113 protein-coding genes, 3 tRNA genes and 3 riboswitches (2 of these 119 running past the window's edge) are annotated in these 109,869 nt (G+C 67.2%); of the genes, 46 read left to right on the top strand and 70 right to left on the bottom strand.

Going from position 1 to position 109,869, the window contains the following annotated elements; translation table 11 throughout:
* The 5 genes from AC1DYD_RS01165 to AC1DYD_RS01145 form a co-directional block, all read left to right on the top strand.
* A protein-coding gene (locus AC1DYD_RS01165; RefSeq protein ID WP_478170902.1) for an ABC transporter substrate-binding protein crosses the window boundary here: on the top strand, positions 1–1,278 show its 3' portion. Its footprint begins 51 nt before the window's first position; the window shows 1,278 of its 1,329 coding nt (coding positions 52–1,329); its start codon lies off the left edge, out of view; the stop codon is at positions 1,276–1,278.
* Between the two features lie 13 nt (positions 1,279–1,291).
* Entirely contained in the window at positions 1,292–2,104 is an 813-nt protein-coding gene (locus AC1DYD_RS01160; protein WP_478170901.1) for an ABC transporter ATP-binding protein, read from the top strand.
* The gene (locus AC1DYD_RS01155; protein WP_478170900.1) at positions 2,101–3,348 is read left to right on the top strand and encodes a phenylacetate--CoA ligase family protein; all 1,248 of its coding nucleotides are present in this window, start codon (positions 2,101–2,103) and stop codon (positions 3,346–3,348) included. The genes AC1DYD_RS01160 and AC1DYD_RS01155 overlap by 4 nt, the downstream gene beginning before the upstream one ends.
* Before the next feature lie 36 nt (positions 3,349–3,384).
* Positions 3,385–4,680: an acetyl-CoA hydrolase/transferase family protein gene (locus AC1DYD_RS01150; protein WP_478170899.1), complete on the top strand. Its 1,296-nt coding sequence runs from the start codon at positions 3,385–3,387 to the stop codon at positions 4,678–4,680.
* Between the two features lie 85 nt (positions 4,681–4,765).
* Positions 4,766–6,100 carry a cytosine deaminase gene (locus tag AC1DYD_RS01145; RefSeq protein WP_478170898.1) on the top strand — a complete coding sequence of 445 codons (1,335 nt, stop codon included), beginning with the start codon at positions 4,766–4,768 and terminating at the stop codon, positions 6,098–6,100.
* Positions 6,101–6,116: 16 nt separating this feature from the next.
* Here the strand turns inward: AC1DYD_RS01145 and AC1DYD_RS01140 are convergent, their stop codons facing one another.
* On the bottom strand, positions 6,117–6,557 hold the full coding sequence (locus AC1DYD_RS01140; RefSeq protein ID WP_478170897.1) for a CBS domain-containing protein: 441 nt from the start codon (positions 6,555–6,557) through the stop codon (positions 6,117–6,119).
* Between the two features lie 253 nt (positions 6,558–6,810).
* Between AC1DYD_RS01140 and AC1DYD_RS01135 the strand changes: the two genes are divergently transcribed.
* On the top strand, positions 6,811–7,788 hold the full coding sequence (locus tag AC1DYD_RS01135; protein WP_478170896.1) for a tripartite tricarboxylate transporter substrate-binding protein: 978 nt from the start codon (positions 6,811–6,813) through the stop codon (positions 7,786–7,788).
* A gap of 285 nt (positions 7,789–8,073) precedes the next feature.
* On the opposite strand, the gene AC1DYD_RS01130 is transcribed toward AC1DYD_RS01135, so the two are convergent.
* A complete protein-coding gene (locus AC1DYD_RS01130) occupies positions 8,074–10,182 on the bottom strand; it encodes a PQQ-dependent dehydrogenase, methanol/ethanol family (RefSeq protein ID WP_478170895.1) in 2,109 nt (702 codons plus the stop codon).
* Positions 10,183–10,318: 136 nt separating this feature from the next.
* Here AC1DYD_RS01130 and AC1DYD_RS01125 point away from each other — a divergent pair, with 136 nt between their 5' ends.
* Together AC1DYD_RS01125 and AC1DYD_RS01120 are read left to right on the top strand one after the other, a co-directional pair.
* On the top strand, positions 10,319–11,578 hold the full coding sequence (locus AC1DYD_RS01125) for a helix-turn-helix domain-containing protein (RefSeq protein WP_478170894.1): 1,260 nt from the start codon (positions 10,319–10,321) through the stop codon (positions 11,576–11,578).
* A gap of 143 nt (positions 11,579–11,721) precedes the next feature.
* Positions 11,722–11,919, top strand: coding sequence for a hypothetical protein (locus AC1DYD_RS01120; RefSeq protein ID WP_478170893.1), 198 nt, complete (start codon positions 11,722–11,724; stop codon positions 11,917–11,919).
* Positions 11,920–11,981: 62 nt separating this feature from the next.
* Here the strand turns inward: AC1DYD_RS01120 and AC1DYD_RS01115 are convergent, their stop codons facing one another.
* The 4 genes from AC1DYD_RS01115 to xylF all read right to left on the bottom strand — a co-directional run bounded on the left by AC1DYD_RS01115 (position 11,982) and on the right by xylF (position 16,606).
* Positions 11,982–13,139, bottom strand: coding sequence for an ROK family transcriptional regulator (locus tag AC1DYD_RS01115; protein ID WP_478170892.1), 1,158 nt, complete (start codon positions 13,137–13,139; stop codon positions 11,982–11,984).
* 258 nt (positions 13,140–13,397) lie between these two features.
* Positions 13,398–14,177 (bottom strand): ATP-binding cassette domain-containing protein, encoded by a 780-nt coding sequence (locus AC1DYD_RS01110; RefSeq protein ID WP_478170891.1) that lies wholly within the window; start codon positions 14,175–14,177, stop codon positions 13,398–13,400.
* Between the two features lies 1 nt (position 14,178).
* On the bottom strand, positions 14,179–15,366 hold the full coding sequence (locus AC1DYD_RS01105) for a sugar ABC transporter permease (protein ID WP_478170890.1): 1,188 nt from the start codon (positions 15,364–15,366) through the stop codon (positions 14,179–14,181).
* Positions 15,367–15,574: 208 nt separating this feature from the next.
* Complete coding sequence (gene xylF, locus AC1DYD_RS01100) at positions 15,575–16,606, bottom strand: D-xylose ABC transporter substrate-binding protein (protein ID WP_478170889.1); 1,032 nt, start codon at positions 16,604–16,606, stop codon at positions 15,575–15,577.
* A 182-nt stretch (positions 16,607–16,788) separates the two neighbouring features.
* Between xylF and AC1DYD_RS01095 the strand changes: the two genes are divergently transcribed.
* The 4 genes from AC1DYD_RS01095 to AC1DYD_RS01080 all read left to right on the top strand — a co-directional run bounded on the left by AC1DYD_RS01095 (position 16,789) and on the right by AC1DYD_RS01080 (position 20,765).
* Positions 16,789–17,808, top strand: a complete 1,020-nt coding sequence (locus tag AC1DYD_RS01095) for a thiamine pyrophosphate-dependent dehydrogenase E1 component subunit alpha (RefSeq protein ID WP_478170888.1) — start codon at positions 16,789–16,791, stop codon at positions 17,806–17,808.
* Positions 17,799–18,788, top strand: a complete 990-nt coding sequence (locus AC1DYD_RS01090; protein ID WP_478170887.1) for an alpha-ketoacid dehydrogenase subunit beta — start codon at positions 17,799–17,801, stop codon at positions 18,786–18,788. Before AC1DYD_RS01095 ends, AC1DYD_RS01090 begins: the two co-directional genes overlap by 10 nt.
* A gap of 121 nt (positions 18,789–18,909) precedes the next feature.
* The gene (locus tag AC1DYD_RS01085) at positions 18,910–19,419 is read left to right on the top strand and encodes a MarR family winged helix-turn-helix transcriptional regulator (protein WP_478170886.1); all 510 of its coding nucleotides are present in this window, start codon (positions 18,910–18,912) and stop codon (positions 19,417–19,419) included.
* 326 nt (positions 19,420–19,745) lie between these two features.
* Positions 19,746–20,765, top strand: a complete 1,020-nt coding sequence (locus AC1DYD_RS01080) for a Bug family tripartite tricarboxylate transporter substrate binding protein (RefSeq protein WP_478170885.1) — start codon at positions 19,746–19,748, stop codon at positions 20,763–20,765.
* A gap of 269 nt (positions 20,766–21,034) precedes the next feature.
* On the opposite strand, the gene AC1DYD_RS01075 is transcribed toward AC1DYD_RS01080, so the two are convergent.
* Positions 21,035–21,358 carry a DUF1840 domain-containing protein gene (locus AC1DYD_RS01075; protein ID WP_478170884.1) on the bottom strand — a complete coding sequence of 108 codons (324 nt, stop codon included), beginning with the start codon at positions 21,356–21,358 and terminating at the stop codon, positions 21,035–21,037.
* Between the two features lie 10 nt (positions 21,359–21,368).
* Entirely contained in the window at positions 21,369–22,637 is a 1,269-nt protein-coding gene (locus tag AC1DYD_RS01070) for a class I SAM-dependent methyltransferase (protein ID WP_478170883.1), read from the bottom strand.
* Positions 22,638–22,742: 105 nt separating this feature from the next.
* On the opposite strand from AC1DYD_RS01070, the gene AC1DYD_RS01065 reads away from it, so the two are divergent.
* From AC1DYD_RS01065 to AC1DYD_RS01040, 6 genes are all read left to right on the top strand, one after another.
* On the top strand, positions 22,743–25,136 hold the full coding sequence (locus tag AC1DYD_RS01065) for a bifunctional salicylyl-CoA 5-hydroxylase/oxidoreductase (RefSeq protein ID WP_478170882.1): 2,394 nt from the start codon (positions 22,743–22,745) through the stop codon (positions 25,134–25,136).
* A 263-nt stretch (positions 25,137–25,399) separates the two neighbouring features.
* Positions 25,400–25,876 carry a MarR family winged helix-turn-helix transcriptional regulator gene (locus AC1DYD_RS01060; protein WP_478170881.1) on the top strand — a complete coding sequence of 159 codons (477 nt, stop codon included), beginning with the start codon at positions 25,400–25,402 and terminating at the stop codon, positions 25,874–25,876.
* Positions 25,873–26,727, top strand: a complete 855-nt coding sequence (locus tag AC1DYD_RS01055; RefSeq protein WP_478170880.1) for an enoyl-CoA hydratase family protein — start codon at positions 25,873–25,875, stop codon at positions 26,725–26,727. Before AC1DYD_RS01060 ends, AC1DYD_RS01055 begins: the two co-directional genes overlap by 4 nt.
* Before the next feature lie 4 nt (positions 26,728–26,731).
* Entirely contained in the window at positions 26,732–28,009 is a 1,278-nt protein-coding gene (locus tag AC1DYD_RS01050) for an acyl-CoA dehydrogenase family protein (protein ID WP_478170879.1), read from the top strand.
* On the top strand, positions 28,006–29,625 hold the full coding sequence (locus tag AC1DYD_RS01045) for an AMP-binding protein (protein ID WP_478170878.1): 1,620 nt from the start codon (positions 28,006–28,008) through the stop codon (positions 29,623–29,625). Before AC1DYD_RS01050 ends, AC1DYD_RS01045 begins: the two co-directional genes overlap by 4 nt.
* On the top strand, positions 29,622–30,017 hold the full coding sequence (locus tag AC1DYD_RS01040) for a RidA family protein (protein WP_478170877.1): 396 nt from the start codon (positions 29,622–29,624) through the stop codon (positions 30,015–30,017). Before AC1DYD_RS01045 ends, AC1DYD_RS01040 begins: the two co-directional genes overlap by 4 nt.
* A gap of 140 nt (positions 30,018–30,157) precedes the next feature.
* Here AC1DYD_RS01040 and AC1DYD_RS01035 read toward each other — a convergent pair.
* The 18 genes from AC1DYD_RS01035 to rplN form a co-directional block, all read right to left on the bottom strand.
* Positions 30,158–30,234: transfer RNA gene (locus AC1DYD_RS01035), tRNA-Met, on the bottom strand.
* An 18-nt stretch (positions 30,235–30,252) separates the two neighbouring features.
* Positions 30,253–30,654, bottom strand: coding sequence for a 50S ribosomal protein L17 (gene rplQ, locus AC1DYD_RS01030; RefSeq protein WP_478170876.1), 402 nt, complete (start codon positions 30,652–30,654; stop codon positions 30,253–30,255).
* Positions 30,655–30,759: 105 nt separating this feature from the next.
* Complete coding sequence (locus AC1DYD_RS01025; RefSeq protein WP_093382585.1) at positions 30,760–31,749, bottom strand: DNA-directed RNA polymerase subunit alpha; 990 nt, start codon at positions 31,747–31,749, stop codon at positions 30,760–30,762.
* Positions 31,750–31,875: 126 nt separating this feature from the next.
* Positions 31,876–32,499: a 30S ribosomal protein S4 gene (gene rpsD, locus AC1DYD_RS01020; protein WP_478170875.1), complete on the bottom strand. Its 624-nt coding sequence runs from the start codon at positions 32,497–32,499 to the stop codon at positions 31,876–31,878.
* A gap of 133 nt (positions 32,500–32,632) precedes the next feature.
* Complete coding sequence (gene rpsK, locus AC1DYD_RS01015; protein WP_009124825.1) at positions 32,633–33,037, bottom strand: 30S ribosomal protein S11; 405 nt, start codon at positions 33,035–33,037, stop codon at positions 32,633–32,635.
* 12 nt (positions 33,038–33,049) lie between these two features.
* Entirely contained in the window at positions 33,050–33,415 is a 366-nt protein-coding gene (gene rpsM / locus AC1DYD_RS01010) for a 30S ribosomal protein S13 (protein ID WP_286371094.1), read from the bottom strand.
* Between the two features lie 24 nt (positions 33,416–33,439).
* The gene (gene rpmJ / locus AC1DYD_RS01005) at positions 33,440–33,553 is read right to left on the bottom strand and encodes a 50S ribosomal protein L36 (protein WP_038201958.1); all 114 of its coding nucleotides are present in this window, start codon (positions 33,551–33,553) and stop codon (positions 33,440–33,442) included.
* Between the two features lie 74 nt (positions 33,554–33,627).
* Positions 33,628–34,938 carry a preprotein translocase subunit SecY gene (gene secY / locus AC1DYD_RS01000; protein WP_478113432.1) on the bottom strand — a complete coding sequence of 437 codons (1,311 nt, stop codon included), beginning with the start codon at positions 34,936–34,938 and terminating at the stop codon, positions 33,628–33,630.
* A gap of 25 nt (positions 34,939–34,963) precedes the next feature.
* Positions 34,964–35,395, bottom strand: coding sequence for a 50S ribosomal protein L15 (gene rplO / locus AC1DYD_RS00995; protein WP_478170874.1), 432 nt, complete (start codon positions 35,393–35,395; stop codon positions 34,964–34,966).
* 24 nt (positions 35,396–35,419) lie between these two features.
* Positions 35,420–35,605 carry a 50S ribosomal protein L30 gene (rpmD, locus tag AC1DYD_RS00990; protein ID WP_286606142.1) on the bottom strand — a complete coding sequence of 62 codons (186 nt, stop codon included), beginning with the start codon at positions 35,603–35,605 and terminating at the stop codon, positions 35,420–35,422.
* A gap of 11 nt (positions 35,606–35,616) precedes the next feature.
* Positions 35,617–36,135, bottom strand: a complete 519-nt coding sequence (rpsE, locus tag AC1DYD_RS00985; RefSeq protein ID WP_158721731.1) for a 30S ribosomal protein S5 — start codon at positions 36,133–36,135, stop codon at positions 35,617–35,619.
* 18 nt (positions 36,136–36,153) lie between these two features.
* Entirely contained in the window at positions 36,154–36,519 is a 366-nt protein-coding gene (gene rplR / locus AC1DYD_RS00980; RefSeq protein ID WP_286522277.1) for a 50S ribosomal protein L18, read from the bottom strand.
* A 14-nt stretch (positions 36,520–36,533) separates the two neighbouring features.
* A complete protein-coding gene (rplF, locus tag AC1DYD_RS00975) occupies positions 36,534–37,067 on the bottom strand; it encodes a 50S ribosomal protein L6 (RefSeq protein WP_478170873.1) in 534 nt (177 codons plus the stop codon).
* 24 nt (positions 37,068–37,091) lie between these two features.
* On the bottom strand, positions 37,092–37,487 hold the full coding sequence (gene rpsH, locus AC1DYD_RS00970) for a 30S ribosomal protein S8 (RefSeq protein ID WP_478119242.1): 396 nt from the start codon (positions 37,485–37,487) through the stop codon (positions 37,092–37,094).
* A gap of 20 nt (positions 37,488–37,507) precedes the next feature.
* Complete coding sequence (gene rpsN / locus AC1DYD_RS00965) at positions 37,508–37,813, bottom strand: 30S ribosomal protein S14 (RefSeq protein ID WP_478170872.1); 306 nt, start codon at positions 37,811–37,813, stop codon at positions 37,508–37,510.
* Between the two features lie 8 nt (positions 37,814–37,821).
* The gene (rplE, locus tag AC1DYD_RS00960) at positions 37,822–38,361 is read right to left on the bottom strand and encodes a 50S ribosomal protein L5 (RefSeq protein ID WP_286371087.1); all 540 of its coding nucleotides are present in this window, start codon (positions 38,359–38,361) and stop codon (positions 37,822–37,824) included.
* An 11-nt stretch (positions 38,362–38,372) separates the two neighbouring features.
* Positions 38,373–38,690 (bottom strand): 50S ribosomal protein L24, encoded by a 318-nt coding sequence (gene rplX / locus AC1DYD_RS00955; RefSeq protein WP_478119241.1) that lies wholly within the window; start codon positions 38,688–38,690, stop codon positions 38,373–38,375.
* A gap of 13 nt (positions 38,691–38,703) precedes the next feature.
* Positions 38,704–39,072, bottom strand: coding sequence for a 50S ribosomal protein L14 (gene rplN / locus AC1DYD_RS00950; RefSeq protein WP_068674584.1), 369 nt, complete (start codon positions 39,070–39,072; stop codon positions 38,704–38,706).
* Between the two features lie 297 nt (positions 39,073–39,369).
* Here rplN and AC1DYD_RS00945 point away from each other — a divergent pair, with 297 nt between their 5' ends.
* Positions 39,370–40,473 (top strand): esterase-like activity of phytase family protein, encoded by a 1,104-nt coding sequence (locus tag AC1DYD_RS00945; RefSeq protein ID WP_478170871.1) that lies wholly within the window; start codon positions 39,370–39,372, stop codon positions 40,471–40,473.
* Complete coding sequence (proC, locus tag AC1DYD_RS00940) at positions 40,470–41,327, top strand: pyrroline-5-carboxylate reductase (protein WP_478170870.1); 858 nt, start codon at positions 40,470–40,472, stop codon at positions 41,325–41,327. The genes AC1DYD_RS00945 and proC overlap by 4 nt, the downstream gene beginning before the upstream one ends.
* A 9-nt stretch (positions 41,328–41,336) precedes the next feature.
* Here proC and ubiA read toward each other — a convergent pair whose 3' ends face one another.
* The 4 genes from ubiA to recG all read right to left on the bottom strand — a co-directional run bounded on the left by ubiA (position 41,337) and on the right by recG (position 46,139).
* A complete protein-coding gene (ubiA, locus tag AC1DYD_RS00935) occupies positions 41,337–42,203 on the bottom strand; it encodes a 4-hydroxybenzoate octaprenyltransferase (RefSeq protein WP_478171095.1) in 867 nt (288 codons plus the stop codon).
* Positions 42,204–42,231: 28 nt separating this feature from the next.
* Positions 42,232–42,825: a Dps family protein gene (locus tag AC1DYD_RS00930; RefSeq protein ID WP_478170869.1), complete on the bottom strand. Its 594-nt coding sequence runs from the start codon at positions 42,823–42,825 to the stop codon at positions 42,232–42,234.
* Positions 42,826–42,918: 93 nt separating this feature from the next.
* Positions 42,919–43,884, bottom strand: a complete 966-nt coding sequence (locus AC1DYD_RS00925; RefSeq protein ID WP_478170868.1) for a LysR substrate-binding domain-containing protein — start codon at positions 43,882–43,884, stop codon at positions 42,919–42,921.
* A gap of 146 nt (positions 43,885–44,030) precedes the next feature.
* A complete protein-coding gene (recG, locus tag AC1DYD_RS00920) occupies positions 44,031–46,139 on the bottom strand; it encodes an ATP-dependent DNA helicase RecG (RefSeq protein WP_478170867.1) in 2,109 nt (702 codons plus the stop codon).
* A gap of 77 nt (positions 46,140–46,216) precedes the next feature.
* Here recG and queA point away from each other — a divergent pair, with 77 nt between their 5' ends.
* Together queA and tgt are read left to right on the top strand one after the other, a co-directional pair.
* Positions 46,217–47,269: a tRNA preQ1(34) S-adenosylmethionine ribosyltransferase-isomerase QueA gene (gene queA / locus AC1DYD_RS00915; protein ID WP_478170866.1), complete on the top strand. Its 1,053-nt coding sequence runs from the start codon at positions 46,217–46,219 to the stop codon at positions 47,267–47,269.
* Complete coding sequence (gene tgt, locus AC1DYD_RS00910; RefSeq protein ID WP_478170865.1) at positions 47,263–48,435, top strand: tRNA guanosine(34) transglycosylase Tgt; 1,173 nt, start codon at positions 47,263–47,265, stop codon at positions 48,433–48,435. Before queA ends, tgt begins: the two co-directional genes overlap by 7 nt.
* Before the next feature lie 37 nt (positions 48,436–48,472).
* Here tgt and AC1DYD_RS00905 read toward each other — a convergent pair whose 3' ends face one another.
* Entirely contained in the window at positions 48,473–49,408 is a 936-nt protein-coding gene (locus AC1DYD_RS00905) for an aldose 1-epimerase (RefSeq protein ID WP_478170864.1), read from the bottom strand.
* 88 nt (positions 49,409–49,496) lie between these two features.
* Between AC1DYD_RS00905 and AC1DYD_RS00900 the strand changes: the two genes are divergently transcribed.
* Positions 49,497–50,276, top strand: coding sequence for an SDR family NAD(P)-dependent oxidoreductase (locus AC1DYD_RS00900; RefSeq protein ID WP_478170863.1), 780 nt, complete (start codon positions 49,497–49,499; stop codon positions 50,274–50,276).
* Here AC1DYD_RS00900 and AC1DYD_RS00895 read toward each other — a convergent pair.
* From AC1DYD_RS00895 to AC1DYD_RS00875, 5 genes are all read right to left on the bottom strand, one after another.
* Positions 50,249–51,346, bottom strand: coding sequence for a serine endopeptidase (locus AC1DYD_RS00895; protein ID WP_478170862.1), 1,098 nt, complete (start codon positions 51,344–51,346; stop codon positions 50,249–50,251). The genes AC1DYD_RS00900 and AC1DYD_RS00895 overlap by 28 nt on opposite strands.
* A gap of 219 nt (positions 51,347–51,565) precedes the next feature.
* Positions 51,566–51,724, bottom strand: coding sequence for a hypothetical protein (locus AC1DYD_RS00890; protein ID WP_478170861.1), 159 nt, complete (start codon positions 51,722–51,724; stop codon positions 51,566–51,568).
* Between the two features lie 106 nt (positions 51,725–51,830).
* Positions 51,831–52,484, bottom strand: a complete 654-nt coding sequence (locus AC1DYD_RS00885; protein WP_478170860.1) for a phosphatase PAP2 family protein — start codon at positions 52,482–52,484, stop codon at positions 51,831–51,833.
* A gap of 14 nt (positions 52,485–52,498) precedes the next feature.
* On the bottom strand, positions 52,499–54,454 hold the full coding sequence (locus AC1DYD_RS00880) for an MFS transporter (RefSeq protein ID WP_478170859.1): 1,956 nt from the start codon (positions 54,452–54,454) through the stop codon (positions 52,499–52,501).
* Entirely contained in the window at positions 54,455–55,300 is an 846-nt protein-coding gene (locus tag AC1DYD_RS00875) for a hypothetical protein (RefSeq protein WP_478170858.1), read from the bottom strand.
* 125 nt (positions 55,301–55,425) lie between these two features.
* Between AC1DYD_RS00875 and AC1DYD_RS00870 the strand changes: the two genes are divergently transcribed.
* From AC1DYD_RS00870 to AC1DYD_RS00860, 3 genes are all read left to right on the top strand, one after another.
* Positions 55,426–56,160, top strand: coding sequence for a helix-turn-helix domain-containing protein (locus tag AC1DYD_RS00870; RefSeq protein WP_478170857.1), 735 nt, complete (start codon positions 55,426–55,428; stop codon positions 56,158–56,160).
* A gap of 137 nt (positions 56,161–56,297) precedes the next feature.
* Positions 56,298–56,405: riboswitch (glycine riboswitch) on the top strand.
* A 78-nt stretch (positions 56,406–56,483) separates the two neighbouring features.
* Positions 56,484–57,716, top strand: coding sequence for an FAD-dependent oxidoreductase (locus AC1DYD_RS00865; RefSeq protein WP_478170856.1), 1,233 nt, complete (start codon positions 56,484–56,486; stop codon positions 57,714–57,716).
* Positions 57,717–57,994: 278 nt separating this feature from the next.
* Positions 57,995–58,096: riboswitch (glycine riboswitch) on the top strand.
* Positions 58,097–58,204, top strand: a riboswitch (glycine riboswitch).
* Positions 58,205–58,292: 88 nt separating this feature from the next.
* Positions 58,293–59,609 carry a D-amino acid dehydrogenase gene (locus tag AC1DYD_RS00860; protein ID WP_478170855.1) on the top strand — a complete coding sequence of 439 codons (1,317 nt, stop codon included), beginning with the start codon at positions 58,293–58,295 and terminating at the stop codon, positions 59,607–59,609.
* On the opposite strand, the gene AC1DYD_RS00855 is transcribed toward AC1DYD_RS00860, so the two are convergent.
* Both AC1DYD_RS00855 and AC1DYD_RS00850 read right to left on the bottom strand, forming a co-directional pair.
* A complete protein-coding gene (locus AC1DYD_RS00855) occupies positions 59,570–60,838 on the bottom strand; it encodes an FIST signal transduction protein (protein ID WP_478170854.1) in 1,269 nt (422 codons plus the stop codon). The genes AC1DYD_RS00860 and AC1DYD_RS00855 overlap by 40 nt on opposite strands.
* Positions 60,839–60,849: 11 nt before the next feature.
* Complete coding sequence (locus AC1DYD_RS00850; RefSeq protein WP_478170853.1) at positions 60,850–61,590, bottom strand: PhaM family polyhydroxyalkanoate granule multifunctional regulatory protein; 741 nt, start codon at positions 61,588–61,590, stop codon at positions 60,850–60,852.
* A gap of 135 nt (positions 61,591–61,725) precedes the next feature.
* Here AC1DYD_RS00850 and AC1DYD_RS00845 point away from each other — a divergent pair, with 135 nt between their 5' ends.
* A complete protein-coding gene (locus tag AC1DYD_RS00845) occupies positions 61,726–62,136 on the top strand; it encodes a VOC family protein (RefSeq protein ID WP_478170852.1) in 411 nt (136 codons plus the stop codon).
* A 29-nt stretch (positions 62,137–62,165) separates the two neighbouring features.
* Positions 62,166–63,323 carry a toxin-antitoxin system YwqK family antitoxin gene (locus tag AC1DYD_RS00840; RefSeq protein ID WP_478170851.1) on the top strand — a complete coding sequence of 386 codons (1,158 nt, stop codon included), beginning with the start codon at positions 62,166–62,168 and terminating at the stop codon, positions 63,321–63,323.
* Between the two features lie 189 nt (positions 63,324–63,512).
* Here the strand turns inward: AC1DYD_RS00840 and proB are convergent, their stop codons facing one another.
* From proB to rplU, 4 genes are all read right to left on the bottom strand, one after another.
* The gene (gene proB / locus AC1DYD_RS00835; RefSeq protein ID WP_478170850.1) at positions 63,513–64,652 is read right to left on the bottom strand and encodes a glutamate 5-kinase; all 1,140 of its coding nucleotides are present in this window, start codon (positions 64,650–64,652) and stop codon (positions 63,513–63,515) included.
* Positions 64,649–65,716 carry an Obg family GTPase CgtA gene (cgtA, locus tag AC1DYD_RS00830; protein WP_478170849.1) on the bottom strand — a complete coding sequence of 356 codons (1,068 nt, stop codon included), beginning with the start codon at positions 65,714–65,716 and terminating at the stop codon, positions 64,649–64,651. The genes proB and cgtA overlap by 4 nt, the downstream gene beginning before the upstream one ends.
* Positions 65,717–65,786: 70 nt before the next feature.
* Complete coding sequence (gene rpmA, locus AC1DYD_RS00825; protein WP_478111479.1) at positions 65,787–66,044, bottom strand: 50S ribosomal protein L27; 258 nt, start codon at positions 66,042–66,044, stop codon at positions 65,787–65,789.
* A 12-nt stretch (positions 66,045–66,056) separates the two neighbouring features.
* Complete coding sequence (rplU, locus tag AC1DYD_RS00820) at positions 66,057–66,368, bottom strand: 50S ribosomal protein L21 (protein ID WP_286369298.1); 312 nt, start codon at positions 66,366–66,368, stop codon at positions 66,057–66,059.
* Positions 66,369–66,578: 210 nt separating this feature from the next.
* On the opposite strand from rplU, the gene AC1DYD_RS00815 reads away from it, so the two are divergent.
* The 10 genes from AC1DYD_RS00815 (at position 66,579) to AC1DYD_RS00770 (ending at position 76,169) form a co-directional block, all read left to right on the top strand.
* On the top strand, positions 66,579–67,571 hold the full coding sequence (locus AC1DYD_RS00815) for a polyprenyl synthetase family protein (RefSeq protein WP_478170848.1): 993 nt from the start codon (positions 66,579–66,581) through the stop codon (positions 67,569–67,571).
* Between the two features lie 59 nt (positions 67,572–67,630).
* Positions 67,631–67,707 (top strand) — tRNA-Pro (locus AC1DYD_RS00810).
* Between the two features lie 119 nt (positions 67,708–67,826).
* Positions 67,827–69,560, top strand: a complete 1,734-nt coding sequence (gene pilB / locus AC1DYD_RS00805; RefSeq protein ID WP_478170847.1) for a type IV-A pilus assembly ATPase PilB — start codon at positions 67,827–67,829, stop codon at positions 69,558–69,560.
* A 50-nt stretch (positions 69,561–69,610) separates the two neighbouring features.
* The gene (locus AC1DYD_RS00800; protein WP_478170846.1) at positions 69,611–70,834 is read left to right on the top strand and encodes a type II secretion system F family protein; all 1,224 of its coding nucleotides are present in this window, start codon (positions 69,611–69,613) and stop codon (positions 70,832–70,834) included.
* Positions 70,834–71,685 carry a prepilin peptidase gene (locus tag AC1DYD_RS00795; RefSeq protein ID WP_478170845.1) on the top strand — a complete coding sequence of 284 codons (852 nt, stop codon included), beginning with the start codon at positions 70,834–70,836 and terminating at the stop codon, positions 71,683–71,685. Before AC1DYD_RS00800 ends, AC1DYD_RS00795 begins: the two co-directional genes overlap by 1 nt.
* Before the next feature lie 13 nt (positions 71,686–71,698).
* Entirely contained in the window at positions 71,699–72,301 is a 603-nt protein-coding gene (gene coaE / locus AC1DYD_RS00790; RefSeq protein ID WP_478170844.1) for a dephospho-CoA kinase, read from the top strand.
* Positions 72,302–72,380: 79 nt separating this feature from the next.
* A complete protein-coding gene (locus tag AC1DYD_RS00785) occupies positions 72,381–73,874 on the top strand; it encodes an MBOAT family O-acyltransferase (protein ID WP_478170843.1) in 1,494 nt (497 codons plus the stop codon).
* 161 nt (positions 73,875–74,035) lie between these two features.
* A complete protein-coding gene (locus AC1DYD_RS00780) occupies positions 74,036–75,049 on the top strand; it encodes a hypothetical protein (RefSeq protein ID WP_478170842.1) in 1,014 nt (337 codons plus the stop codon).
* 31 nt (positions 75,050–75,080) lie between these two features.
* The gene (gene zapD, locus AC1DYD_RS00775) at positions 75,081–75,836 is read left to right on the top strand and encodes a cell division protein ZapD (protein WP_478170841.1); all 756 of its coding nucleotides are present in this window, start codon (positions 75,081–75,083) and stop codon (positions 75,834–75,836) included.
* A gap of 123 nt (positions 75,837–75,959) precedes the next feature.
* The gene (locus AC1DYD_RS00770) at positions 75,960–76,169 is read left to right on the top strand and encodes a DNA gyrase inhibitor YacG (protein ID WP_478170840.1); all 210 of its coding nucleotides are present in this window, start codon (positions 75,960–75,962) and stop codon (positions 76,167–76,169) included.
* A gap of 7 nt (positions 76,170–76,176) precedes the next feature.
* Here the strand turns inward: AC1DYD_RS00770 and AC1DYD_RS00765 are convergent, their stop codons facing one another.
* The 4 genes from AC1DYD_RS00765 to secA are packed head-to-tail and all read right to left on the bottom strand — an operon-like array spanning position 76,177 to position 81,507.
* Positions 76,177–76,605, bottom strand: coding sequence for an NUDIX domain-containing protein (locus AC1DYD_RS00765; protein ID WP_478170839.1), 429 nt, complete (start codon positions 76,603–76,605; stop codon positions 76,177–76,179).
* Complete coding sequence (locus tag AC1DYD_RS00760) at positions 76,602–77,480, bottom strand: ATP-binding protein (protein WP_478170838.1); 879 nt, start codon at positions 77,478–77,480, stop codon at positions 76,602–76,604. Before AC1DYD_RS00760 ends, AC1DYD_RS00765 begins: the two co-directional genes overlap by 4 nt.
* Positions 77,477–78,706 carry a bifunctional glutamate N-acetyltransferase/amino-acid acetyltransferase ArgJ gene (argJ, locus tag AC1DYD_RS00755; protein ID WP_478170837.1) on the bottom strand — a complete coding sequence of 410 codons (1,230 nt, stop codon included), beginning with the start codon at positions 78,704–78,706 and terminating at the stop codon, positions 77,477–77,479. The genes AC1DYD_RS00760 and argJ overlap by 4 nt, the downstream gene beginning before the upstream one ends.
* A gap of 23 nt (positions 78,707–78,729) precedes the next feature.
* Positions 78,730–81,507: a preprotein translocase subunit SecA gene (gene secA, locus AC1DYD_RS00750; RefSeq protein ID WP_478170836.1), complete on the bottom strand. Its 2,778-nt coding sequence runs from the start codon at positions 81,505–81,507 to the stop codon at positions 78,730–78,732.
* Positions 81,508–81,686: 179 nt separating this feature from the next.
* Here secA and AC1DYD_RS00745 point away from each other — a divergent pair, with 179 nt between their 5' ends.
* Complete coding sequence (locus AC1DYD_RS00745; RefSeq protein ID WP_478170835.1) at positions 81,687–81,992, top strand: hypothetical protein; 306 nt, start codon at positions 81,687–81,689, stop codon at positions 81,990–81,992.
* 16 nt (positions 81,993–82,008) lie between these two features.
* Here AC1DYD_RS00745 and AC1DYD_RS00740 read toward each other — a convergent pair whose 3' ends face one another.
* Positions 82,009–82,689 carry a PepSY-associated TM helix domain-containing protein gene (locus AC1DYD_RS00740; protein ID WP_478170834.1) on the bottom strand — a complete coding sequence of 227 codons (681 nt, stop codon included), beginning with the start codon at positions 82,687–82,689 and terminating at the stop codon, positions 82,009–82,011.
* A gap of 262 nt (positions 82,690–82,951) precedes the next feature.
* Between AC1DYD_RS00740 and AC1DYD_RS00735 the strand changes: the two genes are divergently transcribed.
* A complete protein-coding gene (locus AC1DYD_RS00735; RefSeq protein WP_478170833.1) occupies positions 82,952–83,584 on the top strand; it encodes an AbiU2 domain-containing protein in 633 nt (210 codons plus the stop codon).
* A gap of 89 nt (positions 83,585–83,673) precedes the next feature.
* On the opposite strand, the gene AC1DYD_RS00730 is transcribed toward AC1DYD_RS00735, so the two are convergent.
* Positions 83,674–84,408, bottom strand: a complete 735-nt coding sequence (locus AC1DYD_RS00730; protein WP_478170832.1) for a hypothetical protein — start codon at positions 84,406–84,408, stop codon at positions 83,674–83,676.
* Positions 84,409–84,502: 94 nt separating this feature from the next.
* On the opposite strand from AC1DYD_RS00730, the gene AC1DYD_RS00725 reads away from it, so the two are divergent.
* Positions 84,503–84,724 carry a hypothetical protein gene (locus AC1DYD_RS00725; RefSeq protein WP_478170831.1) on the top strand — a complete coding sequence of 74 codons (222 nt, stop codon included), beginning with the start codon at positions 84,503–84,505 and terminating at the stop codon, positions 84,722–84,724.
* Complete coding sequence (locus AC1DYD_RS00720; protein ID WP_478170830.1) at positions 84,721–85,587, top strand: hypothetical protein; 867 nt, start codon at positions 84,721–84,723, stop codon at positions 85,585–85,587. Before AC1DYD_RS00725 ends, AC1DYD_RS00720 begins: the two co-directional genes overlap by 4 nt.
* Positions 85,588–85,610: 23 nt before the next feature.
* Here AC1DYD_RS00720 and AC1DYD_RS00715 read toward each other — a convergent pair whose 3' ends face one another.
* From AC1DYD_RS00715 to AC1DYD_RS00690, 6 genes are all read right to left on the bottom strand, one after another.
* Positions 85,611–85,874 (bottom strand): hypothetical protein, encoded by a 264-nt coding sequence (locus AC1DYD_RS00715; RefSeq protein ID WP_478170829.1) that lies wholly within the window; start codon positions 85,872–85,874, stop codon positions 85,611–85,613.
* Between the two features lie 13 nt (positions 85,875–85,887).
* Entirely contained in the window at positions 85,888–86,160 is a 273-nt protein-coding gene (locus tag AC1DYD_RS00710; protein WP_478170828.1) for a hypothetical protein, read from the bottom strand.
* Positions 86,157–86,987 carry a hypothetical protein gene (locus AC1DYD_RS00705; protein WP_478170827.1) on the bottom strand — a complete coding sequence of 277 codons (831 nt, stop codon included), beginning with the start codon at positions 86,985–86,987 and terminating at the stop codon, positions 86,157–86,159. The genes AC1DYD_RS00710 and AC1DYD_RS00705 overlap by 4 nt, the downstream gene beginning before the upstream one ends.
* A 132-nt stretch (positions 86,988–87,119) precedes the next feature.
* Complete coding sequence (locus tag AC1DYD_RS00700; protein WP_478170826.1) at positions 87,120–90,308, bottom strand: type I restriction endonuclease subunit R; 3,189 nt, start codon at positions 90,306–90,308, stop codon at positions 87,120–87,122.
* The gene (locus tag AC1DYD_RS00695; protein WP_478170825.1) at positions 90,305–91,588 is read right to left on the bottom strand and encodes a restriction endonuclease subunit S domain-containing protein; all 1,284 of its coding nucleotides are present in this window, start codon (positions 91,586–91,588) and stop codon (positions 90,305–90,307) included. Before AC1DYD_RS00695 ends, AC1DYD_RS00700 begins: the two co-directional genes overlap by 4 nt.
* Complete coding sequence (locus AC1DYD_RS00690) at positions 91,578–93,512, bottom strand: type I restriction-modification system subunit M (protein ID WP_478170824.1); 1,935 nt, start codon at positions 93,510–93,512, stop codon at positions 91,578–91,580. Before AC1DYD_RS00690 ends, AC1DYD_RS00695 begins: the two co-directional genes overlap by 11 nt.
* A 218-nt stretch (positions 93,513–93,730) precedes the next feature.
* On the opposite strand from AC1DYD_RS00690, the gene AC1DYD_RS00685 reads away from it, so the two are divergent.
* On the top strand, positions 93,731–94,324 hold the full coding sequence (locus AC1DYD_RS00685; RefSeq protein WP_478170823.1) for a recombinase family protein: 594 nt from the start codon (positions 93,731–93,733) through the stop codon (positions 94,322–94,324).
* Between the two features lie 39 nt (positions 94,325–94,363).
* Positions 94,364–94,792, top strand: a complete 429-nt coding sequence (locus AC1DYD_RS00680) for a hypothetical protein (RefSeq protein ID WP_478170822.1) — start codon at positions 94,364–94,366, stop codon at positions 94,790–94,792.
* Between the two features lie 48 nt (positions 94,793–94,840).
* On the opposite strand, the gene AC1DYD_RS00675 is transcribed toward AC1DYD_RS00680, so the two are convergent.
* From AC1DYD_RS00675 to petA, 13 genes are all read right to left on the bottom strand, one after another.
* Entirely contained in the window at positions 94,841–95,203 is a 363-nt protein-coding gene (locus AC1DYD_RS00675) for a hypothetical protein (RefSeq protein ID WP_478170821.1), read from the bottom strand.
* A gap of 8 nt (positions 95,204–95,211) precedes the next feature.
* Positions 95,212–95,859, bottom strand: a complete 648-nt coding sequence (locus tag AC1DYD_RS00670) for an NUDIX domain-containing protein (protein ID WP_478170820.1) — start codon at positions 95,857–95,859, stop codon at positions 95,212–95,214.
* Positions 95,856–96,200 carry a hypothetical protein gene (locus AC1DYD_RS00665; protein ID WP_478170819.1) on the bottom strand — a complete coding sequence of 115 codons (345 nt, stop codon included), beginning with the start codon at positions 96,198–96,200 and terminating at the stop codon, positions 95,856–95,858. The genes AC1DYD_RS00670 and AC1DYD_RS00665 overlap by 4 nt, the downstream gene beginning before the upstream one ends.
* Before the next feature lie 548 nt (positions 96,201–96,748).
* The gene (locus AC1DYD_RS00660; protein ID WP_478170818.1) at positions 96,749–99,283 is read right to left on the bottom strand and encodes a DUF5906 domain-containing protein; all 2,535 of its coding nucleotides are present in this window, start codon (positions 99,281–99,283) and stop codon (positions 96,749–96,751) included.
* 494 nt (positions 99,284–99,777) lie between these two features.
* On the bottom strand, positions 99,778–100,017 hold the full coding sequence (locus AC1DYD_RS00655; protein ID WP_478170817.1) for a helix-turn-helix transcriptional regulator: 240 nt from the start codon (positions 100,015–100,017) through the stop codon (positions 99,778–99,780).
* 166 nt (positions 100,018–100,183) lie between these two features.
* On the bottom strand, positions 100,184–100,528 hold the full coding sequence (locus AC1DYD_RS00650; RefSeq protein WP_478170816.1) for a helix-turn-helix transcriptional regulator: 345 nt from the start codon (positions 100,526–100,528) through the stop codon (positions 100,184–100,186).
* A gap of 413 nt (positions 100,529–100,941) precedes the next feature.
* Positions 100,942–102,153, bottom strand: coding sequence for a tyrosine-type recombinase/integrase (locus AC1DYD_RS00645; protein ID WP_478170815.1), 1,212 nt, complete (start codon positions 102,151–102,153; stop codon positions 100,942–100,944).
* 174 nt (positions 102,154–102,327) lie between these two features.
* Positions 102,328–102,403: transfer RNA gene (locus AC1DYD_RS00640), tRNA-Thr, on the bottom strand.
* Positions 102,404–102,441: 38 nt separating this feature from the next.
* Positions 102,442–103,002, bottom strand: a complete 561-nt coding sequence (locus tag AC1DYD_RS00635; protein ID WP_478170814.1) for a ClpXP protease specificity-enhancing factor — start codon at positions 103,000–103,002, stop codon at positions 102,442–102,444.
* A gap of 19 nt (positions 103,003–103,021) precedes the next feature.
* A complete protein-coding gene (locus AC1DYD_RS00630; RefSeq protein ID WP_158722427.1) occupies positions 103,022–103,633 on the bottom strand; it encodes a glutathione S-transferase N-terminal domain-containing protein in 612 nt (203 codons plus the stop codon).
* A 91-nt stretch (positions 103,634–103,724) separates the two neighbouring features.
* Positions 103,725–104,480 carry a cytochrome c1 gene (locus AC1DYD_RS00625; RefSeq protein ID WP_478170813.1) on the bottom strand — a complete coding sequence of 252 codons (756 nt, stop codon included), beginning with the start codon at positions 104,478–104,480 and terminating at the stop codon, positions 103,725–103,727.
* 16 nt (positions 104,481–104,496) lie between these two features.
* Entirely contained in the window at positions 104,497–105,897 is a 1,401-nt protein-coding gene (locus tag AC1DYD_RS00620; protein WP_478170812.1) for a cytochrome b, read from the bottom strand.
* Between the two features lie 13 nt (positions 105,898–105,910).
* Complete coding sequence (gene petA / locus AC1DYD_RS00615; protein WP_478170811.1) at positions 105,911–106,534, bottom strand: ubiquinol-cytochrome c reductase iron-sulfur subunit; 624 nt, start codon at positions 106,532–106,534, stop codon at positions 105,911–105,913.
* A gap of 172 nt (positions 106,535–106,706) precedes the next feature.
* Here petA and mscL point away from each other — a divergent pair, with 172 nt between their 5' ends.
* Positions 106,707–107,132, top strand: a complete 426-nt coding sequence (gene mscL / locus AC1DYD_RS00610; RefSeq protein WP_478170810.1) for a large conductance mechanosensitive channel protein MscL — start codon at positions 106,707–106,709, stop codon at positions 107,130–107,132.
* 78 nt (positions 107,133–107,210) lie between these two features.
* Here the strand turns inward: mscL and pdxA are convergent, their stop codons facing one another.
* From pdxA to AC1DYD_RS00595, 3 genes are read right to left on the bottom strand one after another with little or no spacing between them, the layout of a single operon-like run.
* Positions 107,211–108,284, bottom strand: a complete 1,074-nt coding sequence (pdxA, locus tag AC1DYD_RS00605) for a 4-hydroxythreonine-4-phosphate dehydrogenase PdxA (protein WP_478170809.1) — start codon at positions 108,282–108,284, stop codon at positions 107,211–107,213.
* A complete protein-coding gene (locus AC1DYD_RS00600; RefSeq protein ID WP_478170808.1) occupies positions 108,281–109,054 on the bottom strand; it encodes a Nif3-like dinuclear metal center hexameric protein in 774 nt (257 codons plus the stop codon). Before AC1DYD_RS00600 ends, pdxA begins: the two co-directional genes overlap by 4 nt.
* Positions 109,051–109,359 (bottom strand): hypothetical protein, encoded by a 309-nt coding sequence (locus AC1DYD_RS00595; RefSeq protein WP_478171102.1) that lies wholly within the window; start codon positions 109,357–109,359, stop codon positions 109,051–109,053. Before AC1DYD_RS00595 ends, AC1DYD_RS00600 begins: the two co-directional genes overlap by 4 nt.
* A gap of 26 nt (positions 109,360–109,385) precedes the next feature.
* On the opposite strand from AC1DYD_RS00595, the gene AC1DYD_RS00590 reads away from it, so the two are divergent.
* Positions 109,386–109,869: the start of a S1C family serine protease gene (locus AC1DYD_RS00590; protein WP_478170807.1), read on the top strand. 677 nt of this gene lie beyond the right edge of the window; only the first 484 of its 1,161 coding nucleotides appear in the window; it begins with the start codon at positions 109,386–109,388; its stop codon lies off the right edge, out of view.

Genomic DNA, 109,869 nt, shown 5'->3' with positions numbered 1-109,869 from the left:
GGCGCGCTGCTCGCGCCCTCGCTCGTGCAGGCGCAGGCCAAGGAACAGTTCTTCCCCCTGCTGGTCTACCGCACCGGCCCCTATGCGCCGAACGGCACGCCCTGGGCCAACGGCAAGCAGGACTACATCAAGTACATCAACGCCACCGGCGGCATCAACGGCGTGAAGATCGCCTACGAGGAATGCGAGACCGGCTACGCCACCGACAAGGGCGTCGAATGCTACGAGCGCCTCAAGGACAAGGGCGCGACCCTGATCGACCCGCAGGCGACCGGCATCACCTTCGCGCTGACCGACAAGGCGCCGGTCGACAAGATCCCGCTGATCACGCTCGGCTACGGCCTGTCGGCCTCGCAGGACGGCAACACGTTCAAGTGGAACTTCCCGCTGATGGGCAGCTACTGGACCGCGGCCGACATCCTGATCCAGCACATCGCCAAGAAAGAAGGCGGCGCCGACAAGCTCAAGGGCAAGAAGATCACGCTGGTCTACCACGACTCGCCGTTCGGCAAGGAGCCGATCCCGCTGCTGCAGGAACGCGCGAAGATGAATGGCTTCGAGCTGTTGCTGATCCCGGTCGCGGCGCCCGGCATCGAGCAGAAGTCGGCCTGGCTGCAGGTGCGCCAGTCGCGGCCCGACTACGTGCTGCTGTGGGGCTGGGGCGTGATGAACTCCACCGCGCTCAAGGAAGCCGTCGCCACCGGCTACCCGCGCGAGAAGATGTACGGCGTCTGGTGGGCCGGCGCCGAACCCGACGTGAAGGACGTGGGCGCGAACGCCAAGGGCTACAACGCGCTGGCGCTCAACAGCGCGGGCACGCAACCGAAGGTGATGCAGGAGATCCTCAAGAACGTGCATGACAAGGGCCAGGGCACGGGCCCGAAGGACGAGGTCGGCTCGGTGCTCTACACGCGCGGCGTGATCATCCAGATGCTCGGCATCGAGGCGGTCAAGCGGGCGCAGGAGCGCTTCGGCAAGGGCAAGGTCATGAGCGGCGAGCAGGTGCGATGGGGCCTCGAGAACCTCGCGCTCGACCAGAAGAAGCTCGACGCGCTGGGCTTCACGGGCGTGATGCGGCCGATCAGCACCTCCTGCCAGGACCACATGGGCTCGACCTGGGCCCGCATCGAAACCTGGGACGGCAGCAAGTGGAACATCGCGCCCGACTGGTACGAGGCCGACGAGCAGATCATCAAGCCGATGGTCAAGGCGGCGGGCGAGAAGTACGCAGGCGAGAAGAAGTTGAACCGGCGCGACGCCGCCGACTGCAGCGCCTGACGTTGGCCGCCCCATGAGCGAACGCAAGATCCTGCTCGACGTCAAGGGCATCGAGGTCATCTACAACCACGTGATCCTGGTGCTCAAGGGCGTTTCCCTGACCGTGCCCGAAGGCGGCATCGTGGCGCTGCTGGGCGGCAACGGCGCGGGCAAGACGACCACCCTGCGCGCCGTGTCGAACCTGCTGGCCGGCGAGCGCGGCGCGGTGACCAAGGGCACGATCGAGCTGCGCGGCGAACGCATCGAAGCGCTGTCGCCGGCCGAGCTGGTGCAGCGCGGCCTGATCCAGGTGATGGAAGGCCGCCACTGCTTCGCCCATCTGTCGATCGAGGACAACCTGATGACCGGCGCCTACACGCGGGTGGACGGCAAGGCCGCGGTCGCGCAGACGCTCGAGAAGGTCTACGCCTATTTCCCGCGGCTGAAGACGCGGCGCGCCTCGCAGGCGGCCTACACCTCGGGCGGCGAGCAGCAGATGTGCGCCATCGGCCGCGCGCTGATGGCCAACCCCAACATGGTGCTGCTCGACGAGCCCTCGATGGGGCTGGCGCCGCAGATCGTCGACGAGGTGTTCGGCATCGTGAAGGACCTCAACGAGAAGGAAGGCGTGACCTTCCTGCTCGCCGAGCAGAACACCAACATGGCGCTGCGCTATGCCGACTACGGCTACATCCTCGAGAACGGCCGCATCGTCATGGACGGCGAGGCGAAGAGCCTGCGCGAGAACGAAGACGTCAAGGAGTTCTACCTCGGCGTCGGCGGTGCGGACCGCAAGAGCTTCCGCGACGTGAAGAGCTACAAGCGCAGAAAGCGGTGGTTGGCATGACGGATTTCTACGATGCGCTCGAAGTGCGCGACCCGGCCGAGCGCGAGCGCGACCTGCTGGCGGCGCTGCCGAAACAGATCCTGCAGGCGCAGTCCGCGACCGCGGCCTTCGCGAAGATCCTCGACGGCGTGAAGCCGGCCGAGGTGGCGAGCCGCGATGCGCTGGCGAAGCTGCCGGTGACGCGCAAGTCCGAGCTGCTCGCGCTGCAGAAGGAGCGCCGCGCGAGCGACCCCTTCGGCGGCTTCTCGGCGATCCGCTTCGGCTCGCGCATGCCGCGCGTGTTCGCGAGCCCCGGCACCCTCTACGAGCCCGAGGGCGAGGCAGCGGACTATTGGCGAACCGCGCGTGCGCTGTACGCGGCGGGCTTTCGCCGCGGCGAGCTGGTGCACAACTGCTTCAGCTACCACATGACGCCGGCCGGCTCGATCATGGAAAGCGGCGCCCGCGCGCTCGGCTGCACCGTGTTCGCGGGCGGCACCGGGCAGACCGAGCAGCAGGTGGAGGCGATCGCCGAACTGCGGCCGGCGGGCTACGTCGGCACGCCCAGCTTCCTGAAAATCCTGATCGAGAAGGCGGCCGAGAAGAAGATCGCACTCGGCACCCTGGACAAGGCGCTGGTGTCGGGCGAGGCCTTTCCGCCCAGCCTGCGCGACTGGATCGCCGAGCGCGGTGTGACCGGCATCCAGTGCTACGCGACCGCCGACCTGGGCCTGGTCGCCTACGAGACCAACGCCCGCGAGGGCCTGGTCCTCGATGAAGGCGTGATCGTCGAGATCGTGCGGCCCGGCACCGGGGACCCGGTGCCCGTAGGCGAAGTCGGCGAAGTCGTCGTCACCACCCTGAACCCCGACTATCCGCTGGTCCGTTTCGGCACCGGCGACCTGTCGGCGCTGCTGCCCGGACACTGTCCGACCGGCCGCAGCAACGCGCGCATCCGGGGCTGGCTCGGCCGTGCCGACCAGACCACCAAGGTGCGCGGCATGTTCGTCCACCCCGGCCAGGTGGCCGAGATCGTGCGCCGCTTTCCCGAAGTGCAGCGCGCGCGGCTGGTGGTCGAGGGCGAGATGGCCAACGACCGCATGACGCTGAGGCTCGAGTGCCCGGCGCCGCCGGAAGGCCTGGCCGAACGCATCGCCGAAGCGATCCGCGACGTCACGAAGCTGCGCGGCGCGGTCGAATGGGCAGCGCCCGGCAGCCTTCCGAACGACGGCAAGGTGATCGAAGATGCACGCAGCTACCGATAAGAGCGAAGATGTCGGCCGCGAACAGGAAGCTTCGACATGACACTCCTTGACCAATACCAGCAAAAGCGCATGCCGGCCGCGGAGGCGGTGCGCCAGGTGCACGACGGTGACCTGATCATCGTTCCCACGGGCGTCGGCGAGCCGCCCACGCTGCTCACCGCCCTGTCCGAGCAGCGGCTGGACTTCCGCGACGTCAAAGTGGCGCAGATCCTGGCGATGCGCAAGTACGCCTACATCGACCGGGAGACCTCGCAGCACGTGCGCCACGTGGCCCTCTTCTTCGGCGGCGCGACCCGCGCCGGCGGGCAGGAAGGGTGGATCGACTTCATCCCGAACTATTTCTCGGAGATCCCGGCGCAGATCGAGCGCGGGCAGATCCCCGCCGACGTGGTGTTCAGCATGGCCTCGCCGATGGATGCCCACGGCTACTTCGCGCTCAGCCTCGGGGCCGACTACACGATGGCGGCCGTGGCCCGGGCCCGCGCGGTGGTGCTCGAGGTCAACCCCAACGTTCCGTTCGCCAACGGCAACTGCCATGTCCACATCTCGCAGGTCGCAGCCCTGGTGGAAAGCAGCGACCCGGTGCTCGAGGTCGGGCTGCCGAAGATCGGGCCGGTGCAGCAGGCCATCGGCAAGCATGTCGCCGACCTGATCGAGAACGGATCGACTTTGCAGATCGGCTACGGTGGCATCCCCGACGCGGTGGTCATGCAGCTCACCCACAAGCACGACCTCGGCATCCACACCGAGATGCTGGGCGACGGCATCCTGACCCTGATCGAGGCCGGCGTGGTCACCAACCGGCGCAAGAACTACCTGCCGGGCAAGACGGTGGCGACCTTCGCGCTGGGATCGAGCAAGCTGTACCGCTTCATGGACCGCAACCCGTCGGTGGAGATCCATCCGGTCGACTTCACCAACGCCCCGGCGCTGGCGGGGCTCAACGACAACCTGGTCGCCATCAACGCCACGCTGCAGATCGACCTGCTCGGGCAATGCGGCTCGGAAAGCCTGGGCCACGCGCCCTTTTCCGGCACCGGCGGGCAGTCCGACTTCGTGCGTGCCGCCAACCGCTCGCGCGGCGGCAAGGCCTTCATCGTGCTGCCCTCGACCGCCAAGGGCGACACGCTGTCGCGCATCGTCCCTTCGCTGTCGCCCGGCACGCATGTGAGCACGAGCAAGAACGACATCAACTACGTGGTGACGGAATACGGCGTCGCCCAGCTGCGCGGCAAGTCGGCCAAGCAGCGGGCGCAGGAACTGATCGCCATCGCCCACCCGGACTTCCGCGCCGAGCTGACCGAGCAGGCGAGGCACGCGAAGCTGATTTGACACTGCGCGGCAATGCGCGGCGGCACGGTTCGTGCGAGCGACAGGCGGCCAGCGTCATGGTGACGAGCGCCCTTCTTCTCCTGCGATGACCCACTCCTTCTTCCAGCCCCCCGTCGGCGACCGCTTCGCCCTGCGCAACCTGCGCGGGCCCCGCTGCCTGGTGCAGCCCGAAGCGCCCGACCGCGCCGGCGACGCGCTTTGTGCCATCGACCTGCTGGTCGACCGCGGCCGCATCGCCGCCATCGAAGCCGCGGGCACGCTGCCGGCCGAACTCGGCCCCGACCTCGACGCGTCGATGGTGCTGCCGGGCATGGTCGACTGCCACACGCACCTCGACAAGGGCCACATCTGGCCGCGCCAGGCCAATCCGACCGGCGACGGCGCGGGCGCCTCGGCCGCGACGATGCGCGACCGCCAGGCGCACTGGAACGCCGAGGACGTGCGCCGGCGCATGGAGTTCGGGCTCGCCACCGCCTACGCCAAGGGCGTGGTCGCGATCAGCACCCACCTCGACTCGCTGGCGCCGCAGGCCTCGATCTCGTTCCCGGTGCTGCGCGAGGTGCGCGAGCGCTGGGCCGGGCGGGTCGACCTGCAGGTGTCCTCGATCGCGCCGCTCGACGTCTTCCTGACCGACGAAGGCCGCCAATTGGCCGATATCGTGGCCGACAGCGGCGGCAAGCTGGGCTGCGTGACACGCTCCGCGGCCCATCCGAGCGAGCCGATGCCGCCGGACCTCGACGAGGCCCTGGTGCGCGTGTTCACCCTGGCCACCGAGCGCGGGCTCGACCTCGACCTGCATGTGGACGAGTCGACCGACCCGCGCTCGCGCGCGCTGATCCGCGTCGCGCGCACGGCGCAGGCCCAGGATTTCAAGGGCCGCATCCTGTGCGGCCACGTCACCTCGCTGGCCCTGCAGACCGACGAATTCATCGAGGAGACGATTGCCGCCTGCCGCGATGCCGGCATCGACATCGTGAGCCTGCCGACCGTCAACATGTACCTGCAGGACCGCAGCGCCGGGGCGCGCACGCCGCGCTGGCGCGGCGTGACCGTGCTGCACGAGATGAAGGCGCGCGGCCTGCGGGTGGCGGTGGCGGGCGACAACTGCCGCGACCCCTTCTATGCCTACGGCGACCACGACATGCTCGACACCTTCACCCAGGCCGTGAAGATCCTGCACCTGGACCATCCGCTGGGCGACTGGATCCGCGCCGCGACCGAAACGCCGGCGGCCATCCTGGGCATCGACCGCGGCGTGCTGAAGACCGGCGCGCCCGCCGACCTGCTGGTGCTCAAGGCCCGCAGCTATTCGGAGATGCTGTCGCGCACCCAGTTCGACCGCACCGTGCTGCGCGCCGGCCGCGCGATCGACACCACCCTGCCCGACTACCGACTGCTCGACGACCTCATGGTCGGCTGAGGCCCCCGGCGCAAGTTCAGCGACGATCCCCGGAGATGTAGTGCTGCAACTGCTCGATGATGAAGGTCTGCTCGGAGATGATGCTCTTGACCAGGTCTCCGATCGAGATCAGGCCGACCAGCTTGCCGTTGTCGATGACCGGCAGGTGGCGGATGCGGCTCTGGGTCATCAGCGCCATGCAGTCCTCCGTGGTCTGGTCCGGCCGCACGTAGATCACGGCCGACGTCATGACATCGCGCAACGGCGTGTCCCTGGACGAGCGGGCCAGCAGCACGACCTTGCGCGCGTAGTCCCGCTCGGTGACCATGCCGACGATCTTGTCGCCCTCCATCACGAGCAGCGCGCCGACATTCTTCTCGGCCATCAGCGCGACCGCCTCGTACACCGTTGCCGAGGGCGCGATCGAATGAACGGTCGCATCGCCCTTGGCCATGAGGATTTCCGCCACAGATTTCATGAGTTGTATTCTGCGCGGGCCGCGCGGCCGCCACAAGCGGCGCGCAAAACTCGACACCCCATGTAACTTATGGACACGATCTCAGGCGGCTGCGGCAATTGCGGCAGCCCCTTGGGCACGCCGGCGCGCCCCCGATAGCGCCCATGCCGAAATCCGTGCGTTCGCTCACATTCCTTGGTCTGAATCAAGGGCTTGGCGGTAGTCAGGCTCCGGTCAGCCGATAAGATCGCGGCCTTTTCTACTCGGAGACAGCATGAACAAACTGCTCGCAATCGCCGCGCTGGCCGTGTTCGCGGTGGGCGTACAGGCCCAGGATTTCCCGGGCGGCAAGCCCATCAGCATCGTGGTGCCGTTCGCCGCGGGCGGACCGACCGACCGCGTCGCGCGCGACCTCGCCGAAGCGCTGCGCAAACCGCTGGGCGGCGGCAGCATCGTGATCGACAACGTGCCCGGTGCCGGCAGCTCGATCGGCGCCGCCAAGGTGGCGCGCGCCAACCCGGACGGCTACACCCTGCTGCTGAACCACATCGGCATGTCGACCATCCCCACCCTGGTGCGCAACGTGCCCTTCAAGGTCGAGACCGGCTTCGAGTACCTCGGCATCGTCAACGACGTCCCGATGACGCTGATCGCCAAGCCGCAGATGGCGGCCAGCAACTACAAGGAACTCAGCGCCTGGATCGCCGCCAACAAGGGCAAGATCAACCTCGGCAACGCCGGCGTCGGATCGGCCTCGCACCTGTGCGGCCTGCTGTTCCAGACCGCGACCAAGACCGAGATGACGCCGGTGCCTTACAAGGGCACGGCGCCCGCCATCACCGACCTGATCGGCGGCCAGATCGACCTCTTGTGCGACCAGACCACCAACACCTCGCCGCAGATCGAGGCCAAGAAGGTCAAGGCCTACGCCGTGACCACGTCGAAGCGCCTGACGACGCCGCTGCTGAAGGACCTGCCGACGCTGCAGGAAGAGGGCCTGAAGGGCTTCGAGGTCACGATCTGGCACGGCCTCTACGCGCCCAAGGGCACGCCGCCGGCCATCACCAAGAAGCTCAACGACGCGCTCAAGGTGGCCTTGAAGGACCCCGAGTTCATCAAGAAGCAGGAAGGCCTGGGCGCCGTGGTGGCGACCGATGGCCGCATCGAGCCCGAGGGCCACAAGCAGTTCGTGGCGGCCGAGATCGCCAAGTGGAGCCCGATCATCAAGGCCGCCGGCGTCTACGCTGACTAGCCTTCGCTCGCCCCCAGGTTGCCCCGCACTTCGTGTCGGGGCGCCCACCCCCTGCCGGGGGCGCAGTCAGCGGCCCGGCAAAGCCGGTTCCGCGACTGCCCACCAACAGGCGTGCGCTGCGCGCCGCCGGAGAACAAGCACGGCGCCTCTTCTTCTTTCCCCGGCCGGCGCAGCCAGGCCCGTTGGTGAAACACCGCGGAACCGGCTTCGCCGGGCCGCTGGTGTTGCCCCCGGCAGGGGGTGGGCGCCCGGACACGAAGTGCCGGGCAACCTGGGGGCGAGCAACTATTTCGGCCGGATGGCGTCGGCGGTGCCCTGGATGAAGGCCTTGATCTTGTCGACATCCTCGGGCGTCAGCTTGCCGCTGAAGTCCGGCATGCCGCGCTCGGTGGCCGGGCCCTTGAAGACGAACTTGTCGAGGTTCTCGATGAAGGCCGAATTCATGTAGCCGAGGTTCGGGATGTTGCCGCCGCGGTCGACGCCGGGCACGCCGTGGCAGAACACGCAGTTGCTCACGTACAGGTAGGTCCCTGCCTCCACCTTGGCGGGGTCGTACTTGACGCCCTGCAGCAGCTTGTCCATGCGGTACTGCACGAACTCCGGCTTGGGCGCGTTGCCGCCGACCGCGAAGGTGTAGACCGTGCCGGGCCCCTGCCGCTCGGTGGCGCGCTGGGCCAGCCCGTAGACGCCGCCCCAGCCGACCGCCACCGACACGTACTGCTTGCCGTCGACCATGAAGGTGGCCGGTGCGGCGACCACGCCGGTGCCGGTCGGCGTCTCCCAGAGCTTCTCGCCGGATTTGGCGTTGTAGGCCACCAGCCGACCATCGGCCGTGCCCTGGAACACCAGATTGCCGGCGGTGGTCAGGGTGCCGCCGTTCCACGGCGACACGTAGTCGACGCCCCAGGCCTCCTTCTGCGCGATCGGGTCCCAGGCGACCAGGCGGCCCATCGGCTTGCTGGTCGGCGGCTCGGCGTTGACCAACTTGGCGGTGTTCCAGCCCAGTGCCGCATGCGGCCGGCCCGGTGCGTTCTCGTTGAACTTCCAGTCCTTGTCGTCCATCAGGTTGAGCGGCACGTGCTGGGCCGGCAGGTAGGCCAGCCCGGTCTGCGGGTTGTAGGACATCGGATGCCAGTTGTGGGCGCCGAAGGGGCCCGGGATGCTGTCGTTGGGCTTGGCGCCATCGCGCGCCGAGGCGACCTCGATCGGGCGCCCGTTCTTGTCGTAGCCGGTGGCCCAGTTCACGTCGACGAAGTTCTTGGCCGAGATGAACTTGCCGTTGGTGCGGTCGATGACGAAGAAGAAGCCGTTCTTGGGCGCATGCAGGATCACCTTGCGCGGCTTGCCGCCGATCTTGATGTCGGCCAGGATCATCGGCTGGGTCGAGGTGTAGTCCCAGTTGTCGCCGGGCGTCTCCTGGTAGTGCCACTTGTACGCCCCGGTGTCGGGATCGAGCGCCACGATCGATGCCAGGTAGAGGTTGTCGCCGCCCTTCGGGCTGCGCTGGCTGCGGGCCCATGGGGAGCCGTTGCCGGTGCCCACGTACATCAGGTTCAGCTCGGGGTCGAAGGTGAGCGAATCCCAGGCGGTGCCGCCGCCGCCCGACTCCCAGTACTTGTTGCTCGGGTCCCAGGTCTTGGCCGCCTTGGCCATCGAAGCGTCCTCGAAGGGCTTCGACGGGTCGCCCGGCACCACGAACCAGCGCCACTTCTGCTCGCCCGAGGCGGCGTCGTAGGCCGTGACGTAGCCGCGCACGCCGTACTCGGCGCCACCGTTGCCGATGACCACCTTGCCCTTGAAGACGCGCGGCGCGCCGGTGATGGTGTAGGCGCGGCTGTGGTCGATGATCGTGTCCTTCTCCCACACCACCTGGCCGGTGGCGGCGTCGAGGGCGATCAGCCGGCCGTCGTACGAGGCCACGTAGACCTTGCCCTGGTACAGCGCCACACCGCGGTTGACCACGTCGCAGCAGCCCTTGAAGCCCTTCGCGCGGTCGACCTTGGGGTCGTAGGTCCAGATCTTCTTGCCGGTGCGCGCATCGACCGCATGCACCACGCTCCAGGAGGCCGTGACGTACATGATGCCGTCGACCACCAAGGGCGTGGCCTCGACGCCGCGCGTCGACTGCAGGTCGTAGGACCAGACCAGGCCCAGGTCCTTGACGTTGCCGGTGTTGACCTGGTCGAGCTTGCTGAAGCGGGTCTCGGCGTAGTCCAGGCCATAGCTGGGCCAGTCGGGCGTCCTGGCGGCGTTGGCCCGGATGAAGGCGCCGTCGACCTTCTGCGTGGCGGCCTTGATGTGCTCGGGCGAGCCCTTGGCGGATTGCGCCGCGGCGCTCGTGGCGCCCAGGCACAGCAACGCGCCGAGCGCCAGCGCTGCGTGAGTCTTGATCATCGTGTCGTCTCCTATCGTTGTGAGACGAAGGATCGGCCCAGCCGGCACTTTGATCATCCTCGGGATTTCCCTAGACCCGGACTGTTCCATTGCGGAACAAATTCGAGCCTCATTTTTCCTTGCCCTGGAGGCGCCCGTGGCCCTTTCGACGCGCGCCGTGGCCGGCGGCCCACTACAGTTGTTCGCCACCACGCCCGCCGAGCGCGTGGCGCTGGCCCGCACCCAGTTCTTCGAGGAGGGCGTGCGCCCTTCCGGGCTGGTCGGCGAGACCGTGATCCAGTCCTGGATGCGCTGCGCGCGCACCCATGCCGACACCCGCCGTGCCGTGTCCTTCGAGGCCGTGACGCCGAGCCGCCTGCATGCCACGCTGGCGCGCAACCAGGACCTGCTCGAGGCCGCTCGCGGCGAACTGGCGGACATGGAGAGCTCGCTGGCCGGCACCGACTGTCGCGTGCTGCTGACCGACGCGCAGGGCGTGATCGTGCACGTCACGCACCACCCGGCCGCGGCCCAGCAGCCGATCCTGCACCGGACGGCGCGGCTGGGCGTCAACATCGCCGAGAGCGTGGTCGGCACCACCGCGCCCGGCATCGTGGCGCGCACCGGCCAGGCCTGCACGGTCGACGGCGCCGAGCACTACTTCGAATGCCTGCGCGCCATGCAGTGCGCAGCGGCGCCGATCCGCGACGTGCACGGCCAACTGGCCGGCGTGCTCGACCTGTCGGTCGAATCGCGCCGCTTCGGCTTCGATGCGGCCTCGATGGTCGCGCTCTACGCCACCACGATCGAAAACCGGCTGCTGCTGGCGCAGTCGCGCGACCGTCTGGTGCTGCGCTTCCAGGCCAGCCCGACGCTGCTCGGCACGCCGATGGAAGCGCTGGCGGGCATCGCCGAGGACGGCACCGTGGCCTGGCTCAACAGCGCCGGCGCACGGCTGATCGGCGGCCTGCCCGAGGCCGGCCCCTGCGCCGTGGAAATGCTGTTCGGCCTCGACGTCGATGGGTTGCTGCGCCTGGGCCGGCGGGAAGCCGCGCAGCCCGTGCGGCTTGCGAGCGGGCTCGGCGTCTGGCTGCAGGCCCGCGCAAAAGCACACGATGGCGTTGATTTTCGCCACGCCGTGAGCGTGCCCGCGGCGGCGCCGACGCCGACGCCCGTCGCGGAGGCACGGGCGAGCGCTGCCGACGCCCCGCAGCAACCGGTCGAAGCCTCGCCAGCCGCGGGGCAGGACGCCGGCGATGGCACGCTGCAAGGCCGCAGCCGCAGGCTGATCGAGGAAACGCTGGCGGCCCACCACGGCAACATCTCGCACGCGGCGCGCCAGCTGCGCGTGTCGCGCGGCACGCTCTACCGGCGGCTCAAACGCTGGCGCGAGGAGGACCGGGCGCCTCGGGAATGAAGCGGCTGCCTTCGAGGCCGGGGCGGCACCGTTACAACTTCGGCTGTCATCCGGCGCATGACCGGCGCGTTGTAGGTTCAGCCCGTCCTTATTTTCAGGGCTGGCCGATCGTCCCCCCTACCTCACTCCAACTTCGACGCTCCATGAAACGCACTCTGATCGCCCTCACTGCCGCCGCCTTCGCCCTTGCCGCCGGCGCCTCCTTCGCCGCCACGCCTGCCGATGGTGCAGCGCCCGCAGCGCCGGCCGCCACCAAGTCCAAGGCCAAGTCGACGAAGCACTCGACCCACAAGACTTCGCACAAGGTCGCCCACAAGAAGGCGCCCAAGACCGCGGCCTGAACAGCCCGTTCTGAACAAGCCCCTTCGGGGGCTTTTTCATTGGCTGGCCGAGATCCGAGGTCCTAGGAAGCGGGGTCGATCGCCGCCGCGCGTTCGCGCCGTGCCTCCGAGGTCGGATGCAGCGGGCGCAGGTATTCGTGCAGGGCCAGCGCGGCGGCGCCGACCGCTGTCGCCCAAGGGCCGTAGCGCGCCGCGCGCACCACCGGCGGCGCCAGGCCGGCGCTCTCGGCATAGCCCTGCACGGTCGCGATCGCGCCCGGCAGGAAGCCCGGGTGCGCCTCGCAGGACTTGCCGCCGACCACGATCGCGCGCGGCTCGAAGGTGACCCACAGGTTCTGCAGCAGCACGCCGAGGAAGCGGGCCGCGCGCGCCGGACCTTCCGCGTCGCGGTCGAGCACGCGCGAGCCGAGGAACACCTCGGCGCAGCCCCGCCGCCCGCAGGAACAGCGCGGACCGTCGATCTGCAGCACGGTGTGTCCGATCTCGCCGGCCATGCCGCGCGCGCCGGTGAACAGGAGGTCGTTCAGCACCACGCCGGCGCCCACGCCGACATCGCAGCTGACGAAGATCAGCGGGTCCTCGCCCTCGCCGTCCGAGAACTCGAATTCGCCGAGCACACCGGCATCGGCGTCGTTCTGCAATTGCACCGCGATGCCCGCCAGGCCTTCGCGTGCCAGCGCCTCGGCAAGGATCGGCAGCAGGTCGAGGTTGCGCCAGCCCAGGTTGGGCGCAAAGCGCACCATGCCCGTGGCATCGTCGAGCGCCCCCGGCACGCCGACACCGATGCCCGAGAGGCGAAGTCCCGCGGCCTGCATCCGCGCATGCACGGCCGCCACCATGCGCGCCACCTGGGCACTGGCCACCACCGGCGCATGGTCGGCCAGCGGCTCCGAGTCGGAATGCAGCAGCTCGCCCCGCAGCGACACGCAGACCACGCGCACCACCTCGACCGCGATCTCGACACCCACCAGCGCTCGCACCCCGACGTTGATCGACAACGGGGTCGATGGCCGCCCCAGGCCGTCGGCCACCGGGGCCTCGGCCTCCTCGAGCCAGCCGTCGTCGAGCAGCTCGCGCACCAGCAGGCTGACGGTCGACTTGGTCAGGCCGCTTTCGGCCGCCAGCCGCGCGCGCGACAGGCCGGGCCGGGCTCGCAGCAGCCGCAGCAGCACGCTGCGGTTGATGCGCTTGACCAGCTGCTGGTCGCCCGTGGTCTTCATCCGGCCCCGGTCCTCAGGCCGCTCGCCGGGCCGCCCCAAGGGCGGACTGCGCCCCCTCGGGGGGCAGCGACGACACGCAGTGCGCAGCGTGGGGGCTCCGCCCGCCGCCGGGCCGCCCCCAGGCGGGCGGCACCCCCCCGGGGGGCAGCGACGACACGCAGTGCGCAGCGTGGGGGCTCCACCCGCCGCCGGGCCGCCCCCAGGCGGGCGGCACCCCCCCGGGGGGCAGCGACGACACGCAGTGCGGAGCGTGGGGGCTCATGTGCCCTTCGCGTGCTCGGCCTGCGCCTTGCCCTCGGGCCGCTTGCCGGCAATGATCATCCCGAGCACCTCGTCCTCGGTGACGTCGACAGTGCGGTAGGTGCCGACCAGCCGGCCGTTCTTCATCACCGCCAGGCGGTCGCTGAGGCCGAACACGTCGGGCATGTCGTGGGTGATCAGGAAGATGCCGACGCCATCGGCCTTGAGCTGCTTGACCAGCGCGCCGACCATCGCGGTCTCTTCGGGGCCGAGGGCGGCGCAAGGCTCGTCCATGATCAGGATCCGGGCGTTGAAATACAGCGCGCGCGAGATCGCCACCACCTGCCGCTGGCCGCCCGACAGGCGTCGCACCGGCACCCGGATGTTGGTGAAGTTCTTGTTCAGGCGATGGAACACACGGCGCGCCTGGCCCTCCATGAAATGGTCGTCGAGCGTGCGCCACGGCGTGAGCTTCTCGCGGCCGAGGAACAGGTTGGCGACCGAGTCGAGGTTGTCGGCCAGCGCCAGCGTCTGGTAGATGGTCTCGATGCCCTGGGCCTGCGCCTCGGAGGGCGTGCGGATGCTCACCTTTTCGCCTGCGATCAGCGTCTCGCCCGAGTCGATCGGATAGGCCCCTGCGAGCATCTTCATCAAGGTCGACTTGCCAGCGCCGTTGTGGCCCAGCAGCGCGACCACTTCGCCGGGGTAGAGGTTGACGCTGACGCCGTCGACCGCCTTCACGCCGCCGAAGGCCTTGTGGATCTCGCGCAGCTCGACCAGGGGTGGGTTGGCGCTCATTTCAGTTCTCCCCGAATTTCTTGCGGTAGAGGACGTCGAAGACGACCGCCACGATCAGCACCTGGCCGATGATCACCATCCGCTTGCCGATCGGCACGTCGAGCAGCAGCATGCCGCTGTCGAGCGACTGCATGATCAGCGCGCCCAGCACCGAGCCGAAGATCGAGCCGCTGCCGCCGGCCAGCGCGGTGCCGCCGATCACCGCGGCGGCGATCACGTAAAGCTCCATGCCGGTGCCGAGCGAGTTGGTACCGGCGTTGAGCCGCGCGATCGAGACGATCGCGGCGATCGTCACCAGCACCGCCAGCAGCGCGAACAGCATCAGCGTCACACGCTTGACCGGGATGCCGACCAGCGCCGCCGCATCGGGATTGCCGCCCATCGCGAACACATAGCGCCCGAAGCGGGTGCGATGAACGATGAACGACAGCACCACCGCAACCACGGCCCAGATCAGCACCGGGATCGGGATGCCCTGGGCCTCGGTCTTCGACGAGATCTGGTAGTTGTTCATGGTAGCGGCGAAGGCGAACACCACCACCACCGGGAGCGCCGTGAGCAGCAGGTCCAGCCACAGCGGCTCGACCGGCATCTCGTGGCGCTGCCGCGCGCGCCGCTTCTGCAGCATCCGCGCGAACAGCACGATGGCCACCAGCGCCGCCAGCACCCAGGACGCCGCGGTGCCGATGCCGCCGTCGTAGCCGCCGCCGAGGCGCTGGAAGAACTCGTCGTTGACCGGCTGCGTCTTGCCGTCCGCCACCAGGAAGGCGGCGCCGCGGAAGGACATCAGCCCGCCCAGCGTGACCACGAAGGACGGCACGCCCAGCACCGCCGTCAGCCCGCCCTGGTAGAGGGCCACCAGCAACGCCACCGCCAGCCCCGCGAGGCAGGCGGCGGGCCAGGACCAGCCCGCGCTGTACTGCAGGTAGGCGATCAGCACGCCGACGAAACCCATCACCGAGCCGACCGACAGGTCGATGTGGCGGGCCACGATGATCAGCACCATCACGGTCGACACGATGCCCACCACCGCGGTCTGCTGGGCGATGTTGTAGAGGTTCTCGGGCGACAGGAAGACGCCGCCCGACAGCACGTGGAAGACGATCGCCATCACCACCAGCAGCACGCTCATGAGCGCCAGCCGGAGGTCGACGCCGCTGCGGCGCCACAGATTCGGCGACGAGTTCATGGGGATCGCCTCCTTTCAAGAACACCGTGGAACCGGCTTTGCCGGGCCACCGGTGTTGCCCCCGGCAGGGGGTGGGCGGCTACACGCAGTGAGCCAACCTGGGGGCGAGCAACAGCCCCACCGTGGAACCGGCTTTGCCGGGCCGCTGGTGTTGCCCCCGGAGAGGGGGTGGGCGGCCACACGAAGCGGGCCAACCTGGGGGAGAGCTTCATTTGCAGGCCGCAGGTGCCTTGTCGCCGCTGACGCCCTTGCAGAGCTCGTCTTTCTTGATCCAGCCCGCCTTCACCACCACGTCGAGGTTGTCGCGCGTGATCGGCACCGGCGTCAGGAAGCGCGAGGAGATCGCCACCTTCTTCTCGCCGCCGCTCCAGTCGGTCGCCTTCTCGGCCGGCTTTCCGCTGGCCAGCGCGACCGCGGCGGAAGCCGCCTCGCGGCCGAGCTCGCGCGAGTCCTTCCAGACCGAGACGGTCTGGGTGCCGAGCGCGATGCGGTTCAGCGCGGCGAAGTCGGCGTCCTGGCCCGACACCGGGATCCCGCGGATGCCCTTGGCCGTGAGCGCCGCCACCGCGCCGCCGGCGGTGCCGTCGTTCGAGGCCACCACCGCATCGACCTTGTTCCCGGCCTTGGTCAGGATCTGCTCCATGTTCTTCTGCGCCACCTCGGGCTTCCAGCCTTCGGTGAACTCGTCGCCGACGATCTTGATGTCGCCCTTCTTGACCGCGTCGGCAATCACCTCCTGCTGCCCGGCGCGCAGGAAGTTGGCGTTCGGGTCGGTCGGCGAGCCCTTGATCATCACGTAGTTGCCCTTGGGCTGGATCTTGTAGACCGCGCGCGCCTGCATGCGGCCGACCTCGGTGTTGTCGAAGGTGATGTAGAACACGCCGGGCGTCTCGATCAGCCGGTCGTAGGCCACCACCGGCACCTTCTGCTTCAGCGCCTTGTTGACCGCCGGCAGGATCGCGTCCTTGTCCATCGCGAGCACGATCAGCGCCTTGGCACCCTTGGACATCAGGCCCTCGATGTCGCCGAGCTGCTTCTCGGGCGAGCCGCCGGCGTCGGCGCTGATGTACTTGGCGCCGAGTTTCTCGAGCTGGGCCTTCATCGCGGCCTCGTCGGTCTTCCAGCGCTCCTCCTGGAAATTGGACCAGCTCACGCCGACCACGGTCTGGGCGGCGGCGCCGAGGGCGCTGAGGCCCAGGGCCAGAGTGGCCAGGGCAGGCAGGGTACGGGCGAGCTTCATGAGTGTGTCTCCAGCGTTCTTGGTTAGGTTGCCCTATTAGTTTGAGCAACAAACTAAGTATGTCGGCCGTCCTCGCGCGGCGGCATTGGGACATTCCCTGCGGGTAAATGCGCTGCCGCCCCGTTAGTCACAGCCGATACGATTTTTGGCTGAAAGCACGCTGTGCATAAGCTGGAGACAAGATGAGTCCTGAAATTTCAGCGCCGGAGCGCCTCGCGCTCTATCGCGCGATGGTGCGCATCCGCGCCTTCGAGAACGCTGCCGAGACGGCCAGCCAGGGCGGCGTCAGCGCCTATGGCCAGGAAGCGGCGGGGGCCGCCAAGGTGCGCGGGCCGCTGCACCTGTCGACCGGCCAGGAGGCGGTGCCGGCCGGTGTCTGCGCCCATCTGGTGGCCGCCGACTACCTGACCTCGACCCATCGCGGCCACGGCCACACGCTGGCCAAGGGCGCCGACCTGGGCCGCATGATGGCCGAGTTGTTCGGCAAGGCCAGCGGCTTCAACGGCGGCAAGGGCGGCTCGATGCACATCGCCGACTTCTCGGTCGGCATGCTGGGCGCCAACGGCGTGGTGGCGGCCGGCCTGCCGATCGCGGTCGGTGCCGCGCACGCCCAGAAGCTGCAGAAGAAGGACGCCATCACGGTCTGCTTCTTCGGCGACGGCGCGATCAACCGCGGGCCCTTCCTCGAATCGCTGAACTGGGCCCGTGTCTACCGCTTGCCGGTGCTGTTCGTCTGCGAGGACAACCGCTGGAGCGCCACCACCGCGAGCGGCCCGATGACCGCCGGCGAGGGCGCCTCGGCGCGCGCCGAGGCGCTGGACATCGCAGCCACCCAGGTCGACGGCAACGAAGTGTTCGCGGTTCATGCCGCGGCCCGCAGGCTGGTCACCGAGGTACGTGCCGGCAGCGGCCCGCGCCTGCTGCACGCCCTCACCTACCGCGTCAAGGGCCATGTCTCGGTCGACCCGGCCGCCTACCGCGACCCAGCCGAACTGGCCGCTGCGCTCGAGACCGACCCGATCGCGCGGGCCCGCGCGCGGATGATCGCCGGCGGCATCGATGCCGCCGCGCTGGCGGCGATCGAGAACCAGGCCCATGCCGAGGTCGAGGCCGCGCTGGCCGCCGCCGACGCCGCGCCCTGGCCCGAGGCCAGCGCCGCCTTCACCGACGTGCAGACCACCGGAGCCGGCCAATGGACATGACGCACGATTCGGCGGCTGCGGCCGTCCTTCGACTCAGCTACGCCGAAGCCGCCGCGCTGGCGGTGCAACGCGAAATGGAAGCCGACCCGCGCGTGGTGGTGCTCGGCGAAGACGTCGGCCGCGGCGGCATCTTCGGCCAGTACAGGGGCCTGCAGCAGCGCTTCGGCGCCGAGCGCGTGATCGACACGCCGATCTCCGAGGCCGCGATCATGGGCGCCGGCGTCGGCATGGCACTGGCCGGGCTGCGGCCGGTGGTCGAGATGCGGGTGGTCGACTTCGCGCTCTGCGGCATGGACGAACTGGTCAACCAGGCGGCCAAGAACCGCTTCATGTTCGGCGGCCAGGGCCGCGTGCCGCTGGTGGCGCGCATGCCCGGCGGCATCTGGGACGCCTCGGCGGCGCAGCATTCGCAGTCGCTCGAAGCCTGGTTTGCGCACCTGCCGGGGGTCGTGGTGGTGTGTCCCTCGACCCCGCAGGACAACCATTCGCTGCTGCGCGCCGCGCTGCAATGCGGCGATCCGGTGGTCTACATCGAGCACAAGACGCTCTGGGGCGCGCGCGGCCCGGTCGACGAAAGCCTGGACCTGCCGCTCGGCAAGGCCGCCCGGCGGCGCCGCGGCGATGCGCTGACGCTGGTCAGCTGGGGCCGGCAGATGCAGGTCTGCGACGCCGCCTGCGAGACGCTGGCGGCCGAGGGCATCGAGGTCGACCTGCTCGACCTGCGCACGCTCTGGCCCTGGGACCGCGAGGCCGTCCTCGAATCCTGCGGCCGCACCGGGCGGCTGCTGGTGGTGCACGAGGCGGTGCAGGCCGCGGGCTTCGGCGCCGAGATCGCGGCCACAGCGGCCGAGGCGACGGGCTGCCGCGTCGCCCGGCGCGGCAGCCCGCGCGTTCCGGTCGGCTATGCGCCGGTGCTGGAGGCGCAGTCGCGCGTCGGCGCCGAGCAGATCGTGAATGCCGCGCGGGCGTTGCACGGATGAGCGTCGCGCCGGGCCGCCCCAGGCAAGCTCGCACGGCAATGCGAAGCGCGGAGCTTGCCCTATGAGCCGCCCGGCCGCTCCGAAGGCGAATACCGGAGCGCAGCTGCGCGAAGGTTGCCCTATGAGCACGGCGGGCGCCCCGGCGAATGCAACCGCTGTGGAGGACATGGTCTTCCTGAAGCTGGTGCGGGTCGTCAACCTGACGGCGCGGCCCTTCCAGCAGCGGGTCGGCCGCGCCCACCAGCTCACGCTCAACGAGTGGCGCACGATGGCCGTGCTCGGCAGTCGCCCGGGCCTCACCGCCACGCAGCTCGCCGACCTGACCGGGCTCGACAAGATGGCGGTGAGCCGGGCCCTCGCGGGCTTGCAGCGCGCCAGGCGCCTGCATCGCCACGAAGATCCGACCGACCAGCGCCGCAGCCGGCTCTACCTGAGCAGCGCCGGCAAGGCGGTGTACGCGGCGGTCGCAGTGCAGGCGCGCCAGCGCGAGGCCGAACTGTTCGCCGGCGTCGCGCCCGAGGCGCTGCAGCAGCTCAACGCCACGCTCGACAAACTGATCGCGTCCGTCCGCTGCCGGGCCGCCCCAAGGCGGACTGCAGCCCCCTCGGGGGGCGGCGACCACACGCAGTGAGGGAGCGTGGGGGCCCAGGCCGGCGCCGGGCCGCTCCAAGGCGGCCTGCGGCCCCCTCGGGGGGCAGCGACCACACGCAGTGAGGGAGCGTGGGGGCCAGGCCGGCGCCGGGCCGCCCCAAGGCGGCCTGCGGCCCCCTCGGGGGGCGGCGACCACACGCAGTGAGGGAGCGTGGGGGCCCAGGCCGGCGCCGGGCCGCCCCAAGGCGGCCTGCGGCCCCCTCGGGGGGCAGCGACCACACGCAGTGAGGGAGCGTGGGGGCCAGTCCAGCCCGCACGGGGTTTCCACCTGCGACGCCGGGGCCGCTTAACCGGTACAAACAGCCCATGACCCTCTCCACCTCTCTTCCGCGCCGAGCCGTCCTGGCGCTGGCCACGACCACCGCCCTCACCCTCCTGGCCGGCCCCGCCGCCGCCCAGGCCACCACTTGGCCGACCAAACCGGTGCGCATCGTGGTGCCCTTCGCGCCGGGCGGCACCACGGACATCCTCGCGCGCGCCATCGCGCCCGAACTGTCGAAGGCCTTCGGCCAGCAGTTCATCGTCGACAACCGGGCCGGTGCCGGGGGCAACGTCGGCGCCGAGATCGTGGCCAGGGCGCCGAACGACGGCTACACCCTGCTGATGGGCACGGTCGGCACGCACGGCATCAACCGGGCGCTCTATCCCAAGCTGCCCTACGACCCGATCAAGGACTTCGCACCGATCACGCTGGTGGCGGCGGTGCCCAACGTGATGGAGATGAACGTCGACAAGGCCCGCGCGCTCGGCATCAACAGCGTCGCCGACTTCGTGAAGTACGCCAAGGCCAACCCCGGCAAGCTCAACATGGCCTCGAGCGGCAGTGGCACCTCGATCCATCTGGCGGGCGAGCTCTTCAAGAGCATGACCGGCAGCTACATGACCCACATCCCCTATCGCGGCTCGGGCCCGGCGCTGATGGACATGGTGGGCGGCAATGCCGACGTGATGTTCGACAACCTGCCGTCCTCGATGCAGCAGATCAAGGGTGGCAAGCTCAAGGCGCTGGCCGTGACCAGTTCGCAGCGTTCGCCCGCCCTGCCCGACGTGCCGACCGTCGAGGAAGCCGGCGGCCCCGCACTCAAGGGCTACGAGGCCAGCTCGTGGTTCGGCCTGCTGGCCCCGGCCGGCACCTCGCCGGAGATCGTCAACCGCATCCAGCAGGAAGTGGCCAAGGCCCTGGCCACGCCGGCCGTGAAGGAAAAGCTGGTCGCCCAGGGCGCCATCCCCAGCGGGAATTCACCCGCCGACTTCGCCAAGCTGATCGATTCCGAACACGCCAAGTGGGCAAAGGTCGTCAAGGCCTCCGGGGCGAAAGTGGACTGACCCCCAGGTTGCCCGGCACTTCGTGTCCGGGCGCCCACCCCCTTCCAGGGGGCGCAGTCAGCGGCCCGGCGAAGCCGGTTCCGCGACTGCCCACGAACAGGCGTGCGCTTCGCGCCGCCGCAGGACAAGCACCGCCTCCTTGTCTTTCACGGCCGGCGCAGCCAGGCCCGTTGGTGAAACACCGCGAAACCGGCTTCGCCGGGCCGCTGGTGTTGCCCCCGGTAGGGGGTGGGCGGGCTACACGAAGTGAGCCCAACCTGGGGGCGAGCTCAAGTGCTCCAGACGACGTCCTTGCCGTCGGCCAGCGAGTCCTTGAGCATGTGCAGAAGCGGTACGGCTCGCTGGTGCAGGCCGATGTGCTGCTTCTCGGCTTCGTTGTCGTGGCCCTCGACCGCATAGTCGTCGGCATTGTGGACATTGCGGCTCTCGCGCGCCACGGCCGCCTCGAGCGCCGAAATGGCGGCCGGCATCTGTGCTCCCGTGATGACGCCCTCGTGCGCCGGCGCCTTGCCGATGATTTCGAGCAACTGGCGCGCGTGGATTTCGAGCATCACGAAAGGGGGGGTGGCTCGCGATTGGAATCGATACAGCATGGTGCCTCTCTCATTTGTAGATGTGGTCGCGAACGAAAGGGTACTCCGATTGCGCGCCACGCAGCGCGCGCGCCTCGACCCGGCCGTCCGGACGGGTCGACAGCATCTGGTGCAGCGAGATCCAGCCCTGTTCGAAGCACATCGCCGAGCCGGCCAGGTAGAGCCGGTAGGCGCGCAGGATGCGCTCGGCGTTCTCCGCCTGGCGGCCGCCGCCCCGCTGGAGCACTTCGCGCGCCTCGCCGAGCCGCGCCTCGAGGGCGTCGGACCAGGCCCACAGCGTGCGCGCATAGTGCGGCCGCAGGTTCTCGGTATCGACCATCTCCAGCCCCGCAGCCGCGGTCTCGCGCAGCACGTGGGTCACGTGCAGCAATTCGCCACCCGGGAAGATGTACTTCTCGATGAAGTCGCCCATGCCGGCGCCGAGCTGCCGGTAGTCGAGCTGGCCCGAGGTGATGCCGTGGTTCATCACCAGGCCGCCGGGCGCCAGCAGCGAATGGAGCTTGCGAAAGTAGGTCCCCATGTTGGCGCTGCCGACGTGCTCGAACATGCCGACCGACGAGATCTTGTCGAAGGGCCTGGCACTGTCGAGCTGGCGGTAGTCGCGCAGCTCGACCCGCACCCGGCCCTGCAGCCCCTTCTCCTCGATCAGGTGCTGCACGTGGGCATGCTGGTTCTTCGACAGCGTGATGCCGGTGGCGTCCACGCCGTAGTGTTCGGCCGCCCACATCAGCAGCGCGCCCCAGCCCGAGCCGATGTCCAGGTAGCGCTCGCCCGGCTTCAGCATCAGCTTGCGGCAGATGTGGTCGAGCTTGGCCTCCTGGGCCTGCGACAGCGTCATGTCGGCGCTGCGGAAATAGGCGCACGAATAGACCCGCCGCGGATCGAGCCACAAGGCGTAGAAATCGTCGGAGACGTCGTAGTGGAACTCGATCTGGGCCGCATCCTTGCCCAGGGAATGCGAGCCGCGTGACTTGGCGCGGCGCTGCAGGCGGCTCCACCAGCTGGTGTTGGTCTCGGCCGGATTGCCGGGCAGCAGGCCGACCGCGGCATCGATCAGGTCGCGCATGGCGCCCTCGATCTGGATGCGGCCCTCGACGTAGGACTCGCCGATGGAGCCGATCTGGCGCCCCGCCAGCTTGGTCAGCTCGGACCAGTCCTTGAAGGCCAGGGTGACACGGGCCCCGGCCTTGGCCACCTGCCGGCCATCGGGGAGTTGCAGCGCGATGGGAACGGACAGCGAGGAAAGCTGGGACTCGATCTTCGGTATCAGGCTTTGCATACAGAACATTCTTGCCAGCGAAAAGAGGCTCGTCAACCGGTCGGGCCGGGAACCTCGGGCTTTCCATGGTTGACACGAGATCGTTTATGCCTAAACTATTTATCCATGAATAGCTTCACTCCGAATCTTCGCCGCGTGCTGTGCATCGGCGGCGGCCCCGCTGGGCTCTACTTCGCGCTTCTGATGAAGGCCCGGCAGCCTTCGCTGGAGGTCACGGTGATCGAGCGCAACCGCCCGTTCGACACTTTCGGCTGGGGGGTGGTGCTGAGCGACCAGACGCTGGCCAACCTCGCCGCCGCCGACGCCCCCACCGCGGCGCTGATCGGCCGCGAGTTCCATCACTGGGACGACATCCAGGTCTTCTTCAAGGGCCGGCAGGTGCGTTCGGGCGGCCACGGCTTCTGCGGCATCGGGCGCAAGCGGCTGCTCAACATCCTGCAGGAGCGCTGCCTCGAGCTCGGCGTCGAGCTGGTGTTCGAGACCGACGCCACCGACGACCAGGCGCTGGCGGCGCAGTACAAGGCCGACCTCGTGATCGCCAGCGACGGCCTCAACAGCCGCATCCGCCAGCGCTACGCCGAGGTCTACCAGCCCGACATCGACCTGCGCCAGTGCCGCTTCGTCTGGCTCGGCACCCACCAGACCTTCGACGCCTTCACCTTCGCCTTCGAGCAGACCGAGCACGGCTGGTTCCAGGCCCACGCCTACCAGTTCGACGACAAGACCTCGACCTTCATCGTCGAGACGCCCGAGGCCGTGTGGCAGGCCCACGGACTCGACAAGATGGAGCAGCCCGAAGCCATCGCCTTCTGCGAGAAGCTGTTCGCCAAGTACCTGGGCGGCCATACGCTGATCAGCAACGCCACGCACCTGCGCGGCTCGGCCAACTGGATCCGCTTCCCGCGCGTGGTCTGCAAGCACTGGACGCACCGCGTCGAGGTCGAGGGCAAGACGGTGCCGGTGGTGCTGATGGGCGACGCCGCCCACACGGCGCACTTCTCGATCGGCTCGGGCACCAAGCTGGCGCTCGAGGACGCGATCGACCTGGCGAACGAATTCGAAAGCGGCGGCGACATCGGCCCGGTGCTCGAGGCCTACGAGGCCCGCCGCAGCGTCGAGGTGCTGAAGATCCAGAACGCGGCGCGCAACTCCACCGAGTGGTTCGAGAACGTGCCGCGCTACACCGGCATGGAGATCGAGCAGTTCGCCTATTCGCTGCTCACGCGATCGCAGCGCATCAGCCACGAGAACCTGCGCCTGCGCGACACGCAATGGCTGGACGGCTACGAGCAGTGGCTGTCGGGCCAGGGAGGGGGTGGGCGCATGCTGGCCGAAGGCAGCGCCGCCAGGCAACTGCCGATGCTGTTGCCGCTCAAGGTCCGCGGGCTCGAGCTCAAGAACCGCATCCTGGTGTCGTCGATGGCGACCTACAGCGCGGTCGACGGCGTGCCGCAGGATTTCCTGCTGGTGCACCTGGGCGCGCGCGCGCTCGGCGGCGCCGCGATGGTGATGGTCGAGATGACCAGCCCGACGCCCGAGGGCCGAATCTCGCCGGCCTGCACCGGGCTCTACAACGACGCCCAGCAGGCGGCCTTCCAGCGCATCGCCGATTTCGTCCACGCGCAGTCGAGCGCCAAGATCGGCATGCAGCTCGGCCACAGCGGCCCCAAGGGGTCGACCCGCGTCGGCTGGGAAGGCTCCGACGAGCCGCTCGAGGACGGCAACTGGCCGCTGCTGGCGCCGAGCGCGCTGGCGTATGGCGAGCAGAACCAGCTGCCCGCGGCGATGACCCGCGCGCAGATGGACCTGATGCGCGACCAGTTCGTCGCCTCCACCCGCCGCGCCGCCGAGATCGGCTTCGACTGGCTCGAGCTGCACTGCGCCCACGGCTACCTGCTGTCGGCCTTCCTGAGCCCGCTGACCAACCTGCGCACCGACGACTACGGCGGCAGCATCGAGAACCGCCTGCGCTACCCGCTGGAGGTGTTCCGCGCCATGCGCGCCGCCTGGCCGGCCGAGCGCCCGATGAGCGTGCGGATCTCGGCCCACGACTGGGCGCCGGGCGGCAACACCGACGCCGACGCGGTCGTGATGGCACGCGCCTTCAAGGAGGCCGGCTGCGACTTCATCGACGTCTCCTCGGGCCAGACCACGCGCGCCGCCAGGCCGGTGTACGGCCGCATGTACCAGACGCCCTTCGCCGACCGGATCCGCAACGAGGTCGGCATCTCGACCATCGCGGTGGGCGCCATCACCGACGCCGACCAGGCCAACAGCATCATTGCGGCCGGCCGTGCCGACCTCTGCGCGATCGCCCGGCCGCACCTGGCCGATCCGGCCTGGACGCTGCACGAGGCCGCCAAGCTGCAGAACCGCGACGTCGACTGGCCCAAGCAGTACCTGAGCGGCCGCGACCAGATGTACCGTGAAATCGCCAAACAGCAGCAGCTGGCGGCGGCGCTGGCGGCTGCTCCGCGCGCCGCCGAAGAGGAACACTGACATGAAATGCCCCCGCGCTCATCACTTCGTGTATCGCTGCCCCCCGAGGGGGCGCTCAGTGCTCTTCGGGCGGCCGGGCGGGCACTGCATGAAAAGCCCCCACGCTCATCACTTCGTGTATCGCTGCCCCCCGAGGGGGCGCTCAGTGCCCTTCGGGCGGCCGGGCGGACACTGCATGAAAAGCCCCCACGCTCATCACTTCGTGTATCGCTGCCCCCCGAGGGGGCGCTCAGTGCCCTTCGGGCGGCCGGGCGGGCACTGACATGGACCTCGAAGCCCGCGCCCACAGCGAACACCCGGACGAGCTCCGGCTCTGGCTGCGCCTGCTGACCTGCACCCAGCTGATCGAGAAGCAGGTGCGCAACGAGCTGCGCGAGCAATTCGCCACCACGCTGCCGCGCTTCGACCTGATGTCGCAGCTCGAGCGCGCGCCCGAAGGTCTCAAGATGAACGAGCTGTCGCGCCGCATGATGGTCACGGGCGGCAACGTCACCGGCATCACCGACCAGCTGGTCACCGAAGGACTGGTCGAGCGCGTCGACGTCGCCGGCGACCGCCGCGCCTGGCGCGTGCGACTCACGGCACGCGGCCGCAAGCTGTTCAACGAGATGGCGCAACAGCACGAAGCCTGGATCTGCGACGCCTTCGCGTCGTTGACCCCGAAGGAAATCAACCAGCTCCACAAGCTGCTCGGCAAGGTCAAGCAGCATTCGCATCAACAAATGGCGGAGGTCCTATGAAGCACTACATCGGCGCGGCGAGTCCCATGCGCGCGCAGTTCGAACCCAAGGCCGGCTACCAGGCCGAGCATTTCTCGTGGGCCTTCGAGGCCGGCGTCGGCACCGTGACGCTGAACCGCCCCGAGCGCAAGAACCCGCTGACCTTCGACTCCTACGCCGAGTTGCGCGACTTGTTCCGGGCGCTGAACTTCGCCACCGACGTCAAGGCGATCGTGGTCACCGGCGCGGGCGGCAACTTCTGCTCCGGCGGCGACGTGCACGAGATCATCGGCCCGCTGACGCAGATGAAGATGCCCGAACTGCTCGAATTCACGCGCATGACCGGCGACCTCGTCAAGGCCATCCGCCATTGCCCGCAGCCGATCGTCGGCGCCATCGACGGCGTCTGTGCCGGTGCCGGCGCCATGATCGCGCTGGCCTGCGACCTGCGCTACGGCTCGCCCGCCACCCGCACCGCCTTCCTGTTCACGCGGGTCGGACTGGCCGGCGCCGACATGGGCGCCTGCGCGCTGCTGCCGCGCATGATCGGCCAGGGCCGCGCTTCCGAACTGTTGTTCACCGGCCGCGCCATGACCGCCCAGGAAGGCCATGCGTGGGGTTTCTTCAACGCGCTGCACGAGAGCGACGCCCTGCTCGGCGCCGCGACGGCGGTCGCCCGCGACTTGGCCGAAGGCCCGAATTTCGCCCACGGCATGACCAAGACCATGCTGTCGCAGGAGTGGTCGATGACCATCGACCAGGCGATCGAGTCCGAGGCCCAGGCCCAGGCGATCTGCATGCAGACCGGCGACTTCCGACGCGCCTATGAGGCCTTCGCCGCCAGGCGCAAGCCCGCCTTCCAGGGAGACTGAGCGCATGGCCGCCTCCGCTGTAGATCCCTCGACGGCGCATCTCGCGCTGCCCTTCTTCGACGAGGCGCACCGCGCCCTCGCGCGCGCGCTGCTGCCCTGGGCCGCAGCGCAATCGGTGGACGAGCGCGACGACCGCGCCGCCTGCCGCGACTGGGTGCGGCGCCTCGGCGACGGCGGCTGGCTGCGCTACTGCGTGCCGGCCAGTTCCGGCGGCGCGCTCGAACGCCTCGACTCGCGCGCCCTGGTGCTGTTGCGCGAAACGCTGGCCTTCCACTCGCCGCTGGCCGATTTCGCCTTTGCGATGCAGGGACTGGGGAGCGGCGCCATCACGCTCGCCGGCACGGGCGCGCAGCACGCCGACTACCTCGCCCCGGTGGGCCGCGGCGACAAGATCGCGGCCTTCGCGCTGAGCGAGCCCGAGGCCGGCTCCGACGTCGGCGCGATGGCGATGCGCGCCGAGCCCAGCGCCGACGGCTGGCGCCTCACCGGCGAGAAGACCTGGATCAGCAACGGCGGCATCGCCGATTTCTATTGCGTCTTCGCCAAGACCGACCCGGGCGCCGGCTCGCGGGGCATCACAGCCTTCATCGTCGATGCGAAGACGCCGGGGCTCGACACCTCCGCGCACATCGAGGTCATGGCGCCGCATCCGCTGGCCACCCTGCGCTTCGACGGCTGCACGGTGCCGCGCACGGCCCAGCTCGGCGAGCTCAACGGCGGCTTCAAGCTGGCGATGCGCACGCTCGACATCTTCCGCGCCTCGGTGGCCGGCGCCGCGCTCGGCATGGCCCGCCGCGCCCTGTCCGAAGCCGTCCAGCATGCGCAGAAACGCAAGATGTTCGGCCAGACCCTGGCCGACTTCCAGCTCACGCAGGCCAAGCTCGGCGAGATGGCGGCGCTGATCGACAGCGCGGCGCTACTGACCTATCGCGCGGCCTGGATGCGCGACGACAGCGAAGCCCGCGGCGCGCCCGCGGCCGGCGACCTGACGGCCGCCGCCGCGATGGCGAAGATGTGCGCCACCGAAAACGCCAGCCGCGTGATCGACATGGCGCTGCAGATGCACGGGGGCCTCGGCGTCAGGGTCGGCACCAAGGTCGAGAGCCTCTACCGCGACATCCGCTCGCTGCGCATCTACGAAGGCGCGACCGAGGTCCAGCAGTTGATCATCGGCAAGGCCGTTCTGCGTTCGACGCCGGGCCGCCCCAAGGCGGACGACGCCCCCTCGGGGGGCAGCGACGACGCGCAGCGCGGCGCCCCAGGGCAGAAGGCGAACAAATGACGTACAGCGCGCAAACCGACCGTTTCGTGCACGACCGCCTGCCGCCGGCGGATCAATTGCCGATCTTCCGCTACGACCTGCCCGAGCTGCAGTTGCCCGACCGTCTGAACCTGGTCGAGGAACTGCTCGACAAGGCGGCCGCCAAGGGCTTCGCCGACCGGCCGATGCTGCGCTCGCCGGGCCGCACGCTCAGCTATGCCGAGGCGGCGGTCGAGGTCAACCGCATCGCGCAGGTGCTGACCGAGGACCTGCACCTGGTGCCGGGCAACCGGGTGCTGCTGCGCGGCGGCAATTCGATCGCCATGGCGCTGGCCTGGCTGGCCGTGGTCAAGGCCGGCCTGATCGCGGTCGCCACCATGCCGCTGCTGCGGGCCAAGGAGCTCGGCGAGATCATCGACAAGGCCCAACCCACGGTCGCGCTGTGCGAAGGCAAGCTGCTCGAGGAACTGGAGGCCGCGCAGCAGGCCCATCCGGTGCTGCGCACCATCGTCGCCTTCAACCGGCTCGACGCACCCGATTCTCTGACCACCCGAGCGGCCGCGAAGAGCGGTGTCTTCCAGGCCTGTCCGACCGCGGCCGACGACATCGCGCTGCTGGCTTTCACCTCGGGCACCACCGGCAAGCCCAAGGCGCCGGTCACCACGCACCGCGACGTGCTGGCGATGTGCCAGACCTGGCCGCGCCACGTGCTCAAGGCGCGCAGCGACGACATCGTGATCGGCTCGCCGCCGCTGGCCTTCACCTTCGGGCTGGGCGGGCTGCTGGTGTTCCCGATGTGGGCCGGTGCCTCGGTGTATTTCCACGACAAGCCCTACACGCCCGAGACGATGGTGCAGGTCATCCGGGAGGTCGGCGCCACCATCTGCTACACGGCGCCCACCTTCTATCGCCAGATGGCGGCCTTCGCCAAGGCGGCCGGCGTGCCGAGCCTGCGCATCAGCGTGAGCGCCGGCGAGGCACTGCCCGACGCCACGCGCCAGCTCTGGAAGCAGGCCACCGGCCTCGAGATGCTCGACGGCATCGGCGGCACCGAGGTCTTCCATATCTACATCTCGGCCGCCGGCGACGAAGTGCGTCGCGGCGCTGTGGGCAAGGCAGTGCCGGGCTTCACCGCGAAGATCGTCGACGACCAAGGCAAGGAGGTGCCGCGCGGCACGGTCGGCAAGCTGGCGATCCTCGGGCCGGTCGGCTGCCGCTACCTCGACGACCCGAGGCAGGCCGACTACGTGCGCAACGGTTGGAACTACCCCGGCGATGCCTTCGTGGAGGACGAGGACGGCTACTTCTTCTACCAGTCGCGCGCCGACGACATGATCGTCACGGCCGGCTACAACGTCGGCGGTCCGGAGGTGGAAGATGCGCTGCTCAAGCACCCGGCGGTGGCCGAGTGCGGCGTCATCGGCAAGCCCGACGACGAGCGCGGCATGATCGTCAAGGCCTTCTGCGTGCTCAAGGCCGGGCACACCGGCGATGCCGCCATGACCAAGGCGCTGCAGGACCACGTGAAGTCGACCATCGCCCCCTACAAATACCCGCGCGAGATCGTGTTCGTGGCCCAGCTGCCGCGTACCGAGACCGGAAAACTCCAGAGATTCAAATTGAGGCACATGACATGATCAAGCACCTGCAACCCCCAGGCTGGCTGCCGCCCAAGGGCTATGCGAACGGCATCGCCGCCCGCGGCACCCAGGTATTCGTCGGCGGCCAGATCGGCTGGAATTCGCAGCAGCAATTCGAATCGGACGACTTCATCGAACAGGCGGGGCTGGCCCTGCGCAACATCGTCGAGGTGCTGCGCGAAGCCGGCGCCGGTCCGCAGCACATGGTGCGCATGACCTGGTACATCACCGACCGCGACGAGTACAACCGCCGTCTTGGCGAGCTGGGCCCGGTGTATCGCGAGGCCATGGGACGCAACTTTCCGGCGATGACCTGCGTCCAGGTGGCGGCACTGGTCGAGGCCCGCGCCAAGATCGAGATCGAGGTCACGGCGGTCGTGCCCGACTGAAATCGAGGCCGGCCCTGGAAATTCCGGGACCGGCCAGGGAGCGAGAAGAATCCGGAATCAAGGAATTCCGGGCACAAAAAAGCCCACTTGGCAGTGGGCTTTTTTGCTTCGTCGACAACCTGAAAAGGTTGTCGGGAATTTGGTTGCGCGAGCAAGATTTGAACTTGCGACCTTTGGGTTATGAGCCCAACGAGCTACCAGGCTGCTCCATCGCGCGGCAAGATCGAATTATATACTATTCTTCCGCGTTTTGCTCGTCTGCAGCAACTTCCGTCACATCGGGACGGTCGACCAGTTCGACCAGCGCCATCGGCGCGTTGTCGCCCACGCGGAAACCCATTTTCAGGATGCGCGTGTAGCCGCCCGGACGTGCCTGGTAGCGGGGCCCCAGTTCGCCGAACAGCTTGACGACGCTGTCGCGGTCACGCAGGCGGTCGAATGCGAGGCGCTTGTTGGCAACCGTCGGCTTCTTGGCCAGCGTGATCATCGGTTCGATGACGCGGCGCAGTTCCTTGGCCTTGGGGACCGTGGTCTTGATGGCCTCGTGCTCGATGAGCGAGTTCATCATGTTCTGCAGCATCGCGAGGCGGTGCGAGCTGGTGCGGTTGAGTTTGCGGAGTCCGTGTCCGTGACGCATGGTGTGTTTTCCTTTACCTTTTAAATTCGTCCAGCCGTATCAGGTACTGAACGTTCACCCAAAACAGAAGTGCAAGGCCGCCGAAGGAGGCCTTGTGATCCTCAATTATCTCTTGTCGAGGCCGGCCGGCGGCCAGCTTTCGAGCTTCATGCCCAAGGTCAGGCCGCGCGAGGCGAGCACTTCCTTGATTTCGTTGAGCGACTTGCGACCCAGGTTCGGGGTCTTGAGCAGCTCGTTCTCGGTGCGCTGGATCAGGTCGCCGATGTAGTAGATGTTCTCGGCCTTCAGGCAGTTGGCCGAACGCACCGTGAGTTCGAGCTCGTCGACCGGACGCAGCAGGATCGGGTCGAACTGCTGGGCGCTGCGCGGTGCCGGGGCGTCGAACGCAGCGAGTTCGCCGCCTTCGAGCTGGGCGAACACAGCCAGTTGTTCGACCAGGATCTTGGCCGAAGCGCGGACCGCGTCTTCGGCGGTGATCGCACCGTTGGTCTCGATCTCGACCAGCAGCTTGTCGAGGTCGGTGCGCTGTTCGACACGGGCGCTCTCGACCGTGTAGCTCACGCGCTTGACCGGCGAGAACGAAGCGTCGAGCACGATCCGGCCGATCGACTTGGTCGGCTCGTCGGCGTAGCGGCGCATCGTGCCGGGCACGTAGCCGCGGCCCTTCTCGACCTTGATTTGCATGTCGAGCTTGCCGCCTTGCGACAGGTGGGCGATCACGTGGTCCGGGTTGATGATCTCGACGTCGTGCGGCGTCTGGATGTCCGAAGCGGTGACCGGGCCTTCGCCGTCCTTGCGCAGGCTCAGCGTGACTTCATCGCGGTTGTGGAGTTTGAACACCACGCCCTTGAGGTTCAACAGGATGTTGACGACGTCTTCCTGCACGCCATCGATCGACGAGTACTCGTGCAGCACGCCGGCGATCGTGACTTCGGTGGCCGAATAGCCGACCATCGACGACAGCAGGACGCGGCGCAGTGCATTGCCGAGCGTGTGGCCGTAGCCGCGCTCGAACGGTTCGAGCGTGACCTTCGCCTTGTTGGGCGCGAGTTGCTCGACCTGGATGGTCTTGGGTTTCAGCAGGGTTGTTTGCATGCAGGACTTCCTCTCAATACCCCCGGCTCGTTACACCGGTAAGGCTGGTGAAGCGCCCGGCGGGATTGCATCCCGGCGGGAACAAAAAATCAAAAGTACGGGCCGCGTCAGCGGCACGTTATCGCCTTACCTTGAATACAGTTCGACGATCAGCGATTCGTTGATGTCGGCGCCGAATTCGTCGCGGTCGGGGACCTTCTTGAAGGTGCCTTCAGCCTTGTCAGCGTTGACTTCGACCCACGCCGGCATGCCCACCTGGGCGGCCAGTTGCAGCGCTTCGGCCACGCGGGTCTGCTTCTTCGACTTGTCGCGGACAGCAATCACGTCGCCGGTCTTGACCAGGTACGACGGGATGTTGACCGACTGGCCGTTCACCGTGATCGCCTTGTGCGACACCAACTGGCGTGCTTCGGCGCGCGTCGAGCCGAAGCCCATGCGATAGACCACGTTGTCCAGGCGCGCTTCGAGGATGAACAGCAGGTTGGCGCCGGTATTGCCGCGGCGGCGATCGGCTTCCTCGAAGTAGCGGCGGAACTGCTTCTCGAGCACGCCGTACATGCGCTTGACCTTCTGCTTTTCACGCAGCTGCAGGCCGAAGTCGGAGGTGCGCTGACCCGAGGTGCGACCGTGCTGGCCGGGCTTGGAGTCGAACTTCGACTTGTCCTGGATCGAGCGGCGGGCGCTCTTCAGGAACAGGTCGGTGCCTTCGCGGCGGGAGAGTTTGGCCTTGGGGCCGAGGTAGCGTGCCACTTGATCTTCCTTCTATGTCATCTGCCGCAGGGATGCTGCGGGAGCCATCAGCGGCGTGCCGATGGCGGTGGGCTTGTTGAAAAACAAAAAATGCGCAGCCGCTGTGAAGCGGGCTGCGCCGAGCGTTGTCGCCTTAGATGCGACGGCGCTTTTGCGGACGGCAGCCGTTGTGCGGCACCGGGGTCACGTCGGCAATGGAATTGATCCGGATGCCGAGCGCAGCCAGGGCGCGCACCGACGATTCGCGACCGGGGCCGGGGCCTTTGATCTCGACGTCGAGGTTCTTGATGCCTTGCTCGACCGCGGCGCGGCCGGCGACTTCGGAAGCGACCTGCGCAGCGAACGGCGTCGACTTGCGCGAGCCCTTGAAGCCCTGACCACCCGACGACGCCCACGACAGAGCGTTGCCCTGGCGGTCGGTGATCGTGATGATCGTGTTGTTGAACGAGGCGTGCACGTGGGCGATGCCGTCGGCAACGTTCTTGCGAACCTTCTTGCGAACGCGCTGTGCCGCGTTATTGGCAGGAGCTTTAGCCATGGGGGTCTATCCTTATTTCTTCAGGGACTGCGCGGCCTTGCGCGGACCCTTGCGGGTGCGGGCATTGGTACGCGTACGCTGGCCGCGCATCGGCAGGCCGCGACGGTGGCGGAAGCCGCGGTAGCAGCCGATGTCCATCAAGCGCTTGATGTTCATCGTCGTTTCGCGACGCAGGTCACCTTCGATGGTGAAGAGAGCGATCTGGTCGCGGATCTTCTCGAGATCGGCGTCGGTCAGATCCTTGATCTTCTTCGCATAGTCGATGCCGCTCGCTTCGCAGATCTTGCGTGCGCGAGTGCGACCGATGCCGAAAATGGCGGTCAGGCCGATTTCAGCGTGCTTGTGCGGCGGAATGTTGATGCCAGCAATACGTGCCATGTGCGTCCTCTAAATCTCTAACAATCAACCCTGGCGCTGCTTGTGGCGCGGGTCGGTACAGATCACACGCACCACACCCTTGCGGCGGATGATCTTGCAATTACGGCAGATGGTTTTGACCGAAGCCGAAACTCTCATTTCATTCTCCTAAAACTCTTGTTCAACTCGGCGAACCATTCGCCTGAAAATTCGTTGCGTTCAAAGACCCGTGGCTACGACGTCTTGAAGTTGGCTTTCTTCAGCAGCGACTCGTACTGCTGCGACATCATGTAGTTCTGCACCTGGGCCATGAAGTCCATCGTCACGACCACGATGATCAGCAAGGACGTGCCACCGAAATAGAAGGGCACGTTGTACTTGAGGATCAGGAACTCCGGCAGCAGGCAGACGAAGGTGATGTACACCGCGCCGGCCAACGTCAGGCGAACCAGGATCTTGTCGATGTAGCGCGCGGTCTGGTCACCCGGGCGAATGCCGGGAATGAACGCACCGCTCTTCTTCAGGTTGTCGGCCGTTTCGCGGCTGTTGAAAACCAGCGCCGTGTAGAAGAAGCAGAAGAACACGATCGCGGCGGCGTACAGCAGCACGTAGATCGGTTGCCCCGGTTGCAGGGCGCTCGCGATGTCCTTGATCCAGCGCATGCTTTCGCCGGTGCTGAACCAGCCCACCACCGTGGTCGGCAGCAGGATGATCGACGAGGCGAAGATCGGCGGAATCACGCCGGCCATGTTCAGCTTCAGGGGCAAGTGCGACGACTGACCGCCGTAGACCTTGTTGCCGACCTGTCGCCGCGCATAGTTCACGAGGATCTTGCGCTGGCCGCGTTCGACGAACACCACGAAGTAGGTCACCAGCACGACCACCGCGATGATGAACAGCGCGATGATCGGGTTCATCGCTCCCGTGGACACCAGCGATGCCAGGCCGCCGATGGCGTTCGGCAGGCCGGCCGCGATGCCCGCGAAGATCAGGATCGAGATCCCATTGCCGAGACCGCGCTCGGTGATCTGCTCGCCGAGCCACATCAGGAACATCGAGCCGGCCGTGAGGCTGACCATGGCCGTGATGCGGAAGCCGAAGCCGGGCGAAATCACCAGGCCGGCCGAGGATTCGAGCGCGACCGCGATGCTGAAGGACTGGAACAGCGCCAGTGCCAGGGCACCGTAGCGGGTGTACTGCGTGATCTTGCGACGACCGGCCTCGCCTTCCTTCTTCAGTTGCTCGAAGGTTGGCACCACGTAAGTCATCAGTTGCATGATGATCGACGCGGAGATGTACGGCATGATGCCCAACGCGAACACGGTGAAGCGCGACAGCGCCCCGCCCGAGAACATGTTGAACAGGCTCAAGATACCGCCCTGCTGACCTTGGAACAGCTGCGCCAGTTGGTCCGGGTTGATGCCCGGCACCGGAATGTGGGCTCCGATGCGATAGACCACGAGCGCGAGCAGCAAAAAGACCAGCCGGCGACGCAGGTCGCCGAACTTGCCTGTTTTTGCGAGCGTTGCCGCGTTGGTTGCCACGAAGAGCTTCTTTCAGTCCGGGTGGTTAGGCGACGCTGCCGCCGGCGGCTTCGATCGCTGCCTTGGCGCCTGCGGTCGCACCGATGCCCGTCAGCTTGACGGCCTTGGTCAGCTCGCCGGTCTTGATGACCTTGACGACCTTGGCGATCTGGCCCACGAGGCCGGCTTGCTTCAGCGCCAGCAGGTCCACTTCGGCCAGGCCGAGCTGCTCGAGGGCGCCCAGCGTGACTTCCGCGTTGTACTTGAGCGATTGCGACTTGAAGCCACGCTTCGGCAGGCGACGCTGCAGCGGCATCTGACCGCCTTCGAAGCCCACCTTGTGGAAACCGCCCGCACGCGACTTCTGACCCTTGTGACCGCGACCTGCGGTCTTGCCGATGCCCGAGCCGATGCCGCGACCGACACGGCGCTTTGCATGCTTGGCGCCGTCGGCCGGCTTGATGCCATTGAGTTCCATATGCGTCTCTCTCGGTGGCTCTGCTTAGAGCACTTTGACCAGATAACTGATCTTGTTGATCATGCCGCGCACTGCGGGCGTGTCCTGCAGCTCGCTCACGCTGTTGAGCTTGCGCAGGCCCAGGCCGCGCACGGTGGCGCGATGCGATTCCTTGGTGCCGATCGGGCTCTTGACCAATTGCACCTTGACGGTTTGTTGTTGCGTCGTCATGTTGCTGCTCCTCAGGCGAAGAGTTCTTCGACGGTCAGGCCGCGCTTGGCAGCGACTTCTGACGCGGTCGTCGAATTCTTCAGGCCGTCCAGGGTGGCGCGGACCATGTTGTAGGGGTTCGACGAGCCGTGGCTCTTGGCCACGATGTCGGTGATGCCCATCACTTCGAACACGGCGCGCATCGGGCCGCCGGCGATGATGCCGGTACCCTTGGGAGCCGGGATCATGACCACCGAAGCGGCGCCGTGATGGCCCGTCACGCGGTGATGCAGCGTGCCGTTCTTGATCGAGATCTTCGCCAGGTTGCGGCGGGCTTCTTCCATCGCCTTCTGCACGGCGGCGGGCACTTCCTTGGACTTGCCCTTGCCCATGCCGACGCGGCCGTCGCCGTCACCGACCACGGTGAGTGCTGCGAAACCGAGGATACGACCACCCTTCACCACCTTGGTGACGCGGTTGATCGCGATCATCTTCTCGCGCAGACCGTCCTCGGGGCCTTCGCTCTGCGTTCTTGCCTGAATCTTTGCCATTTTGAATCTCGTGTCCGGTTAGAACTGCAGGCCGGCTTCGCGGGCCGCCTCGGCCAGCGCCTTGACGCGGCCGTGGTAGGCGAAACCTGCGCGGTCGAAGGCGACCTTCTCGACGCCGGCTGCCTTCGCCTTTTCAGCGATGCGCTTGCCGATGGCGGTGGCCGCGGCAGCGGTGGCACCCTTGCCCGAAGCGCCCAGTGCGGTGCGCATTTCGGCTTCGGCCGTCGATGCGCTGGCAATCACCTTGGAGCCGTCGTCGGAGATGACGGTGGCGTAGATGTGCAGGTTGGTGCGGTTCACCGTCAGGCGCGCCACGCCTTGCGTCGCAATGCGGATGCGGGTCTGGCGCGAGCGGCGAAGGCGCTGTGCTTTTTTGGTCAACATCATTTTGCTGCCCCTTATTTCTTCTTGGTCTCTTTGATCGTGATCTTCTCGTCCGAATAACGGATGCCCTTGCCCTTGTAGGGCTCTGGCGGACGAATAGCACGGATCTCAGCGGCGACCTGGCCGACGCGTTGGCGATCGGCACCCTTGATGATGATTTCGGTCGGGGTCGGCGTTGCCACCGTGATGCCTTGCGGCATGTCCTTGTTGACCGGGTGCGAGTAGCCGACCTGAAGGTTCAGCTTGGAACCCTGCGCGGCAGCCTTGAAGCCGACGCCGACCAGGTTGAGCTTCTTCTCGAAGCCCTTGGTCACACCGACCACCATGTTGTTCACCAGCTGGCGCAGCGTGCCGCTCATCGCATTCGCTTCGCGCGAATCGTTGGCGGGCTCGAAGCTCAGCTTGCCGTCGTTGCTGACGACCTTCACCAGGGCGTTGCGGGGCAGGTTGAGCGAACCGCCCGTGCCCTTGACGTTGATCTGGTCTTCCTTGATCGACACATCCACGCCTGCGGGGATGGCGACCGGCATTTTTCCTACTCGGGACATTTCAGTGACTCCTCGATGTCTCGGTTAGGCGACGTAGCACAGCACTTCGCCACCGACACCGGTAGCGCGCGCCTTGCGGTCGGTCATCACGCCCTTGGGGGTCGTGACGATGGCGACGCCGAGGCCGTTCTGGACTTGCGGGATGGCTTGGGCGGCCTTGTAGACGCGCAGGCCGGGGCGGCTCACACGCTCGATGCGCTCGATGACCGGGCGGCCAGCGTAGTACTTCAGCGTGATGACGAGTTCGGACTTGCCGTCCTCGGTCTTGACTTGGAAACCGTCGATGTAGCCCTCGTCCTTCAGGACCTGCGAGATCGCGATCTTCACCTTGGAAGACGGGACCGACACAGTGGGCTTCGCCACCATCTGCGCGTTACGGATACGCGTCAGCAGGTCGGCAATGGGATCACTCATGCTCATGTTGTTTGCTCCTGCCTGGCTTACCAGCTGGCCTTGGTGACACCGGGGATGTCGCCATTGAAAGCCAGTTCACGGATCTTGGCGCGGCCCAGACCGAATTGACGGAAGGTGCCACGCGGACGACCGGTGATTGCGCAACGGTTGCGCTGGCGCGTGGGGTTCGCGTTGCGCGGGAGCTTCTGCAGGCCCAGGCGGGCAGCAGCGCGCTCTTCGTCGCTCTTCTTGAAGTCGTTGGCGATCGCCTTGAGTTCGGCGTGCTTCGCGGCGTACTTGGCGACCAGGTTGTCGCGCTTGAGTTCGCGTTGGATCAAAGATGCTTTAGCCACAGGTCGCCTCAGTTCTTGAACGGGAAACGGAAGCCAGCGAGAAGCGCCTTGGCTTCTTCGTCGGTCTTGGCCGTCGTCGTGATGCTGATATTGAGACCGCGCAGGGCATCGACCTTGTCGTATTCGATCTCGGGGAAAATGATCTGCTCTTTCACGCCGATGTTGTAGTTGCCGCGGCCATCGAAGGCACGGCCCGAAATACCGCGGAAGTCACGCACGCGCGGCAGAGCCACGGTCACGAAACGATCGAGGAATTCGTACATCTGGACGCCACGCAGCGTGACCATGCAGCCGATCGGCTGGTTCTCGCGGATCTTGAAACCGGCGATGGCCTTCTTCGACTTGGTGACCACGGGCTTCTGGCCGGCGATCTTGGTCAGGTCGGCGACGGCGTTGTCGAGGACCTTCTTGTCGGCGACTGCCTCACCCACGCCCATGTTGAGCGTGATCTTGGTCAGGCGCGGAACCTGCATCGGCGAGGTGTAGCCGAACTTTTCGGTCAGGTCTTTCGCGATCTTTTCGCGATAGTGTTGTTGGAGACGTGCCATGTGAGTACTCCTTAGGCCAGCTTGATTTCTTCGCCGCTGGACTTGAAGACGCGCACGCGCTTGCCGTCCGTGACCTTGATGCCCACGCGATCGGCCTTGCCGGTCGCGGCATTGAAGATCGCCACGTTGGATTGATGAATCGGCATGGCCTTCTCGACGATGCCACCGGTCGTGCCCTTGAGAGGGTTCGGCTTGGTGTGCTTCTTGACGAGGTTGATGCCGTCGATGACCAGATGGGAGTCATCCTTGCGCAGCGACACCGTGCCGCGCTTGCCCTTGTCGCGCCCGGCCAACACGATGACCTGGTCGCCTTTGCGAATCTTGTTCATGGCGTTGTTGTCCTTAGAGAACTTCGGGTGCCAGCGACACGATCTTCATGAACTTCTCGGTGCGCAGTTCGCGCGTGACCGGTCCGAAGATGCGGGTGCCAATGGGCTCCAGCTTGGCATTGAGCAACACGGCGGCGTTGCCATCGAATTTGACGAGCGAGCCGTCGGCGCGACGGATGCCCTTGGCGGTGCGAACCACCACTGCACTGTAGATCTCGCCCTTCTTGACGCGACCGCGAGGAGCAGCTTCCTTGATGCTGACCTTGATGACGTCGCCCACGCTGGCATAACGCCGCTTGGAACCGCCGAGCACCTTGATACACAGGACGGACTTCGCGCCTGTGTTGTCGGCCACATCGAGCCGAGATTCAGTTTGGATCATGTCGTGATATTCCCAACTTGTACCGTTTGCTGGTTCGGACGATTCCGATTGAGCAGCACTGCGGTCAGTCTTGGGCCCGTCGTCCACGCACCGAAACCACTCCGGCGCGCTTCCTTTGGGCTGAAACTGCAAACTTTGCAGAAACGCTCGCCTTTAAAAGCGAAGCCCGCGATTGTTGCATAGTCCAGACGACCCGTCAACACCCCCCGTTGGAACCGAGGCCGCAGCCCGTAGACTTGCTGCGTGCCAGCCCGACGCCCCGTGCCTTTATCGCGCCGCCGCCTGCTGGTGGCAGGGATGGCTGCCGCCCTGGCAGCCTGCCGCAGCGGTGTGGCCGAGCGGCAGACCGTGCCGGAAGGCCAGCCGCTGCGCCTGCTGGCCGAGGCTCGCTGGCCGCACCGGCTGAACTACGAAGGCAGCATCGTCGGCGGCCTGTCCGGGATCGACTACGACCCTGCGACAGGTGAGTACTTGCTTCTGAGCGATGACCGATCCGACCTGGCCCCGGCCCGTTTCTACAGCGCAAGTTGGCCCTCCTCAAGCCGCGAAGCCCCACGCGCGACGGGCGTCACGCTATTGCGCCAATCCGACGGCGCGCCCTGGCCGGCCCGCCGCGCGGCGAGCCCGGGCATCCCGGTGGTCGACCCGGAGGCCATCCGCTGGCGCCCCGACACCGGCACGGTGCTCTGGACCAGCGAGGGCGACGTCGTGCGAGGCTTCGGCCCAGCCCTCTACGAGTCACGGCGCGATGGCGCGCTGGTGCGCGAAATCGCGCTGCCGCCGATGTTCGCCGCCGACCGCGGCGGCCAGCGCGGCCCCCGGGACAACCTCGGCCTGGAAGGCCTGGCCCTGACGCCGGACGGCCGCGACGCCTGGGTCGCCATGGAGAACGCGATGATCCAGGACGGCCCGGTGCCGAGCTTGCGGGCCCCGGGCGGCCCCTGCCGATTCACCCGGATCGACCTGGCGAGCGGCCAGGCCCGGCGCCAGATCGCCTACCAGCCGGACGCGATCCCGCTGCGGCCGCTGCTGCCCGGCACCTACGCCGACAACGGCGTCAGCGAGGTGCTGATGATCGACGCCCACCGCATGCTGGTGCTCGAGCGCGCCTATGCGACGGGCGTCGGCAATTCGCTGCGGCTCTACGAGATCGACACCCGCGAAGCCAGCGACACCCTGGCTCTCGATGCGCTGTCGCCGGACAATCACCGCCCGGCGCCGAAAAGGCGGGTGGCGGACTTCGCGACGCTCGGCCTCTCGCGCCTCGACAATACCGAGGGGCTCTGCTGGGGCCCCGATCTGCCCGACGGCCGCCGCATGCTGGTTGCACTGAGCGACGACAATTTCAATCCGCAGCAGGTCACCCAGTTCGCAGCCTTCGAATTCACGGACAAATCATGAACATCGCAGTCACCTTCCTGCCCCGCCAGGAGCCGGCCCCCCTGCCGCCGATCGCCTTCATCGGCGGCGGCAACATGGCCAGCGCAGTCATCGCCGGTCTCATCCGGCAGGACACGCCGGCCGCCGCTTTCGAAGTGGTCGAGCCCTTCGCCGAGGCCCGTGAGCGCCTGGCGCGCGACTTCGGCATCGTCGCCCAGGCCGAGGCCGGCCCGGCCCTGGCACGCTGCGAAGTCATCGTCTGGGCGGTCAAGCCGCAGCACTTCGCCGAGGCCACGAAACCGGTGCGCGGGCTGGCACCCGACGCCCTGCATGTCAGCGTCGCCGCCGGCATCCCGTCCGACAGCATCGCCCGCTGGCTCGGCACCGAACGGGTGGTGCGCGCCATGCCCAACACGCCGGCACTGGTCGGCCGGGGCATGACCGGACTGTTCGCGCGCAGCGCCGTCGATGCCGCAGGCCGCAAGCGGGTCGAACAGGTGCTGGGCCCCACCGGCGAACTGCTCTGGGTCGATGCCGAGGCGGCGCTCGACGCGGTCACGGCGATTTCCGGCTCCGGGCCCGCCTACGTGTTCTATTTCATCGAGGCCTTGACCGAGGCCGGCATCGAGCTCGGCCTGACACCGGAACAGGCCCACCAGCTTGCGGTCGGCACCTTCTCGGGCGCGACGGCGCTGGCTGCCGGCGCCAGCGAACCGCCGGCGGTGCTGCGCGATCGCGTGACCTCCAAGGGCGGCACCACCTATGCGGCGATCACGGCGATGGAAAACGCCGACCTGGCCGGCAAGTTCAAGGCCGCCGTGCGTGCCGCGCACCAGCGCGCCCGCGAGCTGGGCGCGGAATTCGGCAAGGCCTGAGCGCCGCTTTCAAGGCAGGGCGTACCCCGCCACGACGCCGACGAACACGGTGAAGCCCAGCCAGTGGTTGAGGCGGAAGGCCTTGAAGCAGCCTTCGCGCGTCCGGTCCCGGATCAGGCGCCAATGCCACAGCGCCTGCGCCGCGGCGGCGGCGATCGCCAGGTAGAACACCGGGCCCAATCCCATGCCGGCGCCGACCGCGGTCCACACCACGAGGAACATCGCGTAGCAGGCCATCACGATCGCGACGTCCAGACGCCCGAAGGTGATCGCCGAGGTCTTCATCCCGATGCGCAGGTCGTCGTCGCGGTCGACCATGGCGTATTCGGTGTCGTAGGCCAGCACCCAGAACAGGTTGCCCGCGAGCAGCCACCAGGCCAGCGCCGGCACCTCGGCGCGCACCGCCGCGAAGGCCATCGGGATGCCGAAGCTGAAGGCGATGCCAAGGACCGCCTGCGGGATCGAGACGAAGCGCTTGGCGTAGGGATAGACCAGCGTCACGGCCAGCGCCACGAAGGACCACAGCACCGTCACGAGGTTGGTGCTAAGCACCAGCGCGAAGGCGGCCAGCGCGAGCACCGCACCCACCGCCAGCGCCTCCTTCACCGAGATCGCGCCGCTGGTGACCGGCCGCTGCGCGGTGCGCTTGACATGGCGGTCGAACTCGCGATCGGCGACATCGTTGATGCAGCAGCCCGCGCTGCGCATCAGGATGGTGCCGAGCACGAAGACGACCAGCAGGTGCCAGCCCGGCCAGCCGCCGGCGGCGAACCAGAGCGCGCCCAGGGTCGGCCAGAGCAGCAGCAGCCAGCCCGCCGGGCGGTTCCAGCGGATCAGGTCGAGCCACAGCGCGATCCGTGAATGCCCGGGCATCATCGACACGGGGTGGGCCACTGCCAGCGAGTCACTCTTCGAGCAGGGAGCGCAGCATCCAGGCCGTTTGATCGTGCACGGTACAGCGGGCGGTCAGCATGTCGGCGGTCGGATCGTCGCCGGCTTCCTCGGCCACCGGGATGAACGCGCGCGCGATGCGCGACACGGTCTCGTGGCCCTTGACCAGGATTCGCACCATCTCCATCGCCCTGGGCGGCGTCTGCGGCACGTCGGGCACGGTGGCGATCTTGCTGAACTCGGCGTAGGAGCCCGGCGCGTAGTGGCCCAGGGCGCGGATGCGCTCGGCGATGACGTCGGTCGCGCCCCACAGCTCGGTGTACTGGCCCATGAACATCGCGTGCAGCGAATTGAAGTGCGGGCCGGTCACGTTCCAGTGGAAATTGTGGGTGGTCAGGTAGAGCGTGTAGGTATCGGCCAGCACACGGCTCAGGCCCTCGGCGATGGCGGCGCGGTCCTGCCGATCGATGCCGATGTTGATGATCGGCGCGCTGCGGCTGCCCGATTCCTCGGCGACCTTGACGCCTCCCTTTTTCGGCACCTTGCCGGCGGAGGGTGCTGGCGCGGGCGTGGCGGGCGACTTCGGCTTCTTGATGACTTTGGCCATGGCGACAGGTTCTTTCTACAGGAGGGTTGACGGCAGCAGACAGGGGCCAGCGGAGAGGGCCGCTTCGCAACAGCCGCACTCTATCGCAGGACGTCAGGACAGACGCCTGACGCCTGGCAGTTCGCAAGCATAGATCGCGTTGCGCAGGGCTGCGATCGCCTCGTAGCGCGTGAAGCTGCGGCGCCAGGCCAGCACCACGCGGCGTGTCGGCGGCTCGCCGCCATGGATGTCACGCACCGGCAGGTAGCGCACGATCTGCTCGACCTCCTTGCGCCCCTTGGTGCGCGGCTTGAGCGCCTCGGCCGGCACCGACAGCCGCGGCACCAGCGTCACGCCCATGCCCGAAGCCACCATGTGCTTGATGGTCTCGAGCGAGGAGCCCTCGAAGCTCTTGCGAATGCCTTCGGCATTGCTCGAGAAGCGCGCGAACTCGGGGCACACCTCGAGCACGTGGTCGCGGAAGCAGTGGCCGGTGCCGAGCAGCAGCATGGTTTCCTTCTTGAGCTCGTCGGAGCTCACCGACTCGCGATCGGCCAGCGGATGGTGCGCCGGCAGCGCGGCCATGAAGGGCTCGTCGTAGAGCGAGGCGACCGCCAGGCCGGTGTCGGGAAAGGGCTCGGCCATGATCGCGCAATCGATCTCGCCGGCGCGCAGCATCTCGAGCAGCTTGACGGTGAAGTTCTCCTGCAGCACCAGCGGCATCTGCGGCGTGCGGGCGATGTTCTGGCGCACCAGGTCGGGCAGCAGGTAGGGGCCGATGGTGTAGATGACGCCGAGGTTCAACGGCCCGGACAGCGGGTCCTTGCCGCGCTTGGCGATCTCCTTGATGCTGGCCGCCTGGTCGAGCACGCTCTGCGCCTGCTGCACGATCTGCTCGCCCAGCGGCGTCACCGTAACCTCGCCCGCGCTGCGCTCGAAGAGCTTGACCTCGAGCTCGTCCTCGAGCTTCTTGATCGCCACCGACAGCGTGGGCTGCGAGACGTAGCAGGCCTCGGCGGCCTTGCCGAAGTGGCGCTCGCGGGCGACAGCGACGATGTATTTGAGTTCCGTTAGCGTCATAGTTTTCGTCAATTATTGCTCGCCCCCAGGTTGCCCCGCACATCGTGTCGGGGCGCCCACCCCCCGGCCGGGGGCAACACCGGCGGCCCGGCGGAGCCGGTTCCGCGGTGTTTCACCAGCCGGCCTGGCTGCGCCGCCCTTGAGGGTCAGGCCTTGAGGTATTCGGCCTTGCTCCCGAGCCAGCGGTCCACATGTCTGGCGGCGAGTTCGGGGTGCCGATCGAGCATCTGCGGCGCCAGTTCGCGGGCCCAGTCGAGCAGCATGACGTCGGTGCTGAGGTCGGCGAAGCGCAGCAGCGGCGCGCCCGACTGGCGGGCGCCGAGGAATTCGCCGGGGCCGCGGATCTCGAGGTCGCGGCGCGCGATCTCGAAGCCGTCGCTGGTCTCGGCCATGGCCTTGAGCCGCGCCCGCGCGGTCTCGCCGACCCGGCCGCCTTCGTTCGGCGCGTACAGCAGCACGCAGGCCGAGGCCGCGGCGCCGCGGCCGACGCGGCCGCGCAGCTGGTGCAATTGCGAGAGCCCGAAGCGCTCGGCATGCTCGATCACCATCAGCGAGGCGTTGGGCACGTCGACCCCGACCTCGATGACCGTGGTGCTGACCAGCACCTGCAGCTTGTTGGCCGTGAAGCTTTCCATCACCGCCTGCTTCTCGGCGGTCGGCATGCGCGAATGCAGCAGGCCGACGCCGACCTGGTCGCCCAGCGCATCGGCCAGTTCGTCGCGGGTCTCGGTGGCGTTGCGCAGGTCGACCGCCTCGCTCTCCTCGATCAGCGGACAGACCCAGTAGACCTGCCGGCCCTGCTGCAGCTGGGCCTGGATCCGGTCGATGACCTCGTCGCGGCGGTGCTCGGCCACCAGCTTGGTGACGATCGGCGTGCGGCCCGGCGGCAGCTCGTCGAGCGTGGAGACGTCGAGGTCGGCGTAGTAGCTCATGGCCAGGGTGCGCGGGATCGGGGTTGCGCTCATCATCAGCAGGTGCGGTTCGAGCTCGCCGACGGCCTTGCCGCGCAGGGCCAGGCGCTGGGCCACACCGAAGCGATGCTGCTCGTCGATGATCGCCAGCGCGAGCTTCCTGAAGCGCACTTTCTCGGAGATCACCGCGTGGGTGCCGATCACCAGCGCCGCCTCGCCGCTCTCGACCGCGGCCGACATCGCGTCGCGCTCCTTCTTCTTCTGGCTGCCCGTGAGCCAGGCCACGCGCAGACCCCGCTCGGCCAGCAGCGGATCGAGCCAGCCGACCAGCTTGCCGAAATGCTGGGCCGCCAGGATCTCGGTCGGCGCCATCAGCGCGCACTGGTGGCCGGCGTCGATGCAGCGCGCCGCCGCCAGCGCCGCCACCACGGTCTTGCCGGAGCCGACGTCGCCTTGCAGCAGCCGGTGCATCGGCAGCGCGCGCGCCAGGTCGCGCGTGATCTCCTCGCCGACGCGCTGCTGCGCGCCGGTCAGGGCGAAGGGCAGCGCGGCCAGCAGCTCGCGATGCAGCGAAGCGCCGGAGACCGCGGCGTCCAGCACCGGCGCCCGCTGCGCCGCCCGCGCGCGCCGCGCCTGCAGCTGCGACAGCTGCTGCGCCAGCAGTTCGTCGGCCTTCAGCCGCTGCCAGGCCGGATGGCTGTGATCCTCGAGCGTGGCCATCGAGACATCGGGCGCAGGATAGTGCAGGAAGCTCAGCGCCCGGCGCAGCTCCCAGGCACCGTGCGGCGTGGCGCCCGCCGGCAGGGTCTCGTCGAGCACCGCCCGCGCCAGGCCGCTGCGCACCTCGCGCCGCAGCACCGGCTGGGCCAGCCCGGCAATGGTCGAATAGACCGGCGTCAGCGCCTCCGGCAGCGGGGTGCCGGAGGCCTTCACGGCCGGATGCATCATCTGCCGCCCGATGAAGCCGCCGCGCACCTCGCCGCGCACCCGCACCCGGGCGCCGATGGCCAGCTGCTTCTGCTGCGAGGGGTAGAAATTGAAGAAGCGCAGCTGGCAGGTGTCGCTGCCGTCGTCCACGGTCACGATCAGCTGGCGCCGCGGCCGGAACACCACCTCGCTCTCGGTCACCACGGCATCGATCTGCGCCATCTCGCCGTCCCGCACGTCGGCCAGCCGCACGATGCGGGTCTCGTCCTCGTAGCGCATCGGCAGGTAGAGCGCGAAATCGATGTCGCGCACCAGGCCGAGCTTGCGCAGCGCCCGCTGGACCACGCTGAGCCCGGTGCCGGGCGCAGGCGCGGCAACGGGCTTTTCGGCGGACAGGGGATTGGACTCGGCGGGCATGGGACAATTCTGCCCGGCTCCTCGCCTCCCTCTTTCCCATGCCTCCTTGGCACGGGCCCGTCCGGCCCTCAAGCACCATGCGCGCCTTCACGCTTTCCGATTTCGATTTCGACCTGCCGCCCGACCTGGTGGCCCAGCATCCCGCCGCCGAACGCAGCGCCTCGCGCCTGCTCGACGGCACCGGCCCCGCACCGGTCGACCGCATCTTCAACCAGCTGCCTTCGCTGCTGCGGCCCGGCGACCTGCTGGTGTTCAACGACACGCGCGTGGTCAAGGCGCGGCTTTTCGGCGAGAAGCCCACCGGCGGCAAGCTCGAGCTGCTGGTCGAGCGCGTGCTGCAGGGCGCCGAAGTGGTGGCGCACATGAAGGTCAGCAAGAAGCCGCCGATCGGCACCACGCTGGCGATGACCGGCGGCTTCACGGCCACGCTGCTGGGCCGCTGGCCCGAGGAGGACGGCGCGCTGTTCCGCTTGCGCTTCGACAGCCCGGCGGGCGAAGACCCGTACGCGCTGATGGCGCGCTGCGGCCACGTGCCGCTGCCGCCCTACATCGCGCACACCGATTCGGCCGACGACGAGCGCCGCTACCAGACCGTGTTCGCGCGCGTGCCCGGCGCGGTGGCGGCGCCGACCGCAGCGCTGCATTTCGACGACGTGCTGCTGTCCGAACTCGAGGCCCGCGGCGTGCGGCGCGCCAACGTCACGCTGCACGTGGGCGCCGGCACCTTCCAGCCCGTGAAGACCGAGAACATCGCCGCGCACACCATGCATGCCGAGCGCTGCGAGGTGCCCGAGGCGACCCAGCGCGCCATCGCCGAGTGCAAGGCGCGCGGCGGCCGCGTGATCGCGGTCGGCACGACCACCGTGCGCACGCTCGAGAGCTGGGCCAAGAGCGGCGAGGCCAGCGGCGACACCCGCATCTTCATCACGCCGGGCTTCGTGTTTGCTCACGTCGACCTGCTGGTCACCAACTTCCACCTGCCCAAGAGCACGCTGATGATGCTGGTCAGCGCCTTCGCCGGCTACGAGCGCGTGATGGCGCTCTACGCCCACGCGATCCGCGAGCGCTACCGCTTCTTCAGCTACGGCGACGCCATGCTGCTCGCACGAACCCCTTTCACATCATGCTGAACTTCGAACTCCTCGCCACCGACCCGCAAAGCCACGCGCGCCGCGGCACGCTCACGCTGAACCACGGCGTGGTGCAGACCCCGATCTTCATGCCCGTGGGCACCTACGGCACGGTCAAGGGCGTGATGCCGCGCAGCCTGCACGAGATGGGCGCCCAGATCATCCTGGGCAACACCTTCCACCTGTGGATGCGGCCCGGCCTCGACGTCATGGCGGCCTTCGGCGGCCTGCACCCCTTCGAGAAGTGGGACAAGCCGATCCTCACCGACTCGGGTGGCTTCCAGGTCTGGTCGCTCGGCGCGATGCGCAAGATCAGCGAGGAAGGCGTGAAATTCGCATCGCCGGTCAACGGCGACAAGCTCTTCCTCACGCCCGAGGTCTCGATGCAGATCCAGACCCTCCTCAACAGCGACATCGTGATGCAGTTCGACGAGTGCACGCCCTACGACGTCGACGGCCACGTGACGACCGAGGCCGAAGCCCGCCAGTCAATGGCGCTCAGCCTGCGCTGGGCGAAGCGCTGCCAGGCGGAGTTCTCGAGGCTCGAGAACCCGAATGCGCTGTTCGGCATCGTCCAGGGCGGGATGTTCGAGAACCTGCGCGAGGAATCGCTCGCGCAGCTGGTCGAGATGGACTTTCCGGGCTACGCGATCGGCGGCGTCAGCGTCGGCGAGCCCAAGGACGAGATGCTGCGCATCATGGGCCACACGCCGCACCGGCTGCCGGCCCACAAGCCGCGCTACCTGATGGGCGTCGGCACGCCCGAGGACCTGGTGGAAGGCGTGGCGCAGGGCGTCGACATGTTCGACTGCGTGATGCCGACCCGCAACGCGCGCAACGGCACCTTGTTCTCGCGCTACGGCGACCTCAAGATGCGCAACGCCCGCCACAAGAGCGACCCGCAGCCGATCGATGCCAGCTGCAGCTGCCACGCCTGTGCCGGCGCCTCGGGCGTGCCGTGGGAAGCGGGCGGGCGCGACGGCTTCAGCCGCGCCTACCTGCACCACCTCGACCGCTGCGGCGAGATGCTCGGCCCGATGCTGACCACCATCCACAACTTGCACTACTACCTGAACCTGATGCGCGAGATCCGCGACGCGCTCGACGCCGGAAGCTTTGCCGGGTTCCGTGCCCGCTTCAAGGCCGATCGGGCGCGCGGAATCTAGATGCTATGAAGGACTGCCCCGGGCGAGTCCCGTTGAGCTAGACCGAGCGCAGCGACCAGGACCCCGAGAGGGTCTCGCCCGGGGCCAGCACCGCACCGCCGATCTCGGTCGGCCCGTGCCGATCCGAGAGATTGATCGCGTCGGTGCACTGGCTCACCGGTTCGGCGCAGAAATGGCCGCCGCCGCGTGGGCAGTACAAGACGAAGAAGTCCAGCGGCGCGTCGGCCGACAGCACCAGCGTGCGACCGGCATCGGGCCACTCGATGCGGGCCTCGCGCTGCCAGCGCGTGAAGTTGTTGTCGAGGTCGAGACTCGACAGCGGCACGCCCTCGCGCAGCCGCGCCACCTCGGCAGTCGGCTCGAGCGCCACCGGCATCACCTCGGCATCGGCGCGCCACATGGCGGCGGTGGCGGTCCGAAGCCGCGTCCCGGGACGGTGCGGAAAGTACGGGTGGTGGCCGATGCCGGCGGGCATCGGCGCCGTGTCGCGGTTGGTCAGTGCCAGCGTGCAGCGAAGCCCCGACCGATCGAGCTCGAAACGCTGCGTCGCCTCGAAGGCCCAGGGCCATTGACCGTCGGCCTCGAAGGCCAGCGCGAGGCGGGCCTGCGCCGGCCCGGACTCGGCCACCTGCCAGGGCCGGAGCCATCCGAGACCGTGCAGCGCATGCTTGCCGGACGGCCGCGCCGGGTGCGTGGCGGCGATCGCGATGTCGCGGCCGCCAAACCGCGCGCGGCCGTCGCGGATGCGGTTGCACCACGGCAGCAGCGGAAAGCTGCCCATCGCGAAGGGATCGCCCCGCGCCAGGTCCTCGGCCGAGGCCGGCCGCAGCCAATCGAGCCGCTCGCCGCCGCGCTGCTCGTGCAGGGCCGCGATGGCGCCGCCGACCCGCGGGGCCAGCAGCAGGCGCATCGGGCCGGCTGCGAGTTCGACCAGTCCTTCCGGGCCGGCTGGGTGCGTGGGGTCTGCGCTCATTCGATTGGCATCCCGTCAGGTGTTGCAAACGCGCGCATTCTCGTTCACACGGGTGGCGAGCGACACGGCGGACGGTCAGAATTTGCGCATGAACTCATCGACCTCCCCTGCCCCCTCCGCCATCTACCCGTCGCTGACCGGACGCACCGTCTTCATCTCCGGCGGCGCCTCCGGCATCGGCGAGAGCCTGGTGCGCGCCTTCCATGCGCAGGGCGCACGGGTCGGCTTCTGCGACCTCGACGCCGCGGCCGGCACGGCGCTGGCGCAGCAGCTGGGCGGCGGCAACGCGCCGCTGTTCCAGGCCTGCGATGTCACCGACGTGGCCGCGCTGGCCGCCACCATCGCCGCGGTGCGCGCGCGCTTCGGGCCGATCCAGGTGCTGCTCAACAACGCCGCCAACGACCGCCGGCACCAGATGGCCGACGTCACGAGCCAGGACTTCGACCGTCTCGTGGCGGTCAACTTCAAGCACCAGTTCTTCGCTGCCCAGGCGGTGGCCGACGACATGCGGGCGCTCGGCGGCGGCTCGATCATCAACTTCGGCTCGATCAGCTGGATGATCAAGGGCGCCGGCTATCCGGTCTACCAGGCCTGCAAGTCGGCCGCGCGCGGGCTCACGCGCTCGCTGGCGCGCGACCTCGGCAAGGCCAACATCCGGGTCAACGCGATCGTGCCGGGCTGGGTCATGACCGAGCGCCAGCTGCGGCTCTGGGTCAAGCCCGAATCGGCCGCCGAGATCGATGCCGCCCAATGCCTGCCGGGCCGCGTGATGGCCGAGGACATCGCCAGCATGGCCTTGTTCCTCGCCGCCGACGATTCGAAGATGTGCACCGCCCAGGACTACGTGGTGGACGCCGGCTGGACCTGAAGCGGCCCCGGCAACGGCGCGCGGGGCGCAGCACCTGGATCCGCCGCCGTGCCGCAGGCATGGCAGAACTTGGCGAAGGCGCTCTTGCGCGCATCGCAGGCACGGCAATGGTCGAACAGGCCGATGCCGCAGTGCGGACAGAAGTCGATCTCGGTGTTCTTGAGGTCCACCGGGCGCTCGCAGCCCGGGCAGACGCTCTTGGACAGCCGTGCCAATGCCGTGTCGTAGCTCAGCTCGTTGCGGCGCACCGTCTCGGGCTGCGCCTCGGCCAGTTTCTGCCGCGCCAGGTAGCGGTTGAGCGCCAGGATGGCGTAGCGCCCGACCAGCACCGTCAGCACGATGCCCACCACATAGCGAACGTAGCCGCCGTAGCTCGGCAGGTAGGGCACGAGCTCGACGAAGAAGGCGAACAGCGCGAAGTAGATGAAGCCCCACACGAAGGGCCACCAGGTGCTCTTGCGCTTCTTCGCGAACAGCCAGCCGGCGATCACCAGCAGCGGCAGCGTGAGCGCCAGCCGGTACAGGAACACCCGCAACTCGACCTTGCGGTTCTCGGCATCGAGCCGCTTGCGCGCCGCCTCCTCGAGCACCAGCAGCTGCTGCTGCGCCCGCTGGCGCGACTGCCGGGCGTCGAGCGCGATCTGCCGCTGCGCCACCACGTTGCGCTCGGCCTCGTCCTCCTTCGCCTTCAGGGCATCGAGGGCCCGGGTGCGGGCGATCAACTCGGTGTCCTGATCGGGCTGGGCGGTGGCGCGGCGGGTGGCGAGCCAGTTGCCGAAGGTCTCGCGCGCCGCCCGGCTGGCCTGCTGCGCGGTGACCAGCTTGAGATCGGCCTGCTCGCGCTCGCGCGCGGCCTGCTGCTCGCTGCGCTCGGCATCGCGCACCGTGTGGCGCAACGGGTCGGCCGCCGCCCGGTCGATGAAATCGTCGAGCTCGATCCGGTGCTCGACCCGCGGCAGGTCGCCGACGATCGTGCTACCGAGCCCGACCAGGAAGCCAGCGAACACAATCGCCACCCCCCAGAGGCCGCGGCGAAACCACTTTTCGGACAGGCGCAGTGCCTTGCTCATTGCATTCTTCCTCTCGGGACGTTGTGTTGCTTGCCGGCGGCCGATTCTGGACGACCGCGGGCCCGGCTTCGGGATTCATCGGGAACACGAACACGCCGGCCACGATCACGGTCGCGGCCACCAGGCCCGTCTGCAGCACCACCTTCACCACATGCTGCGGATGGGACACGCGCTCCCGGTACTCGCGCTCGTAGGGGCCGAAATTGGTGGGCTCGCGCTTCACCACGAATTCCCGGCCTGCGGCAGCTCGCGGCCCATGGCCGGGGGCATCGACGCGCTGACGATGGCCTCGCCCTGCAGGAAGGCTGCGGCCGGCGCGACGATAGGGGTGCACACGGCACAGGCCGCGACCAGAAAAGTGAGCAGGTACTGCTTCATGGGATCTTCTCGTCCAGGAAGTGAAAGTGCGCGGATCATGGTCCGCCCCTTCGCCGCCTGAAGCGCATTCGTGTCGTGGTCGCGGTACCCTGCGCCGCCGGTATCGCTACTTGATACCAAGCGGCGCCCGGCGGCCCGCCAGCAGGTCCGCGCGCGTGAAGGGCCGCTCGATCCCGGCCAGCCGCACGGCGATCACTTCGAGCAGGCCCTGGGTCGGCGCCGGCGTGCCGGGCCGAAGGAAGAACATCGGGGTGGCCAGGCTCAGCAGCACCAGCGTCCAGCTGACGCGCGGATGCGGCAGCCGGTGCTGCGACCAGAGGAAAGTGGCGCTGACCACCATGCCGAGGGCATAGCCGGCGACCACCTCCGACAACGAATGGGCATCGAGCGCCAGCCGGGTGAGGCCGATGAAGGCGGCGAGCAGCCATCCGAAGACCGCCGCCGCGACCCGCACGGGATGTTCCCAGCGCGAGACGGCCAGCCAGCAGGCCACCGGCCAGACGCTGGCAGCGATCGCCGTATGGCCGCTGAAGCCGGTGAAGTCGAGCCTGGCGCTGCCGATGCCCCAGCCGAGGAAGGCGATCTTGGAGCTGGCGATCAGGCTGCCGCCGAAACCGAACAGCAGGATCCACAGCAGCGCCAGCGCTCGGGTGTGACTGCGGATGCCGAGCCAGACCGCGATCCAGAGCGCAGCGGGCAGCAGGAAGCCGCTGTCACCCAGCCAGGTGAGCACGTGCAGGATCTCGCGGGGGCTGGGCATCGGCCGGACGGACCTCAGGTGCCGAGGAGCACGCTCACGCGCCGCTGCAGGGTCTCGGGTTGCACTTCGGCGCGGGGCATCGCACAGCCGACGCGGAGCCCCACGCGGCTGAAGAAGCCGCGCCGGAACGGCCGCACCATGGCGACGTTCTGGCCGTCGCGCGCCTCGATCCGGCTGAAGTACGACCCCCACAGGTTGGTCAGCGCCATCGGAACCACCGGCGGCTCGATGCCGCCGGCGCGGGCGGCATCGAGGATCTTCATCACGCCGCCCTTGAAGGGCTGCAGGCTGCCGTCGCGGGTGATCGCGCCCTCGGGGAAGATGGCGAGCAGATCGCCGTCGCGCAGCACCTGCGCGGCGTCGGCGAAGGCCTGTTCGTAGGCGGCCGGGTCCTCTTTCTGCGGCGCGATCGGGATCGCCTTGGCCAGCCGGAACAGCCCGCCGAGCACCGGCACGCGGAAGATCCGATGGTCCATGATGAAGCGGATCGGGCGCGGGCTGGCGGCCATCAGCAGCACCGCGTCGATGAAGCTCACGTGGTTGCAGACCAGCACCGCCGGCCCGTCGGCCGGAATGTGCTCCTGGCCCCGGATGTCGAAGCGGTAGACGAAGTGCGACAGCACCCAGGCCACGAAGCGCAGCAGGTATTCGGGCACCAGCATGAAGATGTAGAAAGCGACCAACGCGTTGGCGATGCCGGTGAACAGGAAGATCTGGGGAATCGTGAAGCCCCCCTTCAGCAACGCCCCGGCGATGACCGAGCTGGCGATCATGAAGAGCGCATTCAGAATGTTGTTGGCCGCGATGATGCGGGCCCGGTGGGTGGGCTGGCTGCGCATCTGGATCAGCGCGTACATCGGCACGCTGTAGAGCCCGGCAAACAGCGACAGCAGGCCCAGGTCGGCCATCACGCGCCAGTGCGCCGGCTGGGCCGTGAAGGCGCCCAGCCCCAGCTGCGCCCCGGCCGGCAGCCCGCGCGAGGCGAAGTACAGGTCGATCGCGAACACGCTCATGCCGATCGCGCCCAGCGGCACCAGGCCGATCTCGACCTGGCGCCGGCTCAGCGTCTCGCACAGCAGCGAGCCGGCGCCGATGCCGACCGAGAACACCACCAGCAGCAGCGAAGCCACCTGCTCGTCGCCGTGCAGCACCTCCTTCGCGAAACTCGGGAACTGGGCCAGGAAGACGGCGCCGAAGAACCACATCCACGAGATGCCCAGCAGCGAGCGGAACACCACCACGTTGCCATGCGCGAGCTTCAGGTTGCGCCAGGTCTCGCTGACCGGGTTCCAGTTGATCGCCAGGCCCGGGTCGGTGGCCGGGGCCGGCGGGATCGCCTGCGCCACCGCGCGTCCGGCCAGGGCCAGCAGCAGGCAGGCGACGGCCACGGTGGCATGGCCGACCTGCGGCAAGGCCACCAGAAGGCCGCCCGCGACCTGGCCCAGCAGGATGGCGACGAAAGTGCCCATCTCGACCATGCCGTTGCCGCCGGTGAGCTCGCGCGGCGCCAGCACCTGCGGCAGGTAGGCGAACTTGACCGGACCGAACAGGGTGGAGTGCAGCCCCATCAGGAACACGCAGCCGAGCAGCACCGCCGCGTCGGCCCGCAGGAAGCCCCAGGCGGCGATCGCCATGATCGCGATCTCCAGGTTCTTGACGAAGCGGATCATCTTCGTCTTGTCGTGCTTGTCGGTGAGTTGCCCGGCGGTGGCCGAGAACAACAGGAAGGGCAGGATGAACAGCGCGCCGATCGCCAGCCCCGCCATCGCCGGAGGCATCCAGTTCAGCTGCAGCTGGTAGGTCACCATCACCGTGAAGGCGAACTTGAACAGGTTGTCGTTGGCTGCGCCGGCGAACTGGGTCCAGAAGAAGGGCGCGAAGCGCCGCTGCCCCAGCAGCGCGAACTGGTTGGCGTGGGCGGGCCCCTCGGGCTGGCTGGCGGATGCGGCTTCGGTGGTGGGTGTCATCATTCAGGTGGAGGCAGCAGTCAGCGGGGCGGCGTGCGGATTGTGCCGCAGCGTCTGCCGCCCCATCGCCTGCAAGGCGTGGAGCACCGGGAGCGCCGCCAGGGCCGCCGTCAGGTGCTTGAGGCTGTGGCCCGACAGCAGCTGGTGCGTGGCGGCGTAGATCGCGGGGTCGGCCAGCTCGAACAGCTGGGCCAGCGCGTAGAAGAACAGCACCCCGCCGAGCTTGAGGCCGATGGCGCCGGCCACCGGGCGAACCAGCGCCAGCGCGAGCAGCAGCGCCATGCCGCCGAACTGCAGCACCGCCCAGGGCCATGCATTGCCGGTGCCATGGCAGACGGCCGCGGCCAGCAGCCCGCCGGCCAGCGTGAACCAGGCGGCCGTCCAGCCGGCGCGGGCGCTGACCCGCTCGCAGACCGCAAAGCCGACCAGCCCCGCGAAGGCCACCGCCATGCCGGCCCGATCCGCCGCCAGCCGCAGGTCGTCGGGCTGCAGGTGGTAGAAGGCCGACCCGAGCGCCGTGAGAACCAGGCCGGCGAAGAACATCCAGGCGCAGTCGAGCGCATGGACCGGCGCCGGCGCGACGGCCTGGGGCAACGGTGCGGCGTCCTGCAGCTGGTCATGGGCGCGGTCCAGCCAGTGCAGCCAGCGCAGGCCCCAGAGGCCCAGCACGGCGAAAGGCAGGTTGCTCAACACGTTCACGGCGTTGGGCAGCGCGCGCCAGGACCGGCCATCGGCAAAGGCGGCCGCGCCCGGTGCCGCAACCGTGGGACCGAGTACCGCCGCGCCGACGAGCAGCACGGCCAGCGCCAGCAGGGCGTGTTCGCGGCGGGAGAGGGACGGCAGGGACATGGCAGGCTCCGATGGGTGCTCGAGGAGGTGGAATCTAGGTTGTCAACCCCTCGGACGGCATCGAGAATCGATACGGAGCACTTTTTCACCACCCCGGGTATCAATCCGCAATACTCCCTCTCGCCATGAGTACCACCGTCGACCTGGTCAATGCCCTCAAGAACGAACTCAAATCCGCCCGCATGACCTATGCCGACCTGGCCAAGTCGCTGGACATGGCCGAGTCCAGCGTCAAGCGGATGCTGGCCAAGGGCGACATGCCGCTGACCCGGGTCGACGCCATCTGCCGGGCCCTCAAGATCGACTTCGCCGAGCTGGCGCGCCGGGTGGCGGACGCGCAGCCCCTGCTCAAGGAGCTCACGCTCGAGCAGGAGAAGGCGGTGGTCAAGGACAAGAAGCTGCTGCTGCTGGCGATCTGCGTGCTGAGCCAGTGGACGCTGGAGCAGATCGTCGGCGCCTACCGGATCACCGAGGCCGAGTGCATCGGCTACCTGGCCCAGCTGGACCGGATCGGCATCATCGAGCTGCGGCCGCTGAACCGCTACCGACTCAAGCTCGCCAAGACCTTCCGCTGGCGCCCGCACGGGCCGGTGATGGATTTCTTCCGCGAGAACGTGGTGCTCGACTACTACCGCGGCGGCTTCGACGGCCCGGCCGAGGGCCTGCTGCTGGTGCACGGATCGATCAGCAAGTCGCTGGCACCGGCCTTCCTCGACCGGCTGCAGCGGGTGGCCCAGGACTTTGCGCAGCAGCACCAGACCGACCAGAAACTGACCCCCAAGGAGCGCGAGGGCTACACCTTGCTGCTGGGCATGCGCAACTGGGAGTTCGAGCTGTTCACCCGCCTGCGCCGGGCCTGAAAAACACGGAAACCGGTTTCCTCTATAAAATCCGCCCAGCAGAAAAGCGGACGCTTCCGTCCCACCGATGGCGCAATCTCCCATGAACGCTCAGGTGAACCGCCCAAACCGCGGTTCAGGCACTGCCTCAATTCGATCAATCGCCGACTGGAGAGCCACCACGCCAAGTGGTGCACCGAAGGAGCAAACCCGCTGCCAGTGGCCGCGTGGTGAAACTCTCAGGTAACAGAGACAGGGGGAGCGGCAGTCTGAACCCCGGGTCTTGCCGCTTTTACAGTAAGCGCTAACGCCCGCCGTTCATGCCCTCCCAAAAGGATTCGGACATGCGCGTGGTTGTATTTGGCGCGGGCTTGCTCGGCGTGACCTCGGCCTACTATCTTCAACAGCTCGGACACGAAGTGACCGTGGTCGACCGGCATGCGACGCCGGCGGCCAAGGCACGCGGCCTGGCGACCGCCGAGCAGTCGACCGCAGCGCCGGCCGCAGCGGCATCGCCCCGGCGCGGCAGGAAGCTGTCCAGGCTGTGCAGCGGCATCCGTCGCGGCCTCTCCAGGCTGATGGACCGGGCCGTCGGGACGCCGGCCAAGCGCGATCCCCTCGACCATCTCGTGCGACTGGCGGCGTACAGCCGCAAGAGCGCGCGCGCCCTGCGCGACGAAGCCGGAGTGCCCCAGGGCTCGCGCTCGGCCGGCCTGATGAACATCTACACCGATCCCGAGGCCTTCCGGGTCCGGACGGCCGGCGCCACGCACTGGTCCAGCCTCGGCTGCGAGGAACGGCTGCTGTCGGCCGACGAAGCCATCGTCCTGGAACCGGCGCTGAAGGCGATGGGCGGCAAGCTGGCCGGAGCGACCCACGCGCAGGAAGACCCGGCGCGCGATCCGGCGCAGTTCGCCGCCAGCCTGGTGTTCCTGTGCCGCGCCGCCGGCGTGCGCTTCATGACGCGGCACACCGTGGTGTCGCTCAAGGAACGCAACGGCCGGATCGACCATGTCGAGCTGCTCGATGCCGCCGGCGAGCCGACCACCTTGCGCGGACAGGCCTACGTGCTGGCGCTGGGTGCGTCGAGCGTGCCGCACGCCGAAGACCTGGGCATCGACATGCCGCTGCGCTTCGTGCGCGAATACATCGTCACGATGCCGATCCTGAACCCTTCGCTGGCGCCGCGCATGCCCTTGCGCGACCGCCAGGGCAAGCTGCGCATCACGCGCATCGAAACGCCGGCCGGCGACCAGTTGCAGGTCCGGGCCGTCGTGCGGGCCGGGCTCGACGAAGAGGCCGAGCCCGACTCGGACCGCTTCCGGGCGATCGTGCGCCGCACCGAGATGCTGCTGCCCGGCGTCGCCGACGCCGCGCGGGCCAGTTTCGATACCGCCATGCACGCGGCCAGCACCAACCGGCTGCCGATGATCGGCAAGACCCGCCTCCCCAACCTGTTCCTGAACACCGCGCCCGGCGCTCGAACCTGGATCCATGCCTGCGGCGCGGGCAAGTCGATCGCGCGGATCGTCAGCGGACTTCGGCCCGAACTCGACTTCGCCTTCCGGCGCCCTTAGGGCCTGTTCACACTATTTCCGGGGATCGCGTTGCCGGGCGAAGGGGCTGGATGCAAGGCGCCCGCGCGCAGCAAGGCTTTCGCCTTGCAAGCGCGGGCAACGCCGCAGACGGCCCCTTGGCCCGGCAACCCGCAGGGAAGGCCTGCCAGGACGAGCCACTCGGCGTTGCGCTCCTTGCATGTGCCAACGCACATGCCGCGTCGCGCGCCTTGATTGGCCCGTCCTGGCAAGCCTTCGCGACCCCGGAAATAGTGTGAACAGGCCCTACCCGCTACAATCCGCCCACTGCAGGAGAGCGGGCCCAGGGGCCCCACCGAAGGCGCAAACTCCCATAAACGCTCAGGTCGGCCCACGCGATGGGCTCGTACTGCAGTTCACTGTCAAAGCCGTCTGGAGAGCCATCACGCCGCGCGTGGTGCACCGAAGGAGCAAACCCGCTGCGGGCGCAGCGGGTGAATCTCTCAGGTACCGAGGACAGGGGGAGCGGCAACTTGGACGCACGGTCCGGTTGCTTTCGTTTCGACAGCATGCCGTCTCCGTTGCGTTCGAGCGCTGCAACCATCAAGGGTTCTCGATATGCGCGTGATCGTTCTTGGCGCCGGCCTGCTCGGCGTGACTTCGGCTTACTACCTCCAGCAACTCGGCCACGATGTGACCGTGATCGACCGCCAGGCCACGCCGGCGGCGGAAACCAGCTTTGCCAACGGCGGCCAGATCTCGGTCAGCCATGCCGAGCCCTGGGCCAACCCGGGGGCGCCGCTCAAGGTGCTGCAATGGCTCGGCAAGGAAGATGCGCCCTTGCTGTTCCGCATCCGCGCCGACATGCGCCAGTGGCTCTGGGGCCTTTCGTTCCTGCGCGAATGCACGCCGGCGCGCACCCGCCACAACATCGAGCAGATCGTGCGCCTGGGCACCTACAGCCGCGACACGCTGCAGCAGCTGCGGCGCGACACCGGGATCGACTACGACCAGCGCACGCAGGGCATCCTGCACTTCTACACGACGCAGAAGGAGTTCGACGCCGCGCTGGAGCCCGCCGAACAGATGCGCGCGCTCGGCTGCGACCGGCGGGTGATCTCGGCCGACGAGGCCGTGAGGCTCGAGCCCGCGCTGTCGCACATCCGGCCGCAGCTGGCCGGCGCGACCTACACGGCCGAGGATGAATCGGGCGATGCCAACCGCTTCGCGCGCGGGCTGGCCGGGCTGGCCGAGGCAGCCGGCGTGCGCTTCCTCATGAACCATACCGTGACCGCGCTGCGCGCAGCCGGCGGCCGCCTCGACCACGTCGAGGCGACCGATGACGAAGGCCGCTTCCAGCGCATCCGCGGCGACGCCTACGTGCTGGCGATGGGCTCGCTGAGCCCCCTCCTGGCCGCGCCGCTGGGCATCCGGCTGCCGATCTATCCGGCCAAGGGCTACTCGGTGACGATGCCGGTCCGGGACGCCTCGAAGGCGCACCAGGTCTCGCTGACCGACGACGAGTTCAAGCTGGTGTTCTCGCGCTACACCTCGGCCGCGGGCGACCGCCTGCGCATTGCCGGCACCGCCGAGCTCAACGGCTACGACCGCGACCTGAACCAGGTGCGCTGCGAGGCGATCGTGCGGCGCGTGGAGGAACTGTTCCCGGGCGCCGGCGACGCCTCCGCGGCCCAGTTCTGGACCGGGCTGCGCCCGGCGACGCCGAGCAACGTGCCGCTGATCGGGGCGTCCAGGCTGCCCAACCTGTTCCTCAACACCGGCCACGGCACGCTGGGCTGGACCCACGCCTGCGGCTCCGGCAAGTCGATCGCGCGAATCGTCAGCGGGCTGGCGCCGGAGGTCGACTTCGCCTTCACCGGGCTGCGCAGCGGTCCTCAGTCATCGCTCGCGAAGACGGTCAGCACGCCGGTATAGCCGTAGAGGTGGTTGCGGGCGATCTCGCCGGCGGCGAAGAAGCCGACCAGCGGGACGTCGCCGAGCGCATGGCGCACGATCTGCAGCTCGGCGCCAGGGGCTCCGAAGTGCGGCCCGCCGCGGCCCGAGCAGCTGACGTAGATCGCGCCCGCGATGCGGCGCGCCGGATGCGGCGCGGCCTCGGCCTCGCCGGCCGCGATCTCGCGCGCGGTCGCCAGCGTCTGCTCCTGGGGCTCCAGTTCCTCGCGGATCTCGGCGCAGACGCGCCTCAGGTCGGCACGCGCGGCCTGCACGTTGCGGCGGCAGAAGCTCATGCGCATGCCGGCCGCCGCCACATCCGCGATCGCCACGCCGCGACGCGTCGGGTCGAGACCGATGATGTGGCGCACCCGCACGTCGGCACCCAGGTCGCCGGTGCGCCGGACGCCGTCGCTGCCGGCCTCGGCCAGGCCGACCAGCGTGGCGCGCACGGCATCGATCGCCTGCTCGGGCGCATCGAGCGACACCCGCAGGTCGGCCAGCAGCACGTCGAGCGCGGGCTCGCCGTCGAGCTCGAGCAGCAGGTTGCCGTCGGCCTCGGTGATCTCGCGTTCGCGCGACACCGGCTGGCAGCCCTGGGTCACGCGCGAGACCAGCCGCACGCCTTCGCCGAACACCACGCCCGACAGGCCGCCCGAGAACACGCCGCCAACCGCGCCATGGCCGCGGATGTTGCCGTTGCCGCCGATCGCGAACTGCAGCGAGCCGACCCGGCCCGACGACAGGCCGCCGAACAGGTAGCCGGTGTCGGTGCGCTCCGCCATCTCGGCGATCAGCTCGCCGAGCTCGGGCGTGCGCGGGTCGGCGTGCACCAGGGCGGTATGGGCCGCGAAGCCGCTCATTTCCGAGCTGGCGAGCGGCGCTACGCCGGAAAACACGCGGTACTGGTCGCTCGGCAACTCGCACAGCATCACGCTGAGCGCTGGCTCATCGAAATACTCGGCGTTGTTGGCGGCCACGCCGACACCCACGGTGCCGGTCCAGTCGGTGATCTCGGGCAGTTCGGCCCCCAGGTGATCGAGGATCTCCTGGGCGTCTTCCCCGTAGTGGTCGGTGATGTAGAGCAGGCCCAGCGTCGGCGAACGCGCGTAGTCGGGCAGCGCCATCTGCGCCCGCAACTGGGCCAGCACCAACCCCGCCGCCATGCGCCACTGCGGATGGGTGGCATGTCCGGAAGGAAACAGCTTCATGGGCTCGGCTTTCAAGGCGCGCGCTTGCGCGCCGGTGGGGGACCCTTGGCCGCTGCCGCCGCACCGCGACGCGCGGGCGAGGCCTTTTTCCGGGCCGCGGCCGGCTTGGCCGCCCGCTTCGCCGGCGCTGGCGCCGGCGCCGAGCCCGCGCCCAGGCCGACCGCGTCGACCAGCGGCTGCGCCACGGCCGGCACCTTGAGTTGCGAGGCGTCCTGCAGGGCCGAACTGGCGATCTGCTGGAACTGTTGCGTGAGCGCGCCCCACCACTGCAGGGGATCGACCACGCCGGCCGCGTCCGGCGCGGCCGCGGCCTTGGCCCGCTTCGGCGCCGGCGTCTCCTCGACCTCCGGCTCCGTTTCGGGTTCCGGGGCGGCGGCCGGGGCCGGTGGCTCGTCCTGGAACGCGGGTGCCGGCGCGGGCGTCGGCCCGACGGGCCGCGTGAAGGCGCTGGCGAGGTCTTCCATGCGGACGTTCATGCCGCGCAAGGTCGACAGCGTCATCTTCTGCACTTCGAGCGCCTGGATCGTCGCCTTCAGCGCGTGGCCGTTCTGCTCGAGCCAGTACTGCACGGTCTTGAGCTCCTGGATGCGCTTGTCGACCTCCTCGACGCTCAGCGTCGGCGCCACCCAGCTCGACAGGCTCGGCAGGCCGGGCACCCCGCCGGACGATGCGCTGGCGCCGGCCAGGCTTTTCAGGAAGTCGAAGCCCGGAACGAACTGACTGAAGGCGAAGGGCTTGGTGGCGTCGCTCATGGGAGTGCTCCGGTATGTGGTTCTTGTCCGGGCAGCTTACTCCAAGCGTCCGGGCTTTTGGGCCGGTAAAGGCATCCGGCACTCGCCACGGCGGCCCGGCTTGTGGACAATGACCCATTAGACACAGAAAGACACATGTCCATCTTCCATCTCGCCTTCCACGTCCGCGACCTCGACGAGGCCCGGCGCTTCTACGGCGGCGTGCTGGGATGCATCGAAGGCCGCAGCACCGACACCTGGGTCGATTTCGATTTCTTCGGCCACCAGATTTCGCTGCACCTCGGCGAGCCCTTCGCCACCTCGCGCACCGGCCGCGTGGGGGACGTGATGGTGCCGATGCCGCACTTCGGCATCGTGCTCGAGTTGCCGGCCTGGCAAGCGCTCGCGGCGCGGCTCGAGGCGTCGGCCATGGATTTCGTGCTGAAGCCGCAGGTGCGCTTCGAGGGCCAGCCCGGCGAGCAATGGACCATGTTCTTCTGCGACCCCTTCGGCAACCCGATCGAGGCCAAGGGCTTCCGCTCGCTCGACACCGTCTACGACGCATGAATCATCCTGCGGCGCCCACCCGGAGGTCGATGCGCCCGCGCGTCGCCGGGGCGGCGGCCGCGCTGCTGCTCGGCTGCGGCGCCGCGCACGCGGTGCAGGATTGCGAGCTCAATGGCCAGGCCGTGAATCCGGCCAACGGCAACAGCACCGCCGGCAAGACCGGCGTGTTGCGCTGCAAGGACCGGGACAGCGGCGCGCTGCTGCGCGAACAGCAGATCCAGAGCGGAACCTTCATGGGCCTGGTGCGCCTCTACGAGAACGGCAAGCTCGTGAAGGAACACAGCGTGAACGCCCACGGCAACATGGAAGGCCGGGCCCGCGAGTACTCGCCCTCCGGCCAGGTCTTGCGCGACGCCACCTACGAAGACGGCCACGAGATGGGCCTGGTGCGCACCTTCTATCCGGACGGGCCCCTGCGCCGCGTCACCTTCTTCGCCGATGCGGCGGGCGAGCGCGCCTCGGTCGAGTTCACCGAACGCGGCCAGCTCTCGGCGCTGCGGTGCGGCGACAAGCCGGTGCTGGCGCCGGTGGTCGACGATGCGCGGCTCTGCGGCTTCGTCGGCGGCCCGTCGAAGGTCGAGCTGTTCGATGCCAAGGGAACGCTGCGCGCGCGGCTGTCGTACGTGGCCGGCAAGCGGGTGCGCAGCGAAGACCTGTACGACAACGGCAAGCCCGCCGCGCAGGACGAGGTGGCTGGCAACCAGCGCATCGAAAGGCGCTTTTCGTCCGAAGGCATCAAGCGCCGCGAGGTGGTCTCGCTGCTCGGCGAGCGCGGCGCGGTCAAGCAGCGCGAGCAGGAATTCTCGGAGCGGGGCACGCTGGTGCGCGAGCAGCGATGGAACGCCGCCGGCGAAGCGCTGAGCGACGAGAGCTACTACCAGAACGGACAGCCGCGCAGCAAGTCGACCTATGGCGTGGGCGGCAACCCGCGCCAGATCGAGATCATCGAATTCCACGACAACGGCGAGAAGGCCGCCGTCGGCCGCTACCTGGCCATCGAGCGCCTGCGCCAGATCCCGATCGGCACCCACCAGCGCTTCGGGGACAACGGCCTGCTGATCGCCGAATCGGTCTACGACGGCGAGGGCCGCATCACGCGCGAGCGCGTCTGGGACGCCAGCGGCAAGCTCGAGCGCGACGAGGAAGTGTTCGAGGACGGCTCACGCAAGGCCTTCGCCAAACCGTAGCTTGAAGCGGGCCCAGGCCGGCGCCGGGCCGCCCCAAGGCGGCCTGCGGCCCCCTCGGGGGGCAGCGACCCACACGCAGTGGGGGAGCGTGGGGGCCCAGGCCGGCGCCGGGCCGCCCCAAGGCGGCCTGCGGCCCYCTCGGGGGGCRGCGACCCACACGCAGTGGGGGAGCGTGGGGGCCAGTCAGCCTCAGCCCTGCAGCAGCACCATGTTGTCGCGGTGGACCATCTCCGGCTCCGCCACGTAGCCCAGCAGGCGCTCGAACTCCGACGAAGGCTTGCGGCACAGCATCCGCGCTTCGGCACTCGAATAGTTGGCCAGGCCGCGTCCGAGCTCGATGCCCCGTTCGTCGCGGATGGCAATCACGTCACCACGCGAAAACTCGCCTTCGACGCCGGTCATGCCGATCGGCAGCAGGCTCTTGCCCTCGCCGCGCAGCTTGGCCGCGGCGCCGGCATCCACCGAGACCGACCCGCGCAGTTGCAGGTGGTCGGCCATCCAGCGCTTGCGCGCCTGGTGCTTGGCGGTCTGCGCCACCAGCAGCGTGCCGATGGCTTCGCCGCGCGCCAGTCGCAACAGGGCGTCGGGCTCGCGGCCCCAGGCAATCACCGTCGAAGCACCGGAACCGGCCGCGCGCTTGGCAGCCAGGATCTTCGTGATCATGCCGCCGCGCCCGATGCTGCTGCCCGCCCCGCCGGCCATCGCCTCGAGCTCGGGGTCGCCGGCCGCAGCTTCGTCGACGAAACGGGCCTCGGGATCCTTGCGCGGATCGGCCGTGTACAGGCCCTTCTGGTCGGTCAGGATCACCAGCGCATCGGCCTCGACCAGGTTGGCGACCAGCGCACCCAGCGTGTCGTTGTCGCCGAACTTGATCTCGTCGGTGACCACCGTGTCGTTCTCGTTGATGACCGGCACCACGCCGAGCGCCAGCAGGGTCATCAGCGTCGAGCGCGCGTTGAGATAGCGCTCGCGGTCGGCCAGGTCGGCGTGGGTCAGCAGCACCTGGGCGCTGCCCATGCCGTTCTCGCGCAGCTTGCTCTCGTAGACCTGCGCCAGCCCCATCTGGCCGACGGCGGCGGCGGCCTGGAGTTCGTGGATCTCATGCGGTCGCAAGCGCCAGCCGAGCCGCTTCATGCCCTCGGCGATCGCACCGCTCGACACCATCACGACCTCCCGGCCATCGCGCACCAGCAACGCCAGTTGCCGGCACCATTCGCCGATGGCCTTCTCGTCCAGCCCGCGCCCCTCGTTGGTGACCAGGCTGGACCCCACCTTGACGACGATCCGGCGCGCGTCGCGCAGCACGGTAGAGCCTTGCATTGAACTCATGGCTGGAGATCGGGAAAACGCGGATCGATTTCGGTCGGCGGCTGCTCGGCCACCTGCTGCGCCTTGACGTGCTGGTAGATCGCCTGCACCAGCGGCTCGCAGCCTTCGCGCGTGAGGGCCGAGATCTCGAAGACCGGGCCCTTGAAGCGCATCCGCTTGACGAAGTCCTTGACCTTCGCCGCGCGCTCGTCGTCCGCCACCATGTCGAGCTTGTTCAGAACCAGCCAGCGCGGCTTCTCGTACAGCGTCTTGTCGTACTTCTTGAGCTCGCCGACGATCGCCTTGGCCTGCGCGACCGGATCCACGCCTTCGTCGAAGGGGGCCAGGTCGATCACGTGCAGCAGCAGGCGCGTGCGCTGCAGATGGCGCAGGAACAGATGGCCGAGGCCTGCGCCTTCGGAGGCGCCCTCGATCAGCCCCGGCAGGTCGGCGACCACGAAGCTCTGCTCCGGGCCCACGCGCACCACGCCGAGATTCGGATGCAGCGTCGTGAACGGATAGTCGGCGATGCGCGGGCGGGCGTTCGAGATGGCACTGATCAGGGTCGACTTGCCGGCGTTCGGCATGCCCAGCAGTCCGACGTCGGCCAGCACCTTGAGTTCGAGCTTGAGGTTCTTCTTCTCGCCTGGCCAGCCGGGCGTCTTCTGCCGCGGCGCGCGGTTGATCGCGCTCTTGAAGCGCATGTTGCCGAAGCCGCCATCGCCACCTTTGGCGATGGTGATCACCTCGCCTGGCGTCAGCAGTTCGTAAAGCACTTCGCCGGTTTCGGCGTCGGAAATGATGGTCCCGACCGGCATCTTCAGGGTGATGTCGTCACCGGCGGCGCCGAACATGTCGGAGCCCATGCCGTGCTGGCCGCGCTTGGCATCGTGGCGGCGCGAATAGCGGAAGTCGACCAGCGTGTTGAGGTTCGGGTCGGCGACCGCGAATACATGGCCGCCGCGTCCGCCGTCACCACCGTTCGGACCGCCGAACTCCTTGTACTTCTCATGGCGGAACGACACGCAGCCGTTGCCGCCGTCGCCGGCGGCGACGTCGATGAAGGCTTCGTCCACGAACTTCATGAGAACATCCAGTCTACAAAAGAAGAAGCCCCGGCAAAGCGGGGCTCCGAACAGATCGAAGTGACAGGGCTTACGCCGGCGTCACGTTGACCGTGTGCTTGTTGAGTGCACCCTTGGTGCCGAAGGACACCTTGCCTTCGACCAGGGCGAACAACGTGTGGTCCTTGCCGATGCCGACGTTGACGCCGGGATGGAACTGGGTACCACGCTGGCGCACGATGATCGAGCCTGCGCTGATCAGTTCGCCGCCGAAGCGCTTCACGCCGAGCATCTTGGGCTTGGAATCGCGCCCGTTTCGCGTTGAGCCGCCGCCTTTTTTCTGTGCCATGGAATGTGCTCCTTAGCCGGCGATCGCGCCGATTTGCAGTTCGGTGAACTGCTGGCGATGGCCTTGACGTTTCTGATAGTGCTTGCGACGGCGCATCTTGAAGATGCGAACCTTGTCGTGCTTGCCGTGCGACAGGACCGTGACCGTCACCGTGGCGCCGGACACCAGGGGCGTGCCGACCTTGATTTCGCTGCCGGTTCCGACTGCGAGCACTTGATCGATCACGATTTCCTGGCCCACGTCCGCAGCAATCTGTTCTACTTTAATTTTTTCGCCGGAAGCAACGCGATACTGCTTGCCACCGGTTTTTATGACCGCGTACATATTGACCTCTTGATCTTGTTCATCCGTTGGGATGGCTCCACGGCGAATTCCGCAGAGCCCGCGATTATAGCATCCTGGGCCATCTGCGCCACTGGCGGCGCTCCGCGCCTCCTGCGCCCGGGCTGGCCGTCCCTATAATCGAGGGCTTCCGGCCATTGTGGCCTCCAGCGCCATCGTCGCACCTCCTGCAGCGCGCAAGCGCCCTCCCCTTTGTCAGTTCACGCCGCCGACACCTCTCCCGCCGCCGCCGTTCTCAGCCTGATCGCCGAAGACATGGACAGCGTCGATCTCGTGATCGCCCGCCGCCTCGATACCGGCGTGCCGCTGGTGAGCCAGGTCTCGAAATACATCATCTCCGCGGGCGGCAAGCGACTGCGCCCGGCGCTGCTGCTGCTGATGGCCGGCGCCCTGGGCTACCGCGGCGAACAACGCTTCAATCTGGCTGCCGTGGTGGAATTCATCCATACGGCCACCCTGCTGCATGACGACGTGGTTGACGAATCCACGTTGCGACGCGGCCGCCCCACCGCCAACGAATCCTTCGGCAATCCCGCCAGCGTGCTGGTCGGCGATTTCCTGTACTCGCGCGCCTTCCAGATGATGCTGGACGCCAACGACGTGCGCGTGATGCAGATCCTTGCGGAGGCAACCAACGTGATCGCCGAAGGCGAGGTGCTGCAGCTGATGAACATGCACGACGCCACGCTCGACGAGGAGGCCTACCTGCGGGTGATCCGCTCGAAGACCGCCAAGCTGTTCGAGGCCAGCACCCGGCTGGCCGCCGTGCTGGCCGGCGTGCCGCCCGCCGTGGAAGAAGCCTGCGCCGCCTACGGGCAGGCACTGGGCACGGCCTTCCAGGTCATCGACGACGTGCTGGACTATGCCGGCGATGCCAACGAGACCGGCAAGAACGTCGGCGACGACCTGCGCGAGGGCAAGACCACCTTGCCGCTGATCCTGGCCATGCAGCGCGGCACGCCCGAGCAGAGTGCGCTGATCCGCAGCGCCATCGAGGCCGGCGACACCGCGCAACTGCCGCAGATCGTCGCCATCGTGCGCGAAACCGGCGCCCTGGAAGCCACCCGCGCCGCTGCGGCCGCCGAGGCGCAACGCGCAATCGACGCTCTTCGTGGTTTTTCTGCAAATTCGCACTCCGCGGCTTTGCTACAATTAGCGGCTCAGCTGCTTGAGCGACGCGCCTGATGACCCGCCCACGCGAGTGAGCAGCACAGACGCTTCACATTTCTTGCAACCAGCACCATCGGGGTGTAGCTTAGCCTGGTAGAGCGCTACGTTCGGGACGTAGAGGCCGGAGGTTCGAATCCTCTCACCCCGACCAGCCTTTCAGGGCTGTAATTGCCAAATGCTTCGCGGAACTGTTGCCGCGCGGCGGTTTACAGCGCTTGGGCGATCAGCGATGATCGTGAAGCAAATTTTCACGTTTCTTACATTCGTTGAATGGCCGCAGCCGAACCCATCGTCAAAGACAGCTCGCCGATTGCCCTTCCAGGCCTGGCGCGCGCACTTGTTTCGGCCGGAAAGCTCCCCGCCAAGACCGCGGAAGACATCTACCAGAAGTCCCTCAGCGGCAGAACCAGCTTCATCGCCGAACTGACCGGTACCGGCGCCGTCTCGGCGGCCGACCTGGCCCACACCCTGTCGAGCGCCTTCGGGGCGCCTCTGCTCGACCTCGACGCCATTGATCCCCAGCGTCTGCCCAAGGACCTGCTGGACCCCAAGCTGTGCCAGGCCTACCGGGTCGTGGTGCTCAGCAAGCGCAACAATCGTCTCATTGTCGCCACAGCCGATCCCTCGGACCAGCAGGCGGCGGAGAAGATCAAGTTCGCCTCGCAGATGGGCGTGGACTGGGTCATCGCCGAGTACGACAAGCTCTCCCGGATGATCGAAGCGGCGGCGGTGAGCGCCTCCGAAACCATCGACAGCATCATCGGCGCCGAGTTCGAGTTCGACGAGGTGTCGGCCGAAACGACGAGCGAAAGCAACGACCCGGCGGTGGCCGAAGTCGAGGACGCGCCGGTCGTCCGCTTCCTGCACAAGATGCTGCTGGACGCGTTCAGCATGCGGGCCTCGGACATCCACTTCGAGCCCTACGAGCACAACTACCGGGTGCGCTTCCGCATCGACGGCGAACTGCGCGAGATCGCCAGCCCGCCGACCGTCATCAAGGACAAGCTGGCCTCGCGCATCAAGGTCATCTCCCGGCTCGACATCTCAGAGAAGCGCATCCCGCAAGACGGCCGGATGAAGCTCAAGATCGGCCCCGAGCGCGTGATCGACTTCCGGGTCAGCACCCTGCCGACGCTGTTCGGCGAGAAGATCGTGATCCGGATCCTGGACCCGAGCAGCGCCCGGCTGGGCATCGATGCCCTCGGCTACGACGCCGACGAGAAGGAACGCCTGCTCGCGGCCATCGGCCGGCCGTATGGCATGGTGCTGGTCACCGGGCCCACGGGCTCCGGCAAGACGGTGTCGCTCTACACCTGCCTGAACCTGCTCAACAAGCCGGGCGTGAACATCGCGACCGCCGAAGACCCGTCCGAAATCAACCTGCCGGGGGTCAACCAGGTCAACGTCAACGACAAGGCCGGCCTGACCTTCGCGACCGCGCTTCGGGCCTTCCTGCGGCAGGATCCCGACATCATCATGGTCGGTGAAATCCGCGACCTCGAGACCGCCGACATCTCGATCAAGGCGGCGCAGACCGGCCACCTGGTGCTTTCGACGCTGCACACCAACGACGCTCCGACCACGCTCACGCGGATGCGCAACATGGGCATCGCCCCCTTCAACATCGCCTCCAGCGTGATCCTGATCACGGCCCAGCGGCTGGCGCGGCGCCTGTGCACCGTGTGCCGCGCGCCGACCGAGGTGCCGCGCCAGGCCCTGCTCGACGCCGGCTTCAGGGAGAGCGACCTGGACGGCTCCTGGAAGCCCTATCACCCGGTCGGCTGCTCGGCCTGCAACAGCGGCTACAAGGGACGCGTCGGCATCTACCAGGTGATGCCGATCACCGAGGAGATCCAGAAGATCATCCTTCGCGACGGCAGCGCGCTCGACATCGCCAAGCAGGCCGAGGCCGAGGGAGTCAGGTCGCTGCGCCTGTCGGGCCTGAAGAAGGTCATGCAAGGCCTGACCTCGCTCGAAGAAGTGCTGGCAGTCACCAACGAATAACTCGCGTCAGCAGGCACGCATCAGCAGCACACGACAGGAGCGGAGATCCCATGGCAACGGCAACAGCATCGTCCCGGACGGTCAAGGAATTCGTCTTCGAATGGGAGGGCAAGGACCGCAACGGCAAGACCGTGCGCGGGGAAGTCCGCGCCGCCGGCGAAAACCAGGTGCAGGCCGCGCTCAGGCGCCAGGGCATTCTCACGACCAAGATCAAGAAGCGCCGGATGCGCTCGGGCAAGGCGATCAAGCCCAAGGACATCGCGATCTTCACGCGCCAGCTCGCGACCATGATGAAGGCCGGCGTGCCCTTGCTGCAGTCCTTCGACATCGTCGGCCGCGGCAACGCCAACCCGAGCGTGTCCAAGCTGCTGAACGACATCCGCAGTGACGTCGAGACCGGCACTTCGCTGTCGGCGGCATTCCGCAAGTTCCCCAAGTATTTCGACAGCCTGTATTGCAACCTGGTCGAGGCCGGCGAGGCCGCCGGTATCCTGGAAGACCTGCTCGACCGCCTGGCGACCTACATGGAGAAGACCGAGGCGATCAAGTCGAAGATCAAGTCGGCGCTGATGTACCCGACCTCGGTCATCGTGGTGGCCTTCGTGGTGGTGGCGATCATCATGATCTTCGTGATCCCGGCCTTCAAGCAGGTGTTCACCTCCTTCGGCGCCGACCTGCCGGCCCCAACCCTGTTCGTGATGGGGATGAGCGAGTTCTTCGTCGCCTACTGGTGGCTGATCTTCGGCGTGATCGGCGGCGGCACCTATTTCTTCCTGCAAGCCTGGAAGCGAAACGAGCGCATGCAGAAGGTCATGGACCGCCTGCTGCTGCGCCTGCCGATCTTCGGCACCTTGATCGACAAGTCCTGCGTCGCCCGCTGGACCCGCACATTGGCCACGATGTTCGCCGCCGGCGTGCCGTTGGTGGAGGCACTCGATTCGGTCGGCGGGGCCTCGGGCAACTCGGTGTACGCCGATGCCACGGTCAAGATTCAGCAGGAGGTGTCCACCGGCACCAGCCTGACGACCGCGATGACCAACGCCAACCTGTTTCCGTCGATGGTGATCCAGATGACCGCGATCGGCGAAGAGTCGGGCTCGATCGACCACATGCTGGGCAAGGCGGCCGACTTCTACGAATCGGAGGTCGACGACATGGTCGCCGGCCTGTCGAGCCTCATGGAGCCGATCATCATCGTCTTCCTGGGCGTGATCATCGGCGGCATCGTGGTCTCGATGTACCTGCCCATCTTCAAGCTCGGCCAGGTCGTCTGATGCTGGTGTCGCAGGGGGTGGACGCCGTGCTGGCCGGCGTGTTCGGGTTGTTGATCGGCAGCTTCCTGAATGTCGTGATCTACCGGCTGCCCAAGATGCTCGAGCAGCAATGGGCGACCGAGTGCGCCGCGCTCGGCGGCGCGAACGATGCGCCGGCGATGCCGCCCGAGCGCTTCAACCTGATGGTTCCGCACTCGCGCTGCCAGCAGTGCGGGCACACCATCCGCTGGTACGAGAACATCCCGGTCCTGAGCTACCTGTTCCTGCGCGGCAAATGCGCGTCCTGCGACACCCGGATCAGCCTGCGCTACCCGCTGGTCGAACTCGCGACCGGCCTGCTGTTCGCCTGGTGCGTGTGGCGCGCGCCGGGCCAGTTCGGCGGCCTGGCCTGGTGCGGCTTCGCGGCGGCGCTGCTGGCACTGGCGCTGATCGACTGGGACACCACCCTGCTGCCCGACGACATCACCTTGCCGCTGCTGTGGGCCGGCCTGCTGGCCTCGGTGGCCGGCTTCACGTCCGTGCCGCTGTCGAGCGCGGTCTGGGGCGCCGTGGCGGGCTACGTCTCGCTGTGGGCCATCTACTGGCTGTTCAAGCTGACCACCGGCAAGGAGGGCATGGGCTATGGCGACTTCAAGCTGTTCGCAGCCTTCGGCGCCTGGTTCGGCTGGCAGGCGCTGGTGCCGATCATCCTGATGGCCTCGGTCATCGGCGTCGTGGTGGGACTCGCGCTCAAGTTCAGCAGTGGCCTGCGCGAGGGCGGCTACGTGCCCTTCGGCCCCTTCCTGGCCGGCGCCGGCTTCACGGCCATGATCTTCGGCCCCGACGCGATCCTTCGCGCGGTGGGGCTCTGAAGGCCGGCGCACCATGCGCATCGGCCTGACCGGCGGCATCGGCAGCGGCAAGAGCACCGTGGCGTCGATGCTGGTCGGGCTCGGCGCGAAGCTGGTCGACACCGACGCGATCGCACGCGCCGTGGCACAGCCGCAAGGCGCCGCCATGCCGGCGCTGGAGGCTGAATTCGGCCCGTCGGTGATCGCCCCCGATGGCGGCCTCGATCGGGCGCGGATGCGCGAGCTGGTGTTTGCCGACCCCGAAGCCAAACGCCGGCTCGAAGCCATCCTGCATCCGCTGATCGGCGCCGAGTGCGAACGGCAGGCAGCGGCCGCAGTCGCCGGCCAGACCATCGTCTTCGACGTCCCGCTGCTGGTGGAGTCCAGGCGCTGGCGCACGAACGTCGACCGCGTGCTGGTGGTCGATGCTTCCGAGGCGGTTCAGCTGGAACGCGTGGTGGCTCGCTCCGGCTGGACGCCGGAAGCGGTCCGGGCGGTGATCGCGCACCAGGCCGATCGCAGGCTGCGGCGCGCCGCCGCCGACGCGGTGATCTTCAACGAAAAGCTCACTCCGGCGGAACTCTCCTTGGAGGTCGGGAGTCTTTGGAAGCGCTGGTCCGACGCGGACACGCGATAATCTGCGGTCCGCCGGCGCGTGCGCCAGATAACAAGAATGCGGCGCGGGAACGCCCTGCGGCACAGCTCTCCCCCCCAAGATGCTTTTCAATTCGTACGCGTTCATCTTTTTCTATTTCCCGATCGTTCTTTTCGGGTTCTTTCTGGTCGGCAGGCGAAACGCGCGGGCGGCAGCCGGCTTTCTCGCGCTCGCATCGCTGTTCTTCTACGGCTGGTGGAGCATCCAGGCACTGCCCCTGCTGGTCGGCTCGATCTGCTTCAACTATTGGGCCGGACTGCGCCTGACCCGAGGCCCTGGCCGCACCGACGCGGCCCGCAAGCGCATGCTGGTGGTCTCGTTGGTGGTCAACCTGGGCGTGCTCGCCACCTTCAAGTACGCGAACTTCTTCGTCGGCAACGTCAACGAGGGGCTGGTGGCGGCCGGCATCGCGCCGCTGCCGATGCTGCACGTGGCGTTGCCGATCGGCATCTCGTTCTATACCTTCACGCAGATCGCCTTCCTGGTCGACTGCTGGCAGGACAAGGTGCGCGAGCGCAGCTTCATCCACTACGTGCTGTTCGTCACCTACTTCCCGCACCTGATCGCCGGCCCGGTGCTGCACCACGCGCAGATGATGCCGCAGTTCGGCAATCCGGCGACCTACCGCGTGGACTACGACAAGGTGTCGCTCGGGCTGGCGATCTTCATCTTCGGCCTGGCCAAGAAGCTGCTCATCGGCGACCCCATGGGCCAGTACGCCGACCTGATGTTCACGGGTGTCCACAACGGCGTGCAGCCGACCGTGGTGAGCGCCTGGTTCGGTGTCATGGCCTACACGCTGCAGATCTATTTCGACTTCTCGGGCTATTCCGACATGGCGGTGGGCCTGTCGCTGTGCCTGGGCGTGCAGTTGCCGCTCAACTTCAATTCGCCCTACAAGTCAACCAACATCATCGAGTTCTGGCGCCGCTGGCACATCTCGCTGTCGACCTTCCTGCGCGACTACCTCTACGTGCCGCTGGGCGGCAACCGCAAGGGGCCGGCGCGGCGCTACCTGAACCTGTTCCTGACCATGCTGCTGGGCGGCCTGTGGCACGGGGCGGCCTGGACTTTCGTGATCTGGGGCGCCCTGCACGGCTTCTTCCTGATGGTCAACCACCTCTGGAACGCCAAGGTGCGGCGCAATGCCAAGCCGGGCGTGTTCGGGCGCGTGCTCGGCTGGCTGCTGACCTTCGTCTGCGTGATGATCGCCTGGGTGGTGTTCCGCGCCGAGAGCATGACCGCGGCCACCGCCATCTACAAGGGCATGCTGGGCATGAACGGCGTGAACTACTCGATCTTCAGCGAGTTCGGCTCCATCCCCTACCGCAAGCCCGAGTTCTTCCAGACCATGCTGGTGGGTTTCATCGTCTGCCTCGCGCTGCCGCCGACCATCACGCTGCAGCGCTGGGTGCCGCAGGCCCAGACTCTGGCCGGGCGTCCTCGCCTGGCCTGGGTCTTCACCGCGGCGATGGCCGTGTTCACGGTGATCCTGCTCGGTGTCTGCGTGTCGAAGCTGGGCTCCTACAGCCCCTTCCTGTACTTCCAATTCTGAGATGAAAACCCACCCCCGTATCGGCTCACTTCGTGTAGCCGAGTACCCCCTCAAGGGGGCGACACCAGCGGCCTGGCAAAGCCAGTTCCGCGGTGTCTCCCGCCTCGGTTGTCCCGGTTTCATGCGTCGCGGGTGGCGCGAATGCGCAATGGAAAACTGATATGACGCCCGCAAAAATCTGGCTGCGGATCTTTCTGGCCGGCTTCGCCCTCATCTGCGGGCTGCTGATCGTGACGCTCAAGACCCAGCCCTTCTATGGCGACATGACCCGCATCGGGCTGCTGTCGGAGAACGCCTTCGGCTGGACCATCGAGCCGCCGCAAGTGCCGACCGAGTACCTGCAGGCCTCTCCGGTCGCGCAGGCCGACATCGTGGTGATCGGTGACAGCTTCTCGATGTCGAACCGCTGGCAGTCCGAGCTCACCCGCGCGGGTTATCGGGTCACGACGACTTTCTGGGGCCAGATCAACGAAGCGCTGTGCGGCGACCTGAACGATTGGCTCGACCAGGCCGGCTTCCGCGGCAAGATCGTGATCGTCGAGAGCGTAGAGCGCCTGCTCGCCGACCGGCTGGCCAACAGCCGGACCTGCGCGAAGATGCAAAAGCCCTTCTTGGCCGGCCTCAAGCCCTTCTTCGCACCGCTCGACCACGTTCCGCCACCGGCGATCAACTGGGACGGCAAGCTCACCTCGGGCGTCAACATCTACCGCAATACCAAGCGCGCGCGCCAGGCGACCGGCGACTTCCTGTCCAACAAGCGCATCGTGGTGCGGCCAGTCACGGACGGCTGCTCGATGTTCAGCAGTGCATTGTGCGACCGCGCCCCTTTCTGGCCGGCCGACGACGAGAACGGCGAGCTCACCGTTCAGCAGGCCGCCCAGATACGGGCCTTCAGCGAATCGCAGCGCCCGCGGTCGATCCTCTGGATGGTGATTCCGAACAAGACCACCGTGTATGTCAAGCCGGAACATTCGAAAGATTTCGTGACCGCCGTCGAGGCAGCAGGGCTGGGCCCCGACCTGTTCACGTTTTCGCAGGAACAGAAGAAGAAGGTTCGCGATTATTATTTCCCCAACGACACGCACCTGTCGATGCATGGGCAGCTGGTGGTCGGCCGGCGCATGCTCGAGGCGGTTCGGAAGATCTCGCCCGCTGCGCCTTCGAAGGCCTCTTGAAGCTATCATCTGCAACCGGAAGCCACCACGCGTGATCCTCTACGAGTACCCCTTCAACGAGCGCATCCGGACCTACCTGCGGCTGGAACACCTGTTCCGTCGTCTTGGCGAACTCGTTCCGGCCGACTCGCCGCTGCTGCATCACTATGCACTCGTCACGATCTTCGAGATCATGGACGTGGCGGCGCGCGCCGACCTCAAGGCAGACGTGCTGCGGGATCTCGACAAGCACAAGAACGTGTTCAACAGCTACCGCGGCAATCCGGCGATCGCCGAGTCGGTGCTGGACCAAGTGGTGAACAAGCTCGAAAGCAATTTCGCCACCCTCAACACGGTCCCGGGCAAGGCCGGCCAGGCCCTGACCGAGAACGAGTGGCTGATGAGCATCCGCAGCCGGGCCGGCATCCCCGGCGGCACCTGCGAGTTCGATCTGCCGGCCTATTACGCCTGGCAGAATCGCCGTGCCAACGAACGGCGCGCCGACCTCGAGCGCTGGTCCTCGACGCTGGCGCCACTGGCCGAATCGATCTACCTGCTGCTCAAGCTGCTGCGCGACGCCGACGTGCCCTACAAGGTGATCGCGGCCAACGGCCAGTTTCAGCAGACCCTGCCGCAGGGCCGCAGCTTCCAGCTGCTGCGCCTGCGCATCGATCCCAAGCTCGGGCTGATCCCCGAGATCTCCGGCAACCGACTCATGGTGTCGGTGCGCCTGATGCGCCACGAGGCCGACGACCGGCTGCACCAGAGCACCGACGACGCCCCCCTCGAACTTACGCTTTGCGCATGAGCGCCGCGCCGGGCCGCCCCAAGCAAGCTCGCACCGCAGTGCGCAGCACGGAGCTTTCCCAATGAGCGCCGCCCGGCCGCCCGAAGGCGCTCGCACCGCAGTGCGCCGCACGGAGGTTTCTCAATGACGGGAGTGAATGCCATCGGCGAGCGGATCGTCCGGTGCCCGGCGTGCGGGCAGGACAGCGTCTATGCGGCCAGCAACCCCTACCGGCCGTTCTGCAGCGCCCGCTGCAAGGGCATCGACCTCGGCGCCTGGGCCAGTGAAGAGTTCAGGATGCCGGGCGACGCGCCGCCGGACGACGATCCGTTCGGCGATCCCAAGCGGCAATAGGCGCCAGCTAGGCCGAAGGCGGCTCGAAGGCCAGCCCGCGTTCCTCGGCCAGCCAGCCCAGCACGGGCAGCGCACCCGGCAGCACCGGCGCGACCTCGAGCGGCAGTTGCTGCCAGCACATGGCCTGACCCTCGCGCATCTCGAAGTCCCCGGTCCATGCGTGCACCTTGCACCAGTGCAGACGGACCAGCGCATGCGGGTAGTCGTGCTCGGTGATCTTCCAGACCTCGGCACCCGCGATCGTGATGCCAAGTTCCTCGTGCAGTTCGCGCCGCAGCGCCTGTTCGACGGTCTCGCCGGCTTCGAGCTTGCCGCCCGGAAACTCCCAGTAGCCGGCGTAGGGCTTGCCCTCGGGCCGGGTCGCGAGCAGCAGCGCGTCGTCTTCGCGGATCAGGATGCCGACCGCGACCTCGGTGTGCTTGCGCGCCTCGGTCATGCGGCGCAAGCGCGCCCGGCATAGTCGCGCGCGAACTGGTAGGCGACGCGGCCGCTGCGCGAGCCGCGCTCGAGCGCCCAGACCAGCGCCTCCGGACGCGCCGCCTCGACGGCCTTGGCGTCGACGCCGAACGAGGACAGCCATTGGGCAACGATCGCCAGGTACTCGTTCTGGCTGAACGGGTAGAAGCTGACCCACAGGCCGAAGCGTTCGGACAGCGAGATCTTCTCCTCGATCACCTCGCCCGGATGGACCTCGCCGTCCTCGGTATGGGTGTAGCTGAGGTTGTCCTTCATGTACTCGGGCAGCAGGTGGCGCCGGTTGCTGGTCGCGTAGATCAGCACGTTCGGCGTCGATGCCGCGATCGAGCCGTCGAGGATCGACTTCAGCGCCTTGTAACCCGGCTCGCCCTCGTCGAAGCTCAGGTCGTCGCTGAAGATGATGAACTTCTCGGGCCTGCTCGCCACCACCTCGATGATGTCGGGCAGGTCGGTCAGCTCGGCCTTGTCGACCTCGATCAGGCGCAGGCCCTGCGGCGCATAGGCCTGCAGGCAGGCGCGGATCAGCGACGATTTGCCGGTGCCTCGGGCGCCGGTCAGCAGCACGTTGTTGGCCGGCTTGCCCGCGACGAACTGGCGCGTGTTGCGCTCGATCTTTTGCTTCTGGACGTCGATTTCCTTCAGGGCGTCGAGCGACATCGCAGCCACGTGGCGGACCGGCTCCAGCGTGCCGTGGCCCGAGCTGCGGCGGCGGTAGCGCCAGGCGATCGAAGCGCTCCAGTCGGCCGGCGCCGCAAGCGGCTGCGGAAGGATCGACTCGATGCGCGTGATCAGTTGCTCGGCACGCTGGAGCAGGCGTTCGAACTGGACGTTCATGACCGGTAGTCGGCGTTGATCGATACGTAGTCGTGGCTCAGGTCGCAGGTCCAGACGGTGTCGACGGCGTTGCCGCGGCCGAGCGCGATCCGCACCGTGATCTCGCTCTGCTTCATCACGCGCTGGCCATCTTCCTCGCGGTAACCCGGATTGCGGCCGCCCTTGACGGCCACATGGACGTCATCGAGGTAGAGGTCGATGCCCGTCTGGTCGAGATCGGCGATGCCCGCATAGCCCACCGCCGCGAGGATTCGGCCCAGGTTCGGATCGCTGGCATAGAACGCGGTCTTGACCAGCGGCGAATGGGCGACCGCGTAGGCGACCTGCCGGCACTCGGCCGAGTCCTTGCCGCCTTCGACCCGGACAGTGATGAACTTGGTGGCGCCTTCGCCGTCGCGCACGATGGCCTGGGCCAGTTGGCGGGCGACGTTCTGCATCGCCTCGACGAGTGTGCGGCCCTCGGCGGAATCGAGCGAAGTGATCGTGCCGTGCGCCGCCTTCTGCGTCGCGATCACGACGAAGGAGTCGTTGGTCGAGGTGTCGCCGTCGATCGTCACGCGATTGAACGAAGCGTCGGCCAGCGCCTTGGCCAGCGGCTGGATCAGCGACGGATCGATCTTGGCGTCAGTCGCCATGAAGCCCAGCATGGTCGCCATGTTCGGCCGGATCATGCCGGCGCCCTTGCTGATGCCGGTGACCGTGACTGTCGCGCCGCCGATCCGAAGCTGCTGGCTGAAGGCCTTGGGCACGGTGTCGGTGGTCATGATGCCCTCGGCTGCACGCGCCCAATGGTCGGGCGCGGCGTCGGCAAGCGCCGCCGGCAGGCCGGCCTCGATGCGGTCGATCGGCAGCGGCTCCATGATCACGCCGGTCGAGAACGGCAGGATCTGCTCGGGCGCCAGGTCCAGGTGGCGCGCCAGCGCGATGCACGTGGCGTGCGTGCGCGCGAGACCGTCCTGGCCGGTGCCGGCGTTCGCATTGCCGGTGTTGATCAGCATCGCCCGGATGCCGAAGTTCTGCGCCAGGTGTTCGCGGCAGACCTGCACCGGCGCGGCGCAGAAGCGGTTCTGCGTGAAGACGCCGCCGACCGCGGCGCCCTCGTCGATCAGCACCACCGTCAGGTCCTTGCGGTTGGCCTTGCGCACACCCGCTTCGGCCACGCCGATGCGAACGCCGGGCACCGCATGCAGGGCGGCGGGATCGGGAGCGGAAAGATTCACTGGCATGAGGAAATCCTGGTCGATGGCTGTCAGGTGAGCTTGCCGTGGCTGTGCTTGAACTTCTTGCCACTGCCGCACGGGCACGGATCGTTGCGGCCGACGCGCGCGAAGGCCGCGGCGCCGGCACTGAGGCCGCTGGCCGCCTGGCGACGCAGGCTTTCCTCGTCGACCCGCACCTCGACCTCGCCGGTCTCGGTCGGCGCCGTGTAGGTGATGTTCGCGAGGTTCTCGCCGCGGCTTTCCATCGCATCGGCGGCTTCCTCGAACTGCTCGCCCGACTGCACGCGCACCGTCATGAGCTGGCGCGTGACCTCGTTCTTGACCGAGTCGAGCAGCTGGCCGAAGAGCTCGAATGCCTCGCGCTTGTACTCCTGCTTGGGCTGCTTCTGCGCATAGCCGCGCAGGTGGATGCCCTGGCGCAGGTAGTCCAGCGACGCCAGGTGCTCGCGCCAGTGGGTGTCGATGCTCTGCAGCAGCACCATGCGCTCGAACTGGGTGAAATTCTCCTGGCCGATCAGGGCCAGCTTGGCGTTGAAGGCCTCGTTGCTGGCGGCGACCACCTTCTCGACGACATCCTCGTCGCCGATCGCGGTCGCGGCCTCGACCTCCTTCTGCAGCGGGATCTCGAGGGCCCACTCGTCGGCCAGCGCCTTCTCCAGGGCGGCGAGCTGCCACTGCTCCTCGACCGATTCGGCCGGCACGTACTGGCGCACGAGGTCGGTGAAACAGCCCTCGCGCAGCGCCTCGATCTGGGCCGTGAGGTCGCTCGCGTCGAGGATGTCGTTGCGCTGCTGGTAGATCACCTTGCGCTGGTCGTTCGAGACGTCGTCGTACTCGAGCAGCTGCTTGCGGACGTCGAAGTTGCGCGCCTCGACCTTGCGCTGCGCGCTCTCGATGCTTCGGGTCACGATGCCGGCCTCGATCGCCTCGCCGTCGGGCATCTTGAGGCGGTCCATGATGGCCTTCACGCGGTCGCCCGCGAAGATGCGCATCAGCGGGTCGTCCAGGCCCAGGTAGAAGCGCGAGGAGCCGGGGTCGCCCTGGCGCCCCGAGCGGCCGCGCAGCTGGTTGTCGATGCGCCGCGACTCGTGGCGCTCGGTGGCGATGATGCGCAGGCCGCCGAGCGACTTCACGAATTCGTGGTCCTTCTCCCACTGGTCGCGCAAGCGGGCGGTCTCGGCTGCCCTGGCGGCGGAATCGAGCGACTCGTCCGCCTCCACCGCCTCGATCGTCTTGTCGACATTGCCGCCGAGCACGATGTCGGTCCCGCGGCCCGCCATGTTGGTGGCAATCGTGATCATCTTGGCGCGGCCCGCCTGGGCCACGATTTCGGCTTCGCGCGCATGCTGCTTGGCGTTCAGCACCTGGTGCGGCAGCCCGGCCTTTTCCAGGAGGCCGTCGATGATCTCGGAGTTCTCGATCGACGAGGTGCCCACCAGCACCGGCTGGCCGCGCTCGTAGCACTCGCGGATGTCCTGGATCGCAGCCTCGTACTTCTCGCGCGTGGTCTTGTACACGCGGTCGAGCTGGTCCTCGCGCCTGCTCTGCCGGTTCGGCGGGATGATCACGGTCTCGAGCCCGTAGATCTCCTGGAACTCGTAGGCCTCGGTGTCGGCCGTGCCGGTCATGCCGGCGAGATTGGTGTAGAGGCGGAAATAGTTCTGGAAGGTGATCGAGGCCAGGGTCTGGTTCTCGGACTGGATCTCGACGCCTTCCTTGGCCTCGACGGCCTGGTGCAGGCCATCGCTCCAGCGGCGGCCGGTCATCAGGCGGCCGGTGAATTCGTCGACGATCACGACCTCGCCCTGCTGCACCACGTAGTGCTGGTCGCGGTGGTAGAGATGGCGCGCCCGCAGCGCCGCATTCAGGTGATGCATCAGCGTGATGTTGGCCGGGTCGTACAGCGACGCGCCCTCGGGCAGCAGCTTGAACTCGGACAGCAGCTGCTCGGCCTTCTCGTGGCCGTCCTCGGTCAGGAACACCTGGTGGGTCTTCTCGTCGACCGTGAAATCGCCCGGCTTGGTGACGCCCTCGCCGGTGCGCGGATCGGCCTCGCCTTCCTGCTTGACCAGCAGCGGCACGACCTTGTTGATCGCCAGATAGAGGTCGGTGTGGTCCTCGGCCTGGCCGCTGATGATCAGCGGCGTGCGCGCCTCGTCGATCAGGATCGAGTCGACCTCGTCGACGATCGCGTAGTTCAGCCCGCGCTGGACCCGGTCGCCCGGCTCGTACACCATGTTGTCGCGCAGGTAGTCGAAGCCGTACTCGTTGTTGGTGCCGTAGGTGATGTCGCTGCCGTAGGCCTGCTGCTTTTCCTCGCGCGGCATCTGCGGCAGGTTGATGCCGACCGAGAGGCCGAGGTAGTTGTAGAGCCGGCCCATCCACTTGGCATCCCGGCTGGCGAGGTAGTCGTTGACCGTGACCACGTGCACGCCCTTGCCCGTGAGCGCGTTCAGGTAGACCGGCAGCGTTGCCGTCAGGGTCTTGCCCTCGCCGGTGCGCATCTCGGAGATCTTGCCGTTGTGCAGGGCCATGCCGCCGAGCAACTGGACGTCGAAGTGGCGCATCTTCATGATCCGCTTCGAGCCCTCGCGCACCGTGGCGAAGGCCTCGGGCAGCAGATCGTCGAGCGACTCGCCCTTGGCGACACGGGCCTTGAACTCCTGCGTCTTGGCGCGCAGGGCCTCGTCGTCGAGCTTCTCGAAGGACGGCTCCAGCGCATTGATGCGTTCGACCGTCTTGCGATACTGCTTCAGGAGCCGGTCATTGCGACTGCCGAAAATTTGGGTCAGGAAGTTGGTGGCCATGAATGGAGATCGATGCACACTCGCTGGATGCGGGTGCCTCGACCGAAATCCCTAAGATAGACGGAGAACGAACTTGGGCGCGCTTTGCCAAAAGGCAAGCGGGCCGGCCCGCAGGATTGCCGGCAAACCACTGATTTTAGCCGGTGTGCCCGAAGCTTCCCGACCCCTGTCCATTGCCGATGAATCGCCGCTATCACGCCGTCACCCTGTTCGAGGCCACCGAGGGCTCGCCCACCCTTGCGAGCCTGGCCGCGCGAGCGCGCGACGCCAACGAGCGTCTGGCCGCAGTGCAGGATTTGATCCCGCCGGAGATGCGCCCCGCGATTCTGGCGGGTCCTGCCGAGGGCGATGTCTGGTGCATGCTGGTGAACGGCAGCGCGGCGGCGGCCAAGCTGCGTCAGCTGGCGCCCATGCTGCAGGCGCGGCTGAAATCGCGCGGCTGGGATGTGGCGACGATCCGGATCAAGGTGATGTCGCGGCGCTGACCCCCGCCCGGCCGCCTCAGAGCTGCCCGATCGCGAGGCCCAGCGTGAGGGCCACGGAGGCTCCGAAAATGGCCAGTCCGACGCTGCGGCGCCGATGGGTCAGCATCCACAGCGCGACGCCCGAGATCGACAGAAAGATCAGGCTGCCGGCCAGGGTGTCGACGAGCAGGATCCACGCCACCGGCATGCCGGTGCCCTTGTGCATGTTGGCCAGTGTGGCGACGAAGCCGCCGTGCGTGGTCGTGACGCCGACCGAGCGGTTGCCCCGCCAGTAGTCGGCCTGGACGATGGCATCGGGCCCGCCGAAGTTGAACACCCAGCGTTCGGGCTGCATCAGCGGATCGGCCTTGCCTTTTTCGGCCCAGGCGACCGCTCGCGCAGGCTCGGTGCGAATCGAATTCGGCGGGCCGGCCTGCGCCAGCGCGCCCTGCAGCCAGAGCGCCATGTCCTGCGCGCTGGCAGGCGCCGGATCGGGCAGTGCGAGCTGGGCGTTGACGCGCTGCTGTGCCATCGGCAGCTTCAGCACCGCGCGGTGGTTGAGCCAGATCCCGGCGATGCCGAAGATCAGGCCCAGGATCGCGCCCCAGAGGCCGATCCAGCCGTGGGTCTTGCGGATCCATTGGACGAGCACGATTCGGCGCTGTGTCGTGGAACGGCTGGCCTGGAGGAGGACGGTCGCGTTCGTTGCGTGGGTCATGAATCGGGATGGTGCCGCTTGTCGGAATCGTAAATCGACCCGCAAGCCGCATGGATGCTAGAAAGTTTGCCGATCCTTCGAATATGTACCAGCATTGGTACCAACAAAATGCAAAGTGCCTCGGCGCGTGGTGCCGATGGCGCACGGTAGGCCTTAGGAACGCTTGGCCGGGATAGTAACGCACGCCCGCCGGCCCACGAGCGCCGCCACCGCGAAGACCTTCGCCGTCAGAATGCCGGCCATGACCGCGCCACGCCCCACCATGACCGAAGACCTGCGCCACCAGTTCGAACTGCTGCAGAACGAGGTCAGCACGCTTGTGCACCACTTCGATGAACACGAGGCCCTGTTCGCCAAGTCGAAGGATCGCATTGACCTGCTGAACGAAACGGCACCTGTCTTCTTCCGCATGGTCTGCGACGTGCTCTGGGCCGACCTGTTGATGCAGGTGTCGTGCATCACGGGGCCGGCCCACACCGTCATGCGCAAGTCCACGGCCGAGAACCTCTCGCTGCGGCGCCTGCCCGCCCTGGTGCACCCGTCGTTCCAGACCGAGGTACAGGCCGCCGTCGACACCGCCGTCGCGCGCGCCGAATTCACGACCGCTGGCCGGAACAAGTTCTACAGCCACCGCGATCTGCCGACCGCCCTCGACGCGAATGCCCTCGGCCTGACCCTCGGCAGCCGCAAACAGATGCACGAAGCGATCCTGGCAGCCGAGGCGGTCATGCACACCGTAGCGCGCGCCTACGGCCAGCCCCCGGTCACGTTCTTGCCGCACGTCGGCTGGGGCATCGCCGAAGACCTCGTGGAACTCCTGCAGAAGGGGCACGAGGTCAGCCAGCAGGAAAACGCAGCACGCAGGGCCACGGGCGCGAGCGGGGGCGCGTCGTGACAGCACCATACGCAGGAAACTTGGTGCGCCCTTGAAAGCGCCTTGAACCCGCCCCGTGCGGGTTCTTTTTTGCCCGCGAGGTACCCGTGCTACTTCGGCGCCAAGGGGCTGGCTGCTGGCGCCCCAGGCCGGACCGGTGCGGCCGTGGCGGCAGCGTCGGCACGAGGAACGGGCGGCAGCCACGTCGTGCGCAGCACCGCCCGCGTCACCACGCCGATCGCGGTGAGCCCGAACAGCATCTGCACCACGGCCGACCACACGACGGTCGCAACCATGCGGGCCATCGACTTGCTGAACGGCGCGAGGCCATGTTCAAGCATCTGGTCGTAGTTGCGCCGCAGGAAACCTTTCATCGGCCACGGGAAGGCCGCGACCAATCCGTCCATCAGTTGAATGGTTTCGGCCCTGTTGAGGTCCTGCAGTTCGAGTTCGCGGCCGATCTTGCCCCCCGCGACCCCTGCCTGCACCAACGTCGAGAAGAACTGCTGCACTGCATGCGCCACGGCCGCCAAGAAGAACAACAGCACGACCGCATGCGCGGCGCCGGTGCCGATCACGCCCACCGCCTTGTCGTAGTTTGAAACCAGCAGCGCCACCACGGCCGCGAAGCCGGTCAGCAGCCAGCCGGCGGGCTTCTCCCACTTTTCCGTGACCGTGCCAGCCACGCCGACCAGCATCTGGTGCGTCACGCTGGGCATGAAGGGCCTGGGTTCCGCCGCCCCGACGGGCGCCGACCGCTGGTACTTGAACTCGAAGACGCCGGGCCGGTACGCGGAGGCGAAGCGGGCGCTGGCCGCGTTGGCTGGTGGGGGTGTCGGGGGCATGCGGCGGATTGTGCGCGAGGCCGTTGCAGAGCGGTCCCTAAGGGACCGTCGTGACAGAACAGTCGGAAGCCATGGAATCAGCAAAGACGCCCCCGTGAGCACGCCAAAATCCGGCGCCGCGCGCAAACGCGCATACCGCCAACGCCTCGCCGAGAAGGGGTTCGCCTACTTCAACGTCGCCGTCGACCGCGAGACGGCCCGCCGCCTTCGCGCGATCGCCAAGAAGCACCAGAGGCCGATGGCCGAGGTCATCGCGATGGGCGCCCTGCTGAGCCAGCGCGCGCTTTCCGATACCGCCGCAACCACCGCCGAATGATCCCGGTCACGGTGGTGCCAGGGCCCGCCGGCGCACCGGCCGGGGCCGTCTACTTCGCTTGCACGCGGCTCAGCGCGAGCCTTTCGACGACGGCATGCGCGAGCCGCTGGAGCACGGCGGCCAGCGGATCAACGTGCCACGGTTGCGCGCTCGGGCGCCAGCACCATGCAGTCACCGCGAGCGGCGCCGGGGTCGCCCCAAGGACTCGTGACCGCGCCCGCGAATGCTTGCGCTGCCACCGCCACGATCTGCGCGTCATCCAGCAGTACGGGGTCTGCGTGTCGTGCTTCAATCGGCAACGCGAATGGCGTATCGGCGCGAACTCGAAGGGCAAGGCGCCGGTGCACTTTGAGCCCCTGACCACCTTCGCGGTCGCCAGAGAAACGGCGGCAGGCGAGGTCGTGCACCACGCGGTCGAGGCGCGCCACGCGGCCGAGGCGATCGGCGTCGTCGCGATGCGGCTGACCGGCGGCTTCCGTTTGAGCGCGGCCCGGCCCGGCAACACGGCTTGGAGCGCGGAGCACGGGCGACTGGTGGTTGCCTGCCCGGTTTGCGGCCACAAGGGGCTCCTGGTGCGCGAGATTCGCGGGACGCACCGCCACCATTGCCCGGGCTGCCAGGGCGCGCCCAGGGGCGCGGGATGGGGCTTGGTGCCGCCGCGCGCGCCCATCACCGTATGGCCGGCAGCGGTCCTGGTGGTCTGGCTGCAGATGACCGGCGAGCGGCCGCCGCCGCGCTGGACTTCGACCGAGTTCGGATGCGCGAACTGCGGCGCTGCCGTGCTTCAGGCTCAGAGCACAGCAGCAGGCCAGATCGAGACGCGATGTTCGGCGTGCCACGACCACTCGGCGCACACGCATTGAAAAAGGCCCGCCGCGACGGGGCCTCAAGCGCGACCGGAATAGCTCAGAGCGAGTTGCCGCGCGATCAGGATCAGTTCTTCGGTCGTCAAGTTCGAGTACCTCGCGGTCGTGCAACCGGCCTGCTGGATCGACTTTACGAAGAAGATCGGCCGAGCGCGTTTGGCCTTCGCCTGCGCCTGGAACTTTTCGCACGTGCGATCCAGAATCAACTGGAAGACCGCGCTCGTGTATTCCTCGGTGCTGTGCCGCGCGTCGAGGCGCTCGGCGCCGCGATAGACCTGCCGCAACGTGAGCGGCTTTTTAGAAGATGTCTTCATTGGGTTCGTCGTCGGGTTCGGCGCGGGCCTTCAGCAGATCGGCATACGCACGACGGTGGATCAGTTCGAGCACCACATCGATGGCGCGCGGCTTGTCGGCCACGAAGGCAGCGACCAGCGCGTCGAACTCGAAATCTTCGAGTCCCCAATCCGTCCGGACGCATTGGAATTCGCGACGGATGGCTTCATCCTTGGTGGGGCGCCCCACGGGGTTCGCGCTCACGCTGCCCTTCTTGAATTGCCCGCCGGCGCTCATACCCAGGCTCCATTCGCCACCTTGCGCAGCGCGTCGCTGGGCTGGTAGATCGACCCGAGGTTGTTCATTCCGCGTTCGGCAGCAGCGAGGCGCAGAGTCCGCACCTGGGCCGCGAAATGGGCCTCCAGCATCCGCACGCGTTCGACCATACCGTCGACCTCGGCGCGGCGCTTGGCGGCCACCAGGGCAGCTTCTGCAGCGGCCACGGCATGCTGCTGCGCGACGGGAGCAGCGGCGACCACGGCGGCCTCCAGCGGCACCAGCATGCGTCCCAGGTCCTCGACGTCCATGCTGAGCGCGGTCATGTTGGCGGCGTCGCCGGGCTGCTCGTCGCCGGCCGAGCGGCGGGCCCGGATGGATTCGAGTTCGCGGGACTTCGGTTCCAGGCGAGCGCGCAGTGCATCGCGTTCGGCGATCGCGGCGGCATGGGGCACATCGGCCTTCGCCAAGCCGAAATGGGCCTGTGCCAAGTGCTGAGCGGCGATCTTGACGATCGGCGATTCAACCGGCTCGGGCAGCGGATCGGTGTCCGGTGCGGCCTCGATGGTTCCGATCGCATCGGCGACCTGATCCTGCGCCTGCTCGATCGTCTCGGCTTCGGCCTGCTTGGCAGCGGCGTGATCGGCCTGGACGGCAGCGCGCGCAGCCTGGTCGGCGGCATTGCGCTCGGCGGTGGCGGCCTTGCGGGCTTCCTCCAGGGCGGTGCGGGCCGGGCCGGTGTCGGCGCCAGCGAGCAGCGCGCTTACCAGGGCCTTTTGGGCAAGTTGAAAGTCCTCGGCGGCGGTGCCGTCGGAGGGGCGATTGGGTGGGGCGTTTGCAAGTTCCATGGGGACACTGTTCCGTCACGACTTGCGATTTCCGCCGGTTAACCCATAAATATATCGGCCAGAATCTCTTTGCTACCGCCGCGACGAGCAGCTAGGTTGGCGCTCGATGAGTGCGCTTCTCCACCGCCAGCATCAGCCCGCCCCAGCATTGAACATCCCTGCCGAATCCCGTCGCCTCAGCATCTCATACACCACGTCGAGAAACACCGTCCGCGTTCCCTGGTCGCTCAGCAGCTTCGTCGCGAGGTCTTTGTGCGTGTTCATCGCCGAGACGATCGCATCCACGGCAGCCCCCGGCAGGTTTGCTTTCATGGCACGGTCCTTCGGGTTGTTCTGAATCTGTGCCATGACAACGTCGTCGCCGCGAAGCTTTTCCGACACGTGCACCGCGAACGCCACCTGATCGGTATCGCTGATCTCCTTGCCGAAGGCGTCGTTTAGCCGCTTCACCAATTGCGACAGGAATGCCTTCTCGCGGTCCTTTGCGTCGCGCAGGCCGTTGTCGGTGATGGGCGCCAGCATGGGCGCCTTACCCTCCTCCCCGACCCCTACGAGGCCATCCTTGGCCTTGAGTTTGAAGTGGGTCAGCCGCAGGTCGCCCAGGTCCACCTGCTCGACCGACAAGCCCTTCAGCCGTTTGCGCAGCAGCCGCGCGAAGCTGGCAAAACCTTCCAAAGCCGGATCGCCGAAGTCGACCAGTTGCGCGACGTACTCATAGGTGCGCACGAATTTGCCAAGCCCCTCGCTGAAGATGAGCAGCTTGTCGCGCTCCTTCGACAACTCGGCGCGCTGCGAATCGGCGTTGATTTTGCCCTTCTCATCACCGGCTTCGTCGGCCTGACGCCACGCCATTTCCCAGGCGTCGATGGCCCCATTCAGCTGTTTCAGTTTGGCGTTGAAGCGATCCGCCGGCGCCTGCGTGAGGTTGAACAGCTTCTGGTGCGTCACCAGCGGATCGACCACGGCTTCGGCGAACGCGCGCACCTCGGCCGTCTCGTACAGCAGCGTCGCGTCCAGCCTCTGCTTGAGGTCGTAGACGATGTTCGCGTCCTGCACATCCGAGACCCTGGCGTCGCGGTAGAAGGTCTTGAAAGCATCGAGAACCTCCTTTGCCTCGTTGGCGAAGTCGATCACGTAGGTCCTGTCCTTGCCCGCATAGGTGCGGTTCAGGCGCGACAGGGTCTGCACCGCTTCAACGCCCGACACCTTCTTGTCCAAGTACATCGCCACCAGCTTGGGCTGGTCGAAGCCGGTCTGAAACTTGTTGGCGACGATCATCACCCGATAGTCGGAAGTGTCGAATGCCTTGCGCATTTCGCGGCCCCTCAGCCCCGGGTTCAAATTGATCTCGTTGAAGCCGTGGTCGTCGGCGAATCCTTCTTCTTTGGCATCGGCGTTGGACACGTCGCCCGAGAAGGCGACCATCGGGTGTACGTCGTCATAGCCTCGCACCCGGCAGTAACGTTGCAGTTCCAGGTGGTACTTCACCGCCGCCGCACGCGAGGGCGTGACGATCATCGCCTTGGCCTGACCGTTCAGCAGCAGCGCCACGTTCGCCCGAAAGTGCTCCACGATCAACTGCACCTTCTGCCCGATGTTGGTGGGATGCAGGCTCAGCCAGCGCGCCAGCGCCCGGCTTGCGCCCTTCTTGTCCACTCGGCGATCACTTTCCTCGGTGAACTTCGTCCCGACGCGCAAAGCCGTCGAGTAGCTGGTGTAGTTGCGCAGGACGTCAAGGATGAACCCCTCCTCGATGGCCTGTTGCATCGTGTACGTATGGAAGGGCACCGGTGGGTTGTCCAAGCTGGCAGGCTGCTTCGGGTCACGCGGCCGGCCGAACAGGCTCAGGGTGCTGTGCTTGGGCGTCGCGGTAAACCCGAAGTAGCTCGCGTTGCCCGGCCTCTGACGCGACGACTGCCAAACCGACAGCCGTTCGCTCACGCTCATCTTCTCCCACTCATCCTCGCTTTGACCGGTCAGAACATAGCGCAGGTCGTCGGCGGTGCTCCCGCCGGTGCTGCTGTGCGCTTCGTCGATCACCACGGCGAAGCGGCGGTCGCGCAGACTTTGTTCCGACAGGATCAGCTTCTGCGCGTGCGGAAAGGTCTGCAAGGTGCACACGATGATCGGCGTGCCGTCCAGCATGGCCTGCGCCAGTTGCTGGCTTTTGGGCAGGCTAGAGGCTTCCCCGTCGATCGCTCTGACCACGCCGGTCTGATGCTCGATCTGCGCGATCGCATCCTGCAGCTGCTTGTCGAGCACAGTGCGGTCGGTGACGACGATGACGCTGTGGAAGTACGGCTCGCCATCAGGCCGGCGCACGCGGATCAGTTCGTGCGCCGTCCATGAAATCGTGTTCGTCTTGCCCGAACCGGCGCTGTGCTGGATCAAGTAGGGCTGACCGGCGCCCTCGATGCGCACGGCGTCGATCATCTCGGTCACGCCTTCCCACTGGTGATAACGCGGAAAGATCATCGTCTCGCGCCAGTACGGCTTGCCCTGCGCATCCTCGATTTGCAGCCGCTCCAGCAGCACAAAGCGGTGAAAGATGCGCAGCCAGTTGTCCCGCGTCAGCACCCGCTGCCACAGGTACGACACCGGGTAGTTGCCTTCAACGTCCGGCGGGTTGCCAGCGGCGCCGTCATTGCCGCGATTGAAGGGCAGGAAGAACGTGCTTGACCCGGACAGCTTGGTGGCCATGCGGATGTCGGTGTCGCTCATCGCGAAGTGCACCACCGCGCCGCGGCGGAAAGCCAGCAGGGGCTCGACGCGGCCGGTCTTGACGCTTTTGGGCGGGCGGTCGTCGCGGTACTGCGTCATCGCCGCCTCCACGCTTTGCGTGAAGTCGGTCTTCAGCTCGACGGTGGCCACGGGCAGGCCGTTGACGAAAAACACGAGGTCGATGCGATCGGCCGTATCGAGCGAGTAAACGAGCTGGGGCACCACGCGCAGGCGGTTGGCGGCGTAGCGCTGGATCACGCTGGAATTGCGGTCGTCCTCGGGCAGCGCTTGGCTCATGGCGAGCGGACCACCGCCGGCGACTGCGAAACCACGGCGCAGCACGTTGACGGTGCCGCCCTCGGGCGCTTCCAGCGTCTTGACCAAGCGGTCCAGCACCAGGGCCTCGGCGTTGCTGCCGTTGAGCTTCTTCAGCTTTTCCCAAGCTTGAGGTTGGCTGTCCTGGAGCCAGCCGGTGACGTCCTCGACGTACAGCGCCCGCGCGCGGTCGAAGGCGGCCGATTCGCCGACTAGCCAGCCGCCTGCGGCCAGCTTTTCGACGATGTGACGCTCCAACTCGCACTCGTGATGAATCTTGCTCACGCGGGCTCCATTTCTGCGGCCGGCTGATCAGCAAAAACGTCGATCTGGCCAGTGACGGCGGCAGTGATCAGGGCGGCGCGACGCTCCTTCAAGAGCGCGAGGCTTGCTTCTGTTTTTCTCAACACCAAGTCCGTTCGATTGCAATCCGCCATGATCGATTCCCAAATCGCCCGCTGTTCATCCAGCGAGGGCAAGGCCAAGAAGAAATCCTTGATGCTCGCTTGCGCAAGGTTGTTAGCCAACCCTTCGGCTCCGCTGATCGAGAGCTTTATCTGCTCGCGCATCGGACCCGAGCCCATGGCCATGGCGAAGAAGTCGGGGTCACACATTGGGTCCAGCTTGATTCGGAACGTCTTGTCTGACAGCATCAAGCGCGCCTCCGTCGCGGTGGCGCGTGCCACCGAACCGATGAGGTCGGGTGAGCCGCTTGCGCGAGACATAAGGATGTCACCATCGTGTACCTCGATGTCGAGCCGCGGGTCAAGGGATGGAGGTAGCGCCTTATTCTCAAGCGGATCGAAGATGCCTCGATTGACGCAACCCGCTTTGAGCACACCCCACTCGCCCTTCGTCGCAGCATAGGCGAAGCAATCGGGGCTCCAACCCTGCTCAAATTTGGCGATCGCGAAACGGAGGCGGACCACCCTCCAACCCTGCGGCACCTGCCCTAACCACTCCACCCCCGAATCCTGCATCGGCACGCGCCGATCAAGACCTCTCGTCACCGCCCGCGTAGTCAAAGCCTGCCGCTTCTCGCGGAGCAGGTCGATGAAGAGGGTCTTCCTCTTAATCAGCGCGTCGATGCGGGCGGTTTCCCGATCGAGAAGTGGTACCACGCGCAGCGCGTACTCGGCAGGGGGCAGGGCAATCGTGCAGTATCGGACCTTGTGCCACTGCAATCGCAGCCCCATTCGGATGCCGGTTTTGAACAAGGAGAGTTGCTGAACAACCGGTCCACACTTGAGCGCGTACCTCAGGAACGGAATCAGCCGCCGATCGCAAATAGGCCGGAGCAGCGTGTAGTCAGGGCTGATCCCACCCGCCATGCCGCACCACTCCAACCCGTGAGCGTGGCTGCTCATGGAAATGACAAAGTCGTCGCGAATGGCCGGGCTAACGAGATAACTGTCACGAAGGGCTTGCTGCGGCCGACTCTCAAGCGAGGATTGCGGAACGACACCGTGCACGACGCTAGGCGTCAAGAGTTCGATTCCGTCGAGTGGCACCAACTCTTTTACTTCGCGAAATACGCGGTCGAGGCGGACTTCATCAAAATGCATTGTCAGTCACCTCACCCAGCAACCCCGCAATCTCCGCTTCGACCGCCTTCAACTCCGCGTCGATCTCCTCAAGTGGCCGGGGCGGCACGTACCTATAGAAGTAACGATTGAAGTTGATTTCGTACCCGACGACACCGACCAGCCCGTCCTTCTCATCCTTCTTGCTTTCGTCAATCCATGCGTCCGCCACGTGAGGCAGCACCTCGCGAGCGAAGTAGTCTCGGATGTCCCGTTTGAGCGGCACGCTCTCGAACTCGCGCAGTTCGGGATCGGCCATGAGCGCGCCGTCGGCGTCCTCCACGGGCTGCGCTGCCGGATCGCGCGTGCCAAAAGTGTCGAGGACCGCCTTGCGGGTGCCCTTGGCCAGCTTCTTCACTTTGGCGGCTGCAAGAAATGCGTCTAGGGTGTCGTAGCTGTCGCCATCCACCAGCGCGGCAAAACGGTCGACATGGTCCGCGCCCTTGGCTTCGGCATATGCATTCAGCGCCGCCTCGGTCACCGCGAAGCGCAACCGCAGTGGCCGCTCGATCGTGAGCCGCCGATATCCAAAGTCGGTGGTGTCGAACACCTTGCTGGTTTCGCTCTCGGCAAACGCGTCCTGCGCGCCGGCGATTTCGTCGATTTGAACTTGAACGATGAACTTGCGCTTGCTGCCCAGGCTCTTGCGCATCGGGCTGTGCTGGCCAGTCGCGTCGATCAACTGCACTTTGCCCTTTCGCTCAGGCGCCTTGTGGTTCGACAGCACCCACACGTAGGTGCCGATGCCGGTGTTGTAGAACAGGTCGCTGGGCAGCGCGACGATGGCTTCCAGCCAGTCGCTCTCCAGTATCCAGCGTCGGATCTCCGATTCGCCCGAGCCGGCACCCCCGTTGAACAGCGGCGAACCCGACAAGACGATGCCGATGCGCGTGCCACCCTGCTCCGCCGGCTTGCGCTTGGACAGCAAATGCATCAGGAACAGCAGCGAGCCGTCGCCGACGCGCGGCAGCCCGGGACCAAAGCGGCCTGCGTAGCCGAGGTTTTTCCGCTCGTCATTGACGGCCTTCTGTACCATTTCCCACTTCACACCAAAGGGCGGGTTGGCAAGGCAATAGTCGAAGCGCTCTCCGGGCAGTTGATCATCGTCCAGCGTGTTGCCGCGCTTCAGATTTCGGACGTCGTAGCCCTGGATCAGCTTGTCGGCCACGCAGATGGCGTATGTCTCGGGATTCAACTCTTGAGCGAACGGAACGATGCGCGCAGCTGGATTCCATTCGGCCACCTGTTCGATGGCCGAGGACAGGAAGCCGCCTGTGCCGGCGGCGCAGTCGTATACGGTGCGGACCACGCCCTCACCGTTTAATGCCTCATGGTCAGTAGCGAAAACCAGCGTGGTGACCAATCGCACCACGTCGCGCGGGGTGAAGTACTCCCCGGCATCATCATTGGCAGCCTCGGCGAACTTGCGGATCAGGTGTTCGAAGGCCAGGCCCATCTCAGCGTTGGACAGGCGCGTCGGATGCAGGTCGATGGCGGCGAACTTCTGCGTGACCAGGTACAGCAGGTTCGCCTCCTCCAGCTTGACCAACCAGTTTTCGAAGCCGAAATGGTCAAAAATTTGGCGCGCATTGGCCGAGAAGCGCGAAAGGTACTCTTCCAAGTTGGCGCGCGTGCTCGTCGAGCCGAGCGTGGCCAGCGTGTACTGGCTGGTGTTGTAGAAGGGCGCGGCGGCGACGGCGGGCAACACGAGATCGAGGTCCACACCCGAACCGAGCAGAGAGGTGTGACGTTCGAGAACGGCCTCGCGGGTGGGCTCTAGCACGCACTCCAGGCGACGCAGCACCGTGAAGGGCAGGATGATGCGGCCGTACAGCGAAGGTTTGAACGGGCCGCGCAAGGCGTCGGCGACGTTCCAGATGAAGTCGGCTAGGTTCTGTTGATTCATGGTTTGGCGATTTTCGACTGCGAGCTCAACGGCGCGTCCGCGCCGGCCGCGAACTATCGCACGGACCCACGCGCCTCGACGGCTCCCGTGCTCCAGCCACGGCCGCCCGAAAACGAGCGAGTGTGGTCATCCGGCGCCGGCATGTTCAGATAGCAGTGGACTGGGGCTTTGGTCATGGGTATCGTCCGGTCGCCTTTTTCGGTCACCCAAGGAGCACGATGACCCGCGTTTTTGCCTACTGCCGCGTGAGCACTGCGGATCAAACGACCGCCAATCAAGTTCAGGAGGTCGCAGCGGCCGGATTCGACGTACTGCCGACCCGCGCCATTGCTGAAACCGTTTCTGGCAGCGTACCGGCCATTGAGCGCATAGAGTTTGGCAAGCTGATGACCAAGTTGGAGGCCGGCGACGTGCTGGTGGTCACGAAGCTCGACCGCCTGGGGCGCAATGCGATGGACGTCCGCGCCACGGTTGAAGCCCTGGCCGGCATGGGCGTCCGGGTGCACTGCCTCGCATTGGGGGGCGTCGACCTCACCAGCCCCGCCGGCAAGATGACCATGGGCGTGATCGCGGCCGTTGCCGAGTTCGAGCGCGACCTGCTTGTCGAGCGCACTCAGAGCGGGCTGGCGCGCGCCAAGGCAGAGGGCAAGGCCCTGGGACGCCCGCGCGCCCTCACCCAGGCCCAAGCTCAGGAAGCGCTCAATCGCCTTGCAGCGGGCGAAGCAGTGGCCGCCGTGGCCCGCGCCTTGAAGACCAGCCGCGCCACCGTCATGCGCTGCCGGGACGCGGCCGCAACGACGCAATCGTCGTGACCATACCCCGTAAACTTAACGTTACAACGAAAGGGTGACATGGACGATGAGGAGTTGGACAGGGAACTGAAGCGCATTCAGCTAGCCAAAGCGAGGCTGGACCTAGAGGAGGCCCTAGCCCGACGCCAGCGCAAGACGCTAGCTGTAGGATTTGCAGGCGCAGCAGCTTCGGTGACAGGCAACACGCTAGTCGGCGTCGGAGAATTTATCAGGCGCTGGTGGCTGAGGGGTCTGACCATCGCGGTCGGGCTGGTGGCGCTCGTCGTTTTCGTCTCCCTTGGCATGCATCGGTACGAAGAGGCACAAGAACGCCGGGACCGACAATCGATGTTCGAACGGGGCTGCAGGGACCTCGACCAGTCTAGGCAGAGCTGCCGCAACAGGTGGGAAGACGTGGGCGGCGACGTAGTCGAAAGAGTTTGCTCGTTTCAAGACCAGGCTCAGGCTTGCAGAGACGCTGGCCTTTAGCCAGACGCCCCGCCGGCACCAGGGACCTCGAGGTCGCCGAACGCCCTTTCAGAACTGCGCGCGTTGCGGCACCGTTGATGCATCCAAGAATCGCTCTGGAGACATCACCAAGCAGAATGAGGGTGCCCTGATCCGAAGGGCATTCGGATCATTGTTCTCCTTCTCGCACACAGATATGTAGCCCGTCTTCGAGCTGCGCTGCCAGCATGCATGGATGATCTCGCCGGAGAGGTTGGCATGAATGAACGCGCGCCCGTCTTGAAACTTTGTGCCGCCAAGGCACGGCGCCCTGGAAAGCTCGACCGCCGGCATACCTCTACCGTCCGCTGCGCTGAAAGCGAAAACTTGGGCGAATGATGGGCAGGCGGCAAGCGCCAGCAACGTCCCGATTGCGAGGGTTTTCATGTTCATGTTCCTGTTCATTTGTTGAGCAATTCATTTCCAGACGCGTGGAAGGCATCGAGCACCGCCTGATCGCCGGGGTGCGTCAGCATGGCGCGGAGGTCGGCCAGCGGCGCCAGGACGGCGGCCTGCGACTCCCAGGTCAAGTCGGCCGGCGATCCGCCAACGCGCTCGGCCAGGAAGAAGCGGGTGTAGGTCTCTTTGCGCGGCACGTCGCATAGGAACGAGAGCAGGCGCGGGTGCAGCCCACTTTCCTCGAACACCTCGACCAGCGCCGTCGCGGCGAGGCTGCGGCCATCGATGCGGCCCTTCGGCAGCGTGAACTCGTGACCGCCGAAGCCACCGGTCGGGGCGACGCACCATGCGCGCCCATCGGACTCGACGACCAGGGCGCCGGCCGCCGGCTTGAGGCCATCCAGGCAGTCGAAGGGCGGCTCAACGATCGGCATCGTGGCCGCGATCGCCTCCCATCCGTCGGCGCTGGGCGGCGCATCGCGCCAGGGCGCCAGGGCGATGCCGTTCAGCACGGCCGGCAGCGGCCCGCCAGGGACCGCGATCGCAACTGCCAAGGCATCGCCCCAGGCCGCGAGCGGCGACGGCGCGTGCGGCTTGTGGATCGCGACCGGCTTGCCGGCGTCGTCAAGGCGCGGGTGCCAGAGGGTCACGCGCGTTGCTGCAGCTTCAAGAGGACGGACCAGACGGTGTGGTAGGTCCGAGCGCGACCTGAGCCCTTGACTCGCGCGACTTCATCCTTGAAGTTCGAATAGGTCACCGCTCGCGCCATGGCCGCCATGGCATCCGCAAAATCCTCGGCCTTCGCAGACGCCCGAAAGCCGTAGTCGGTGCCGCCGCCCGCCTGGATCACACCAAGGCCCGGCAGATAGTGCTCGCGCAGTTCGATCAGGTCAGCCTTGACCCGAGCCCGGATCGTCAGCGTGCCCGCCCCCTCATCTTCCGGTTTGCGCACGGCGGACAGAAAACCGCCGGTTGGCATGATCACCCACATTATTCTTCTCCTTGACCGCCACCGCGGCGGGGTCGGCACTCTACCGTCGTTTGGGACTTCGGGTCGCGCGCGCTTTTTTTAAGAGCGCGGCCGGCCGTGGTCGCGGGCGTGGGTTCGACGGCGCGATGCCGTTCGCAGCCACCGCACTCGCACCTTTCAAGTCCGGTCAGGGCCGGTCAGGCCTTCTTGCGGGACCCCTGACCACAAAAACTCCTCTGTTTTCAACACTTTTTCAATACTTGGTCAGGGTGGTCAGAGTAGTCATAGTAAAAAAGGAAGTTGGTAAATTTGTCGGAGGCGCCGCCGCTGAATCGATGAGGTGTGGCGCCCTGGAACCGAGCCAAGAGGACCTGCGCGAGGCGGCGGAATTTCTGTATAGCGACTTCGACAAAAGAACCCCGGCCACACTGGATACCCTGACCGGGCCTTGATTTATAAGGGAATTTCCCGGCCAGGGGTCCCCCGGTGGCCAGGGGTCGCAGCCTGACCATGACCCCCAGCGTAAAAAATCCCGGCTCGAAGCCGGGACCCTGACAGCGCTTGGCCTACTAGAACGGGCCGCCCACAGGCCCGTCATCGGAAAATTCAACATCCACCCCGAGCTGCGCGGCGAACACCTCGGCAGCATCCTTGCGGCAGTGCATCCGGTACGCCTGCACCCGCATGACCCCTTTCCGGAGCCGAGTAGCTTTGGCGCCGGTGGCCCCCATGAACTTCTTCGCGAAGACTGCCTTGGTCAGCAAATGCATCTTGCCCCGCTTTCGCGCTGACTCGATGTAGTCGTCATACAGGGCGTCCTTTTCGACTTCGATTTCCCCGATCCACTCCCGGCCCAGCAGCACGCCGTCGGCGATCGCGTCGTAGGCGAACTGGTCGTGCGGATCCAGACTGAGCGAGCGCTGCTTCCGAAGCGCACCAGTCTCGGGCACCGCGCGCAGGTTGACCGCACCAAGCGGCAAATTCAGCAGCAACGTGAGCAGGGCGCGCAGACCGCCGCCGGCAAGCTGATCTTCGATCGCCGCGAAGTACTTGAAGTCCTGCCGACGGCGATCGCCGACGTCCAGCACGAAGTAGCGGCGCTCGTCGGTGCTGGCCGGCACAGCCCAATCGTTGTTGGTGATCATCATCACGCGGCACAGCGACCGCATTTCGACCGCGTCGATGCCCTTCGCTTCCACGGTGAGGGTCGGGCTGGTGATCATGTCCTTGAGCGGACCCTCGTCGCCCTTGTCGCCGGCCCAGAACGACTCCTCCGCGACGATGAGCAGCTTGTCGGCAAGATGGCGGTTGAAGTTGCCGGTCAGGTGGCGCATGTGCGCAACCTTGATCGCATGCCGGCCGAGCAGGAACTTGAGCGCGTCTGCGAACGTTGATTTGCCGGTCCCTTTCTTGCCGCGCATGACCAGCGCGACGCCCTTCTTGGAGTCGGGGCTCTGCAGCATGTCGGCCGCCCAGGCGAGCAGGTAACGAAAGTGAGCGCAGTTGCCGCCGCACAGGTTGTACTTCATGTGCGAAAGCAGGCGCCGGCACTTCATGGCCGCCCAGAGCAAGCTGCAGTCGAGCGGCTCGACGGCGTAGCCAGCCCACAGGTTGTAGTGGCTGGCCGGCGCGTTGCCGCCTGGAGCGAAAGTGACCCCTTCGAACTGACGGCGCTTCGGCGACTTGATCCACAGATCGGCCTTCTGGTGGTACTTGGTGGTCTTGGCCCCCTCGCCGTTCGTGGTTTCCACCGGAACGGACTGGTTCGAGTACCACGCCTTGAAGGCGCTGATCGACAGGTACAGCAGTTCCTTGTCGCCGCGTTCGCCGATCGTTTCGCGCAGGACGACCACCTTGTCGCCCACCATCGTGAGCGCATGCTGCTGATTGAGTTCTTCTACCGCATCGCCTGGTTCCGCCTCGCATGCCTCCTTCGAGGCCGAAGCGACCGCAGTCAACACGGGCGCCCGTGCGGTGGCCTTTGTCGCCCGCCCCTCACCCTTCGCCTGCGTTGGCGCCACGACGGCCTGCGCCAGGGACGGCAAGTAGGGCCCCTTCGGCACCTTGGCGTCATCGAACAGCCCCTGCACCACGGCGTCGATGACTTCTTTTGGTTGCCCCTTTTCCCGGGCCTGCACCACCAGATCATTGAAGTCGCCACCCGTCGGCGGGAACGCGACCTTCATGTTGAACAGGTGCCCGGCTTCGAACGCGACGCACATGCCCCTGTTTCCCTTCCCCTCGGCTTCCGATTTGGTGTCGTTGTCGGCGCCGATCGTGGTCATATCGGACTGGCCGGCCTCGTGAAGCTGGCGAGCGACCTCCATGATGTTGCTCGCGTCGAAGCAGACCAGCACCGAGCGACCGATCGTCTCGTTCGTCGAGGCGCCGGTTGCGAACCCTTCCTCCAACACATAGCCCTTCACTTCGCCCGTGCCCTTGATCGGCGAGAAATGGCCCTGCTTCGCGATGCCATGGTGATGAAACTTGTCGCCCTGTTCGGTGATGTACTGCAGCCCATGGAGTACGCCCTTGAGATCGAGAATCGGCACCAGCAGCACGTTTTCGTGTTCCTCGGAATGCCACACGCCATCTTTTTTGAAGCGCCGCGTCCACTTCGCGAGGGTGCGCGTCCCATGGGGCTCGATCCCCTTCTTCTTGAGGTACGGGTGATCGCCAGTGGCTTCCCGGCCCTCGGCTTCGGCCCAAATCTCCTGGCATTCCTTGCGCGCCTTGTCGGCCTTCGCTTGCTTCTCGATCGCCTGCACCTTAGCCGCTTCGCGCGCCTTCGCGTCGAGCGCAGCCCTCTGCTCGGGCGTCGGGGGCACGTACTTGCCCGGCTTGTAGCCGTCCTGCTTCGCGATCGCGACGACCGAAGCGAACGTGCGCTTGCCCATCGCAGACCATGAGCGCCACACGGCCTCGGCTTCGGATTGGTTGTAGGAGTCGCCCTGGCTTGACCAGTCGTGCCATGCGCCGCTTCCGGCGTCGCCGAGGGCATTCTTGATGCCCGGGCAGATCACTTCGGCCCAGGTGTAGCGGTCGCAATTCGGGCTGATGTACGAGAGGACCGCGCGAACGCGGGCTTCGGTTTCAGTTGCCATGGTTCACCCCCCCATCGATGACGAACACCGCGCGAGGCCTGTGGCCTCCACCTGGGCCATGCCAGCGCCAGCGCGGCGGCACCAGCGGGCGCGGCGGGGCGCTGCAGTCCGGCGGCGCGCCGCAGGGCCCGGTGCGCACCTGGGCGGCGCCGTCATCGATCCGGGCCGCCAAGACCGCACCAGGGCGGCGTGCAGCCGCGCAGACACTCGCCAAGGGGGTAGAGAGGCTCGGGCAGCCAGCGCGGCGCGTGGGGGCGCCGTGGGCCTGCGCCGGCGCAACGGGCGAGCGGCGGAGAATCGGGAAGTGCGCCGAGGGCAGCGCGAGGGGGGCAGTATTGCTGTGCATCTTGCAATCCGTCGAGAAAAATCGAGGGGTCGCTTGCAGCCGGGAATCCGGGACGCGAAAATGCGCTCTGGTGTGGGCGCTTGTCGCTTGGGGCTGCAAGCATTCAAGGAAGGCCTGTCCGGTTTGCGCCGGGCAGGCTTTTTCCGTTTCAGGAGGCGGCGCTCTCCTGTTCGGCCAGGAAGCGACTGACGTCGGCCAGTCGAAAGCGCGACACCTTGGGGCTGAGCTTGATCGGCGCGCCAAGGCGACGGGCCTTCACGAGCGCGTCGATATAGCGCGGCGACACGCCACCAAAGAGCGCGCAGAGCGCCGGCTTGCTGATGAGCCGGAGGTCGCTGGTTTCAGCGACGGGGGGCTCGGCGTTCACAGCGGGGTTCGGGTTTGGCATCAAGTGCTCCTTCGATTCGACCGATCAATCGTTCCGTCACGACAGGCCCGCGTGTCCACTTGCCGGCAATTGCCAGCAAATTAACCAGGCGCGCGCAGGCGGTCACAAGCCCCAGGCTGGGGCCCATGCTCGTGAGGGATACAGGGCTGGTGCGAGGCCGGCCGGATCAGCCGAGCAGCGCGTCGACGTCGGCGGCTACGACCCGCACGGCGCGCGGGCCGAGGTAGACCATGCGAAGCTTCCCGACCTTGATCAAGCGCAGCACCGTGGTGCGGCAGCAGTCGAGCGCCTCACAGGTGCTCTTGATGGTGAGCAGGCGGCGGTCGGCAAGCGGCGCTTTGGGGCGCGCTGGCTTCGTCGCCAGCACATCAGAGGTCGGCTCGGCCTTTCGCGCGGCGGCGCGCGCCTTCCGGGCAGCAGCAGAGGCCTTCCACAGGTGGGAGGTCTTGCCGGCTTTCGGTTCGGGGGTACCGGCGGCAGGCGCCGGCTTCTTCTTCGTGATAGCGGTCATGGTGAGCCCAAGATTCAAAGTTGCCGCAGCAGCCTTCTGGGCTCTAAAATGCGCTCACAACATCCAGCAAATTTGTTGAGGCATCCACTGCGGTGCTTGCCGCAGACGGAGCCCATGATTCGGTGGTGAGACACCTGATCAAATGGGCTCTGTTTGTTTGCGGAGCGGCCCCATCGTAGCTCGGCGCCCCTATGAAACTCGCCCGAACGGCGCAAGTGCTTTCGTTGTTTCAGGGGCAACGTGCATCAAATTTGATGCACGAATACAACAAGTCGTTGTCTTGCAAGGAGTTTTCGCCCCCGAAAAATATTCGCGCGGGCGTTGCGCCAGAGCGACGCCTCTCGCTCAGCCCTGGAAGGGCGCCAGAGCCGCCGAACAGCCGTGGTGCACCCCAGGCCTCACCCTGCCCGCGATCACGCAGCGCTGGCCGCCGTGGCGCTGCGCAGGCCGTCGAGGTAGTCGGCCCACCGCTGCATCATCGCGATGCGCGCTGGCAGGTGCTGCGAGCGGTTGTACGTGCGGCCGAGCGGCCCATGCACCACGTGGCCCAGTTGGGCTTCGATCAGATCAGGCCGCTCGCCCAGGACCTCATCGAGCAGCGTGCGGGCGGTAGCGCGGAAGCCATGCGCGACATGGACCGTCGAGTCGTAGCCCATCGACCGCAGCGCGGCGTTGATCGTGCCGTCCGACATGGGCAGCTTGCCGGCGCGGATCGAGGGGAAGACGTGAGTGCCCTCCCCCGTGAGCGCGTGCTGCTCGCGCAGGATTTTCAGGGCCTGCGCGGTGAGCGGCACCACGAGGTCGCGCTTCATCTTGGTCTTGGCGCCAGGGACGGTCCACAGCGCGGCATCAAGGTCGACCTCGGCCCATTCCGCCATGCGCAGTTCGCCCGGCCGCACGAACACCAACGGCGCGAGCCGCAGCGCGGCGCGGACGGTCGGATGTGCCGGCCAGCCCTCAATCGCGCGCAGCAGGCCGCCCAGCGCCTCCGGGTCAGTGATCGCGGCGTGATGCACCTTCTTGCGCGTGGCGATGGCGCCCTTGAGGTCGGCGGTCACGTCGCGCTCGGCTTGCCCGGTCGCCACGGCGTACCGGAACACTTGGCCGATCAGCGTCTTGACGCGAGCCGCGCTGTCGAGGGCGTCGCGGGCTTCCATCTTGCGCAGAACCCGCACCAGCACATCTTGGGGCGTGATCGAGGCAATCGGCAGCTTGCCGATGTACGGATTGACGTCGTTCGCCAGCCACGTGCTGAGCTTTTCCGTGGTGACCGCCTTCCGGCTGTCGTCGGTCTTGAGCATCCAGGCCGAGGCCACAGCGGCGAAGTCGCTTTTCGCAGCCTCGACGCGGGCCTGCTTTTCCTCACGCTTGGCGACGCCAGGATCAGTGCCGCTCGCCAGCAACGCCCGCGCATCGGCACGCCGCTCGCGAGCCTTGGCGAGCCCCACATCCGGGTAGACGCCGAGCGCGAGGGTCTTCTGCTTGCCTGCGAACCGATAGCTGAGCCGCCAATACTTGCCGGTCGCCGTCACATGGAGGTACATCCCGGCCCCGTCGGCGTACTTTTCCCCGGTGGGGGCGCCCGCATGTTTCAACTGCCTGACGCGGGTGTCGTTGAGCTTCATTTGTGCCTTTGTTGGTACCTGAAACCCGCATTCTAGGAATACCAACAAAAATGCCGGCATTTCGCATGGTCGTGCAGCGTACAAGCTGACCGCGCGGCACACAAAGAAAAACCCGCTGCGCCTATGAAGCGAGCGGGTTTTTGAAGCTCCAGGACCGCTGGATAGACAATGAAATGGTGCCGCTTGTCGGAATCGAACTGACGACCTTCCGCTTACAAGGCGGGTGCTCTACCAATTGAGCTAAAGCGGCGTGCTTTGAATTTTAACGTCGCGGGCGCGGCCCGGAGTTCACTTGATCCGCTTGAGCGAGGGACGAGCGCCACCACCTGCCGGCGGACGCGGTGGGTCTTCCGGCTTTTCGGTGTCTGCACCGGTGGTCTCGGCAGGCTCCGCGGCGTCCTCGCCGGGCACCAAGTGAACGATCTTGCCCGCATCGCCCTCGGTCCCGCGCGACGCGTCGCGCAGTGGCGTCCGGGTCGAAGTGGTCGATGCCGCTGGTGCGGCACTGCCATCGCCCGGCGCGAGCGCTGGCGCCGGAAACGCCATGCCCTGGCCGTTCTCGCGCGCGTAGATCGCGATCACGCGGCCGACCGGCACGCTGATCTCGCGCGCCGTGCCGGCGAAGCGGGCCTTGAACTCGATGAAGTCGTTGCCGAGCTTGAGCGAGCTGGTGGCGTCGAAGCTGATGTTCAGCACGATCTCGCCGTTCTTGACGTACTCGCGCGGCACCTGCACCGTATCGTCGACCTGCACCGCGACATACGGCGTGAAGCCGTTGTCCGTGCACCATTCATACAGCGCCCGGATCAGGTACGGGCGGGTGGATGACGATTCGAGCGCGTTGATCATGTGCGACGGCGCCAGCGACTCACTTGCGCATGACCTTTTCGGACGGCGTCAGCGCCTCGATGTAGGCCGGACGCGAGAAGATGCGCTCGGCGTACTTCAACAGCGGGGCCGCGTTCTTGCTGAGGTCGATGCCGTAGTAGTCGAGGCGCCACAGCAGCGGCGCGATCGCGACGTCGAGCATCGAGAAGTTGTCGCCCAGCATGTACTTGTTCTTGAGGAACACCGGGGCCAGCTGCGTCAGGCGGTCGCGGATGTGCGAGCGCGCTTTCTCGATCGCCTTCTCGTTGCCCTTGGTGGTGCGGTTCTCGAGCGTCGAGACGTGCACGAAGAGTTCCTTCTCGAAGTTGAGCAGGAACAGGCGCACGCGGGCGCGGTCGACCGGATCGCCGGGCATCAGCTGCGGATGCGGGAAGCGCTCGTCGATGTACTCGTTGATGATGTTCGACTCGTACAGGATCAGGTCGCGCTCGACCAGGATCGGCACCTGCCCGTACGGGTTCATCACGTTGATGTCTTCGGGCTTGTTGTAGAGATCGACGTCGCGAATCTCGAAATCCATGCCCTTCTCGAACAGCACGAAGCGGCAGCGGTGGGAAAAGGGGCAGGTCGTTCCAGAATACAGGACCATCATGGCGAAAGACTCCTAAAAATCAAAAAGAGTGGGTCGCTTGGGCAACCCACTCTGCGGGACCCGGCGCGCGAGGCACCGGATCGGCGTGGTACTACTTGACGTCTTTCCAGTACGAGGCATTCAGGCGCCACGTGAAAACCACCGCCATGACCAGGAACAGCAGCACCCAGACACCGACGCGGACGCGGGTGTTCTGCGTCGGCTCGGCCATCCATTGCAGGAAGCTCACGAGGTCGCCCATGTTCTGGTCGAACTGCATCGGCGTCATGGTGCCGGGCTTCACTTGCTCCCAGCCCTTGAAGATCTCGGTCTCATGGCCGTGGGCTTCGACCTTCTCGAAGACCGGCCGGCGCTCGCCCTGCAGCTCCCACATCACGTGCGGCATCGCCACGGCCGGGAACGCGAGGTTGTTCCAGCCGGTGGCCTTGGTGTCGTCGCGGTAGAAGGTGCGCAGGTAGGTGTACAGGTAGTCGGCGCCGGTGCCGCCGTGGCCGGCACGCGAGCGCGCCACCAGGGTCAGGTCGGGCGGCACCGTGCCGAACCATTCCTTGGCCTGGTGCGGGTCCAAGTTGACCTTCATGGTCTCGCCGATCTTGTCGGTCGTGAACAGGAGGTTGTCCTTGATCTGCTGCTCAGAGATGCCGAGGTCCTGCAGCCGGTTGAAGCGCATGTACGACGCCGAGTGGCAGCTGAGGCAGTAGTTGACGAACAGCTTGGCGCCGTTTTGCAGCGCCGCCAGGTCGGTGGTGCGGTTCGGTGCCTTGTCCCAGGCCAGGCCGCCTTCGGCAGCCTGCGCGCCGGTGACGATGCCGAGCGCTGCGATCAACGTGAGGATCAGTTTCTTCATTCTTGTTGTCTCCCGGTCAGTGAGCGTTGAAAACCACGCGCTCGGGGACCGGCTTGAATTCGCCGAGGCGGCTCCACCACGGCATCAGCAGGAAGAAACCGAAATAGAAGAGCGTTCCGATCTGCGAGATGCGTTCGCCGACAGGCGACGGCGGCTGCACGCCGAGGTAGGCCAGCACCACGAAGTTGACGACGAACACGCCGTAGACATACTTGTGCCAGCTCGGGCGATAGCGGATCGACTTGACCGGGCTGTGGTCGAGCCAGGGCAGGAAGAACAGGATGATGACCGCGCCGCCCATCACCAGCACGCCCCAGAACTTGGCGTCGATCGACAGCATCATCGCGATGACGCCGACGGCGACCACCACGACACCGGCCTTGATGAAGGACGGGAAGCGGGCCTTCCAGACGCCGTAGCCGGCTCCCGCGACGACGCAGGCGATCAGCGCATACATCATCTCGCTGGTGATGGCACGCAGCATCGAATAGAAGGGCGTGAAGTACCAGACCGGCGCGATGTGGTTCGGCGTCTTCAGCGAATCGGCCGGAATGAAGTTGTTGTACTCGAGGAAGTAGCCGCCGGCTTCGGGCGCGAAGAAGATCACGGCCGAGAAGATCGTCAGGAACACCACGACGCCGAAGATGTCGTGCACCGTGTAGTACGGGTGCGACGGGATGCCGTCGACCGGATGGCCGTCGGCGCCGCGGCTGGCCTTGATCTCGATGCCGTCGGGGTTGTTCGAACCCACTTCGTGCAGCGCGATCAGGTGGGCCACCACGAGGCCCAGCAGCACCAGCGGCACGGCGATCACGTGGAAGCTGAAGAAGCGGTTGAGCGTGGCGTCGCTCACCACATAGTCGCCGCGGATCAGCAGGGCCAGGTCAGGACCGACAAAGGGGATCGCGGAGAACAGGTTGACGATCACCTGCGCACCCCAGTAGCTCATCTGGCCCCAGGGCAGCAGGTAGCCCATGAAGGCCTCGGCCATCAGGCACAGGAAGATCGCGCAGCCGAAGATCCAGATCAGCTCGCGCGGCTTGCGGTAGCTGCCGTACATCAGGCCGCGGAACATGTGCAGGTAGACGACGATGAAGAAGGCCGAGGCCCCCGTCGAGTGCATGTAGCGGATCAGCCAGCCCCAGGGCACGTCGCGCATGATGTATTCGACCGAGCCGAAGGCCTGCGCGGCGTCGGGCTTGTAGTGCATCACGAGGAAGATGCCGGTCACGATCTGGATCACGAGAACCAGCATCGCGAGCGAGCCGAAGATGTACCAGAAGTTGAAGTTCTTCGGTGCGTAGTACTTGCCCCACTGGTCGTTCCAGAGCTTGGTCAGCGGGAAGCGGTTGTCGACCCAGTTGAGCAGCTTCTCGCCGGCCGGCGCGTTGGGGGAAATTTCGTGAAATTCAGCCATGTTCTTGTTCTCCTCAGGCCTTCTTGTCGTCGCCGATCAGGAGGCGCGTTTCGGAGAGGTACATGTGCTGCGGCACCGGCAGGTTGTCGGGTGCGGGCTTGTTCTTGAAGACGCGGCCGGCCAGGTCGAAGGTCGAGCCGTGGCAGGGGCACAGGAAGCCGCCCTCCCAGTTGTCGGGCAGCGAAGCCTGCGGGCCGGGCTGGAAGCGATCGCTGGGCGAGCAGCCCAGGTGGGTGCAGATGCCGACGACCACCAGGATCTCGGGCTTGATCGAGCGGTGGTCGTTGCGCGCGTAGGCGGGCGTGAACTCTTCAGGGTTGCGCTTGGATTGCGGATCGGCGAGCAGCGGGTCGAGCTTGGGCAGCTCGGCGACCTGCTCGGGCGAACGCTTGAGGATCCAGACCGGCTTGCCGCGCCACTCGACGGTCATCTTCTCGCCGACCTGCAGGGCACCGATATCGGCCTCGACCGGCGCGCCGGCAGCCTTGGCCTTTTCCGACGGCTGGAAGGAGCTCACGAACGGCACGGCCACGGCCACGCCACCCACTGCGCCTGCGCAGCCTGATGCGATCAACCATGTCCGCTTGCTGGTGTCGATCCGGGGGCGGCCGGCGGTGCTCACGCTGCTGTCACTCATGGAGATCCTCAATCTTCTTCGGGGGGACTTGGGTCAACCCGCGATTGTAGCGGAGCGTAAAAGGCGAATTCAATGTGACCGGGCGCGCGACGCACGCCCTCGACCGGGGTCGTCACGAAGCCCACCCTATACTGGCCGGCGTTCAAAACAAGCCGCAGAAGAGGTGCACGACATGAGCTTTCTGAAAGAGTTCCGCGAATTTGCCGTCAAGGGCAACGTCATCGACCTGGCGGTCGGCGTGATCATCGGCGCGGCCTTCGGCAAGATCGTCGACTCGCTGGTGAGCGACATCATCATGCCGCTGGTCGGCCTCATCTTCGGCAAGCTCGACTTCTCCAACCTCTACATCGTGCTCGGCCCGAGGCCGGCGGGCGTGGCCGACACGCTGGTCGAACTCAAGAAGGCCGGCGCGCCGGTGCTCGCCTACGGCAACTTCATCACCGTCGCGGTGAACTTCGTGATCCTGGCCTTCATCATCTTTCTGATGGTCAAGCAGATCAACAAGCTGCGCAAGACGACCGAGGCCCCGCCGCCTGCGCCCACGCCCGAAGACGTGATGCTGCTGCGCGAGATCCGCGACAGCCTCAAGCGCTCCTGAGACCTTGCGGGACAAATCTGAGACTTTGCGGGACAGACCAAGAAACTGCGTAGCAGTTTTTGCTCTGTCCTCAACTGATTAGAAAAAATCCCGCGCAGACTCAGCCCCCCGCACCAACGACCGCGCCATCCGCACCGCCTCGATCAGGCTCGAGGCATCGGCGCGGCCGCTGCCCGCGATGTCGAAGGCCGTGCCGTGATCGGGGCTGGTGCGCACCAGCGGCAGGCCCAGCGTCACGTTGACGCCCTTCTCCACGCCCAGGTACTTGACCGGGATCAGCCCCTGGTCGTGGTACATCGCGACCACCACGTCGAACTCGCCGCGGCCGCCGGCCTTGGCGCGCGCGCGCATGAACACGGTGTCCGGCGCATGCGGACCGTCGGCGTCGATGCCTTCGGCCCGCGCAGCGGCGATCGCCGGCGCAATGATGTCGCGCTCCTCGGAGCCGAACAGCCCGCCCTCCCCCGCGTGCGGATTGAGGCCCGCCACGCCGATCTTCGGAGCCCGGCCGAGCACCGCGCCGAGCGACCGGTGCGCGATGCGCAGCGTCTGCAGCACACCGTCGAAGGTCACGGCCTCGATGGCCTGCCGCAGCGACATGTGGATGCTCACGAGCACCGTGCGCAGTTCGTCGTTGGCGAGCATCATGCGCACCGGCACCTCGGACAGCGGCCGGGCTAGATGGGCCGCGGCCTCGGCCTGCAGCAGTTCGGTGTGGCCCGGATAGGGGAAACCGGCCGCCGCGAGGGCTTCCTTGTGCAGCGGCGCCGTGACGATCGCGGCGATCTCGCCGCGCAGCGCGGCGCGCGCGGCCCAGACCACGCAATCGCCGGCCATGCGGCCCGCAGCGGCACTGATGCGGCCCTGCACGATGGCCGCATCCGGCGGCGCGACCACCTGCAGCACGGGGATGCAGCCCGGCGGCGCATCGCAGGCTTCGCCCGCCGCCTCGATCAGTACGACCGGCAAGGCCGGGGCCCCGGCGGCGGCGATTGCCTGCGCGGCACGGCGCACGAGTCCGGCGTCGCCGGCGACGAAGCATCCGCGCAGTTCGGCGGCGGCATCGCGAAAGGCCTTGGCGATGATCTCGGGCCCGATGCCGGCGGGATCGCCGATCGTGAGGGCGATGGGGGAAGCGGTGTCGAAGCTCACGCCGGATTGTCGATGTCGATGAATTCGTGCGCCAGGCCCAGCTGCGCGGCCACATGGGCCGCGACGGCCGGCGCACCGTAGCGTTCGGTGGCATGGTGGCCGCAGGCCAGGTAGGCGACGCCCATCTCGCGGGCGTAATGGGCCTGCGGCTCCGAGATCTCGCCCGTGATGAAGGCATCGGCGCCGGCGGCGATCGCGGCCTCGAAGTAGCCCTGTGCACCGCCCGTGCACCAGGCCACGTTGCGGATCGGTCGCGGCGCGCCCTCGACCAGCGTCACCGCCTTGCCGAGCGCCTTCTCGACATGCGCGGCCAGCAGCTTCGCGCTCGCGAAGCCCTCACCGCTGTCGCGGGCGCCGAGGAAGCCGATCTCCTGTTCGCCGAAACGGCCGGCCGAACCCGGGTGCGCCACCAGGCCGAGCCGCAGGCCGAGCTGCGCGTTGTTGCCGAGCTCGGGATGGGCATCGAGCGGCAGGTGATAGGCGAACAGGTTGACATCGTCGCCGAGCAGCAAGCCGAGGCGCTGTCGCATCCAGCCCGTGACGCGACCGTCCTGGCCGCGCCAGAACAGGCCGTGGTGGACGAAGATCGCATCCGCCTCGGCGTGGATCGCGGCCTCGATCAGGGCCCGGCTGGCGGTCACGCCGGAGACGATCTTGCGCACCGTGGTGCGGCCCTCGACCTGCAGGCCATTGGGCCCGTAGTCCTTGAAGCGCGCGGGTGCCAGCAGCAGGTCGAATGCGTGCAGGAGTTCGTGGCGGGTCGTGCTCATCGCGCCATTGTGGCCCCGGCGGCCGCGGACCGCATCGCATGGCCGCGAGCGCCGAGGGGCATCGCGGCCGACAGCACCCGGCTCGGCAGCGCGACGCAGAAGCTGGCGGCCCGGTGCGCGTGCAGGAAGCGGCGCAGGCAGACCGACACCAGGCCGAACACGCCGCCGAGGATGAATGGAATGCGCCATCGACCAGGACAGGCGCGAGATTTAAGGGTTTCCCCTTGTTTCCTGCCTTGGGACTGGGTCGTCGGCAGGCCCCCCGGACGGCATCGGAACAGGTCGCTCCCGGCCTTGAGGGACAATTGGCGCTTTCTTCCCTGCCTTTTTCATGAAACGCACCTGGCTGCTGTTTGCCCAAGCCGTGACCGTCCTGCTGGCGGCCTATTTCGTCGTCGCGACGCTCAAGCCCGAATGGCTGAACCGGCGCAACGGCCCCCTCAATGGCCTGGTCTCGGTGATCGAAGCCCCCACCGCGCCGGCCGGCACCCTCACCGCCGGCAGCCTCAGCGCCGCGGCCAAGAAAGCCTCGCCCGCGGTGGTCAGCATCAACACCAGCAAGGCGGCGCAGCGCTCGCCGCGCAGTAACGACCCCTGGTTTCGCTTCTTCTTCGGCGACCAGGGCGACCAGCCGCAGATCGGCCTCGGCAGCGGCGTGATCGTCAGCGCCGACGGCTACATCCTCACCAACAACCACGTGGTCGAGGGGGCGGACGAGATCGACGTCACGCTCAACGACAGCCGCCATGCGCGTGGCAAGGTGATCGGCACCGACCCCGACACCGACCTCGCGGTGCTCAAGATCGAGCTCGACA

The sequence above is a fragment of the Variovorax sp. P4_B11 genome (assembly GCF_056402355.1).
This window is presented reverse-complemented; position numbering and strand designations above follow the sequence as displayed.

Coding starts and splice junctions, on each gene's coding strand:
- tgt (WP_478170865.1), top strand. CDS start 47,263: ATGCTGAACTTCGAACTCCTCGCCACCGACCCGCAAAGCCACGCGCGC.
- AC1DYD_RS00895 (WP_478170862.1), bottom strand. CDS start 51,346: ATGAGCAAGGCACTGCGCCTGTCCGAAAAGTGGTTTCGCCGCGGCCTC.
- AC1DYD_RS00875 (WP_478170858.1), bottom strand. CDS start 55,300: ATGTCCCTGCCGTCCCTCTCCCGCCGCGAACACGCCCTGCTGGCGCTG.
- AC1DYD_RS01130 (WP_478170895.1), bottom strand. CDS start 10,182: ATGATCAAGACTCACGCAGCGCTGGCGCTCGGCGCGTTGCTGTGCCTG.
- AC1DYD_RS00930 (WP_478170869.1), bottom strand. CDS start 42,825: ATGGCCAAAGTCATCAAGAAGCCGAAGTCGCCCGCCACGCCCGCGCCA.
- rplR (WP_286522277.1), bottom strand. CDS start 36,519: ATGTTGACCAAAAAAGCACAGCGCCTTCGCCGCTCGCGCCAGACCCGC.
- AC1DYD_RS00600 (WP_478170808.1), bottom strand. CDS start 109,054: ATGAGCACGACCCGCCACGAACTCCTGCACGCATTCGACCTGCTGCTG.
- AC1DYD_RS00685 (WP_478170823.1), top strand. CDS start 93,731: ATGACCCGCGTTTTTGCCTACTGCCGCGTGAGCACTGCGGATCAAACG.
- AC1DYD_RS00780 (WP_478170842.1), top strand. CDS start 74,036: ATGACGCCCGCAAAAATCTGGCTGCGGATCTTTCTGGCCGGCTTCGCC.
- AC1DYD_RS01075 (WP_478170884.1), bottom strand. CDS start 21,358: ATGCTGTATCGATTCCAATCGCGAGCCACCCCCCCTTTCGTGATGCTC.
- AC1DYD_RS00650 (WP_478170816.1), bottom strand. CDS start 100,528: ATGACCGCTATCACGAAGAAGAAGCCGGCGCCTGCCGCCGGTACCCCC.
- AC1DYD_RS00690 (WP_478170824.1), bottom strand. CDS start 93,512: ATGAATCAACAGAACCTAGCCGACTTCATCTGGAACGTCGCCGACGCC.
- AC1DYD_RS01055 (WP_478170880.1), top strand. CDS start 25,873: ATGAAGCACTACATCGGCGCGGCGAGTCCCATGCGCGCGCAGTTCGAA.
- AC1DYD_RS00890 (WP_478170861.1), bottom strand. CDS start 51,724: ATGAAGCAGTACCTGCTCACTTTTCTGGTCGCGGCCTGTGCCGTGTGC.
- AC1DYD_RS00865 (WP_478170856.1), top strand. CDS start 56,484: ATGCGCGTGGTTGTATTTGGCGCGGGCTTGCTCGGCGTGACCTCGGCC.
- AC1DYD_RS00745 (WP_478170835.1), top strand. CDS start 81,687: ATGAATCGCCGCTATCACGCCGTCACCCTGTTCGAGGCCACCGAGGGC.
- AC1DYD_RS00625 (WP_478170813.1), bottom strand. CDS start 104,480: ATGAAGAAACTGATCCTCACGTTGATCGCAGCGCTCGGCATCGTCACC.
- rpsH (WP_478119242.1), bottom strand. CDS start 37,487: ATGAGCATGAGTGATCCCATTGCCGACCTGCTGACGCGTATCCGTAAC.
- AC1DYD_RS00695 (WP_478170825.1), bottom strand. CDS start 91,588: ATGCATTTTGATGAAGTCCGCCTCGACCGCGTATTTCGCGAAGTAAAA.
- AC1DYD_RS01065 (WP_478170882.1), top strand. CDS start 22,743: ATGAATAGCTTCACTCCGAATCTTCGCCGCGTGCTGTGCATCGGCGGC.
- rplX (WP_478119241.1), bottom strand. CDS start 38,690: ATGAACAAGATTCGCAAAGGCGACCAGGTCATCGTGTTGGCCGGGCGC.
- AC1DYD_RS01040 (WP_478170877.1), top strand. CDS start 29,622: ATGATCAAGCACCTGCAACCCCCAGGCTGGCTGCCGCCCAAGGGCTAT.
- proC (WP_478170870.1), top strand. CDS start 40,470: ATGAACATCGCAGTCACCTTCCTGCCCCGCCAGGAGCCGGCCCCCCTG.
- AC1DYD_RS01085 (WP_478170886.1), top strand. CDS start 18,910: ATGAGCACGGCGGGCGCCCCGGCGAATGCAACCGCTGTGGAGGACATG.
- AC1DYD_RS00860 (WP_478170855.1), top strand. CDS start 58,293: ATGCGCGTGATCGTTCTTGGCGCCGGCCTGCTCGGCGTGACTTCGGCT.
- rplU (WP_286369298.1), bottom strand. CDS start 66,368: ATGTACGCGGTCATAAAAACCGGTGGCAAGCAGTATCGCGTTGCTTCC.
- AC1DYD_RS01160 (WP_478170901.1), top strand. CDS start 1,292: ATGAGCGAACGCAAGATCCTGCTCGACGTCAAGGGCATCGAGGTCATC.
- AC1DYD_RS01045 (WP_478170878.1), top strand. CDS start 28,006: ATGACGTACAGCGCGCAAACCGACCGTTTCGTGCACGACCGCCTGCCG.
- AC1DYD_RS01155 (WP_478170900.1), top strand. CDS start 2,101: ATGACGGATTTCTACGATGCGCTCGAAGTGCGCGACCCGGCCGAGCGC.
- AC1DYD_RS01095 (WP_478170888.1), top strand. CDS start 16,789: ATGAGTCCTGAAATTTCAGCGCCGGAGCGCCTCGCGCTCTATCGCGCG.
- mscL (WP_478170810.1), top strand. CDS start 106,707: ATGAGCTTTCTGAAAGAGTTCCGCGAATTTGCCGTCAAGGGCAACGTC.
- AC1DYD_RS00705 (WP_478170827.1), bottom strand. CDS start 86,987: ATGGAACTTGCAAACGCCCCACCCAATCGCCCCTCCGACGGCACCGCC.
- secA (WP_478170836.1), bottom strand. CDS start 81,507: ATGGCCACCAACTTCCTGACCCAAATTTTCGGCAGTCGCAATGACCGG.
- AC1DYD_RS00945 (WP_478170871.1), top strand. CDS start 39,370: ATGGCTGCCGCCCTGGCAGCCTGCCGCAGCGGTGTGGCCGAGCGGCAG.
- AC1DYD_RS00765 (WP_478170839.1), bottom strand. CDS start 76,605: ATGACCGAGGCGCGCAAGCACACCGAGGTCGCGGTCGGCATCCTGATC.
- cgtA (WP_478170849.1), bottom strand. CDS start 65,716: ATGAAGTTCGTGGACGAAGCCTTCATCGACGTCGCCGCCGGCGACGGC.
- AC1DYD_RS00710 (WP_478170828.1), bottom strand. CDS start 86,160: ATGAGCGCCGGCGGGCAATTCAAGAAGGGCAGCGTGAGCGCGAACCCC.
- xylF (WP_478170889.1), bottom strand. CDS start 16,606: ATGAAGCTCGCCCGTACCCTGCCTGCCCTGGCCACTCTGGCCCTGGGC.
- rplN (WP_068674584.1), bottom strand. CDS start 39,072: ATGATCCAAACTGAATCTCGGCTCGATGTGGCCGACAACACAGGCGCG.
- AC1DYD_RS01150 (WP_478170899.1), top strand. CDS start 3,385: ATGACACTCCTTGACCAATACCAGCAAAAGCGCATGCCGGCCGCGGAG.
- AC1DYD_RS00855 (WP_478170854.1), bottom strand. CDS start 60,838: ATGAAGCTGTTTCCTTCCGGACATGCCACCCATCCGCAGTGGCGCATG.
- ubiA (WP_478171095.1), bottom strand. CDS start 42,203: ATGATGCCCGGGCATTCACGGATCGCGCTGTGGCTCGACCTGATCCGC.
- AC1DYD_RS00870 (WP_478170857.1), top strand. CDS start 55,426: ATGAGTACCACCGTCGACCTGGTCAATGCCCTCAAGAACGAACTCAAA.
- AC1DYD_RS00665 (WP_478170819.1), bottom strand. CDS start 96,200: ATGTGGGTGATCATGCCAACCGGCGGTTTTCTGTCCGCCGTGCGCAAA.
- AC1DYD_RS00840 (WP_478170851.1), top strand. CDS start 62,166: ATGCGCCCGCGCGTCGCCGGGGCGGCGGCCGCGCTGCTGCTCGGCTGC.
- AC1DYD_RS01090 (WP_478170887.1), top strand. CDS start 17,799: ATGGACATGACGCACGATTCGGCGGCTGCGGCCGTCCTTCGACTCAGC.
- rplE (WP_286371087.1), bottom strand. CDS start 38,361: ATGGCACGTCTCCAACAACACTATCGCGAAAAGATCGCGAAAGACCTG.
- AC1DYD_RS01060 (WP_478170881.1), top strand. CDS start 25,400: ATGGACCTCGAAGCCCGCGCCCACAGCGAACACCCGGACGAGCTCCGG.
- rplQ (WP_478170876.1), bottom strand. CDS start 30,654: ATGCGTCACGGACACGGACTCCGCAAACTCAACCGCACCAGCTCGCAC.
- AC1DYD_RS00785 (WP_478170843.1), top strand. CDS start 72,381: ATGCTTTTCAATTCGTACGCGTTCATCTTTTTCTATTTCCCGATCGTT.
- rpsK (WP_009124825.1), bottom strand. CDS start 33,037: ATGGCTAAAGCTCCTGCCAATAACGCGGCACAGCGCGTTCGCAAGAAG.
- AC1DYD_RS00620 (WP_478170812.1), bottom strand. CDS start 105,897: ATGGCTGAATTTCACGAAATTTCCCCCAACGCGCCGGCCGGCGAGAAG.
- rpsE (WP_158721731.1), bottom strand. CDS start 36,135: ATGGCAAAGATTCAGGCAAGAACGCAGAGCGAAGGCCCCGAGGACGGT.
- coaE (WP_478170844.1), top strand. CDS start 71,699: ATGCGCATCGGCCTGACCGGCGGCATCGGCAGCGGCAAGAGCACCGTG.
- AC1DYD_RS01110 (WP_478170891.1), bottom strand. CDS start 14,177: ATGAGCGCCAACCCACCCCTGGTCGAGCTGCGCGAGATCCACAAGGCC.
- recG (WP_478170867.1), bottom strand. CDS start 46,139: ATGCCCGCCGAGTCCAATCCCCTGTCCGCCGAAAAGCCCGTTGCCGCG.
- AC1DYD_RS01115 (WP_478170892.1), bottom strand. CDS start 13,139: ATGAAGACCACGGGCGACCAGCAGCTGGTCAAGCGCATCAACCGCAGC.
- AC1DYD_RS00900 (WP_478170863.1), top strand. CDS start 49,497: ATGAACTCATCGACCTCCCCTGCCCCCTCCGCCATCTACCCGTCGCTG.
- AC1DYD_RS01025 (WP_093382585.1), bottom strand. CDS start 31,749: ATGCAAACAACCCTGCTGAAACCCAAGACCATCCAGGTCGAGCAACTC.
- AC1DYD_RS01135 (WP_478170896.1), top strand. CDS start 6,811: ATGAACAAACTGCTCGCAATCGCCGCGCTGGCCGTGTTCGCGGTGGGC.
- AC1DYD_RS01080 (WP_478170885.1), top strand. CDS start 19,746: ATGACCCTCTCCACCTCTCTTCCGCGCCGAGCCGTCCTGGCGCTGGCC.
- queA (WP_478170866.1), top strand. CDS start 46,217: ATGCGCGCCTTCACGCTTTCCGATTTCGATTTCGACCTGCCGCCCGAC.
- AC1DYD_RS00720 (WP_478170830.1), top strand. CDS start 84,721: ATGATCCCGGTCACGGTGGTGCCAGGGCCCGCCGGCGCACCGGCCGGG.
- AC1DYD_RS00740 (WP_478170834.1), bottom strand. CDS start 82,689: ATGACCCACGCAACGAACGCGACCGTCCTCCTCCAGGCCAGCCGTTCC.
- petA (WP_478170811.1), bottom strand. CDS start 106,534: ATGAGTGACAGCAGCGTGAGCACCGCCGGCCGCCCCCGGATCGACACC.
- AC1DYD_RS00885 (WP_478170860.1), bottom strand. CDS start 52,484: ATGCCCAGCCCCCGCGAGATCCTGCACGTGCTCACCTGGCTGGGTGAC.
- rpmD (WP_286606142.1), bottom strand. CDS start 35,605: ATGACGACGCAACAACAAACCGTCAAGGTGCAATTGGTCAAGAGCCCG.
- AC1DYD_RS00845 (WP_478170852.1), top strand. CDS start 61,726: ATGTCCATCTTCCATCTCGCCTTCCACGTCCGCGACCTCGACGAGGCC.
- rpmA (WP_478111479.1), bottom strand. CDS start 66,044: ATGGCACAGAAAAAAGGCGGCGGCTCAACGCGAAACGGGCGCGATTCC.
- AC1DYD_RS01105 (WP_478170890.1), bottom strand. CDS start 15,366: ATGAACTCGTCGCCGAATCTGTGGCGCCGCAGCGGCGTCGACCTCCGG.
- AC1DYD_RS00660 (WP_478170818.1), bottom strand. CDS start 99,283: ATGGCAACTGAAACCGAAGCCCGCGTTCGCGCGGTCCTCTCGTACATC.
- AC1DYD_RS00795 (WP_478170845.1), top strand. CDS start 70,834: ATGCTGGTGTCGCAGGGGGTGGACGCCGTGCTGGCCGGCGTGTTCGGG.
- AC1DYD_RS00735 (WP_478170833.1), top strand. CDS start 82,952: ATGACCGAAGACCTGCGCCACCAGTTCGAACTGCTGCAGAACGAGGTC.
- AC1DYD_RS01120 (WP_478170893.1), top strand. CDS start 11,722: ATGAAACGCACTCTGATCGCCCTCACTGCCGCCGCCTTCGCCCTTGCC.
- AC1DYD_RS00925 (WP_478170868.1), bottom strand. CDS start 43,884: ATGACGCTAACGGAACTCAAATACATCGTCGCTGTCGCCCGCGAGCGC.
- AC1DYD_RS00770 (WP_478170840.1), top strand. CDS start 75,960: ATGACGGGAGTGAATGCCATCGGCGAGCGGATCGTCCGGTGCCCGGCG.
- rpsM (WP_286371094.1), bottom strand. CDS start 33,415: ATGGCACGTATTGCTGGCATCAACATTCCGCCGCACAAGCACGCTGAA.
- AC1DYD_RS00850 (WP_478170853.1), bottom strand. CDS start 61,590: ATGAGCGACGCCACCAAGCCCTTCGCCTTCAGTCAGTTCGTTCCGGGC.
- rpmJ (WP_038201958.1), bottom strand. CDS start 33,553: ATGAGAGTTTCGGCTTCGGTCAAAACCATCTGCCGTAATTGCAAGATC.
- AC1DYD_RS00800 (WP_478170846.1), top strand. CDS start 69,611: ATGGCAACGGCAACAGCATCGTCCCGGACGGTCAAGGAATTCGTCTTC.
- AC1DYD_RS01140 (WP_478170897.1), bottom strand. CDS start 6,557: ATGAAATCTGTGGCGGAAATCCTCATGGCCAAGGGCGATGCGACCGTT.
- AC1DYD_RS01070 (WP_478170883.1), bottom strand. CDS start 22,637: ATGCAAAGCCTGATACCGAAGATCGAGTCCCAGCTTTCCTCGCTGTCC.
- AC1DYD_RS00730 (WP_478170832.1), bottom strand. CDS start 84,408: ATGCCCCCGACACCCCCACCAGCCAACGCGGCCAGCGCCCGCTTCGCC.
- AC1DYD_RS00680 (WP_478170822.1), top strand. CDS start 94,364: ATGGACGATGAGGAGTTGGACAGGGAACTGAAGCGCATTCAGCTAGCC.
- proB (WP_478170850.1), bottom strand. CDS start 64,652: ATGAGTTCAATGCAAGGCTCTACCGTGCTGCGCGACGCGCGCCGGATC.
- AC1DYD_RS00645 (WP_478170815.1), bottom strand. CDS start 102,153: ATGAAGCTCAACGACACCCGCGTCAGGCAGTTGAAACATGCGGGCGCC.
- AC1DYD_RS00905 (WP_478170864.1), bottom strand. CDS start 49,408: ATGAGCGCAGACCCCACGCACCCAGCCGGCCCGGAAGGACTGGTCGAA.
- AC1DYD_RS01050 (WP_478170879.1), top strand. CDS start 26,732: ATGGCCGCCTCCGCTGTAGATCCCTCGACGGCGCATCTCGCGCTGCCC.
- AC1DYD_RS00760 (WP_478170838.1), bottom strand. CDS start 77,480: ATGAACGTCCAGTTCGAACGCCTGCTCCAGCGTGCCGAGCAACTGATC.
- rplO (WP_478170874.1), bottom strand. CDS start 35,395: ATGGAACTCAATGGCATCAAGCCGGCCGACGGCGCCAAGCATGCAAAG.
- AC1DYD_RS00675 (WP_478170821.1), bottom strand. CDS start 95,203: ATGAACATGAAAACCCTCGCAATCGGGACGTTGCTGGCGCTTGCCGCC.
- rplF (WP_478170873.1), bottom strand. CDS start 37,067: ATGTCCCGAGTAGGAAAAATGCCGGTCGCCATCCCCGCAGGCGTGGAT.
- AC1DYD_RS00655 (WP_478170817.1), bottom strand. CDS start 100,017: ATGCCAAACCCGAACCCCGCTGTGAACGCCGAGCCCCCCGTCGCTGAA.
- AC1DYD_RS00880 (WP_478170859.1), bottom strand. CDS start 54,454: ATGATGACACCCACCACCGAAGCCGCATCCGCCAGCCAGCCCGAGGGG.
- AC1DYD_RS00635 (WP_478170814.1), bottom strand. CDS start 103,002: ATGATCAACGCGCTCGAATCGTCATCCACCCGCCCGTACCTGATCCGG.
- pilB (WP_478170847.1), top strand. CDS start 67,827: ATGGCCGCAGCCGAACCCATCGTCAAAGACAGCTCGCCGATTGCCCTT.
- AC1DYD_RS00630 (WP_158722427.1), bottom strand. CDS start 103,633: ATGATGGTCCTGTATTCTGGAACGACCTGCCCCTTTTCCCACCGCTGC.
- argJ (WP_478170837.1), bottom strand. CDS start 78,706: ATGCCAGTGAATCTTTCCGCTCCCGATCCCGCCGCCCTGCATGCGGTG.
- AC1DYD_RS01145 (WP_478170898.1), top strand. CDS start 4,766: ATGACCCACTCCTTCTTCCAGCCCCCCGTCGGCGACCGCTTCGCCCTG.